The following is a 115,343-nucleotide window of genomic DNA, read 5'->3' on the forward strand; positions in this document are numbered from 1 at the left end:
GAACGTCATGCTGATCGGCGGGTACGGCCCGGACGGCCCGCTCAAGCTCGTCGACTTCGGCGCGGCCCGGCGGATCGACAACACCGTCAGCCCGCCCTGGGGTACGGCCGGCTTCGAGGCCCCCGAGGTGCAGCGGCTCGGCCCGGCGGGACCGAGTGTCCGCTCCGACATCTACACGGTCGGCCGCACCCTCGCCGCGCTGACCCTGGCGGTCAGCGCGACCGACCTGCGTCCCCTGCCGGTGGGGCAGGACCTGCTGCGGTTGCCGCTGCCGGCCCCGCTCGACCCGTTCGCGCGGCTGCTGGCCCGGGCCACCGCCGTCGAACCCGAGGAGCGGTTCGGCTCCGCCGCCGAGATGCGCGAGCAGGTCAGGGGGGTGCGCCGGCAGGTGCGCTCGGCCGCCGACGGCATTCCCCGGCCCACCCGGTCCACCCTGTTCAGCCCGGCGGCGTGCGCGTTCGCCCTGCACGCCGACGTCGACGCCCTCGACATGGTGGAAATCGTGCTCGGGCTGCCGATGCCGCTGGTCGACGGCAACGATCCGGCGGCCGGTTTCCTCGCCTCGCTCGGCCAGGCCGAGCCCGCCGAGCTGATCACCCTGCTCGGCACCGCCCCCGAGCACACCGCCGAGGTCACCTACCGGATGGTGCGGGCGTACCTCGCCGCCGGCCGGGCGGACGAGGCGGGGCCGCTGCTCGCCGGCATCCCCGACGACCGGCGGGGCTGGTCACTGTGGTGGCACCAGGGCCTGGCCGCCCTGGTGGACACCGACGGCGCCACCGCCCGGGACCGGTTCGGGCGGGTGTACGGGTGGCTGCCCGGCGAGGTGTCCGCGCGCCTGGCGTACGCGGTGGCCTGCGAGGTCGCCGGCGACCACCCGACGGCCTCCGCGCACTACCGGGGGGTGTGGGAGACCGATCAGGGTGTGGTCGCCGCCGCCTTCGGGCTGGCCCGCTGCCTGTTCGTCACCGAGGGCCCGCGCGCCGCCGCCGCCGTCCTGCTCACCGTGCCGGAGTCGTCCCGCGCCTCGACGGTGGCGGCGACCTGCGCGGTACGGATGCTGCTGGAGGCGCCGGAGGACGGCCACCGGCTCGACGCCGCGCTCGACGCCGCGGCCGTCGTGGAGAAGTTGCCCCCGTTCGCCGAACGCGACCTGGTCGAGGCGCACATCCTGCGGATCGCCCTCGGCAGTGACCTGGCCGGCGGGCGGTACGCCGACCGGCGACTGTTCGGTCACCGGCTCGACCCGGACACCCTGCGCCGCGTCTTCGAACGCACCTGCCGGTCCCTGGCCGGGCACACCGGCGACCGGCGGGAGCGGATCGCGCTGGTGGACCTCGCCAACTCGTACCGGCCGGTGACCTGGTGGTGATTTCCGGCAGGCGTGGTGAGCAGGTGGCCGGCCGGCCACCGGCCGGCGGACCCGACGAAAGGAGCCCCGCGTGACGGCACCGGACGGGCTGCGGCTCGACCTGACCGCCCACCACAGCGAGTACCTGCCGACCGACGGCGGGACCGTCGACATCGTCGCCGCGGTGCGGGCCGGACCGGCCGGGGGCGACGCGCGACACGACGGACTCGCCGAGGTGATCCTGCTCGACTGCTCCGGCTCGATGGGTGCGCCGCAGGCCAAGATGCGGGCCGCCCGCGCGGCCACCCTCGCGGCCGTCGACGCGCTGCCCGACGGGGTGGCGTTCGCCGTGGTGGAGGGCACCAGCGGGGCCGAGATGATCTACCCCGGCGAGCGGCGGCTCGCGGTCGCCGACGAGGGCACCCGGGCCGCGGCCCGGCGCGCGGTACGCAGGGCGTCGCCGCACGGCGGCACCGCCATCGGCAAGTGGCTGCTGCTGGCCCGGGACCTGCTCGGAACCCGGCCCGACGCGATCGGGCACGCCATCCTGCTGACCGACGGCCGCAACGAGTCCCAACGGCCCGCCGAGCTGAGGGCGGCGGTGGACGCCTGTGCGGACCGGTTCACCGTGGACTGCCGGGCCATCGGCTCGGCGGACGGGGTGCACGACTGGGACGGCCCGGAGCTGCTCGCCATCGCGGACGCGTTGGGCGCCAACCCCGTCGTGCCGGTGGAGGACCTCGGCCGCCTCGCCGCCGAGTTCGCGGCGGTGCTGGACCGGGCGCTGAACCGCCGGGCCGCCGACGCCCGGCTGCGGGTGCGCACCAGCGCGCTGGCCCGGATCCGCTTCGTCAAACAGGTGTACCCGACCATCGTCGACCTCACCGGCCGGGGCGTGGCCGTCGGTGACCTCACCACCGACTTCCCCATCGGGGCGTGGAGCCCGGCCGACTGCCGCGACTACCACGTCGCCCTGGAGGTGGACCCGATGACCCCGCAGGCGCAGCGGCGGATCGGCTGGCTGGGCGTCCGGGTCGGCGCGGCCCCGGACACCGCCGAGGTGCCCGTGGACGTGGAGTGGACCGACGAGATCGAGCTGTTCTCCCGGGTGCACGAGACCGTCGCCCACTACACCCACCAGCAGGGGTACGCCGAACAGGTGGGGCTGGCGCTGGCGGCGGCCGGCGTCGGCCGGCTCACCGACGCGGAGCACCACCTCGGGCAGGCCGTGGCCCTCGCCCACGCCGGCGGTCACCACGACAAGCTGCGGCAGCTCGACCGGATCGTGGACGTGCGGGACGCCGCCGCCGGCGACGTACGCCTCAAGCCCCACGTCGACCTGCGGCGCTGGCAGTACTCGGCGGCGGTCGCGCCGCAGACGTCCTCCTGGGTGTCCGGCGAGCCGGGGGACGGCCCGGGACGGTCGGACCCGCCGCCGCATCCGGCCCCCGAGCAGCGGGTGCCGCCGTGGGAGCACTGCGGCGAACTGCACACCCGCCCGTACTGCGGCGGGTGCGGCGCCCACCACGACTCGTCGGGCGGACCGGCCCGGGTGGGCGCGTGACCTGGGACTACTTCGACAAGGTGGCCAGCGTGGTCAGCGGGCTGCTGGCGCTGACCGCCGCGATCCTGGCGGTCCGCCGCCACCTGCGCGGCCGGCGCGGGCGCGGCTGGTGGGCCGCCCTGAGCCCGCTGTGGAGGGCCCAGTCGGAGGAGGCGATCGTCCACCCGCACCGGATCGCCGGAGGGTACGTCCGCCCCCTGTCGGAGGTGTACGTCGCCCGCCGGGTCGTCTCCCGGCTCGACCCCGCCGCCGGCCCCGTCGCCGCCGAGTCGCTGCTCACCGGCCCCGGGCACGTGCTGCTGATCGGCGAGCCGGGCAGCGGGAAGTCGGCGCTGGTCCGGCAGGCGTGCGCAAGCTCGGCGCGGTGGTGGCTCGCCGGGCGGGGCCGGTTGCGCCGGACCCCACCCGGGCCGGTGGTGGTGGGCCTGCCGGCGACCGCGCTGGTGCACCAACCGCTGCCCGCCGCGCTCGCCGAGGCGTACCGCGACCTGGTGCCCGGCCTGGACTTCACGCGGCAGCCCGCGCCGGACCGGGCGTGGCTGGTCTGCGTCGACGGGGTTGACGCGGTGGCGGACCCGGACGACCGGGCGGAGGTGCTCAACCGCCTCGCCGCGCTGGCCCGCGCCCCCGCGCCCCCGGCCGCGCCGGGGGCCGGACCGTGGCGGGTCCTGGTGACGACCCGTCAGCTCGCGGAGAACGAACTGGCGGTTCTGGGCCCCGGGTACCCCGCGTACCACCTGGCGCCGTTCACCGACCCGGACGTCGGGCGGTTCGCGCACCGCTGGTTCCCGAACGCGGTGGCCGCGCGGCGCTTCCTGAGCTGGGTCGATCACCAGCGGGCCCGCCCCGCGCTGCGCAACCCCCTCACCGCCACCATCGCCGCCGCGGTCTGGCAGGCCGGGCTGGCCGGCCCGGACCCGGTGGCCGACCCGGCGGTGCTGCTGGACCGGTTCGTCGGTGCCCTGCTCGGCGGCGGGCGGGCCAGCTTCGACACGACGTGCGACACGCTGCGCCGGGCGGTACGGGGCGGGCCGGTCGCCGACTGGCTGACCGAGCGCCACACCGAGCTGGTCGAGGTGGCGGCGGCCGCCGCGGTGACCGGCGCCGACCCGGTCGCGGCGGTGGTCGACTGGTCGGCGGGGCAGGCGCCCTACCAGCCGGACCGGGTGCTGCCGGACTGGGATCGGCACGTGCGGCTGGTCCTGCTCGCCACCGGCCTGTTCTCCGACGCCGGGGCCGGCCGCGTGCCCGCCGCCCGGTCCGGTGCGGCGGGCGAGCCGGCCCCGGCCGCCGGCACGCTGGCCGCGACCTGGCCCGGCCTGGTCGAGCACCTGGCGGCGGGCCCGCTCGCCCGGCACTGGAGCGCGCAGCGCTGGATCACGGCGATGACCAGCACCCCCCAGCGGGGCGTCGGGCTGTGGGCGATGAGTCGGGCCACGGTCGCGCCGGGGTTCCTCCAGGACGTGGCGCGGGACCCGGCCGGGGCGGTCGCCGCCGGGCACTACCTGGCCGCGGGCGGCGCCGCAGGCCCGGTGGTCCGCTCGGACGTGCTGGCGGCGCTGCTGACCCACTGGTCGCCCCGCCCGGGCCCGGCGGTCGACGGCGTCGACCCGCTGCCGGTGCGCGACGTGCGGCAGGAGTGCTTCGCGCTGCTCACCACGCTGACCGCCGCCACGGTGAACCGGGACCTGCTCCGCGAGGTCGCCGTCGACCCGCGCCGACCCACCGTCGTCCGGCGGGCCGCCGCGCTCTTCTTCGCCACCCGGCGACGCGAGCAGCCGGCCGGCGCCGCCCACGCTGATTCCGGGAACTAGTGGCTATCGCGCGACGGGACACCACTCTCTCCCCGAAAGAGCACCATCCCGGGGATCCCGCCCGGCGGGCGGTGGATGGGACAGCCTCGGCGTATCGACTCGGCTCGGCGTATTGAACCGGGCGGGCGGGGCGCGGATGCTGTAGGGGATCCATTGTCACCGATGTATGGAGGCCCGAATGCGTCGCTTCCCCCTGCTCGCACTCCTGCTCGTCGTCCCCCTGGCCGCACCACCGGCGGTCGCCCGAGCCGCCGCCCCGGTCGCCGCGCCGGTCGCCGCGTCGATCGCCATGGCAGCCTCCGCTCCGGCCGGCACCGCGTGGGCGGTGGACCCGGCCACCGGCCGGACCACCGTCGCGGTGGACGACACGGTGAGCGAGAGCCAACTGGCTGCGCTGCGCACCCGGCTGGCCGGCACCGACGCCGTGGTCCGCCGGGAGCCCGGCCGGCTCAGCACCCTGATCGCCGGCGGGCAGGCCATCTATGCCACCGGCGGCGGGGGCCGCTGCTCGCTGGGCGCCAACGTCCGCAGCGGCAGCACGTACTACTTCGTCACCGCAGGCCACTGCACGTCGATCGCCACCACCTGGTACGCCAACAGCGCCAACACGACGGTCCTCGGCTCCCGCACCGGCACCAGCTTCCCCGGCAACGACTACGGGATCGTCCGTTACACCTCGTCGACGGTCCCGCACCCGAGCGCCGTCTACACGTACCCCGGGACGTTGACCATCACCGGCACCGCCACGCCGGTCGTCGGCATGGCCGTCTGCCGCAGCGGCTCCACCACCGGCGTGCGGTGCGGCACGATCACCGCCCTCAACGCCACGGTCAACTACGCCGAGGGTTCGGTCTCCGGGCTGATCCGCACCAACATCTGCGCCGAGCCCGGCGACAGCGGCGGCCCGCTCTACGTCGCCGCCACCGGCCGGATCCTCGGCATCCTCTCGGGCGGCAGCGGCAACTGCACCAGCGGCGGCACCACCTACTACCAGCCGATCAACGAGATCCTGGCCGCGTACGGGGTGACGATCCCCTGAGCCGGCGGGCCGCCCCGGTCCCGGCCGCCCCGGTCAGCCGTTCTGGTAGAACCGGGACGCTCCGGGGTGCAGCGGGACCGGGTCGGTGTTGGCCGCGCTGCTCCGGTCGAAGTTGCGCCCCTCCGGGTGCACCGTCCCCAGTTCGGTCTGGTGCGCGAAGAGCAGCGCGGTCAGGTCGTACGCCAGCTTGTCCGGCATGTCGGCGCTTACCAGGATCATGTTCGCCACGGTCACCGTCGGCACCGCCGTCGGCGTCCCGTACGCCTCCTTCGGCAGGTCGGTGGCGGCGTAGACCGGCCCGTACGCGGCGGTCAGCGGCTCGATCAGGTCGGCGATCGGCAGGAACCGGAACTTGCCGGGCGCGGCGGCGAGCAGGTCGGTGATGCCGGGCGTGGGCAGCCCGCCGGAGAAGAACATCGCGTCGAGGGTGCCGGCCCGCATCCGGGCGGCGGTGTCCGGCAGGGAGAGCCGGGCCCGCCGGACGTCCCGCTCCGGGTCGATCCCGGCCGCGGTGAGCAGCCGGCCGGCGATGACGTCGGTGCCCGACCGGGGGGAGCCCGTGGAGACCCGCCCGCCCCGCAGGTCGGACAGGGTGGTGATCTTCGCGTCGGCGCGTACCAGCACGTGGGTGTAGTTGCGGTAGACCCGGGCCAGCGCGCGCACCTGCTGCGGCCGGCCCTGGAACGCGCCCCGCCCGGCGTTCGCGTCGGCCGCGGTGTCCGCCAGGCTGAACGCGATCTCCATGTCGCCGCCGGTGACCCGGGTGATGTTCTCGCCCGAGGCACCGGTCGGCTCGGCGCGCGCCTCGTAGCCGGGCAGGTACCGGCTGATCAGGTCGGCGTACCCGCCGCCGAGCTGGTAGTAGACCCCGGTGGTGTTGCCGGTGGCGAGGAAGATCCGCCCGCCGTGCCAGGGTGCCGGCTGCGGCGCCGCGTCGTCACCGCAGCCGGCCGCCAGCAGGACGGACAGCAGCGCGACCAGGGCGGCGGCCACCCGGCCGGGCCCCCCGGGGCGGCGCGCCGGCACCGCCGGGGCGGGGCCGGGCGACGCGGTCGCGATGGTCGCGGCACGTCCGGCCGGTGCCGTCGCCGCCCGCCCGCGACTCGGCAGGGTCGGGCGAGCGGTCACGACCGGGCCGCCGGTTCGAGGGCCTCGGCCACCCGCTGCACCAGCATGGCCGTCTCGTAGCCGATCTGGCCCAGGTCGCAGCCGGGGGCGGCCAGCACGCCGATCAGTGCCCGGTCGCCGACCGCCATCACCAGCAGCACCCCGCCGTCCATGTCGACGATCTGCTGGCGTACCCGGCCGGCGTTCATGAACCGGGCGGCACCCACGGTGAGGCTCGCCAGGCCGCTGATCACGGCGGACAGGTGGTCGACCTGGTCGGTGGAGAGGCCGGGGGAGGCGGCCAGCTTGAGGCCGTCGCCGGAGACCGCGAGGGCGTGGGCGACGTCCGGCACCTGGGTGGCGAAGCTGGCCAACAGCCAGTCGAGGCCTGTGCTCGGCTGCGGTGTCATGTGGTTCTCCTGGTGGCGTCGTTCTGTTGGCTGTGGCGCATCGCGGTCGCGACGCCCTCGGCCAGCGCGGAGAGCCGGGCCCGGACCAGTTCCGGGTCCAGCAGGTCGTCCGGCTGGCGCCGGGCGGTCTGTGGGGCGGGCAGCGGGGGCGCGAGCTGGCCGCCTCGGGCGCGTCGGGGCAGCGCCCCGCCGCCGGGCGTGACCGTGCCGCCGTGGCCGGTCGTCCCGCCGTGGCCCGCCGTCGCGCCGTGGCCCGCCGTCGCGCCGTGGCCCGTGCCGTCGTGGCCCGTCGTGCCGCCCCAGGTCGACCCGGTGCCGGCGACCGCAGGCCCGGCGGGCCAGGCCGGCGCCGCCGGTCCGGGCTGGCGCTGCGTTCCGAACCCCGGCAGCGGGACGGCCGGGGCCTGCTGGGAGCGCACCGGCGGCGAACCCGCCGTGAGTCGCGCGGCGGCGGCCGGGGCGGGCGACCAGGCAGGCGGCGCGGCGGGGGCACGGCCCGTGGAGAACCAGGTGGCCGGCGAGGACGGCGTCCCCGGCGGCCGGGCGGCCGGCGCCGGACCCGACCGGGCCACCACCTTCTCCACCAGGGTGAGGGCGCTCTCCGGGATCTCGACGGTGGCTGTGGTGCCCCCGCCGGCGCTGCGCAGCGACACCCGGATGTGGTGCCGGGCGGCCAGGTGGGCGACCACGTGCAGCCCCATGCTGCCCGCTGCGGCGCTGGACAGGGTGCCCGGCCGGTCGAGCCGTTCGTTGATCTCGGCGAGCCGGCTGTCGCTGATCCCGATCCCCCGGTCGTGGATCCGCAGGACCAGCCCGTCGATGGTGCGCCGCCCGTCGACCCCCACCATCGCGTGCGGCGGGGAGTAGGCCGTCGCGTTCTCCAGCAGCTCGGCCAGCAGGTGCACCAGGTTGCCGACCACCGAGGCGTCGATGGCCACGGGCGGCAGGTCCGCCTCGACCCGGGTGTACTCCTCGATCTCGGCGGCGGCGGCCGTCACCACGTCGGCGATCAGGTGCGCGCCGTGCTGGCCGCGCCCCGGCTCGCCGCCGGCCAGCACCAGCAGGTTCTCGCCGTTGCGGCGCATCCGGGCCGCCAGGTGATCGAGGGCGAAGAGCCGGGCCAGCGCGTCCGGGTCGGTCTCCTCCCGCTCGAACTCGTCGAGCAGGCGCAACTGCCGGGTGATCAGGGTACGAATCCGCCGGGCCAGCGCCTCCGCCATCCGGGTCACGTCGACCCGTAGCTCCGCCTGCTGCCCGGCCAGCCGCAACGCCGACCGGTTCACCGTGTCGAACGCGTCCGCCACCTGGGCGATCTCGTCGCGTCCCCGGGCGATGCCCGCGGTCCGGTCCAGCGCGGAATCCGCCCCGTCGGCCGGCCCGCCGGGTCGCCCGTCCGCCGGGCCGCCCGCCGCGATGGCGGTGATCCGGTCGGGCAGCTCCCGGTGGGCCATGGTCAGCGCGGCCACCCGCAGCCGGCGCAGCCGGCGGCTGGTGTGCATCGCGAGCAGCCCGGCAGCGACGAAGGAGAGCACCGCCACGCTCAGGGTGATCCCGGCGCTGACCAGGGCGTCCCGCCGGGCTGCGGCGGCCAGCCCGGCCGCCTGCCGGTCGAGCTGCTCGGACAGGTCCCGGCTGATCAGGTTGTACCGGCGGATCACCCCGCTCTGCGCCACGTACCAGGCGTCGCCGTCGGTCCTCAGTGCCTCCGGCACCGCGTCCGCGCCCAGCGCGCCGTCGCGCATCCGGCGGGCGGTCGCCACGTCCTGGCCGTCCAGCAGCCGGTTGTACGTCGCCGACGAGGCGGGGCTGGCGATCCGGGAGAACTCGGCCTGCCGCTGCTCCTGTGCCCCGCGCAACTGGGCCACCCGGGCCAGCTCGCCCGGCTTCAGCGCGCCCCGGGAGAAGATCGCCCGCAGCAGGTCCCGCTCCAGCGCGGCGAAGTGCTCCTGGGCGGCGACGGCGGCCACCTCGCGGGCCGAATTCGCCAGGTCCGTGTCGCGTAGCTGGGCGGGGAGCGCGTCGGCGACCCCGAGCAGCGTGTCGACCAGGCTCACGTAGAGCTGGTCGGCGGGGCGGACGCCCAGCGCGAGTGCCCGGGCGTCGTCGAGCTGGGCGAGCTGGCCGTCCGCGCCGTCCAGCGCGCCGGCCAGCGCCGGGGCGGCCCGCCGGGCGTCGTCCCGGGCCGTCCGGTACCGCCCGGCCGCCGAGTCGACGCGCTGGCGCTGGGCGTTGACGAGCTGCCGACCGGAGGCGCCGCCGCGCTGACGCAACGCGACCGTCTCGGCCAGCTCCCGTTCCAGCTCGTGCACCAGCCGTACGGTCGCGGTGGCGGTGCCGGCGAGCACCCGGGCGCGCTCGGCGTCGGCCGTGGCGGCCAGTGCCGTACGGGTCTGCAGGGTGCCGAGCACGAGCAGGCCGACCGTGGCGATCAGGATCGGCGCGACCAGTTGGGTCCGCACCGACCACAACCGACTGGTCCGGTCCGTGGAGCGGTTATGCCGGCGTACGTCAGCTGTGCCGGGCTGGGGCACGCGGGCCTCCGGGGCGTGATGGGGCAGCGGTGGTAGTGATGGGTGGCGGGTGTGACCGCGCCGGGCCCGGCATGGTGGCCGGGCCCGACTGCGGGGGTCAGCTCGCGCCGAGGGTGGTCAGCGCGCTGACAGCGCCCCGGTGCAGCGGCACCGGGTCGGTGCGACGGGCGGTGTCCAGGCTGATCCCGGCGGCGGCGGGGCTGGCCTGGGCGAGGGCGTCCTTCTTCTCGAACAGCACCTTCGTCACTGCGCAGGCGACGTTCGCGTCGAGGTCCTTACGAACCAGCAGCACGTTCGGCACCACGATGGTCGGGGTGTCGGTCGCCGTCCGATAGGTGTCCTTGCCGATCGCCCCCGCCTGGTACGCCGGATTCAGCTCCGCCAGCTGCGGCAACAGCGGGCTGATGTCGATGAACCGTACCTTGTCTCCCGAGGTCGTGAACAGGTCGGTTAGCCCGCCCGTGGGCAGGCCACCGGACCAGAACAGCCCGTCGATGCTGCCGTCCTTGATCCCGTCCACAGTCTTGGTCAGGTCCAGCCGCTGCGCCTGGACGTCCTTGGCCGGGTCGAGGCCGGCGGCGGTGAGCAGCCGGTTGGCGATGACCTCGGTGCCGGACTTGGGGGAGCCGGTGGAGATCCGCTTGCCCTTCATGTCGGCGACCGACTTGATCCCCGAGTCGGCCCGCACCACGACCTGCGTGTAGTTGTCGTAGATCCGGGCCAGGGCCTCGACCGGCTGCGGGGCGGTGAAGCTGCCCTTGCCCTGCGCCGCGTCGACGGCGGTGTCGAACAACGAGAACGCCACGTCGTACTTGCCGGCGACGAGCTGCTCGACGTTCTGCACCGAAGCGCCGGTCTCGGCGGCGGTGCCGCTCAGCTTGCCCCCCGTGGCCCCGGGAAGCTGGTTGGCCAGGGCGTTGCCGACCACGTAGTACACGCCGGTGGCGTTGCCGGTGGCTATGCCGATCCGGGTGTCCTTGTCGACCGTGCAGGTTATCTCGCTGGCCGCGTCGTCCTTGGCCGCGCCGTCCTGCTTGCCGCCACAGCCGACGGTGCCGGCCGTGACGAGTGCGAGCGTGCTCGCGACAGCCGCGAGTCGTGCGCTGGTGCGCCTCACGTGGGTTCCTCCCTCAGTTGCGCCGGTCTCCCGGCCTGCGGCCCGCCGGCTTTGGCGGTGAGTCCGCGTCGGATCAGACAGCCCGTCACGCTGGCGGCGGCGAGCGCGACGCCGATCGCGACGGGGACAGGTTCGAGCCAGAGCAGCGTCAGCCCGGCCAACGCGCCGAGGACGCGCTCCGGCGGACCGGCCGGGCCGACCCCTGGCAGCCAGCCGCCGGCGGCGACGGCGAGGACCGCGACGCCGAGCGCGGACGCGGCGGTGGCGAAGGCGATGCGCCCCGGGCCGCCGGTGCCGAGCAGCCCCAGCCCGTTCGGGGTGACCACGAACGCGATCGGCGCCAGGTACGCCGGCAGCGCGTACCGCAGGGTCTGCCACATGGTGGGGACCAGCCGGCCACCGGTGACCGCGGCGGCGGCGACCGCGGCGAGCGCGGTCGGCGGCGACACCTCCGACAGCACGGCGAAGTAGAAGACGAACATCGCGGCGGCGGGCGAGGCCACCCCGAGGTCGAGCAGCGCCGGCCCGATGATCACCCAGCCGATGACGAACGAGGCGGTGACCGGGACGGCCAGGCCGAGCAGGGTCAGCGCGACCGCGGCGAGAACGGCAGTGAGCAGGACGACCAATGTCGGGTCGGTGCTGACCGCCTTCGCGCCGCCGACCAGCAGCGCGGCGGCCTGCGGCCCGAGGCCGGTCTTGGTGGTGGTGGCGGTGATGATGCCGGCCGCCGCGCAGACCGCGGCCACCGCGAGCACGCCGCGCACCCCGGCCACCAGGGCGGCGACCAGCCGGGCCGGGGTGAGCCGGTGCGCGCGGTCCAGGAAGGACAGCGCCGCCGCGAGCAGGGTCGCGAAGACCACGGCGCGGGTGGCCGAAAGTCCCACCACCAGGCAACCGACGATGACGAACAGCGAGGCGAAGTGGTACCCGGAACGGGCCAGCAGCCGCCACGGCGAGGTGACCTCGATGGTGACCGGCCGGGCGCCGAACCGCCGGGCGTCGATCTCGACGGAGAGCAGGATGCCCAGGTAGTACAGGACCGTCGGGATGGTGGCCCAGGCCAGCACCCGCAGGTACGACACACCCAGGTACTCGGCGATGATGAATGCGGCGGCCCCGAGCGTCGGCGGGGAGAGGATCGCGCCGACGCCCGCCGCGGCGAGCATCCCGCCGGCCCGCTCGGCCGGGTACCCGGCGCGGCGCAGGATCGGCCAGGTCACCGCGCCGATGCTGACCGTGGTGGCCGCGCCCGAGCCGGAGACGGTCCCGAGCAGGAATCCGGAGGCGACCGCGGTGCGCCCGGCGGCGGTGCGGGAACGGCGAAACGCGGCTGCGGACAGTTCGACGAAGAACCGGCCCGCGCCGGAGATGTCCAGCACCGCGCCGTAGATGGTGAACAGCACGATGTACGAGGCGGCGACGTCCAGCGGGGTGCCGTAGAAGCCGCTGTCGGAGTTGTAGAACGCGTCCACGAGCTGGTCGAAGTCCAGCCCGGAGTGGGCCACCGGCCAGGACTGGGGGAGCAGGCCGCCGTAGTAGCCGTATCCGAGGAAGACCAGGCAGACCGCGGGCAGCACCCAGCCGGTCGCCCGCCGGCACGCCTCCAGCAGCAGCACCAGCAGCAGCGCGCCCAGCACCACGTCCAGCGGCGCGAGCAGGCCCTGCCGGTCGAGGAACGCGTCGTACCCGCCGCCCCCGCCGGCCACGGTCGTCGGCAGCACCGGGTAGAGGCAGACCACCAGGGCGAGCGCCGCGAGGACCCAGTCCAGCCCGCTGGGCCGCCCGGCCGTCGGCACCCGGGACCCGCCGGGGCCCTGAGCCGCAGGGCCGCCGGGATCGGCGGGAGCGCGCGTCGGGTCGTCCGGGGCGGGGCCGTCGGGGTGCCCGACGCGGCGGGCCGACGCGCGGCGCAGCACCCGTGGCAGCCGCAACCCGGCGGGGTACGCCAGGAAGACCAGCGGCAGCACCCCGGCGAGGAAGACGATCAGGTAGAACTTGCTGCCCTGCGGCAGGGGCCGGAAGACCTGCCAGAGGCTGAGCAGCGCGACGGCGAGCGCGGCCGTGCCGAGCAGCACCGCGACCGCCCCGGTGAGCTGCCGGCCAGGCTTCTCCTCCTCGAACTGGGCGGCCAGATCCTGGGCCTCCCGGGTGGCTCGGGCGACCCCGTCGCCGCTGATCCGGTGGGGCACAGCCCCGTCGGGGGGCGGTGTGCCGTCCGGTGGCGGGGCGGCTTCCGGTGCCGCCATCGTGGCGACGGCGTGGCGGTCCGGCTGGCCCGGCGGTGCCGGATCGGCTGGCAGGGGCCCTTTGGATGATCGGTCAGGCGCTGACACGAAGCGGGACGATACGCCTTTTGCCCATCGAGGGGAACATTGTCGTCGCTATTTACGTAAGTGTGATCAACCGGGTCTTGTCGAAACACGCGAAATTATTCCTGCGATGTGCGACCAGGCGCGACCGCGAAATGCGTACGGAAATGAGTATTCGGAGTGCGCGACATCGCGGCGCGGCCCCCGGGGCTGCTGCGCTCGGGGGCGGCCAGGCGCGGAGCGCACGAAGGGTAGCGCACCAGGTGTAAGCCCGTCAGCCCCGTCCGGTGCCTGAAGATGACGTGAATGAATGATCGGCGGATTATCCGGCGGCCCGGGACCGGGCCGGCTCAGGGTTACGCGGGCGGCGGCACGGTCAGGTTCCGGGCCAGCGCCACGGCGCCGTGCAGCGAGGAGAGCCCGCCCAGGGCGGCGGCCCGCACGGCCGGCGCCGCGCGGCCGGGCCGGGCCAGCCGGGCCACCTCCCGCTCGACCAGCCCGACGAAGCCCGGCAGCCCGGCGGCGAACCCGCCGCCCAGCACCGCCACCGACGGGTCGACCAGCTCGCCGAGGCTGACCACGGCCGCCGCGAGCGCCGTACCGCTCGGCCGGACCGCGTCGTGGGCCCACGGCCGGTCCCGCGCCAGCCCGTCGCGCAGCTCGGCGAAGCTCACCGCGGTCCCCCGCCCGGCGGCGGCCCGGCGCAGCGTGGCCGGCCCGGAGGCGATCGCCTGGAGGCAGCCGTGCCGGCCGCAGTCGCAGCGCGGCCCGTCGACGGCGACGACCATGTGCCCGACCTCGGGCGAGCCCCGGCCGGCCCCGGGCAGCGGGCGTCCGCCGAGCACCACGCCCCCACCCACCCCGGTCCCCACCCCGAGGTAGACGACGTCGTCCGCGCCGACGTGCCGGGCCTCGGCGAGCGCCGCGAGGTCCCCGTCGTCGGCCCAGGCGGTCCGGCTGCCGGGGAAGAGCCGGCGCAGCGCCTTGTCGAGCCGCAGCCCGGCCCAGCTCGGCCGGCCCGGCCAGACCGTCACCCGACCGGTCGGGTCGGTGGTGCCGGGCATCGCCACCCCGACGGCCGCCAGCCGCCAACCGGACTCCGCGCGCAGCGCGTCGACCGCGCCCGCCAGCGCAGCCACGTCCGCCTCGGCGTCGCCGCCGGTGGGCCAGGTCAGCGTCCGCTCGTACGTCCGCGACGCGGCGGCCCCGAGCTGCTCGTACGACCCCGGGTCGACGCCCGGCGCGGACGCGCACCGCTCGGCCCGCAACGCGACCTTGGTGCCCCCGATGTCGACCCCGAGCACGGCGGTGTCGGTCCGCTCCGGCACCGGCGGTCAGCCCCGCAGCACGTGCAGCACCGCGACCGCGGCTGCCGCCAGCCCGAACACGGCCGGCATCGCCGCCACCGAGATTGGGTCCCGGGCGCGGAGGTGGAAGATCACCGCGCCGATCATCTGGAGGGTGAGGCCGATCGCCGCCGCGATCCCGGCCGGCGACCAGTACAGGCCGAAGATCAGGCCGACGACCGCGGCCAGCTCCAGGTTGCCGATCACCTTGGTGAGCCCGGGGGAGACGCCGAGGTGGGCCATCCGCTCGCGCATCTGCGCCTGGCCGGTGAGCTTGGGGTAGGCCAGCGCGGCGAAGACGGTGGCGAGGATGACGCTGAGGACGATGATGGGAATCTGCACGTTTTTTCCTTCTCGGAGGGGGCAGGTCCGGGCCGACCCTATCGGCCGGACGGCCGGGTTTCCCGCGTACGCGCGGCGGCGGGCCGGGGGTGGTGTCCTCAGTCGACGGTGGCGACCAGCGCGCGGGCGGCCAGCCGGTAGCCCAGCGAGCCCAGCCCGACGATGATCCCGCTGGCCAGCGGGGCGAGCACCGAGTCGTGCCGGAAGCTCTCCCGGGCCCACACGTTGGACAGATGGACTTCCATCCACGGCCGCGGATAGTTGGCCAGCGCGTCGCGCAGGCTCCAGCCAGCGATCATCAGGGCGCCCGGGTTCACGATCGCGCCCACCGTGTCGTAGTGCTCCTGCACGGTGCGGACCAGGGCGCCCTCGCAGTCGTGCTGCACCGCGATCACCCGCCAGCCCCGCACCGCGACCTCCTCGCCGACGGCCCGCTCGATGTCGGCGAGGGTGTCGGTACCGTAGATCTCCGGCTCGCGTCGGCCGAGGATGCCGAGGTTCGGACCGTTCAACAGCAGCACGTCGGACACGGCTCACCTCCCGGAAAACGGCCCGGGTACGGCCACCTCGCGTGGCTGGCCCCCGCCGGGCCGGCGACAGATTCCCCGCAGTCTTACTACGCCGCCGGCCCCGCCCGCGCCGACCATCGCCGGCCCGCCGTCGAACTAAGGGGTGGGTAGGGGCCGTTAGGGGAGGTGAGCGTCCTGCCGGGTCGGTTAGCGTCCACCGCGAGCCGATGACGCTGGCCGATCCGACGGCGGCGTCCCCGATCGACCGGCCGACCGGCGCAGGCCCGCCGCGGTGGGCGAGCCCGGGTCCGCGGGACGCGCGAAGCCGCCGCGGGACGGCCGGGAACCGCTGGTCCTCCTGGATTGGGAAGTGGGAAGTCATGAGTGGTCAGCCGTCGACGGTGCCGGAGTTCCCCGAGTGGCCGCAGTTCGGTGACGAGGAACGAGCCGGCCTGATCCGCGCCCTGGAACAGGGTCAGTGGTGGCGGATGGGCGGGAGCGAGGTCGACACCTTCGAGGCGGAGTTCGGCGCGTACCACGGCACGCCGCACGCGCTCGCCGTCACCAACGGCACCCACGCCCTGGAGGTCGCACTGGAGGTGCTCGGCGTCAAGGCCGGCACCGAGGTGATCGTCCCCGCCTTCACCTTCATCTCGTCGTCGCTCGCCGCGCAGCGCCTCGGCGCGGTCGCCGTGCCGGTCGACGTCGACCTGGACACCTACTGCGTCGACCCCGCCGCCGTCGCCGCCGCGATCACCGACCGCACCCGGGTCATCATGCCGGTGCACATGGCCGGCCAGTTCGCCGACATGGACGCCCTGGACAAGATCGCCGCCGACGCCGGAGTGGCGCTGCTCCAGGACGCCGCGCACGCCCACGGCGCCCAGTGGCAGGGCAAGCGGGCCGGCGCGCTCGGCTCGGTGGCCGCGTTCAGCTTCCAGAACGGCAAGCTGATGACCGCCGGTGAGGGTGGCGCGGTGCTCTTCCCCGACGAGGAGACCCGCGAGCGGGCCTTCCTCGTGCACAGCTGCGGCCGGCCCCGCACCGACCGGGACTACCTGCACCGCACCACCGGCTCCAACTACCGGATGAGCGAGTTCACCGCCGCCGTACTGCGCGCCCAGCTCGCCCGCCTCGACGGCCAGATCGAGGCACGCGAGCAGCGCTGGCCGCTGCTGGCCGGCCTGCTCGCCGAGATCCCCGGCGTGGTGCCGCAGGGCATCGACCCGCGCACCGACCGCAACCCGCACTACATGGCCATGTTCCGGATCCCGGGCATCACCCTGGAGCGCCGCCGGGCCGTGGTCGACGCGCTCATCGCCCGGGGCGTCCCGGCGTTCGTGGCGTTCCGGGCCATCTACCGGTGCGAGGGTTTCTGGGAGGCCGGCGCTCCCGACGAGAGCATCGAGGCGATCGCCGCCCGCTGCCCCAACGTCGAGCAGATCCACTCCGACTGCGTCTGGCTGCACCACCGCACCCTGCTCGGCACCGAGCAGCAGATGCACGACATCGCCGCCGTGCTGGCCGACATCCTCGCCGAATGACCGGGCTGCCCCCGGCCGCCGCGCCCGACCGTCCGGTCCGGGTCGCGGTGGCCGGCCTCGGGTGGGCCGGGCGGGAGATCTGGCTGCCCCGGCTCGCCGCGCACCCGGCCTTCGAGGTGACCGCCCTGATCGACCCGCAGCAGGCCGTCCGGGACGCCGCCCGCGACACCCACGCGGTGCCCTTCGCGTACGCCGACGTCGACGACCTGCCCGTCGGCGCGGTCGACCTGGTGGTGGTGGCCGTCCCCAACCACCTGCACGCGACCGTCGCCGCCGGGCTGCTGCGCCGGGGCGTACCGGTGTTCCTGGAGAAGCCCGTCTGCCTCACCTCCGCCGAGGCGGAGCTGCTCGCCGACGCGGAGCGCGACGGCGGCGCGGTGCTGCTGGCCGGCAGCGCCGCCCGGTGGCGGGCCGACGTCCGGGCGCTGGCGGAGGCCGCCGGCGAGCTGGGCCCCGTCCGGCACGTCGACGTGGCCTGGGTCCGCGCCCGGGGGGTGCCCGACGCGGGCGGCTGGTTCACCCGCCGCGACCTCTCCGGCGGCGGCGCGCTGGTCGACCTCGGCTGGCACCTGCTCGACACCGTCCTGCCGATGCTCGGCCCGGACACCCGGGTCAGCCACGCCATCGGCAGCGTCTCCGACGACTTCGTCAACGACAGCGCCGCGCACGCCGCCTGGCGCAGCGAGGCCGGGACCGGCGGCCGGTCCCGCGGCGACGTCGAGGACACCGCCCGGGGGTTCCTGCTCACCGACGGCGGTGCCTCGGTCGCCCTGCACGCCTGCTGGGCGTCGCACGAGGCCCTGGACCGCACCACCGTCACCGTGCAGGGCATCGCCGGGTCGGCCACCCTGAGCTGCACGTTCGGGTTCAGCCCGAACCGGGAGCCCACGCCGGTGCTCACCCGCACCCGCGACGGCGAGACCGTCCCGCTGCCGGTGCCCGCCGAACCGATCGGCACCGAGTACGACCGCCAGCTCGACGCCCTGCCCGGGCTGCTCGCCGACCCGGCCAGCCGGGGAGTGGCCGCCGCCGAGGCCCGTCGGACCATCGACATCATCGAACGGATCTACTGTTCCGCCCGGCCCACCGAGCCGGAGCGGGAACACGCGCTGGCGGGCCATCGCGACCGGTGAGAACCACCGGCGACCTCACTCGCTCCGGGGAGCAGCCATGAGCCAATCACCGTCCATCGTCGATGTGCCCCTCCCGGCCGTCGACGTGCCCCTCTCGGCGCCCGGCCGGGGTCCGATCCGCGCGGTCGTGTTCGACCTCGACGGTGTCATCGTCGACAGCTCGGCCGTCATGCGCGAGGCGTTCAGCATCGCGTACGCGGAGGTGGTGGGCGACGGACCCGCGCCGTTCGAGGAGTACAACCGGCACATGGGCCGGTACTTCCCGGACATCATGCGGCTGATGGGGCTGCCGCTGGAGATGGAGGAGCCCTTCGTCCGGGAGAGCTACCGGATGGCGCACCTGGTGCCGCTGTTCCCCGGCGTCCGGGAGACTCTGGAGGAGTTGCACGTCCGGGGCATCCGGATGGCCATCGCCACCGGCAAGAGCGGCCCCCGGGCCCGCTCGCTGCTCGACACGCTCGGCGTGCTGGGCCTGTTCGACCAGGTGATCGGCTCCGACGAGGTGGCCCGCCCGAAGCCCGCCCCGGACATCGTGCTCCAGGCGCTCGGCCACCTCGACATCCCGCCGGCCCAGGCCATGATGGTCGGCGACGCGGTGATCGACCTGCTCAGCGGCCGGGACGCCGGCGCCACCACGGTCGCCACCACCTGGCACGGCGGGGACATCGCCGCCCTGCTCGCCGCCGGGCCGGACGTGGTCGCGCACGCCCCGGGCGACCTGCTGGCCCACTGCCCGGCGGCCCTCGCCCCCTGACCCGCGCGGTTGCGGCCGGGGCGAGGATCGGAGTGCGTTAGACGCACGGCCACGTCTCCGGCGGCAGGCAAGCACGACCGCCACCAATCGAAACCGGCCGCCGTCCTGAGCGGACATCTACCAGTCCCGGAGCGCTCTCGGGCCGGGCGGCCTCCCGGGAACTGCCGGCGGTCGGCCAGCCGTGCAAGACCGTGCTCGATCCGGGAAAGAGTGGCCTACTACCCGTGACGATGCCACTCTTCCCCTGATCGAGCACGATCTTGTTCCCCGATCCAGCGCGATCGTGTGCCCTCGTACGGACCCGCTCTCACCACGCCGAGCCGACAGCGCCGGACCGAGCCGAGGTAGGCCGACCTCGACCAGGCTCTAGGTCAGCGCTACCGCCAGGTCGGCTGCGGTCTCCAGCGCAGCAGCCGCCCGTCGGGCTTCGTCCGTGCTCAGTGCAACGCGGTCGACGCGGGCCAGCATCTCGGCTGTCGTGGCCGGGTCGTGCAGCACCATCGCAACCTCGGCGCGGTAGACGAGGACCTCCACCAACGCGACCGGGTCGTCATCTGCCTCGGCGTGGGCCAGCGCACTGTCGAGGATCCGAGCGGCCTGTTGGGCGTCACCTCTGGAGTCGCCCTGCACGACGGCGTTCGCCAGCGCCTTGGCCAGGCGACCGGTGGGCGCCGACGGGGGGTCGGCAGCCGCGTTCTGGGTGACGCGGATCCAGTTGCCACCCGGGTCGATGACGCTGAACCCGCTCAGCCCGTCTTGGTTCCTCCGCGCCCGGGGCCTGGTCATCCGCGGCGTCCCGGAGACCAGCACCTTGCCGTATGCGGCCCGCATGCCTGCCGCGAAGGCCCGGTGGAGCTCCCCCGTGTCCGAGGTCAACACCAGACACGAGCCGTAGGACTTCTCCGGGTCGAACCCCGCGATCTCGAAGAAGTGCAGATGTAAGTCCTCGCGTTGCAACGCCACGTACGGGTTGGGTTTGCGCTGCTGGTAGGTGGTGTGGAAACCGAGCACCTCGTAGAAGGCGGCGATCTCCTCGATCGAGGCGCAGGGCAACAGAGGAACGGCTACTTCGTTGGTCATCCGTACTTGATAGCCGTCGTGAACAGACGCGCGCACATGGAAATAGCCGATCGTCGTACGCAGCCGACCGAACGTCCGAGGTGGCGCAAGCCGGGCTGAGGGGCAGCGGCCTCTGGGCCCGAGTCGATCACTGATTCGGGGACCGCGCCGGCCGAGGCCCGGTGTCGGCCGCTGATGCGTACGGTGATCGCAGACGTGGCGCATGGCGGCCTGACGCCGGCCGGCCTGACCCGGTGAGCGCGCCCTTCCTCTCCCGGCCCAGATCTGCGACCGGCCCGCCAACGTCGGCGGCGGGACGTTGGCGGGCCGGGGTGGCGTCCGGCGGGACCTATCAGTGCGCCTGGTCGACGCCCTCGGGGCCGGCTTCGAGGAAGCGCAGCATCTCGGTGGTCAGCATCTCGGCGACGGAGGCCGGGACCAGGTCGGTGCGGACGGTGACGCGCAGGAGGGTGTCCCCGTTGCCGGGCAGCACCTCCATGAGGCAGGCGCCCGACCACTCCCGGGCGTACGGCTCGACGATCTCCTCGGTCCGGCAGCCGGGCAGCTCCAGCGGGAGGACGACGTTGTCCTGGTAGGCGAAGGAGGGCAAGCTGTTGGCCACCTCGCGGGACATGCCGAGGGCCGGGTCGGTGGTCATCTCGAGGAAGGCGACGTCCTGGGCTGCCATCAGCTCGTCGACGGTCCGCTGGACGGCCCGGATCAGGTTCTTCTCCGGCCCGTCGAACCGGACCCGGAGGCAGTTGGAGCTGATCCGGCTCGTGAAGGTGGAGTCGAGGATCCGGCTGCCGCGCTGGGCGACGATCATCAGCATGGCGATGTCGTCCTGCTCATGGAGGGCGCGGAGCGCGGAGGCGTAGGCGGCGGCGAAGAGGCTGGAGCGGCTGAACCGGTGTTCGCGGGCGGCGCGGTCCCAGCGTTCCATCACGTCGGGGGTGACGGTGACGATGTGTCCGGCCTTGGGTCCCCAGAGCGGGGTCTCCACCAGCAGCTCCTGGGGTCGGCCCTCGCCCTGGCGGGGGAGTCCGCGCAGTTGCCCGCGCCAGTAGGCCCGCTGTGCGTCGAGGTCGGCGGCGTCGCGCAGGCGGGTGTGCTCGTCGTAGAACTGGCGCAGTGTGGGTGCGGGTCGGTCCCATTCCGGGGTTTTGCCGGCGAGTCGGGTTGTGTAGGCGTGGCTGAGGTCGCGGGTGAGGATGGCGTGGGACCAGCCGTCGAAGGCGATGTGGTGGATGCCGATGCCGAGGAGGATGCGGTTGGTGGTTTTTTCGCGGATGAGGGCGGCTCGCCAGTTGCGGCCCTGGGTGTAGTCGAGGGGTTGTTGTAGTGCTTCGGTGAGTTGGTCGAGTGCGTCCTGTTCGGTGGTGGTGTCGGTGAGTAGGCGGAGCTGGGGCATGCCGGGGTTCGGCGGGATGACGGCGACGGGTGGGTCGGCGCGTCGGTAGCGGGCGCGCAGTGCCTCGTGTCGTTTGTGCACGTCTGCCAGGGCGGTCATCAACGCTCGCGGGTCCAACTCGCCCTCGATCCACCAGGTGGTCGGGCAGACCAGGTCGAACGGGAGCCAGACGAACTTGCCGACGGACAGGGCCAGCGAGACGGGCTTGGCCGGGCCGGAGCGTCCGGTGACGGGCGGCTCCGGCTCGACGCTGGGCCGGCGGGGTGCGGTGGTGAGCCAGTGTGCCAAGGCACGTGGGGTGGGGGTGCGGTGGATTTGGGAGACGGGGACGATGGTGTTGGTGGCTTCGTCGATTCCTGTGGCGATGGCGGCGGATTGTAGGGAGGTGCCGCCGAGGTGGAAGAGGTTGTCTTGGGTGCCGACTTGGTCGAGGCCGAGGATGGTGGCGAATACGCCGGTGACGAGTCGTTCTTCGTCGGTGGTTGGTGCCATGTATTCGACGTCGAGGTCGGGGCGTTGCGATCCTGGTTCGGGTAGTGCCTGTCGGTCGATTTTTCCGGTGCCGCCGGTGGGGAATCGGTCGAGGGTCATGATGACGGCGGGGACCATGTATGTGGGGAGTGTGGTGGCGGCGTGTTCGCGTAGTTCGTTAACAGCGGGCGTTCGGCCGTCGCGTCCGGTGATGTAGGCGATGAGGCGTGCGGTGCCTCGGTTTTCGTGTCGGATGACTACTGCGGTGCCGACAGTGGGGTGTTGTTCGAGGACGGTTTCGATTTCGCCGAGTTCGATGCGGATGCCGTTGATTTTGACCTGGTGGTCCATGCGGGCGAGGATTTCGAGGGCGCCGGTGGTGTTCCATCGTCCGAGGTCGCCGGTTCGGTAGGCGGTGCCGCCGCCGTGTGGGTCGGTGATGAAGCGTTGTGTGGTGAGTTCGGGGCGGTTGAGGTAGTTGTGGGCGACGCCGTTGCCGGTGATGAGGATTTCGCCGGGGACGCCCATGGGGACGAGGTTGAGGTGGGTGTCGACGACGCGGATCTGCCGGTTGGGCATGGGCCAGCCGATGGGCACGTAGGGGCCGTTCCAGCCGGCTTTGGCGTCGTACCAGGTGCAGGCGATGGAGGCTTCGGCGGGGCCGTAGGCGTTGATGAGGCGTGTGCCTGCGGTCATCCACCGTTGGGCCATGCGGGGTGGGATGGGTTCCCCGGCGAGGGTCACGCAGGACATGCTGGGGCAGTCCGCCGGGTCGATGGCCGCGAGGTTGGTGGGTGGGCAGAACGCGTGGGTGGTCTGCTCCTTCGCGATCAGCTCGGTCAGGCGGCGTGGGTCGAGGAGGTCGTCGCGGGAGCAGACGACGACGCGGGCGCCGGAGGTCAACGCGGTGTAGATCTCGCCCAACGCGACGTCGAAGACGGGGGCGCAGCAGTGCAGCATGCGACTGTCCGGGCCGACCGCGCATTCGTCGCGCATCCAGGTGAGGAAGTTCGTCAGCTTGTCGTGCGACAGCACGACACCTTTCGGGGTGCCGGTCGAGCCGGACGTGTAGATGACGAACGCCGCCGCCGTGGCGTCCACCACCGGTAGGTCGACCGGCTCGGCTGCCTCGATCGCAGACCAGTCGTTGTCGAGGGCGACGACCCGGACGCCGTCGGGGGCGGGGATGCGGGGTGCGACCTCGGCGGTGGTGAGCACGATCTGGGCGCCGTGGTCGGCCAGGAGCATCCGCATCCGTTCCGCCGGCCACGACACATCCATCGGCGTGTAGGCGGCGCCGGCCCGTAGCACGGCCAACGTGGCGATCAGGGTCCACATGCTGCGGTCCAACGCCAGCGACACCACATCCCCGACACCCACACCCGCCGACCGCAGGTAGCGGGCCAGCACCCCCGACCGGCGAGCTAGTTCCCCGTACGTCAACACTTCGCCGTCGGCGACGCCCGCGACGGCGTCCGGCGTCCGGCGTGCCCACTCCAACACCAACTCGTGGATCGGCTCACCCGACACCGGACGCACCGGACCCCGACCCCACGCCAACAACCGATCCCGCTCCACCTCACCCAACAACGGCAACCGAGACAGCAGAACACCCGGCTCCCGCACACCCGCCGACACCAGCGTCACAACCTGATCCAGCAGACCCCGCACCCACTCCGCCGAAAACCCCTCCACCGCATAATCCACCCGCACCCCAGACCCATCCCCAGCCACACTCACCACCAAATCCACACCCACCACACCCGGCCCCACCTCAACCACCGGACCATCCACCAGACCCACCACCACCGGACCCACCACACCCGCAGCCACCCCCGGCGCGGCCCACGCCGCACCGACCCGGCTCACCAGCTCACCGAACGCGGGGTCGTCCGCGACACCCACCCGTACCACTGATCCACCCGACGACAGGCCCAGCGCTACCTCCTGCTGACCGGTGTACCGGGCCAGGACTCCGACGAGGCCCGCCAGCACCACCACACCGGTCGGCTCCGGGCCCGCCGAATCGGGCAGCTCCAGCGTCCGTACCACCGACGCCGCCCGGGCCGGCCAGACCAGTGGCCGCCGCAGGTCGCCCATCAGGTCGAGGGTCTCGAAGTCGGCACCCGGCCCGGCTACATTCGCGGCCTGGGCCTGACCACCTACGAACCCGACAGACATGAGCCAACCTCCGATCAGGACCGGCGTCACCTGCACGGGTACGGCCGGGTCAGGAAAACCAGGAACTCCGTGGGCACGCCCACGGCATGAGGGGAACGGGGTGAACGTTCAGCCGGCGAGGGGGGCCGGGGCGGGCCCCGCTTCGAGGAAGCGCAGCATGTGGCCGTTCAGCTCCTCGGCGAAGCTGTACGGCAGGTAGTCGGTGCGGATGGTGACGCGCAGCAGGGCGTGGTCGGCGCGGGGCAGCACCTCGACCGTGAGCCCGTTGGGCACCTCCCGGGCGTACGGCTCGACGATCTCCTCGGTCCGGCAGCCGGGCAGCTCCAGGGGGAGCACGACGTTGTCCTGGTAGACGAAGGTGGGCAGGCTGGCGACCACCTCGCTGGAGATTCCGGCCGCGGGGTCGTTGGCGGTCTCCGCGAAGGGGACGTCCTGGGCCCGCATGAGGTCGCTGATCGTCTCGTGGACCCGGAGGACGAGGTCGCCGTCCCCCGGCCCGTCGAACCGGACCCGGACGCAGTTGAGGTTGAGCCTGGTGGTGAAGGCGGAGTCGAGAACGCGGCTGCCCCGCTTCGCGACGACCATCAGCAGGCCGACGTCGTCCTGCTGATTGACGGCGCGCAGCGCGGACGCGAAAGCGGCGGCGAAGAGGCTGGAGCGGCTGAACCGGTGTTCGCGGGCGGCGCGGTCCCAGCGTTCCATCACGTCGGGGGTGACGGTGACGATGTGCCCGGCCTTGGGCCCCCAGGCCAGTGCTTGTTCCAGCGACGCGCCGGCCGGGGGTTCGCCCTGGCGGGGCAGGCCTCGCAGCTGTTCACGCCAGTACGCGCGCTGCGTCTCCAGGTCGGCCGCGTCGCGCAGGCGGGTGAATTCGTCGTACGCCTCGCGCAGTGTGGGTGCGGGTCGGTCCCATTCCGGGGGCTTGCCGGATAGCCGGGTTGTGTAGGCGTGGCTGAGGTCGCGGACGAGGATGGTGTGGGACCAGCCGTCGAAGGCGATGTGATGGATGCCGATGCCGAAGAGGATGCGGTTGGTGGTTTTTTCGCGGATGAGGGCGGCTCGCCAGTTGCGGCCCTGGGTGTAGTCGAGGGGTTGTTGTAGTGCTTCGGTGAGTTGGTCGAGTGCGTCCTGTTCGGTGGTGGCGTCGGTGAGTAGGCGGAGCTGGGGCATGCCGGGGTTCGGGGGGATGATGGCGACGGGTGGGTCGGCGCGTCGGTAGCGGGCGCGCAGTGCCTCGTGCCGCTTGTGGACGTCTGCCAGGGCGGTCATCAACGCTCGCGGGTCCAGCTCGCCCTCGATCCACCAGGTGACCGGGTTGACGACCTCCAGGGGCGACATCAGACACTTCGCCACCTGCTGCGCGAGCGGAACCGGGCCGGGGCGCTGGCGGGCCTGACCGGCGGCCGAGCCGGCCTCGGTACGTCGGGGTGCGGTGGTGAGCCAGTGGGCGAGGGCGTGTGGGGTGGGGGTGCGGTGGATTTGGGAGACGGGGACGATGGTGTTGGTGGCTTCGTCGATTCCTGTGGCGATGGCGGCGGATTGTAGGGAGGTGCCGCCGAGGTGGAAGAGGTTGTCTTGGGTGCCGACTTGGTCGAGGCCGAGGATGGTGGCGAATACGCCGGTGACGAGTCGTTCTTCGTCGGTGGTTGGTGCCATGTATTCGACGTCGAGGTCGGGGCGTTGCGATCCTGGTTCGGGTAGTGCCTGTCGGTCGATTTTTCCGGTGCCGCCGGTGGGGAATCGGTCGAGGGTCATGATGACGGCGGGGACCATGTATGTGGGGAGTGTGGTGGCGGCGTGTTCGCGTAGTTCGTTAACAGCGGGCGTTCGGCCGTCGCGTCCGGTGATGTAGGCGATGAGGCGTGCGGTGCCTCGGTTTTCGTGTCGGATGACTACTGCGGTGCCGACAGTGGGGTGTTGTTCGAGGACGGTTTCGATTTCGCCGAGTTCGATGCGGATGCCGTTGATTTTGACCTGGTGGTCCATGCGGGCGAGGATTTCGAGGGCGCCGGTGGTGTTCCATCGTCCGAGGTCGCCGGTTCGGTAGGCGGTGCCGCCGCCGTGTGGGTCGGTGATGAAGCGTTGTGTGGTGAGTTCGGGGCGGTTGAGGTAGTTGTGGGCGACGCCGTTGCCGGTGATGAGGATTTCGCCGGGGACGCCCATGGGGACGAGGTTGAGGTGGGTGTCGACGACGCGGATCTGCCGGTTGGGCATGGGCCAGCCGATGGGCACGTAGGGGCCGTTCCAGCCGGCTTTGGCGTCGTACCAGGTGCAGGCGATGGAGGCTTCGGCGGGGCCGTAGGCGTTGATGAGGCGTGTGCCTGCGGTCATCCACCGTTGGGCCATGCGGGGTGGGATGGGTTCCCCGGCGAGGGTCACGCAGGACATGCTGGGGCAGTCCGCCGGGTCGATGGCCGCGAGGTTGGTGGGTGGGCAGAACGCGTGGGTGGTCTGCTCCTTCGCGATCAGCTCGGTCAGGCGGCGTGGGTCGAGGAGGTCGTCGCGGGAGCAGACGACGACGCGGGCGCCGGAGGTCAACGCGGTGTAGATCTCGCCCAACGCGACGTCGAAGACGGGGGCGCAGCAGTGCAGCATGCGACTGTCCGGGCCGACCGCGCATTCGTCGCGCATCCAGGTGAGGAAGTTCGTCAGCTTGTCGTGCGACAGCACGACACCTTTCGGGGTGCCGGTCGAGCCGGACGTGTAGATGACGAACGCCGCCGCCGTGGCGTCCACCACCGGTAGGTCGACCGGCTCGGCTGCCTCGATCGCAGACCAGTCGTTGTCGAGGGCGACGACCCGGACGCCGTCGGGGGCGGGGATGCGGGGTGCGACCTCGGCGGTGGTGAGCACGATCTGGGCGCCGTGGTCGGCCAGGAGCATCCGCATCCGTTCCGCCGGCCACGACACATCCATCGGCGTGTAGGCGGCGCCGGCCCGTAGCACGGCCAACGTGGCGATCAGGGTCCACATGCTGCGGTCCAACGCCAGCGACACCACATCCCCGACACCCACACCCGCCGACCGCAGGTAGCGGGCCAGCACCCCCGACCGGCGAGCTAGTTCCCCGTACGTCAACACTTCGCCGTCGGCGACGCCCGCGACGGCGTCGGGCGTCCGGCGTGCCCACTCCAACACCAACTCGTGGATCGGCTCACCCGACACCGGACGCACCGGACCCCGACCCCACGCCAACAACCGATCCCGCTCCACCTCACCCAACAACGGCAACCCAGACAACGGAACACCCGGCCCCCGCACACCCGCCGACACCAGCGTCACAGTCTGGTCCAGCAGGCCCCGCACCCACTCCGCCGAAAACCCCTCCACCGCATAATCCACCCGCACCCCAGACCCATCCCCAGCCACACTCACCACCAAATCCACACCCACCACACCCGGCCCCACCTCAACCACCGGACCATCCACCAGACCCACCACCACCGGACCCACCTGGACCCGACCCACCACATCCGAACCCACCACCGGCGCACCCCACGCCGCACCCACCCGAGACGCCAATTCGGCGAACCCCGGATCACCCGCGACACCCACCCGCACCAACCCACCACCCGGCAGGCCGACCACCACCTCCTCCTGACCCGTGTACCGGGCCAGCACCCCGACGAGGCCCGCCAGCAGCACCACACCAGCCGGTTCCGCACCCGCCACCCCGGGCCACTCCGCACCGGGCCACTCCACACCCGCCACCCCGGGCCACTCCACACCCCGCACCACCGACGCCGCCCGAGCCGGCCACACCAACGGCCGACGCAGGTCCCCGACCAGGTCCAAAGCTTCGGCTGATCCGGCCGGTCCGGTGTCAATCGCAGTGCCAACGGACTGAGCACCAGCGGACCCGACAGACATGATCAACCTCCGATCGAAAGGGGTGACCGGGAGGCGCGTGGCCGGTCAGCCGATGTTCCGTTTGGCGGACGGCACGATGTGGCGCGATGGATGCCGCGCGGCGTGGAACGCCGCCACCAACCGCCCGGGTGGCCGATCGGGGCCTTCTCGCGGCGGGCCCCGTCGCGTCGGCGGTGGTCCGGGGGACGGGCGGGTGCCTGTGTACGGCTGCCCGGCCGTCGGGGCGGATGTGCCGGTTCGTGGTCGCCTCGGTGCCGCACGATCGCGCGGTCGCCGGGTCGGGCCTCGGGTGGGCCGCTGCTCGGGAAGAGTTGGTGGGTGTCCGACCCGACCATCGGCACCTCCCGTTCCACCCGGGCGCCGCGCACCCACGGGCGTCCCACTCCGTTGCGGTGGAGGGGAACGACGACCCGACGGGGCCCGACCCTACGAAGCCGGTGGAGCGCCGTACACCCCTAGATTCGCACGTCGACCCCCTATGGGGTCTGCGTCGGGTCGGCGACCCTTCAGCTCAAAAATGTGCAAAGTAAGCTGACTGCGCACCCCAAATCAGGGCTCGACGATCACGCGGTCGGGGACTGGTTGATCACACACCGGCTGTTGGTGTGCACCGCGCCAACGCAGCGCTGACCAAAAGCCAGCCGCGACCTGGTCGGTCCAGCCTGGAACCGCGCTGTTTTCGGTGCGCGCGGCACGCCCGACTCTCACGGCCGAGCGGCCTTCATCAGAACCGGGACGCCACCCGTTCGCCGACGTTCTCCGCATGATCGTGGCGGCGGTGCTCCCAGGGTTCGTGCCATCCCCGAGGCCCTCCATGGGCCGGCATGTCAGGAGATTTCCATGTATACGCCTATCCAGGTGCAGGTGTTCGCGCACGACGGGGTGGTCCTGGCCCGGCCACCAAGTCCGGTGACGACCGCCAGTAGCCGTTATCTGGCCGGCGCGGGCGCCGGCTTGGACAACGGGCTGGACATGATCACTGGCCTTCACCTCACCCTTCCGCACCAGTCGGCGGCCATCGCCAGCACCGGCGCCTGCGCGGACAAGTCGCTACGGCTGCTCAGCCGGAGCGGTCTCAAGACGCCGAGCGACCTGCGGGAGTTCCGCAACAGCGAGCAGGCGGTACAGCTCGCCCGGGAAGCCGCCGAGCGGGGCGAGCTGCTGGAGTTCCAGTTCCCCCCGCACGACCCACAGCTGCGGGCCGCGTCGGCCCGGGTTTCGCCGGACCTGCTGGCCCGACTCAACAACAAGACCGTCCTGGAGAGCCTGGTGGCACCGGAGTACCTGCCCCGCCGGCAGGTCGCCACCCCCGCGGAGGTGCGACGGATCGTGCAGCAGGACCGCCGGCCGATGGTCATCAAACCGGCCGGTGCCGAGGTGTACAGCGGGATCGCGATCTTCACCAGACGGTTGCGCGACCGGCTCAACCGGTCACTGTTCAACCAACTGGAGCAGGTGAGCGACCAGTGGATCGTCGAGGAGGAGGTTCCCTTCCGGACAGTCTGGGGACTCCAGTTCGGCGTGACCGAGAGCGGATCGGTGGAATACTTCGGTGCGTCCGTGCACCTGCCGCAGCCCACCTCGACGTGGGTCGGTTGTGTGATGGACGACGACCAACCGCCGACGGAGCTGATCGAAGCGCTGACCACAGGGGTCCGAAAGGCCAGTGCTCTCGGGTACCGGGGGTACTGCTCGTTCGACGCAGGAATCGGCCGGAACGACGAACTGCGGATCATCGACCCGAACTTTCGGGTCAGCGGAGCCACCTCGTCGTTGCTGCACCGCAGCTCGTTGCTGCGCCAGCACCCGTGTGCCATCACGACGTTCTTCTCCCTCGCGCCCGGTGTCGACGCCGAGCCGATCCTCGCCCCGTTCATCGATCGTGGGCAGCTCGTCGTGTTCATGCACTACGACCCGGCGGAGACGGACAACGGCCCGCATCCGGCGACCATCGTCGGCATGGTCGGCGCCTCGGATCGGTACGCCTGCGGCGTGCTGATCTCGCAGGTCCAGCGAGCGCTGAACAGCTGACGGATCACCCCCGCCCCCGGGCCGCGCCGGTGGCCCGGCGACGGCGGGGTGTGCGCCTGCGGGTGTGGTTGTTGCTGCCCGGGCGACAACAACGCACCCGCAGGCGGCGACAGAAAGGGTGCCGGCGCGCTACATCCCGGCGAAGGCGGCGCGGACGGCCGATTCCGGGACGTCGGCGACCAGGTCGGGGCCGGCCGGGCCGTCCAGGACGAGGGACAGGCCGTCGGTGGCCTTCTTGTCCCGCCGCATCAGCGCGATCAGCTCGTCGTGGTCGACCCCGGCCGGCAGGGCGGTGTCGAGGCCGTAGCCGGCCACCACGTCGTGGTGCTCGGCCACCCGGTCGGCCCCGATCCGGCCGAGGACGCCGGCCAGCCGGCCCGCGAAGACCGTGCCGACGCCGACCGCCTCGCCGTGCCGCAGCGCGAAGTCGGTGGCCCGCTCCAGCGCGTGCCCGAGGGTGTGGCCGTAGTTGAGGATGTGCCGCAGCCCGGCGTCGCGCTCGTCGGCGGCCACCACCCGGGCCTTCAGCGCCACGCAGGCGGCGATCTGCTCGGCCACGGGCCGGTCGCGCAGCTCGCCCGCGCCGATGAAGTGGGCCCGGGCGATCTCACCGTAGCCGTTGCGCAGTTCCCGCTCCGGCAGCGTCGTCAGGTGCTCGGTGTCGCAGAGCACGGCGCGCGGCTGCCAGTACACCCCGACCAGGTTCTTGCCCTCCGGCAGGTTCACCGCCGTCTTCCCGCCGACGCTGGCGTCCACCTGAGCGAGCAGCGAGGTAGGCAGGTGGATCACCGCGATCCCCCGGTGGTAGAGGCCGGCGGCCAGCCCGACCACGTCCGTGGTGGTGCCGCCGCCGCAGGAGACCACCGCGTCGGCGCGGGTCAGCCCGAACTCGGCGAACGCCCGGCAGAGCTGCTCCACCGTGGCCAGGTTCTTGTCGTGCTCGCCGTCGCGGGCCGGCACCACGCGGTGCGGCACGCCCGGGTCGGGCGTCCACTGCGCCGGCCGGGCCGAGACCACCACGACCCGCCGCGCGCCGATCCGCGCCACCTCCGCCGGCAGCCGGTGGCGCACCCCGGGGCCGATCAGCACCGGGTACGCGCGTTCGCCGAGCGGCACGTCGATCCGGGTCGGCGCGGCGTCGGGAGCGGGGCGGCCGGTGTGGGTCGGGCGCATACGGCTGCTGTCTCCTCTGGGGGCCCGCGGGCGGGGCGGGCGGGGGGCCGGCGTCGGCGGGGTCGTCGCAACCGTGGCGGCCAACGGGCGTTCCCGGACCATCGACAGCCGTAGCGCCAGCGCGGCCAGCGCGTCGACGTCCGGCCCGATGCCCCACCGCTCGTGGGTGAGCTGGGCGTGGTGCGCCAGCAGGAAACCGGGCGGCGTCACCGGGTGGTCCCGGTCGACCACGGCCGTCACCCGGTCCAGGTACTGCCGCCAGGCGGCGGCCACCTCTCCGGTCAGCGGCAGGTCACCGGCCGTCAGGGCGATCTTCTCCGCCCCGGCGTCCGCCTGCGCGGCCAGATCCCGCCGCTGCGTGCCGGTGAGCAGCCGGCCACGGTCCTGCCAGTGCAGGAACAGGAAGGTCAGCCGGTCGGCCGCCGGCACCAGCCCGGTCAGGTGCCGCAGGTGCGCCACGGCCAGCGGCAGCTCGACCCCGGCCAGCCAGGGGGCGTCCCCGCCGAGCAGGGCCAGGGCCAGGTCGCTGCCCGCGTGCGCGAGCGGGCCGCCCCGGGCGGCGTCGCGCACCGCGTACGGGTCGGCGCGGCAGGCGTCCCGGTCGGCCGCCGGCAGCCGCCGCCGTACCTCGTCGAGCCCCGCGCCGGTCGTGTGGAAGCCGAGGCTCAGCCGCGGCCCGGCCGGAGCGCCGACCCGGTCGAAGAACCAGTCCGCTCGCGGGTCGGCCCGGCGGGCGGCGGCGACCAGTTCGGCGACCACCGTCCCGAGCAGCTCGGACATCCGCGCGTCCGGGCACCCGCCGGCCGGCACGGCCAGGTGGGTGAACAACCACGAGCGTTCCAACGACGGCACCTCGACTGACGGAGCACGGGCACGACGGTCCGCGGGGGTCGCCCCATCATCGGCCCGCGGCGCGTCCCGCCAGCTGATCGGCCCTGGAACTGGGGACGACTTAGGGGGCGACAGGGGTAGGTCGTCGGCAGGGCGCTCGGAAGACTTGGGCCGTTACGGCGAGCGAGGTCTACGCCGCGGACGAGGAGTCTCGCCGACGGACGGAATGTGGTGACATGCTTCGGAGCGACCTGGTCCAGCCGTTGCCCGATCTGCTGAGGGCCCACGCCGACAGGTTCGGGGACAAGGCCGCTTTCCGCGACGACCGCCGCGCGGTCGGGTACGCCGACCTGGAGGCGCGGACCCGTCGGCTCGCCGGGCACCTGGCGGCGGCCGGGGTCGGGCGCGGCGCGCGGGTGGCCTTCTGCCTCGGCAACCGGGTGGAGACGGTGGAGACCTGGCTCGCCGTCACCCGGGCCGCCGCGGTGGGCGTACCGCTGAACCCGCGCAGCACCGACGCGGAGCTGGCCCACCTGCTCGACGACTCCGGCGCGGTGCTGGTGGTCGTCGGCCCGGAACACCTCGACCAGCTCGTACGGCTGCGCGCGGACCGCCCCGACCTGCGGGTCTGGGTCATCGGGGACGACCCGGCGCCCGACGGCGTCGCCGCCTGGCGGGACCTGGCCGACGCCGAGCCCGCCGTCGACGCCCGGGACGACCTGGGCCTCGACGAGGTCGCCTGGATGCTCTACACCTCCGGCACCACCGGCCGGCCCAAGGGCGTGCTGTCCACCCAGCGCACCTGCCTGTGGTCGGTCGCCTCCTGCTACGTGCCGATCCCCGGCCTGACCCCCGACGACCGGGTAGTGTGGCCGCTGCCGCTGTTCCACAGCCTCTCCCACATCGGCTGCGTGCTGAGCGTGACCGCCGTGGGCGCCACCGCCCGGCTCATCGACGGGTTCTCCGCCGAGGACGTGCTGCGCGCCGTCGACTCCGACGCGGCGACCGTGCTGGCCGGGGTGCCGGCCATGTACCACCACCTGGTCGCCGCCGCCCGGGACACCGGTTTCCGGGCCCCGGCCCTGCGGATGTGCCTGGTGGGCGGGGCGATCACCACGGGCGCACTGCGCCGGGCGTTCGACGAGGTGTTCGACGCGCCGCTGCTCGACGCGTACGGCAGCACCGAGACCTGCGGTTCGATCGCCATCACCCGGCCGGACTCGCCCCGGGTCGAGGGCTCCTGCGGAAAGCCCGTGCCCGGCGTCGAGGTGCGCCTGGTCAGCCCGCAGACCGGAGTGGACGTCCCGGTCGACGCCGAGGGCGAGGTGTGGGTACGCGGGCCGAGCGTGATGCTCGGGTACCACGGCCTGCCCGACGTCACCGCCGCCGCGCTGCGCGACGGCTGGTACCGCACCGGTGACCTGGCCCGCCGGGACGTCGACGGCAACCTGTTCGTCACCGGCCGGCACCAGGAGCTGATCATCCGGGGCGGGGAGAAGATCCACCCGTCGGAGGTGGAGGAGGCGCTGCGCTCGGTGCCCGGCGTCGCCGACGTGGCCGTCACCGGCCGGCCGCACGAGGTGCTCGGCGAGGTGCCGGTGGCGTTCGTCGTCCCCGGGCCGGAGGGCTTCGACCCCGCCGCCGGGTACGCGGCCTGCCGGGAGCGGCTCTCCTACTACAAGGTGCCCGACGAGCTGTACGAGATCGGCCAGGTGCCGCGCACCGCCTCCGGGAAGGTCACCCGGCGGCGGCTGCTGGACCGGCCGGCCCGGCTGCGCGCCGTCAACGGCAGCCACCACGACCCGCTGAGCACCGTGACCTGGCGACCGCTGGACCTGACCGCCGTGCCGCCGGCCGCTCCCGCCGAGACGGTGGACCCGGCTGCGGACCCGGCCGGCCCCGCGCCGGCACGCCGCTGGGCGGTCGTCGGCCCGGGCGGCGAGGCGCTGGTCGAGCCGCTGCGTGCGGCGTCGGCGGGGGACCGGTTCGACGCGTACCCCGACCTCGCCGCCCTGCGCCGGGACCCGGACGTGCCGGACGTGACGCTGCTGCTCGCCGACGCCGCCCCGGTGGACCTCGCCGACCCCGGTGCCGTGGTGGGCCTCGCCGACCGGCTGCGCGACCGGCTCGACGACGACCGGTCCGCCGCCGCCCGGCTGGTGCTGCTGACCACCGGAGCAGTGGACGCGTCCACCCCGGAGCTGGCCGACGACCCGGACCTCGTCCCGGCCGCCGCCGTCGCCTGGGCGGTGGGCCGCTGCCTCCAGGCCGCGTACCCGGGCCGGGTCGTGCTGGTCGACGCCGACGCCCACTCGCTGGCCCTGCTGCCCGCCGCCGTGGATGCCGGCGCCGCGCAGGTGGCGCTGCGCGCCGGCGCGGCCCGGCACCCGGTCCTCGGGCCGGCCCCCGCGCGGACCCCCGCGCGGCCGGCGCGGGTCGTCGACCCGGCAGCCCCGGCCCTGGTCGCCGGGGCCGACACCCCGACCGGCGCGGCGCTGGCCCGGCACCTGGTCGGCGCGCACGGCGCCGGCCGGCTGGTGCTGCTGCCCGCCGGCTCCCCGGACGACGCCGCCCTGGTCGAGCTGGTCGCGGAGCTGACCGCGGCCGGCGCGACGGTCACCGTGCAGCGCCGCTCCGGCGCCGGCCGGCACCGGGCCGACGCCGCCGCGCCCCCCGCCGGCGACGAGCCGGTCGGCGCGGTCTTCCTCTGCCCGTCCGACGCCGACCTCGCCGACCCCGCCGGGGCCGCGCGGCTGGTCGCCCTCGCCGAGGCGCTGGACGCCCACGCCCGGCACGCCGCCGTCACCGCGTTCACCGTTCTCGTCCCGGCGGCCCCGCTGCTCGGCGGAGCCGACCGGGAGCGGGCGGCGGCTGCCGTCGGCGCCCTGCACACCCTGGTCGCCCGCCGCCGCGCGGCCGGCCTGCCCGCCCGGATGGTCGGCACGGCGGCCGGCCCGGACCGCGCGGCGAGCGACACCGCCCGGATCGACCTCGCCGCGTTCGACGTCGCGCACGACGGCGACGACCTCGTCCTGCTCGCCCACCCGGCCGCCGCCGCGCACCCCGCCTGGCGGGGCCCCGCCGGGACCGACCCGGCCGACGAGCGGGACGCCGCCGAGCTGCGCCGCCGGGTAACCGCGCTGACCACCGTGGAGGGCAACCGGCTCCTGCTCGACCTGGTGCGCGCCGCCACCGCCGAGGTCGCCGGCCTGCCCGGTCCGGGCGCGGTCCGCCCGGGTCGGGCCTTCAAGGAACTCGGCTTCACCTCCGTCGGCGCGGTCGCGCTGCGCGACCGGCTGGCCCGCGCCACCGGGGTACGGCTCTCCGCCACCGCTGCCTTCGACCACCCGAGCCCGGACGCCCTCGCCCGGCACCTCGCCGCCCGGCTGCGGGGTGCCACCCCGGCCGCCGCCGCCCCGGGCGGACCGGCCGGCGGGGCCCCGTCGGACGACCCGGTGGTCGTCGTCGCCATGGCCTGCCGGCTGCCCGGCGGGGTCGCCTCCCCCGAGGAGCTGTGGGACCTCGTCGCCCAGGGCCGGGAAGGGCTTACCGGGTTCCCAGCCGAGCGGGGCTGGGACCTCGCCCACCTGTTCTCCGACGACCCCGACCAGCCCGGCACCTCGTACGTGCGGGTCGGCGGGTTCCTGCCCGACGCGGCGGACTTCGACGCCGCCCTGTTCGCGATCAGCCCCCGCGAGGCGCTGGCGATGGACCCGCAGCAGCGGCTGCTGCTGGAGACCTCCTGGGAGCTGTTCGAGCGGGCCGGTATCGACCCGACCTCGCTGCGCGGCAGCGCCACCGGCGTCTTCGCCGGCGTCATGCACCACGACTACGCCGCCAACCTGCGCCAGGCCCCACCCGGCACCGAGGGGTACCTCGGCGTCGGCACCGCCGGCAGCGTGGTCACCGGCCGGGTCGCGTACGCGCTCGGGCTGGAGGGCCCCGCCGTCACCGTCGACACCGCCTGCTCGTCGTCGCTGGTGTCGTTGCACCTGGCCGCTCAGGCGCTGCGCGCCGGGGACTGCACCCTCGCGGTGGCCGGCGGCGTGGCGGTGATGGGCACTCCGCAGGCGTTCGTCGAGTTCAGCCGGCAGCGCGGGCTCGCCCCCGACGGCCGGTGCAAGGCGTTCGCCGAGGGCGCCGACGGCACCGGCTGGTCCGAGGGCGTCGCCGTGCTGCTGCTGGAACGCCTCTCCGACGCCCGCCGCAACGGGCACCCCGTCCTCGCCGTGCTGCGCGGCAGCGCGATCAACTCCGACGGCGCGTCCAACGGGCTCACCGCCCCCAACGGGCCCGCCCAGGAGCGGGTGATCCGCCGGGCGCTGGCCGCCGCCGGGCTCACCGCCGCCGACGTGGACGCCGTCGAGGCGCACGGCACCGGCACCCGGCTCGGCGACCCGATCGAGGCGCAGGCGCTGCTCGCCACGTACGGTGCGGGCCGGGGCGACGCCGCCCCGCTGCGGCTGGGCTCGCTGAAGTCCAACCTCGGCCACACCCAGGCCGCCGCCGGCGCAGCCGGGGTGATCAAGATGGTGCTGGCCATGCGGCACGGGACACTGCCGGCCACCCTGCACGTGGACGCCCCGACGTCCGAGGTGGACTGGTCCGCCGGCGCGGTCGAGCTGCTCACCGAGGCCTGCCCCTGGCCGGCGGTGGACCGGCCCCGGCGGGCCGGCATCTCGTCGTTCGGCATCAGCGGCACCAACGCCCACGTCATCGTCGAGGCACCCCCCGCCGACCCGGAGCCCGCGTCCGTCGCCCGCTCGACCGGGGAGCCCGTGTCCGTCGCGTACCCGGCCGGGGAGCTTGCGTCGAGCGCCGCCGGAGACCGCTGCGGCCCGGTGCCGTGGCTGCTCTCCGGTGCCACCGGCGAGGCCCTGCGCGACCAGGCGGCCCGCCTGCTGGGCTGGCTCGACGGCCCCGGCGCGGACGCCGACCCGGCCGACGTCGGGCACGCCCTGGCCACCACCCGCGCCGCCCTGGAACACCGGGCCGTGGTGCTGGCCGGCGACCCGGCCGCCACCCGGTCCGGGCTGACCGCGCTGACCCGGGGCGACGCGGACCCCGACACCGTCGGCGTGCTGACCGGCCGGGTCGTCGACGGCCAGCTCGGCCTGCTCTTCGGCGGGCAGGGCGGCCAGCGCCCCGGCATGGGCCGGGGACTGCGCGCGGCGTACCCGGTCTTCGCCGACGCGTTCGACGCGGCCTGCGCCGAACTCGACCGCGCCCTCGCCGGCCACGCCCCGCACCCCGTCGCGGACGTCACCCTCGCCGAGGCCGGCGGGGAACTGGCCGGCCTGCTCGACCAGACCCTGTACACCCAGCCGGCCCTGTTCGCGTTCGAAGTGGCGCTGTACCGGCTGCTGGAGTCCTGGGGCGTGCGCCCCGACGCGGTGCTCGGCCACTCCGTCGGCGAGCTGACCGCCGCGCACGTCGCCGGGGTGTTCTCCCTCGCCGACGCGGCGGCACTGGTCGCCGCCCGGGCCCGGCTGATGCAGCAGCTCCCCGACGGGGGCGCGATGGTCGCCGTCGAGGCCGGCGAGGCCGAGGTGGCCCCCCACCTCACCGACCGGGTCGGGCTGGCCGCCGTCAACGGGCCGACCAGCGTGGTCCTCTCCGGTGACGCCGACGCCGTGCTGGCCGTCGCGGCCACCCTGCGCGCCGCCGGCCGGCGGACCAGCCGGCTTCGGGTGTCGCACGCGTTCCACTCGCCGCGTATGGAGCCGATGCTCGACGCGTTCCGCGCGGTGGCCGCCGGCCTCACCTACCGCACCCCGCACCTGCCGGTGGTGTCCAACCTGACCGGCGGGCCGGTCGACCCGGCCCGGCTCTGCTCGCCCGACTACTGGGTGGCGCACGTGCGCGGCACCGTCCGCTTCCTCGACGGGATGCGCGCCCTGCACCGGCAGGGGATCAGCACGTTCCTGGAGGTCGGGCCCGGCGGCGTGCTCACCGCCATGGCCCAGGACTGCCTCGCCGCCGACGCCGACGAGCTGGCCTTCGTCCCCGCCGTGCGGACCGTCGACGACGAGCCGGACGCGCTGCTGGCCGCCGTGGCGCGGCTGCACGTGCGCGGCGCCGCCGTGGACCCGGCCGCGCTCGCCGGCCCCGGCCCGCACCGCCGGGTCGAGCTGCCCACGTACGCCTTCCAGCGCCGGCACTACTGGCTGCCCTACTCGGCGGTGGCCGGCGGCCCGGCAGACGTCGGGCTGACCGACGCGGGGCATCCGCTGCTCGGCACGGTGCTGCCGGTCGCCGGCACCGGGCAGGTCGTCTGCACCGGCCGGATCGCCGCGGCCACCCACCCGTGGCTGGCCGCGCCCGCCGACGGCGTACCACTGCTGCCCGCCACCGCCCTGCTGGACCTGCTCACCCACCTCGGCGAACTCCTCGACCTGCCCACCGTGGCGCGGCTGCGGGTCCCCGAGCCGGTGCCGCTGCCCGCCGAACTGACCATCGACGTGCAGGTCATCGTCGCCGGGCCGGACGAGCACCTGCGTCGGGTGGCACGCTGCCACGTACGGGCCGCCGACGGCCAGCCGTGGCGGGAGGTCGCCGAGGCGGTGCTCGCCCCGGCAGACCCCGCCGCCGGCCCGGTCACCGCCGTACCGGCGTGGCCCCCCACCGGCGCCCGCCCCGTGGACCTGGAAGCCCCGGAGCACCGGGCACTCGCCGGCGAGCTGGCCCGGGGCGCGTGGGTCGCCGCCGACCGGCTCTTCGTCGACGTACGCCTGCCCGAGGACGCCCGGGACTCCGACGCCGACCGGTACGGCGTGCACCCGCTGGTGCTGGACGCGGCCCTGCGGCTGCTCCCGCTCGCCGACTTCGCCACCGCCGGAGCGGACGCCGGAGTCGGAGCCGACGGGGCCGCCGGTCCCGCCGCGCGGCCGATGGCCGTCGACTGGGCCGGGGTGCGCCTGCGCGCCACCGGAGCCCACGCGCTGCGGGTCTGCCTCGCCCCCGCCGGGGCCGACGCGGTCACCCTCAGCGCCGTCGACGACTCCGGGGCGTCGGTGCTCGACGTCGACCGGGTGGTGCTGCGCGTCGTGACGCCGCAGCCCGCCGACGGCCCGCCCCCGCCGGCCGCCCCCGCCGGCCTGTACGCCGTCGACCGGTTGCCCGCCGCCGCCCCGGCCACGCCGGTGCCCACCTGGACCCTCGCCGACGGCAGCCCCCCGGACGGGCCGCTGCCGCCGGTGCTGGTGCTGCGGGTCGGCGACGGCGACCCGGGACGGCCGGTGCCCGACCGGGCGCACGCCGTCGGCCTCGACACCCTCGCCGTGCTGCGGCGCTGGCTGGACGACCCGCGCGCCGAGACCACCCGGCTCGCCCTCGCCGTGCGCGACGGCGACCCGGTGCACGCCCCGGTCGCCGGGCTGGTCCGGGTCGCCCAGGCCGAGCATCCCGACCGGTTCCTGCTGCTCAGCCTCGACGCGGGCGACGACGCGGCCGTCCGGGTGGCCCTGTCCGCCGGCCCCGACGAGCCCGAGGTGGCCGTCCGCGACGGCCGGGCCCTGCTGCCCCGGCTCCGCCCCGTCGAGCACCCCGCCGCCGGGCCCCTGCCGGCGCTGGCCGGCGGCACCGTGCTCGTCACCGGCGGCACCGGCGGCGTCGGCCGGCACGTCGCCACCCACCTCGCCACCGCGCACGGCGTCACCGAACTGGTGCTGCTCAGCCGCGCCGGCCGGTACGCCGGCTGGATGACCGCGCTCACCGACGCCGGGGTGACCGTCCGGGTGGTCGCCGCCGACGTCGCCGACCGGGCCGCGCTCGCCGAGGTGGTCGCCCCGCTCGCCGACCGCCTCGTGGCCGTCGTGCACGCCGCCGGGGTCACCGACGACGCCCTGCTCACCGGCCTCGACGCGGCCCGCTGGGAGCGGGCCCTGCGGTCCAAGGTGCACGGCGCGTGGCACCTGCACGAGCTGACCGCCGGCCTCGACCTGGCCGCGTTCGTGCTGTTCTCCTCGGCGTCGGCCACCTTCGGCAGCCCCGGCCAGGGCAACTACGCCGCCGGCAACGCGTTCCTCGACGCGCTCGCCGGGCACCGCCGCGCCCACGGACTGCCCGCCACCGCCCTGGCCTGGGGCCTGTGGGCCGAGGAGGCCGGGATGGCCGGCCGGCTCACCCCCGCCGACCGGGCCCGCCTCGCCCGGGGCGGCACCCGCCCCCTGGACACCGCCGCCGGACTGGCCCTGTTCGACGCCGCCCTGCACTCCGACCGGCCCGCGCTGGTGCCGATCGGGCTGGACCTGGCCGCCGTCCGGGCCTCCGGGGAGGTGCCCGCCCTGCTTCGGGCGCTGCTGCCCCCGCCGCTGCGCCGCCGGGCCGTCAACGCCGACCCCGCCCCCGCGTCCGCCGCCGGGTTCGCCGACCGGCTGGCCGGGCTCGGCGAGCCGGAGCGGGCCGCCCTGCTGCTGAATCTGGTCCGCGCCCGCAGCGCCACGGTCGTCGGGCACGCCGGCCCGGAGCAGGTCGAGCCGCGCCGCCCGTTCAAGGAACTCGGCTTCGACTCGCTGATGGCCGTGGAGCTGAGCAACCGGCTTTCCGCCGTCACCGGCGTCCGGCTCGCCCCGCACGCCGTGTTCAACCACCCCACCCCGGAGCTGCTCGCCGCGCACCTGCACGCCCGGCTGCTCGGCACCGCCGCCACCGAGGTCGCCGACGCGAGCACCGTCGCCCTCGACGAACCCGTCGCGATCGTCGCCATGGCCTGCCGGTTCCCCGGCGGCATCGGCTCACCGGACGAGCTGTGGCGGCTGCTCGACGGCGGCGGCGACGTCATCGGCGACCTGCCCACCGACCGGGGCTGGCCCGACCTGTACGACCCCGTCCACGGCACCCCCGGGCGGACGTACGTGCGCTCCGGCGGATTCCTCACCGGCATCGCCGACTTCGACGCCGCGTTCTTCGGCATCAGCCCCCGCGAGGCCCTGGCCATGGACCCGCAGCACCGACTGCTGCTGGAGACCTCCTGGGAGGCGCTGGAGGGCGCCGGCATCGACCCGGGGACGCTGCGCGGCAGCCGCACCGGCGTGTTCGCCGGCACCCACGGCCAGGACTACGCCGACCAGATCGCCCCGGGTGCCGTCGCCGACGACGGGGAGACCATCGCCGACGAGGGACACCTGCTCACCGGCACCGCCGGCAGCGTGCTGTCCGGCCGGATCGCGTACTCCCTCGGGCTGGAGGGGCCGGCGGTCACCGTCGACACGGCCTGCTCGGCGTCCCTGGTGGCGCTGCACCTGGCCGCCCAGGCACTGCGCCAGGGCGACTGCGACCTGGCCCTGGCCGGTGGCGTGTCGGTGCTGTCCAGCCCGGCCGGGCTGACCGGGTTCAGCCGCCAGCGCGGCCTCGCCGCCGACGGCCGGTGCAAGCCGTTCGCCGAGGACGCCGACGGGTTCGGCATGTCCGAGGGCGTCGGGATGCTGGTGGTGGAGCGCCTGTCCGACGCCCGCCGCCGGGGCCATCCCGTCCTCGCGCTGGTCCGCGGCACCGCCGTCAACCAGGACGGCGCGTCCAATGGGCTGACCGCCCCGAACGGGCCGTCCCAGGAGCGGGTGATCCGGGCCGCGCTGGGTGCCGCCGGGCTCACCCCCGCCGACGTGGACGCCGTCGAGGCGCACGGCACCGGCACCGCGCTCGGCGACCCGATCGAGGCCGAGGCGATCCTCGCCACGTACGGGCAGCGTCCCGCCGACGCCCCGCCGCTGCTGCTCGGCTCCGTCAAGTCCAACCTCGGCCACACCCAGGCCGCGGCCGGCGTTGCCGGGGTGCTCAAGATGGTCCTCGCCATGCGGCACGGGCGGCTGCCCCGCACCCTGCACGCCGAGCGGCGCACCTCCCGCGTCGACTGGGACTCCGGCTCGGTGGAGCTGCTCACCGAGGCCCGCCCGTGGCCCCGCGCCGACCGGCCCGCCCGGGCCGGGGTGTCCTCGTTCGGCATCAGCGGCACCAACGCCCACGTCGTCGTCGAGTCCGTGCCCGCGCCGGAGCCGATCGGGGCGTCGGAGTCCACCGCCGACCTGACCGGGGACCCCGGGGCGCTGCCGTGGCTGCTGTCCGCGCGTACCCCCGAGGCGCTGGCCGGGCAGGCCCGCCGGCTGCGGGACCACCTGGCCGGACGGCCCGACCAGCGCCCGCTCGACGTGGCCTGGTCGCTGGCCACCACCCGGGCCGCGTTCGACTCCCGGGCGGTGCTCGTCGGCGGAGACCCGGACCGGATCGCCGCCGCCCTCGACGCGCTCGCCGACGGCCGGCCCGCCCCCGAACTGGTCCGCGGCGAGGCCGGGACCACCGGCAGGGTCGTCTTCGTCTTCCCCGGCCAGGGCTCCCAGTGGCTCGGCATGGGACTGGAGCTGCTCGACCAGGCCCCCGTGTTCGCCGAGCGGATGGCCGCCTGCGACGCCGCGCTGCGGCCGTACCTGAACTGGTCGCTGCTGGACGTGCTGCGCCAGGCCCCCGACGCGCCGAGCCTCGACCAGGTCGACGTGGTGCAGCCGGCCCTGTTCGCGATGATGGTGTCGCTGGCCGAGCTGTGGCGCTCGTACGGCGTGCGACCCGACGCCGTGGTCGGCCACTCGCAGGGCGAGATCGCCGCCGCCTGCGTCGCCGGGGTGCTCTCGCTGCCCGACGCCGCCCGGGTGGTGGCGCTGCGCAGCCGCGCGATCCGGGCCCTGGCCGGGCACGGGACGATGGCCTCCGTGGCGCTGCCCGCCGACGTGGTCCGCGAGCGGGCTGCCCGGTACGGCGACCGGGTGGCGGTGGCCGCCGTCAACGGCCCGGCCGCCGTGGTGGTCTCCGGCGAGGAGGCCGCCGTGGAGGGGCTCCTCGCCGAGCTGGCCGCCGAGCAGGCCCGGGTCCGCCGGATCGCCGTGGACTACGCCTCCCACTCCGCCCAGGTGGAGCGGATCCGCGACGAGCTGGCCGAGCTGCTGGCCGGCATCGCCCCCGGCCCGGCCGCCGTGCCGCTGTTCTCCACCACCGACCTGCGCTGGCTCGACGGCGAGGAGATGGGCCCCGACTACTGGTACCGCAACCTGCGCCAGCCGGTCGAGCTGCACCGGGCGGTGCTGGAGCTGGCCGCCCAGGGCCACGACACGTACGTCGAGTGCAGCCCCCACCCGGTGCTCACCGTGGGCATCTCCGAGACCCTCGCCGACGGCGACGGCACCGCCGTGGTCGTCGGCTCGGTGCAGCGCGACCAGGGCGACCGGGGCAGGTTCCTGCTCTCGGTGGCCCAGCTCCACGTGCGCGGCGTCGGCGTGGACTGGCAGCCCGCCCTGGCCGGCGGCCGGCACGTCGACCTGCCCACGTACGCGTTCGCCCACCGCCGCTACTGGCCCCGGCCGAGCGCCGGCCCCGGCGACGTCGGCGCGGCCGGCCTGGACACCGCCGGGCACCCGCTGCTCGGCGCGTCCGTGGCGCTGGCCGAGGCGAAGGGGCACCTGTTCACCGGCCGGCTCTCGGCCGCCGCCCAGCCCTGGCTGGCCGACCACCGGGTGCTGGACGCGGTGCTGGTGCCCGGCACCGGCCTGGTGGAACTCTGCCTGCGGGCCGGCGACGAGGTCGGCTGTCCCGTCCTCGACGAGCTGGTCATCGAGGCCCCGCTGGCCCTGCCGGCCGACGGCGCCACCCAGGTCCAGGTGGCCCTCGGCCCGGCCGACGACGACGGCCGCCGCGCGGCCACCCTGCACTCCCGGCCCGCCGGCGGACCGGCCGACGCGCCGTGGACCCGGCACGCCAGCGCCACCCTGTCCGCCGACCGGTCCGCCGGGTCGGACGCGGCGGGGGAGCTGGTTGAGTGGCCGCCGCCGCACGCCCGGCCCGTCGACCTGTCCGGCTTCTACGCCGGGCTCGCCGCCGACGGGTACGCGTACGGGCCGGCGTTCCAGGGGCTGCGCGCCGTGTGGACCAGCGGCGACGAGGTGTACGCCGACGTGGAGCTGCCCGCCGCGCAGCGCGCCGACGCCGACCGGTACGGCCTGCACCCGGCCCTGTTCGACGCCGCCCTGCACGCCGCGCACTTCGGCGGGCTCGCCGAGGCCGGTGCGGGGCAGCTGCTGCTGCCGTTCGCCTGGAACGGCGTCACCCTGCACGCCTCCGGCGCCACCGCGCTGCGGGTCCGCCTCACCCAGGTCGCCCCGTACGCCGTCGCGTTGACCGTCGCCGACCCGACGGGCGCTCCGGTCGCCGACGTGGACGCCCTGACGATGCGGCCGATCGCCGCCGGCGAGCTGACCCGCACCGACGACCGGGCCACCCGGGACGCCCTGTTCCGCCTCGACTGGACCCCCCTGCCGCCCGCCGACGACGCCCCGCCGGTCACCGCCGTGGCGCTCACCCACGGCACCCCCGGCAGCGAGGGCCTCGCCGGGCCGGCCAGCCTCGACGGCTTCGCCGGACATCCCGGGCTGGACGCCCTCGCCGCCGCCGTCGACGCGGGCCTCGACCTGCCCTCGGCGGTCCTCGCGCCGCTGCACACCGCACCCGCCGCGCCCGCGCCCGAGGCGGCCCGACACGCCACCGTCCGGGCCCTCGAGCTGGTCCGGCGCTGGCTCACCGAGCCGCGCTGGGCGGCGGCCCGGCTGGTGCTGGTCACCCGCGGAGCGGTCGCCGTGCACAGCACCGCCGAACTGGTCGATCCGGCCGCCGCCGCGGCGTGGGGCCTGGTCCGCTCGGCCCAGTCGGAGCACCCCGACCGGCTGGTGATCGTCGACGTCGACCGGGACGGGATCGGGGCCGACCAGCTCGCCGCCGTGCTCGCGGCCGGCGAGCCGCAGGCGGCGCTGCGCGGCGGCGTCGGGTACGTCCCCCGGCTGGCGCGTGCCGGCTCGACGGGCGAACTCACCCCGCCCGCCGCGCCCGCCTGGCGGCTGGACGCGCCGGTGCGCGGCAGCCTGGAGAACCTCACCCTGGTCCCGACGGACGCCGCCGACGCCGTCCTCGGCCCTCTCGACGTGCGGGTCCGCGTCCGCGCCGCCGGCCTGAACTTCCGCGACGTGCTCAACGCGCTCGGGCTCTACCCGGGTGACGCCGGGCCGCTCGGCGGCGAGGGCGCGGGCGAGGTGGTCGAGGTGGGCGCCGAGGTCACCGACCTGCGCCCCGGCGACGCCGTGTTCGGGGTGTTCGTCGGCTGCTTCGGGCCGCTCGCCGTCACCGACCGCCGGCTGCTCGCCCCGATGCCGGCCGGCTGGTCGTACGTGCAGGCCGCCTCCGTGCCCGTGGTGTTCCTGACCGCGTACCACGGGCTGGTGAACCTGGCCGGGCTCCGCCGCGGCGAGTCCGTGCTGGTGCACGCCGCCGCCGGTGGGGTCGGCATGGCCGCCGTGCAGCTCGCCCGCCACCTCGGCGCCGAGGTGTACGCCACCGCCAGCCCCGCCAAGTGGGACGCGCTGCGCGCGCTCGGCCTCGACGACGACCACCTGGCGTCGTCGCGCACCCTCGACTTCGAGGCCCGGTTCCGCGCCGCCACCGGCGGCCGGGGCGTCGACGTGGTGCTGGACTCGCTGGCCCGCGAGTTCGTCGACGCGTCGCTGCGGCTGCTGCCGCGCGGCGGCCGGTTCGTCGAGATGGGCAAGACCGACATCCGCGACCCGCAGACGGTCGCGGCCGACCACCCGGGCGTCGACTACACGGCGTTCGACCTGACCCTGTCCGACCCCGACGAACTCCAGCGGATGCTCGTCGACCTGCTCGGGCTCTTCGAACAGGGCACGCTCGCCCCGCTGCCCACCCAGGTCTGGGACGTGCGCCAGGCGCCGGAGGCGTTCCGGTACGTCAGCCAGGCCCGGCACGTCGGCAAGGTGGTGCTCACCACGCCCCGCCCGTGGGACCTCGACGGCACCGTGCTGCTCACCGGCGGCACCGGCACCCTGGGCCGGCTCGTCGCCCGCCGGCTCGTCGAGACCCACGGCGCGCGGCGGCTGCTGCTGGTCAGCCGGCGCGGCGCAGCCGCGCCGGGTGCGGCCGACGCGGCCGACGAGCTGCGCGCGCTGGGCGTCGACGTCACCCTCGCCGCCGCCGACGTGGCCGACCGGGACAGCCTGGTCCGGGTGCTGGACGCGGTGCCGCCCCGGCACCCGCTGACCGCCGTCGTGCACCTCGCCGGGGTGCTCGACGACGGGGTGGTCACCGCCCTCACCCCGGAACGCGTCGACACCGTCTTCGCGCCCAAGCTCGACGCGGCCTGGCACCTGCACGAACTCACCCGCCACCTCGACCTGGCCGGGTTCGTGCTGTTCTCCTCCGGGGCCGGAGTGTTCGGCGTGCCCGGCCAGGGCAACTACGCCGCCGCCAACGCGTTCCTCGACGCCCTCGCGCAGGCCCGGCGCGCCGCCGGACTGCCCGGCCGGTCGCTGGCCTGGGGACTGTGGGAGGAGGCCAGCGAGATGACCGCGAAGCTGGACCGCGCCGACCCCCGGATCACCGCCCGCGACGGGCAGCTCGCCATCCCCTCGGCCCTGGGGATGGCCCTGTTCGACGCGGCGCTGCGGACGGCCGAGCCGGTGCTGGTGCCGACCCGCATCGACGTCGCCGCCCTCACCGAGCGGGTCGCCCGACCCCCGGCCCTGCTGCGCGGGCTGGTGCGGCGGGAGCGGCGCAGCGCCCGGTCGGCCACCCCGGCGACGGGCGGCCGGACCCTCGCCGACGAGCTGGCGGCGCTGCCCGTCGACGACCGCCCCGGCCTGCTCGTCGACCTGGTGCGCGAGCAGGCGGCGAGCGTGCTGGGGCACGGCAGCCGGGCGGCGGTCGCCCCCGACCGGGCGTTCAGCCAGATCGGCTTCGACTCGCTGACCGCCGTCGAGCTGCGCAACCGGCTCGGCGAGGCGACCGGCCTGCGGCTGCCCGCCACGCTGATCTTCGACTATCCCGACCCGACCGCGCTGGCCGGCTACCTGCTCGCCCAGCTCGTCCCGGACAGCGGCCCGGCGCTGCCGCCGGTCCTCACCGACCTGGAGAACCTGGAACGGTCGCTGGCCGAGGCGACCCTGGAGGCGGAGCTGCACGCCCAGATCGGCTCCCGGCTGGAGGTGCTGATGGCCAAGTGGCGGACCATGCGCACCGGGCCGGGGGGAGACCTCGGCCCCGACCTGGACATCGACGGCGCCAGCGACGACGAGATCTTCGACCTCATCGACTCCGAACTCGGCCTCTGACGACCGGCCGGCGGCCCGCCCGTTCCGCCGACCGGCCGGAGTCCCCGCCCCGACACCCGACCCCCACGCGAGGAACCGATACCGATGCTGATGACCGACGTCCTGATCGTGGGCTACGGCCCGGTGGGCGAGATGCTCACGATCCTGCTGGCGCAGCGAGGGCTCACCGTCACGGCGGTCGAACGGTGGGAGACCCCGTACAACTTCCCGCGCGCCGTCTCCTACGACGGCGAGGCGAGCCGGATCCTGGCCGCCGCCGGGGTCGCCGACCGCCTCGGCCCGGTCGTCGAGTCGTCCGGGGAGTACACGTTCCGCAACGGCTTCGGCCGGACCCTGCTGCACGTCAAGGTCGCCGGCGACGGGCCGATGGGCTGGCCCGACTCGGTCTCCTTCTACCAGCCCGGCCTGGAGGCGGTGCTCGCCGAGCGGGGCACGGAGCTGCCCGGGGTCACCGTGCTGCGCCCGTACGTGGTGACGGCGCTGACCGAGCACGAGGACCGGGTCGAGGTCACCATCGACGGGCCGGAGGGCCCGCAGGTCCGGGCGGCCCGCTGGGTGGTGGGCTGCGACGGCGCCAACAGCTTCGTCCGGGAACACCTCGGCAGCACCGTGGACGACCTCGGCTTCACCCACGACTGGCTGGTCTGTGACGTGGTGCCGAACGACGACCGCGAGTTCAAGCCCAACAACCTCCAGGTCTGCGACCCGGCCCGGCCCCGCACCGCCGTGTCCGCCGGCCCCGGGCACCGGCGGTGGGAGTTCATGCGGGTGCCCGGCGAGAGCCGGGAGGAGTTCGAGAGCGTCGACAGCGTCTGGCGGCTGCTCGGGCTCTTCGACATCACCCCGGACAACGCCACGCTGGAGCGGTACGGCGTCTACACCACCCAGGCGTGCTCCGCCGACCGGTGGCGCTCCGGCCGGATCCTCCTCGCCGGCGACGCGGCGCACGTGATGCCCCCGTTCATGGGGCAGGGGATGAGCTCCGGGTTCCGCGACGCGCTCAACCTCGCCTGGAAGCTGGACCTGGTGCACCGGGGGCTGTCCGACGAGGCGCTGCTCGACACGTACCAGCAGGAACGCTGCGCGCACGTGCAGCACGCCATCCGGATGTCGATGGACTCCGGAACGGTGATCTGCGAGACGGACCGCACCGCCGCGGCCGGCCGGGACTCGATCATGCTGGCCGAGCTGCGCCGCCGTACCACCCGCGCCCGGACCCGGTCCCTGCTGGAGGCCCTGGTCAGCGGCGTGCTGCACCGGCCGGACGGTTCCGTCGGCCCCGGCGCCGGCGAGCCGATGCCGCAGGGCCACGTCGAGGTCGACGGCCGCACCGGGCTCTTCGACGACGTCGTCGGCACCGGCTTCGCCCTGATCTGCGCCGGGGATCCCGCGGAACTGCTCGACGCTGACGCCCGGGCGTTCCTGGACTCCCTCGGCGCCCGGCTGGTGCGGGTCGTCCCCGCCGGCGCCCCCGCCCCCGCGGCCGGTGCCGGGACGACGGTCGAGGACCTCGACGACGTCTACCTGTCCCACCTGAAGCGGCACGACGCGGCAGCGGTGCTCGTCCGGCCCGACTTCTACGTCTTCGGCACGGCGGCCGACCCGGCCGCCGTGCCCGCTCTCGTCGACGACCTGCGTCAGCAGGTCGGGCGCGGCTGATCAGCAGCCGACCCACCTGGAAGGAGCACCATGCTCGACAACCTGAAGATCGCGGCGAGGGCCATCCGCACCGTCTTCACCGCCGACCCCGTCACCCGGGTCCGGCGCTTCTACGAGATCCAGGCCCCCGACGTGGAGTTCGCGGCCCGCCGCACCCACTACATGAACGTCGGCTACTGGGAGGACGGCGTCACAGACATCGACGACGCCGCCGAGGCGCTGGCCGGCAAGCTCGCCGACGCCGCCGGCCTGAAGCCGGACGACACCATCCTCGACGTCGGGTTCGGCTACGCCGACCAGGACTTCAGCTGGCTGCGCTCGGGCCGCGTCGGCAAGGTCGTCGGGCTCAACATCACCCCGCACCACGTCGAGGCGGCCCAGCGGCGGGCGCAGGAGGAGGGGCTAGCCGACCGGACCGACTTCCGGCTGGGCAGCGCCACCGAGCTGCCGTTCCCCGACGCCACCTTCGACCGGGTCGTCGCCCTGGAGTCGGCCTTCCACTTCTACCCGCGCAGCGCGTTCTTCGCCGAGGCGCTGCGGGTGCTCAAGCCGGGCGGCGTCCTCGCCACCGCCGACATCATCCCGGTCAGCGAGAACGTGGTCCGGGCCGCCATCCAGTCGGGCCCGCTGAGCTTCGTCAAGTTCAGCATCCCCAAGGAGAACTGGCACGACCGCGAGACGTACGCCCAGCAGCTCGCCGACGCCGGCTTCGACCGGCCTGAAGTGCAGTCCATCAAGGACCACACCTGGGAGGGCTGGCGGCGCTACATGGCCGACCGGACCAACGACCCGGACTTCCGCGCCGCCGTCAAGCCGGCCGTGCGCAAGAGCATGGCCTCGCACTGGAAGAACCAGGACCTGATGAAGCGCGAGCTGGCCAACCTCGACTACGTGATCGCGGTCGCCCACAAGCGCTGACCCCGCACCGGGCCGAGGGCCCGCCGACCGGTCGACGGTCGACGGGCCCTCGCCGAACTGAGCAGCATGGGGGCTAACGCCTGATGCCGGACGGTGCGGGTTGCTTCAGCGCACTCACATGCCGCTGGTCGGGGGTTCAGTCTGAGGAGCTGTCTCTGGAATGATGTTGCCGTGGCTGATCAGCGCGCCAGTGTCGAACTGCTAGGCAACGACGCCCTGGAGCAGTCGGCGGTGGTGGCCAACTGCACCATGAACCGCGAGCGGCAGCTGACCGGGGTGAACAGCTACACCCGGGAGTTGGGGTTCAACCCTCTCGACGTTCTCGCCGCCGGCCTTGTCGGCACCGGCCGGGCCGCACCTTCGGCAGCCGCCGGCTGGCTGGATCTGTGCTGCGGCACTGGTCGGGCGCTGATCCAGGCCGCCGGGGAGCTGCGCCTGGCAGGGCTGACCGAGCGGACGGTCCTCGTCGGGGTCGACCTGGTCGACGCCTTCGATCCCGTACCGGCACCACCCCTGAACCTGGAGCTGATCTGCGCCTCCGTCGCCAACTGGGCACCAACGCGGACGTTCGATTTGATCACCTGTCTGCACGGACTGCACTACGTTGGAGACAAGCTCGCCGTGCTGACCCGGGCGGCTGGCTGGCTGACTCCCACCGGCCGGCTCGTGGCCGACCTGGACCTGTCCAGCATCCGGCTTCCTGACGGGCGACCCGCTGGGCGGCGCCTCACCGCCCGACTCCGCGCCGCCGGGTTCTCCTACGATCCCCGTCGCCGCCGGATCAGCTGCACCGGCCGCCGTGAGGTCCGCCTCCCGTACCGCTACCTCGGTGCCGACGATCGTGCTGGCGCCAACTACACCGGACAATCCGCCGTGCACTCCCACTACGCCGGAGACCACTGACCACCGACGACGTCCGCACATACCGCTGACAGGCGCACCCTGACACGGTCGAACCGCTGTTGGAGTTTCTGGGTCGCGCAGCCCTGGCTGTGACAACGTTGGCCGGCAATGGGTACTTCGCCGAGGAACTGCTTCCACGCGGAGCAACTCGTGGCGCTCGCCCAGCAGACGAACCTGGCGGATAGGCGGGAGGAAGTCGCGGTCCTCGTCCAGGCGTTGGCGGATAGCGACCCCGGACCAAGGGCCCCATGGGTGTACTGCCTCGGCCGTCTCGGCGTGAACCTCCGCGGGCTGCTCACCGACCCGGACCCCGCCGTCCGGCTCCGTGCCGCGCTGGCCCACGAGGATGATCCGCGCAGCCAGGAGCTGGTCCTGGCCGCGCTGGCGGAACCCGCGCCCGCAGGCGTGCACCAGTCGGAAATCGTCGCTGCGGCGATCCGCGCAGCCCCTCACTTCGATGTGATCGCCACGGCCGCTTGCCAGGTGGTCAGGCGGGACAGTTGGACCGGCTTCGACACCGGCTGGGGCGCCTTGGTTGGCTTCGCCTTCGCCGAGCCGTACGGCGAAGGCCGTCCCTTGACCGATACTCAGCGTGCGCTGCTCCGGGCTCTGGTCGCCAACGACCAGCTCTGGGATCCGAAGAACGGCAGTAGCGGGTTCGTCTTCACGCAAGCCGGTCTACCAAGCAGCCGAACTGCGTGCCGCCAGCTCGCCGTATGACGACCGCTCAAGATCAGGCATCCTGATCTGCCGCCGCCCGAGCGTTCAGTGTGGATACACGCGGGGGATGCGTGCGTTGAGGAGTTCGTCGCGGAACGCTTGGATGCGCGTGATGACCTGTCGTCTGCCGATGGTGTCCTCGATGCGGTCGAGATACAGGCATCGGGCGGCGAGTTTGTCGAGGTCGACGGTGAAGTAGATCGCCATCAGCGGGTTGACGAACAGGTCGCCTCCGCCGGTGCGCCGGGTGAACCGGAGGTCTCCGAACGCGCCGCTGGTGGCGGCGGCGATCTGTCCTTGGACGATGCTCGGCCGGTCCGGGGTGGCGGCCTGGGCGTCGGCGACAGCATCGCGGTACAGCGCTGCCTCCCGGCTGGAGCCGGGGATGGACAGGGCGCCGAGGTAGCCGCCGTCGCGGTCGAGTGCGGCGAGGTTCTCCAGCACCTGGGCGTGGTTGACGCCGTCGTAGGCGTCGATGCCGAAGCCGAGACTGGTCACGAGCTTGATCGGCACGTCCAGCGCGGCCACGGCGGCCAGGCTGGTGATGTCCTCCACCGGTGTGCCGAGATCACTTTCGTCGCCGCGCAGCAGGACATCGGTGCCGCCGTCGACCAGCACCACGGCGTCGACGTTGAGCTTTTCGACCAGATGCCGGTACGCCTCCCGTAAGGTCTGGACACCGAGCGGCGGGAAGGCGTACACGGTCGAGGGCAACTGCTGAGCTGCCAGCCACCGGGCGAGCGTCCGTTCCGGAAAGTACCAGTCCGGGCTGGTGGTGTCCGGCCGCACCGCCGCGACGTGCTCCGCTACCCACGCGTCTCGGTCGATCAACTCGAGCTGGGAGAAGGACAGGCTGGCCAGGTGCACCTGTGCGCCGCCGCGCCACAGGGCGAACGCCAAGGGTAGGCCGGCGTACACGTCGAACCCCCCGCCCGCTCCGGCGATGAGGATGCTCCGCGCCGGAGCCAGCGCGGCGAACAGCGGCGGAACGGCCAACGAGAACGCATCGGGATCGGCCGGCAGCGCGGCAGGGTTCATCACCGCTCAATGATCAGCCACGCCCATGCCGTCGACGTCACCGTTGGCGCGTACCGCCGTCAAGCAGCTCAGCAGCCAGCTGGACCCGACGTCGTGTGCTGGCCGGGGGCATCCACGGATACTGCCGCTTCGGTCAGCGGGCCGGGGACGCCAGGGCCGTCGAGATGGCCCGCAGCACCGCGGCCTGCTGGTCGGCCAGGAAGAAGTGGCCGCCGGGGTAGACCTTCAGGTCGAACGAGCCGGTGGTGTGGGTCGACCAGGCGCGGGCCTCGTCGACCGTGGTCTTCGGGTCGTTGTCGCCGGTGAAGGCGGTGATCGGGCAGCTCAGCGGCGGCCCGGGCCGGTAGGTGTACGTCTCGGCGGCCCGGTAGTCGCTGCGGATGGCCGGCAGCGCGGCGCGCAGCAGCTCCTGGTCGCCGAGGATGGCGGCGTTGGTGCCGCTCAGCTGGCGCATGTCCGCCAACAGGCCCTCGTCGTCCAGCAGGTGCACCGTCTCGTCCCGGGGGCAGGACGGCGCGCGGCGGCCGGAGGCGAACAGGTGGGCGGCCGAACCGCCGTCCCGCTCGATCAGTCGAGCCAGCTCGAAGCCGACGCTCGCACCCATGCTGTGACCGAAGATCGCCACCGGCTCGTCGAGCCACGGCCGCAGCACGGAGTGAACCTCCCGGGCCAGCTCGTGGATGTCGCCGATGCACTTCTCCTGCCGCCGGTCCTGCCGCCCCGGATACTGGATCGCCAGCACCTCCAGGGAGGGGGAGAGGCTGCGGGACACGGGGAAGTAGAAACTGGCCGAGCCGCCGGCGTGGGGCAGGCACACCAGCCGCCTGGTGCCGCTCGGCGCCGGGTGGAAGCGTCGCACCCACAGGCCGTTGTCGGTTTCTGGCGTGGTCATCCTTTGCGGTCCTTCCGGCGGTGAAATTGCTGACCCGATCGGCACGGACCCGGTCGAGGCGACGCTAATGCGGTGGACCGGGGCCGGACACCCCTAGCTGCCGCTACGCACGGTTAGGGGTTGTCCCACCTTACGCGCACCCAATAACTTCTCCCCGCAGATGGGGATCCTCGTGGCTATCGGCCGAGCGAGCCGAACGACAGATACAGGTGTCGCCTGAGAACGACTGCGCATTCGTACCGTCGCCTACGTCGAGGCTCCGCCGTGCATCGCGATGGGCTGGGTTGATGGACACCGAAGACAAGCTCCGGGAGTACCTGAAGAGAGTCACCGCCGATCTGCGGCGAACCCGGCAACGCCTACGCGATGTCGAGGCCGAGGCGCAGCAGCCGATCGCCATCGTCGGCATCGGGTGCCGGTTCCCCGGCGGGGTGCGCTCGGCCGAACAGCTCTGGGACCTCGTCGCCGCAGGCGGTGACGCGATCACCTCGTTCCCGGCCGACCGGGGCTGGGACCTCGGGACGCTGTACGACCCCGAGCGCTCCCGGCAGGGCACCTCCTCCGTCCGGGAGGGAGGCTTCCTCCCCGACGCCGCCGAGTTCGACGCCCGGCTGTTCGGGGTGTCGCCCCGCGAGGCCCTCGCCATGGACCCGCAGCAGCGCCTGCTGCTGGAGACGTCCTGGGAGGCCGTCGAGTCGGCGGGCATCGACCCCACCAGCCTCAAGGGCGGCCGGGTCGGCGTCTTCGCCGGCATGACCCACAGCGGGTACGCCCAGCCGCCCGACGCGCCGCCCGCCGGAGTGGTGGACTACCTCGGCCTCGGGAACGTGGGCAGCATCGCCTCCGGCCGGGTGGCGTACACGTTCGGCTTCGAGGGGCCGGCGGTGACGCTCGACACCGCCTGCTCGTCCTCCCTCGTCGCGCTGCACCTCGCGGTGCGGGCGCTGCGTTCCGGGGAGTGCGACCTGGCGCTCGCCGGCGGCGTGACGGTCATGCCGACCCCGGCGGTGTTCGTCGACTTCTCCCGGCAGGGCAACCTTTCCCCGGTGGCCCGGTGCCGGGCCTTCGCCGAGGCCGCCGACGGCACGGCGCTCGCCGAGGGCGTCGGTGTGCTGCTCGTGCAGCGGTTGTCGGACGCGCGTCGGGAGGGCCGGCGGGTCCTGGCGGTGGTGCGGGCCACGGCGGTGAATCAGGACGGTGCGTCGAACGGTCTCACCGCGCCGAACGGTCCGTCGCAGCAGCGGGTGATCCGGCAGGCCCTCGCCGGCGCCGGGCTCTCCCCGGCTGACGTGGATGTGGTGGAGGCGCACGGCACGGGCACGACGCTGGGTGATCCGATCGAGGCGCAGGCGCTGCTGGCCACGTACGGGCAGGACCGGGACGAGCCGCTGCTGCTGGGGTCGGTGAAGTCGAACATCGGGCACACCCAGGCGGCGGCCGGCGTCGCCGGGATCATCAAGATGGTCCTCGCCATGCGGCACGGGGTGGTGCCGGCGACCCTGCACGTGGACGAGCCGTCGTCGCACGTGGACTGGTCGTCGGGCGCGGTGGAGCTGGCGACGCGGGCGAGGCCGTGGCCGGGGGTGGGCCGGCCGCGCCGGGCGGGGGTGTCGTCGTTCGGCATCTCCGGCACCAACGCGCACGTGATCCTGGAACAGCCCGAGGACGAGCCCGAGCCCGTGGAGGAGTCGGTCCCGCAGGCGCGGGCGGTTCCCGGGCTGCCGGTGCCGTGGGTGGTGTCGGGTCGCTCGGAGCGGGCGTTGGTGGGTCAGGCGGCGCGGTTGGCGTCGTTCGTGCGGGGCCGCTCCGATCTGGCGGCGGTGGACGTGGCGTGGTCGTTGGTGTCGTCGCGGGCCGCGTTGGAGCACCGTGCGGTGGTGTGGGGTTCGGGCGTGGACGAGCTGGTGGCGGGCCTGGACGCGGTGGCTGGTGGTTCCTCCGCATCTGGTGTGGTGTCGTCGGGTCGTCGGGCGGTGCTGTTCACCGGTCAGGGCTCGCAGCGGGCCGGGATGGGTCGGGAGTTGTACGACCGGTTCCCGGTGTTCGCGGAGTCCTTCGACCGGGTGTGTGGGCTGATCGACGCCGAGCTGTCGGGCTCGTTGCGGGACGTGGTGTGGTCCGGCGGGCCGTCGGCCGCGCTCGACCGGACGGTGTTCGCGCAGGCGGGGTTGTTCGCCGTCGAAGTGGCGTCGTGGGACCTGCTGCGGTCGTGGGGGGTGCGGGCCGACTTCCTCGCCGGTCACTCGGTCGGTGAGGTGACGGCGGCGTACGCGGCCGGGATGCTGTCGCTGGAGGACGCGTGTGTCCTGGTGGCGGCACGGGGCCGGCTGATGCAGGCGTTGCCGGCCGGCGGGGGCATGCTCGCGATGGGCGCGCCCGAGGAACGGGTGCGCGGGCTGATCGCCGAGCTGGGCGCGGCCGTCGACATGGCGGCGGTGAACGGCCCGGCGGCGGTGGTGGTGTCCGGCGCGCTCGACGAAATCGAGACGGTGGCCGCGGCCTGCCGTGACCGGGAGTGGCGCACCAAGCCCCTCGCCGTGTCGCACGCGTTCCACTCCCGGCTGATGGAGCCCATGCTCGACGGGTTCGCGTCCGTGCTGGCCGGGCTGACCTGGCGGCCACCGGCCGTGCCGATCGTGTCGAACCTGACCGGCGCCGTGGCGGACCCGGCGGAGATCGCCGACCCCGGCTACTGGGTGCGTCACGTCCGGCAGCCGGTGCGGTTCGCCGACGCGGTCCGCTGCCTGCGGGAACAGGACGTCACGCAGTTCCTGGAGGTCGGCCCCGACTCCGTGCTCACCACGATGGCGCGGGACTGCGTCGAGGCGCCGGACGACATCCGGTTCGTCCCCACGATGCGGGCCGGGCGGCCCGAGGCCGACACGATGCTCGCCGCGCTGGCCGACCTGCACGTCGCGGGCGCGCCCGTCGACTGGGCCGCGTACCTGACCGGGACGGGGGCCCGTCCCCAACGGACCGAGCTGCCCACGTACGCCTTCGACCACCAGCGGTACTGGCTCAACACCACCGACCCCGCCGACGTCGGGGCACCCGGCCTCGGCGTACGCGCCGTGGACCACCCGCTGCTCGGCGCCGCCGTCACGGTGGCCGCCGACGACGCCCGGATCTTCGGCACGGAACTGTCCGTCCAGACCCACCCGTGGCTCACCGAACACGTCGTCTGGGACTCCGTGGTGGTCCCCGGCGCCGCCCTGGTCGAGCTGACGATGCACGCCGGCACCCGGGCCGGCTGCGACGCGCTGGACGAGCTGACCCTCGAAGCGCCGCTGGTCTTGCCCGAGCAGGGCGCCCGGGCCGTGCAGGTGCACCTCGGGCCCGCCGACGACGAGGGTCGCCGGCCGGTCACCGTCCACTCCCGGGCCGCCGAGGACCCCGACGCGCAGTGGACCCGGCACGCCACCGGCTTCGTCGTCCCCGCGCCGCCGGACCGGGCCGACGACCCGTCGCCCTGGCCGCCGCCCGACGCCACGGGCGTCCCCGTCGAGGCCGTGTACGCCGAGCTGTCCCGGCTCGGCGTCGAGTACGGCCCGCTGTTCCGGGGCCTCCGGTCGATCCGGCGCGCCGCCGACGAGGTGTACGCCGAGGTGGCGCTGCCCGACGGCACCGAGGTCACCGGATTCGGCGTACACCCGGCGTTGCTGGACGCCGCGCTGCACGTCGTCGGCCTGCTCGACGACGACCCCGACGCGACCGGGGTCCGGCTGCCCTTCGCCTGGACCGGCGTCACCCTCTCGGCGGTCGGCGCGACGGCCCTGCGGGTCCGCGCCCGCCGCAGCGGCGGCGGGGTGACCCTGACCCTGACCGACCCGTCCGGCGCCCGGGTCGCCCGCATCGCCTCGCTGGTGTCCCGCCCGGTCACCGCCGACCAGGTCCGCGCCGCCGGCCCGACCACCGACGCGCTGTTCGACCTCGCCTGGCGGGACGTACCGCCGGCCGACGCCGCGCCGCACCGGGCGGTGCTGCTCGGCGGTGGCACGACCGGCCCCGCCGGCCTGCCCCGGTACGGCCTCGGCGAACTGGCCGAGGCGGTGGCCGACGGCAGTCTCGACCCGGACCTGGTGCTGCTGCCCGCGTACCGGGACGACGCGCCCGCCCCGGTCCCGGCCGCCACCCGGGCCCTGCTGGCCGACATGCTGGCCATCGTGCAGGGCTGGCTCGCCGACGATCGCCTCGCCGACCGGCGGCTGGTCGTGCTGACCCGCGGCGCCGTCCCCGCCGGCGAACCCGGCCGGGTGACCGACCTCGCCGGCTCGGCGGTGTGGGGTCTGCTCCGCTCGGCGCAGGCCGAACACCCCGACCGCTTCGTCCTCGCCGACGTCGACGCCGACCTCCCGGTCGAGGCGCTGGCCCGTGCCGTGGCCACCGGTGAACCCCAGCTCGCCGTGCGGGGCGACCGGGTGCTGGTGCCCCGGCTCGCGCCCGCCGAGCTCGACCCGGCGCTGGGCGCCGAGCTCCACCCCGACGGGACGGTCCTGGTCACCGGCGCGACCGGCGCCCTGGGTGGCCTGCTGGCCCGCCACCTCGTCGCCACCCACAAGGCGCGCCACCTGCTGCTGGTCGGCCGGCGGGGCGCAGCCGCGCCCGGCGCGGCGGAGCTGCTGGCCGACCTGGCCGGGATGGGCGCGCAGGCCCGGCTGGTGGCCGGCGACGTGGCCGACCGGGACACCCTCGCCGCGCTGCTCGCCGCCGTGCCCGCCGAGCACCCGCTCACGGGGGTGGTGCACGCCGCCGGTGTGCTCGACGACGCGGTGGTGTCCGCGCTGACCGCCGACCGGATGGCGACCGTGCTGTCCGCGAAGGCCGACGCCGCCTGGCACCTGCACGAGCTGACCCGGCACCTGGACCTGCCGGTGTTCGTGCTGTTCTCCTCGGTCGCCGGCACCCTCGGCGGCCCGGGGCAGGGCAACTACGCCGCCGCGAACGCGTTCCTCGACGGCCTCGCCCACCACCGGCGGGCCGCGGGTCTCGCCGCGACCTCCCTGGCCTGGGGGCTCTGGGCCGAGGCCAGCGGGATGACCGGGAACCTCGACGCCGCCCAGCGCCAGCGGCTCAGCCGCAACGGCCTCAACCCCCTCGGCACCGGCCAGGCGCTCGCCCTGTTCGACGCCGGCCTGCGCGGCGGCCGACCCCACCTGGTGCCCGCGCTGCTCGACGTCGCCGCGCTGCGCCGCCAGTCCGACACCGGCAACCTGCCCGCGCCGCTGCGGGGGCTGGTCCGCGCCCCCCGCCGGGCGACCGGCGCCACCGGCTCCGGCGGCACCGGGCCGTCCTTCGCCGAGCGGCTCGCCGGCACGCCCGACGCCGACCGGGGGCGGCTCATCGAGGACCTGGTCAAGGGGCAGGTCATCGAGGTGCTCGGGTACCCGTCGTCGACCGTCATCCCGTCCGGGCAGACGTTCACCGGCCTCGGCTTCGACTCGCTCACCGCCGTCGAGCTGCGCAACCGGCTCACCGCCGCCACCGGCGTCCGGCTGCCCGCCAGCCTGATCTTCGACTGCCCCACCCCGGCGGCCCTGGCGGACTTCCTGCTCGCCGACGTCGCGCCGGCCGGCCCGGCGTCGACGCTGCTGGCCGAACTGGACCGGCTGGAGGCCGCGTTCGCCGCCGCCGGACCCGACGACCTGGAACGGCTCGCCGCCGACGAGGAGACCCGCACCGCCGTCGCGAACCGGCTCAAGGCCCTGGCCACCCGCTGGAGCGACGCCACCGGGGGACCCGGCGACGTCACCCAGGCCATCGACGACGCCTCGGACGACGAACTGTTCGACCTCATCGACCAGAAGTTCGGGCGCTCCTGACCACGAATCCGCCGCTTGCCCATTAGCGACAGGTGATCTACCGATGGCGAACGAAGCCAAGCTCCGCGAGTACCTCAAGCGCGTCACCGCTGACCTGCACGAGACCAGCGAGCGCCTGAGGGCCGCCGACGAGCAGAACCACGAGCCCATCGCGATCGTGGGGATGGCCTGTCGCTACCCGGGCGGGGTGCACAGCCCCGAGGCGCTGTGGCGGCTGGTCGAGGCCGGCGGGGACGCGGTGACGCCGTTCCCCGCCGACCGGGGCTGGGACGTGGAGAACCTCTACGACCCCGACCCGGAGGCGCACGGCAAGTCGTACACCCGGGAGGGTGGTTTCCTGCTCGACGCGGGCGAGTTCGACGCCGGCTTCTTCGGCATCTCGCCCCGCGAGGCCCTGGCGATGGATCCGCAGCAGCGGCTGCTGCTGGAGGTCGCCTGGGAGGCCGTCGAGCGGGCCGGCATCGCCGCCGAGTCCCTGAAGGGCAGCCGGACGGGCGTCTTCACCGGCGTCATGTACCACGACTACGTCTCCCGCCTCAACGGCGTGCCCGACGAGGTCGAGGCGTTCGTCGGCACCGGCAACCACGGCAGCGTCGTGTCCGGCCGGATCGCCTACACCTTCGGCTTCGAGGGCCCGGCGGTCACCGTCGACACCGCCTGCTCGTCCTCCCTGGTCGCCCTGCACCTCGCCGCGCAGGCGCTGCGCTCCGGCGAGTGCACCCTCGCCCTGGCCGGCGGCGTCACCGTGATGTCCAGCCCGGACACGTTCGTCGGCTTCAGCCGGCAGCGGGGCCTGTCCCCGGACGGCCGGTGCAAGTCCTTCTCCGCCACCGCCGACGGCACCGGCTGGAGCGAGGGCGCCGGCCTGCTCCTGCTCGAACGGCTCTCCGAGGCCCGGCGCAACGGCCACCCCGTGCTCGCCGTGGTCCGCGGCACCGCCGTCAACCAGGACGGGGCCAGCAACGGACTCACCGCCCCGCACGGCCCCTCCCAGCAGCGGGTGATCCGCCAGGCCCTCGCGAACGCCCGGCTCACCCCCGCCGACGTGGACGCCGTCGAGGCGCACGGCACCGGCACCCGGCTCGGCGACCCGATCGAGGCGCAGGCGGTCATCGCCACGTACGGCCGCGAGCGGCCCGCCGAGCGGCCCCTGTGGCTCGGCTCGATCAAGTCCAACCTCGGGCACACCCAGGCCGCCGCCGGGGTCGCCGGTGTGATCAAGATGGTCATGGCGATGCGGCACGGCGTCCTGCCCCGCAGCCTGCACCTCGACGAGCCGTCCCCGCACGTCGACTGGACCGCCGGCGCGGTCAGCCTGCTCCGCGAGGCCCAACCCTGGCCGACCGCCGCCCGCCCGGCGCGGGCCGGCGTCTCCTCCTTCGGGGTGAGCGGCACCAACGCCCACGTCATCGTGGAGGCCGCTCCCGTGGCGGAGCCACCAGCCGGCCTCGTGGCGGAGCCCTCGGCCGCCCCCGTGGCGGAGCCGCCGGCCGGCGACGTCACCGGCCCCGACCCGCTGCCCTGGGTCCTGTCCGCCCGCAGCGCCGCCGCGCTGACCGCCCAGGCTCGGCGGCTGCGGTCCTGGCTCGCCGAGCACCCCGACGTCCCGCCGGCCACGCTGGGCCGGGCCCTCGCCACCGGCCGGTCCGCCCTCGAACACCGGGCCGTGCTGCTCGGCGACGACCCCGCCGACCTCCTCGCCGGGCTGTCCGCGCTGGCCGACACCGTCCCCGCCGCCACCGTGCGGCGCGGCGTCGCCAGCCCCACCCGCCTCGCCGTGCTCTGCACCGGCCAGGGCGCCCAGCGCGTCGGTATGGGCCGCCGGCTGTACGCCGCGTTCCCCGCCTACGCCGCCGCCTTCGACGCCGCCCGTACCGAACTGGACCGGCACCTCGACCGGCACCTCGACGCCGTCCTCGACGGCCCCGCCGAACTGCTCGACCGCACCGGGTACGCGCAGGCGGCCCTCTTCGCCGTCGAGGTGGCCGCCTACCGGCTCGTCGAGTCCTGGGGCGTCGTCCCGGACTTCCTCACCGGCCACTCCGTCGGCGAGGTCACCGCCGCGCACCTGGCCGGCGTGCTGTCCCTGCCCGACGCCGCCCGGCTGGTCGCCGCCCGGGGCGCCCTCATGCAGGCGCTGCCCTCCGGCGGCGCCATGGTGTCCGTCCGGGCCGGCGAGGCGGAGGTGCGCGCCCACCTGGCCGCCGCGCCCGACGCGGCCGGGGCGGAACTGGCCGCCGTGAACGGCCACGACTCGGTCGTCGTCTCCGGCGCCGAGGACGCGGTGCTCGCCGTCGCCGGGCACTTCGCCGCCCTGGGCCGGTCCACCCGGCGGCTGCGGGTCAGCCACGCGTTCCACTCCGCCCGGATGGATCCGATGCGCGACGCGTTCGCCGCCGTGCTCGGTCAGCTCACCTTCGCCGCGCCCCGGATCCCGGTGGTCTCCACCGTCACCGGCACGGTGCTCACCCCGGAGGAGATCTGCTCCCCGGCGTACTGGCTGCGCAACGTCCGCGACACCGTCCGGTTCGACGCCGCCGTGGCCACCCTGCGTGAACACGGCGTCGGCGCGTTCGTGGAGGTCGGCCCCGGCGGCGTGCTGTCCGCGCTGGCCCAGGAGAACACCGGCGACGACCAGGCCGCGTACGCGCCGGTGCTGCGCGCCGACCAGGACGAGGCCGCCACCGCCCTCGCCGCCGCCGCTACCCTGTGGACCCGTGGCGTGCCGGTGCGGTGGACCGCCCTGTTCGCCGGCCCGGCCGCGCCGGTGGACCTGCCCACGTACGCGTTCCAGCGCGACCGCTACTGGCTGCTGCCGCTGCCGCAACCCGCCGACGTGACCGCCGCCGGGCTGACCCCCACCGGTCACCCGCTGCTCGGCGCGGTGTTCCGCTCCGCCGACGGCGACGAGGTCACCCTCACCGGCCGGCTGTCCGTCGAGACGAACCCCTGGCTGGCCGAGCACGCGGTGCGCGGCACCGTGCTGTTCCCCGGCACCGGCCTCGTCGAGCTGGCGCTGCGCGCCGGCGCGGAGGTCGGCGCCGACGTGCTCACCGAGCTGACCCTCCAGGCCCCGCTCACGCTCCCCGACACCGGCGGCGTCGACGTGCAGGTCGCCGTCGAACGCGCCGGCGACTCCGGCGACGCGTGGCAGGTCACCGTGCACGGCCGCCGGTCCGGCACCGACGACCTGTGGGTCCGGCACGCCGACGGACTGCTCGCCACGGGGGCCGCCGACGGACTGCTCGCCCCGGCCGACGGCACGGGGGCCGCCGACGGACTGCGCACCCCGCTCGACGGCGCGCGGACCGGCCAGGGACCGGCCGACTGGCCGCCGGCCGGCGCGACACCCCTGGACGTGGCCGAGCCGGCCGCGCGGGCCGCCGAGGCCGGCTTCGCCTACGGCCCGGCGTTCCAGGGGCTGCGCGCCGCCTGGCGGGCCGGCGCCGACGTGTACGCCGAGGTGGCGCTCCCCGAGCCGGCCGCCGGCGAGGCCGACGCGTACGGCCTGCACCCCGCCCTGCTCGACGCCGCCGTGCAGGCCGTCGGGCTGGGAATCGTCGAGGCCGGTGAGGCCCGACTGCCGTTCGCCTGGTCCGACGTCACCGTGTACGCCCACGGCGCGGACACCCTGCGGGTCCGGCTCACCCCGACCGCCCCGGACACCGTCACCATGCTGGTCGCGGACGCCGCCGGCGCACCCGTCGCGCGGGTCGGCTCGCTGGCCCTGCGGCCCCTGCCGGCCGGCGACCTGACCCCCGCCGGATCGCCGTGGCGCGACTCCCTGTTCCGCCTCGACTGGCCCCGGCACCCGCAGACCGGCGGTACCGCCGACGGCCTCGCCTGGGCGGTGCTCGGCGACCGCCCCGCGCCGGTGCCGGCCGGCACCGCCGCCACCCGCCACCCCGACCTGGGCGCGCTCCTCGACGCCGGGGTGCCGGACGTCGTCCTGTTCCCGGTGACCGGCCCCGCCGACGTCGACGTGGCCGGGACGCACGAGCTGCTCGCCGACACCCTCGCCGTCCTGCAGGGCTGGCTGGCCGGGGACCGGCACACCGGCGGCTCCCGGCTGGTGGTCCTGACCAGCGGGGCCGTCGCCGTGGACCACGACGGGGACATCGCCGACCCGGCCGCCGCCGCCGTGTGGGGCCTGGTGCGCTCCGCGCAGGCCGAACACCCCGGCCGGTTCCTGCTCGTCGACGTCGACGACGACGAACGGTCCGCGTCCGCCCTCGCCGGCCTGCTCCGCGGCGACGAGCCGCAGGCGGCGGTGCGCGCCGGGGAGGTCCGGGTGCCCCGCCTCGTGGCCGCCGACCCGGAACCGGCGGCGCCCGCGCCGGCACTCGACCCGGCCGGCACCGTCCTCGTCACCGGCGGCACCGGCGCGCTGGGCGCGCTGCTCGCCCGCCACCTGGTCACCCGGTACGGTGCCCGGCACCTGCTGCTCACCGGCCGGCGTGGCGCCGACGCCACCGGCGTCGCGGACCTGCTCGCCGACCTGGCCGACCTGGGCGCGACGGCCCGGGTCGAGGCGTGCGACGCGGCCGACCGCGCCGCCCTGGCCGCGCTCCTGGACGGGATCGACCCCGCCCACCCGCTGACCGGGGTCGTGCACACCGCCGGAGTGCTGGCCGACCGCACCCTCACCTCGCTCACCCCCGACACCCTGGCGCAGGTGCTGCGGCCGAAGGTGGACGCCGTCCGGCACCTGCACGAGCTGACCGCCGGCCGCGACCTCGCCCTGTTCGTCACGTACTCCTCGGCCGCCGGGGTGACCGGCAGCCCTGGGCAGGCCAACTACGCCGCCGCCAACGCCTTCCTCGACGCCCTCGCCCACCGCCGGCGGGCCGCCGGCCTGCCCGCGCTCTCCCTGGCCTGGGGGCCGTGGGCCGAGTCGGGTGGCGGCATGACCGCCGCCCTCGGCCGCGCCGAGACCGACCGGCTCGCCCGCTCCGGCGCCCGCCCCATCGCCCAGGCCGACGGCCTCGCCCTCTTCGACGCCGCCCTGCGCACCGGCCTGCCGGTCGCGGTCCCCGTGGCGTTGAACGGCCCGGCGCTGCGCTCCCAGGCCGACGCCGGCACCCTGCCCGTGGTGCTCCGCGGCCTGGTCCGCCCGCCCCGGCGGCGGGCCGCCCGGTCCGGCTCCGCCGAGCCCGTCACCCTGACCGGGCGGCTGGCCGGGCTGGACCGCGCGGAGCGCGCCGCCGCCCTGCTGCGGCTCGTCCTGGACCAGGTCGCGGCGGTCCTCGGGTACGCCGACGCCGCCGCCGTCGAGGCCGGCCGCCCGTTCACCGAACTGGGGTTCGACTCGCTGACCGCCGTCGAGCTGCGCAACCGGCTCGGCGCGGAGACCGGACTGCGGCTCCCCGCGACCCTCGTGTTCGACCACCCCACCCCGCTCCGGCTCGCCGACCACCTGGACGCCGAGACCGGGGGCGGGGCCGACCCGCTGCCGGCGCTGCGCGCCGCCGCCGCGCCCGACGACCCGATCGCCATCATCGGCCTGAGCTGCCGGTTCCCCGGCGGCGTGCGCTCACCGGAACAGCTGTGGGACCTCCTTACCGCCGGCGGGGACGGCATCACCGACTTTCCGACCGACCGTGGCTGGGACCTCGGCGAGCTCTACGACCCGTCCGGTGCCCGCCGCGGCAGCAGCTACGCCCGGGAGGGCGGCTTCCTGGTCGACGCCGGTGACTTCGACGCCGGCCTGTTCAAGATTTCCCCGCACGAGGCCCTCGCCATGGACCCGCAGCAGCGGCTGCTGCTGGAGACGTCCTGGGAGGCGATCGAGGACGCCAGAATCGACCCGCTGGCCCTGCGCGGTCGCCCGGTCGGGGTGTTCGCCGGCATGATGTACCACCACCACGCCTCCAGCCTGGTCGACGTCCCCGAGGCCCTCGACGGCCACCTCGGCGTCGGTACGGCCAGCAGCGTGCTGTCCGGCCGGGTGGCGTACTCGTTCGGGTTCGAGGGGCCGGCGGTGACGGTCGACACCGCGTGCTCGTCGTCGTTGGTCGCGCTGCACCTGGCGGTGCAGGCGCTGCGGTCGGGCGAGTGCGACCTGGCCCTGGCCGGCGGTGTGACCGTGATGGCCACCCCCGACACCTTCGTCGACTTCTCCCGCCAGCGCGGCATGGCCCCCGACGGGCGGTGCAAGTCCTTCGCCCAGGCGGCCGACGGGACGGGTTGGTCCGAGGGCGTCGGCGTGCTGCTCGTGCAGCGGTTGTCGGATGCGCGTCGGGAGGGTCGTCGGGTCCTGGCGGTGGTGCGGGGTTCGGCGGTGAATCAGGACGGTGCGTCGAACGGTCTCACCGCGCCGAATGGTCCGTCGCAGCAGCGGGTGATCCGGCAGGCCCTCGCCGGCGCCGGGCTCACCCCGGCTGACGTGGATGTGGTGGAGGCGCACGGTACGGGCACCACTCTGGGTGATCCGATCGAGGCGCAGGCGCTGTTGGCGACGTACGGGCAGGGTCGGGATGTTCCGTTGTTGTTGGGGTCGGTGAAGTCGAACATCGGGCACACCCAGGCGGCGGCCGGGGTGGCGGGCATCATCAAGATGGTCCTCGCCATGCGGCACGGGGTGGTGCCGTCGACCCTGCACGTGGACGAGCCGTCGTCGCACGTGGACTGGTCGTCGGGCGCGGTGGAGTTGGCGACGGAACCGCGCGGGTGGCCGGGGGTGGACCGGCCGCGCCGGGCGGGGGTGTCGTCGTTCGGCATCTCCGGCACCAACGCGCACGTCGTCCTGGAACAGGGCGACGACGAGCCGGCTCCCGCGACCGCCGGGGACGCGCCCGTCGATGTGCCGGTGCCGTGGGTGGTGTCGGGTCGTTCGGAGCGGGCGTTGGTGGGTCAGGCGGCGCGGTTGGCGTCGTTCGCGCGGGACCGCTCCGATCTTGCTGTGGTGGATGTGGCGTGGTCGTTGGTGTCGTCGCGGGCGGCGTTGGAGCACCGTGCGGTGGTGTGGGGTTCCGGTGTTGACGAGCTGGCGGCGGGCCTGGACGCGGTCGCGTCGGGTGCGGCGTCGGTGGGGGTGTCGTCTGGTCGTCGGGCGGTGTTGTTCACGGGGCAGGGTTCGCAGCGGGTGGGGATGGGTCGGGAGTTGTATGAGCGGTTCCCGGTGTTCGCGGAGTCCTTCGATCGGGTGTGCGGGCTGATCGATGCGGAGTTCGGTGGTGATCTCCCGCCGTTGCGGGATGTGGTGTGGTCCGGTGGGCCGTCGGTGGCGTTGGATCGGACGGTGTTTGCGCAGGCGGGGTTGTTCGCGGTGGAGGTGGCGTTGTGGGAGTTGTTGCGGTCGTGGGGGGTGCGGGCTGATTTCTTCGCGGGTCACTCAGTCGGTGAGGTGACGGCTGCGTTCGCGGCGGGGATGTTGTCGTTGGAGGACGCGTGCGTGTTGGTGGCGGCGCGGGGTCGGTTGATGCAGGCCCTGCCGGCGGGTGGGGGCATGCTCGCGGTGGCGGCGCCCGAGGCCGAGGTGCTGGCCGTCTTGGAGGGGCTGGCCGATCGGGTGGGGGTCGCCGCCGTCAACGGGCCTGCGGCCGTTGTCGTCTCCGGCGTGGTTGAGGCGTTGGATGAGGTGGAGCGGGTCTGGCGGGAGCGGGGTGTGCGTACTCGTCGGTTGGCGGTGAGTCATGCGTTCCACAGTCCGTTGATGGAGCCGATGCTCGATGAGTTCGCGACGGTGGTGGCGGGGTTGTCGTGGCGGGCTCCGGCTGTGGCGGTGGTGTCGAACGTGTCGGGTGCGGTGGCGGATCCGTTGGAGTTGGTTGATCCGGCGTATTGGGTGCGGCATGTGCGGCAGCCGGTGCGGTTTGCCGATGGGGTGGCGGCTCTGCGTGACGCTGGGGTGGACACGTTCCTGGAGGTGGGGCCGGACGCGGTGTTGACGGCGATGGTGGCCGATGTCGCCGGGGGTGGCGGGGTGCGTCGGGTGGCGACGTTGCGTCGGGATCGTCCGGAGGTGGAGTCGCTGTTGGCGGCGGTGGGTCAGTTGCACGCGGCCGGAGTGTCGGTGGACTGGGCCGCGTACCTCGCGCAGGCGGGCGTCCGGCCGAGGGCGGTCGACCTGCCCACCTACGCCTTCGACCACCAGCGCTACTGGCTCAACGCGGCCACCCGATCCCACCGCCCCGCCGGCACCCGGCGTACCGCCGAGGACGACGCCTTCTGGCGCGCCATCGACGCGGAGGACGTGGCAGCCCTCGCCGAGAGCCTGGCCGTCGACGCGGACACTCCGCTCGCCGAGGTGCTCCCGGCGCTGTCCACCTGGCGGCGGCGCCGGGAGACCGAGGCGACCCTCGACTCCTGGCGGTACCGGGTGGCCTGGCAGCCAATCGTGGACGACCCCACCCGGCCCGAGGCCACGGACTTCCTGCTGGTCGTACCCGCCGACGCCGACCCGTCCGTGGGCGACTGGGTGGCCGCGCTCGACCCCGCCCGGACCCGCACCGTTCAGGTCGAGGCCGGCTGCGACCGCAAGCGCCTCGCCCAGGACCTGACCGAGGCCCTGCACGACCGGGAGCGTGCCGGCACCGCCGTCCTGTCGCTCCTCGCGCTCGACGACCGGCCGTACGGGGAGACCGGGACCGTGCCCGCCGGCCTCGCCGGCACGGTCGTGCTCGCGCAGGCCCTCGGCGACGCCGGGGTGGCCGCCCGGCTCTGGATCGCCACCCGGGGCGCGGTCTCCGTCGGCTCCCGCGACCGGCACGTCGACCCCGCCCAGGCGATGACGTGGGGCTTCGGCGGCGTGCTGCGCGCCGAGCACCCGCACCGCTGGGGCGGACTGGTGGACCTGCCCGAACGCCCCGACCGGGGTGCCGTCCGGACCCTCCGTACGCTGCTCGCCGGCCCCGGCGCGGAGGATCAGGTCGCCCTGCGCGCCGCCGGCTGCCACGCCCGCCGGCTCGTCCGGGCCACCTACGGCGACGGCGGCCCCCGCGACCCGTGGACGCCGCGCGGCACCGTGCTGATCACCGGAGGCACCGGTGCCCTCGGCGGACACGTCGCCCGCGCCCTGGCCGCCGCCGGCGCCGAACACCTCCTGCTCGTCAGCCGTCGGGGCCCGCAGGCGTCGGGCGTCGGGACGCTCGTCGACGAGCTGACCGCGCTCGGCAGCCGGGTCACCGTGGCGTCCTGCGACGTGGCCGACCGCGCCGCCCTCGCCGACCTGCTGGGGTCCGTCCCCGACGACCTCCCCCTGACCGCCGTCGTGCACACCGCCGCCGCGCTCGACGACAACGTGATCGACGCGGTGACCGTCGACCAGATGGCCGCCGCGCTCCGGGCCAAGGTGACCGCCGCCACCAACCTCGACGAGCTGACCCGCGGCGCGGACCTGTCGGCCTTCGTGCTCTTCTCCTCCCTCGCCGGCATCATGGGCGGGGCCGGCCAGGCCACCTACGCGCCGGGCAACGCCTTCCTCGACGCGCTGGCCCAGCGGCGCCGCGCCGAGGGACTCCCGGCGACCTCGCTCGCCTGGGGCCTCTGGGCCGACGGCGGGGTGAGCGCCGGTGAGTTCGAACAGCGCCTGGCCCGGGACGGATTCGGGGCCATGGCACCCCGGACCGCCGTCGAGGCCCTGGCCGCGGCGCTCGGGCGCGACGAGACGTACCTCGTGGTCGCCGACATCGACTGGGCCCGGGTGGCCGCCGTCGCCGGCACCCGCCCCGACCCGCTCACCCGGGACCTGGTGGCCGAGGCCGCGCCGGGCGCGCTCGCCGCCGCCGGCCCGGCGCCGACGTCCGCGCTGCTCGCCCGGCTCGCGGCGATGCCCGGCACGGAACAGGCGCACGCACTGCGTGACCTGGTACGCGGCGAGGTCGCCGCCGTGCTCGGCCACGACTCCGCGGACCGGGTGGCACCCGACCGGGCGTTCCAGGACCTCGGCTTCACCTCCCTGGCCGCCGTGGAACTGCGCAACCGGCTGGACGCGGCCACCGGCCTCACGCTGTCCAGCACCCTGGCGTTCGACTACCCGAACCCAACCGCCCTCGCCGGTCACATCCACGCCGAACTGCTCGGCGGGCAAGCCCTGCCCGCGCCAGCCCTGGTCGGCGGACCGGTCGTCGCCGACGACCCGATCGTCATCGTCGGCATGGGCTGTCGCTTCCCGGCCGGCGCTGGGTCCCCGGCCGAGCTGTGGGACCTGCTGGTCGGCGGCGTCGACGCGATGTCGCAGTTCCCGACCAACCGGCACTGGGACCTGACGTCCCTGCGTGACTCCGCCGAGTCGTCGTACGTCAGCCGGGGGGCGTTCCTGCACGAGGCCGGCGCGTTCGACGCGGAGTTCTTCGGCATCTCGCCGCGCGAGGCCCTCGCCATGGACCCGCAGCAGCGGCTGCTGCTGGAGACGTCGTGGGAGGCGTTCGAGGACGCCCGGATCGACCCGCTGGCCCTGCGCGGGGCCCGGGTCGGGGTGTTCGCCGGCACCAACGGCCAGGACTACGGGACCGTGGTGCGCCAGGCCGGTGCGGCGCTGACCGGGTACGGGGCCACGGGCGCCTCCGCCAGCGTGCTGTCGGGTCGGGTGTCGTACTCGTTCGGGTTCGAGGGCCCGGCGGTGACGGTGGACACGGCGTGTTCGTCGTCGCTGGTCGCGTTGCACCTGGCGGCCCAGGCGCTGCGGTCCGGCGAGTGCGGCCTCGCGCTGGCCGGCGGCGTCACCGTCATGGCCACCCCGGGGGCGTTCATCGAGTTCTCCCGGCAGGGCGGGCTGTCGGCCGACGGGCGGTGCAAGGCGTTCGCCGAGGCCGCCGACGGCACCGCGTGGGGCGAGGGCGTCGGCGTCCTCGTCGTGCAGCGGTTGTCGGATGCGCGTCGGGAGGGTCGTCGGGTCCTGGCGGTGGTGCGGGGTTCGGCGGTCAATCAGGACGGTGCGTCGAACGGTCTCACCGCGCCGAATGGTCCGTCGCAGCAGCGGGTGATCCGGCAGGCCCTCGCCAGCGCGGGGTTGTCGCCGGGGGATGTGGATGTGGTGGAGGCGCACGGCACGGGTACGACGTTGGGTGATCCGATCGAGGCGCAGGCGCTACTGGCGACGTACGGGCAGGGTCGGGATGTTCCGTTGTTGTTGGGGTCGGTGAAGTCGAACATCGGGCACACCCAGGCGGCGGCGGGCGTCGCGGGCATCATCAAGATGGTCCTCGCCATGCGCGCGGGGGTCGTGCCGGCGACCCTGCACGTCGACGAGCCGTCGTCGCACATCGACTGGTCGGCGGGGACCGTCGAGCTGGCGACCGAGTCGCGGGGATGGCCCGAGGTGGACCGTCCGCGTCGTGCGGGGGTGTCGTCGTTCGGCATCTCGGGGACGAACGCGCACGTGATCCTGGAGCAGCCGGAGTCCGAGCCGGAGCCGGAGTCGCAGTCCGGGGTGGAGCCTGTCCCAGGGGTGGACTCTGTCCCGGGGCCGAAGGCCGTTGACGGTGTGCCGGTGCCGGTGCCGGTGCCGGTGCCGGTGCCGGTGCCGTGGGTGGTGTCGGGTCGTTCGGAGCGGGCGTTGGTGGGTCAGGCGGCGCGGTTGGCGTCGTTCGCGCGGGGCCGCTCTGATCTGGCGGTGGCGGATGTGGCGTGGTCGTTGGTGTCGTCGCGGGCGGCGTTGGAGCACCGTGCGGTGGTGTGGGGTTCGGGTGTGGGTGAGTTGGTGGCGGGCCTGGACGCGGTGGCGGCCGGTGGTTCCTCCGCGTCGGGTGCGGCGTCGGGTGTGGTGGCGTCGGGTGTGGTGGCGTCGGGTCGTCGGGCGGTGTTGTTCACGGGGCAGGGTTCGCAGCGGGTGGGGATGGGTCGGGAGTTGTATGAGCGGTTCCCGGTGTTCGCGGAGTCCTTCGATCGGGTGTGCGGGCTGATCGATGCGGAGTTCGGTGGTGATCTCCCGCCGTTGCGGGATGTGGTGTGGTCCGGTGGGCCGTCGGTGGCGTTGGATCGGACGGTGTTTGCGCAGGCGGGGTTGTTCGCGGTGGAGGTGGCGTTGTGGGAGTTGTTGCGGTCGTGGGGGGTGCGGGCTGATTTCTTCGCGGGTCACTCAGTCGGTGAGGTGACGGCTGCGTTCGCGGCGGGGATGTTGTCGTTGGAGGACGCGTGCGTGTTGGTGGCGGCGCGGGGTCGGTTGATGCAGGCCCTGCCGGCGGGTGGGGGCATGCTCGCGGTGGCGGCGCCCGAGGCCGAGGTGCTGGCCGTCTTGGAGGGGCTGGCCGATCGGGTGGGGGTCGCCGCCGTCAACGGGCCTGCGGCCGTTGTCGTCTCCGGCGTGGTTGAGGCGTTGGATGAGGTGGAGCGGGTCTGGCGGGAGCGGGGTGTGCGTACTCGTCGGTTGGCGGTGAGTCATGCGTTCCACAGTCCGTTGATGGAGCCGATGCTCGATGAGTTCGCGACGGTGGTGGCGGGGTTGTCGTGGCGGGCTCCGGCTGTGGCGGTGGTGTCGAACGTGTCGGGTGCGGTGGCGGATCCGTTGGAGTTGGTTGATCCGGCGTATTGGGTGCGGCATGTGCGGCAGCCGGTGCGGTTTGCCGATGGGGTGGCGGCTCTGCGTGACGCTGGGGTGGACACGTTCCTGGAGGTGGGGCCGGACGCGGTGTTGACGGCGATGGTGGCCGATGTCGCCGGGGGTGGCGGGGTGCGTCGGGTGGCGACGTTGCGTCGGGATCGTCCGGAGGTGGAGTCGCTGTTGGCGGCGGTGGGTCAGTTGCACGCGGCCGGAGTGTCGGTGGACTGGGCCGCGTACCTCGCGCAGGCGGGCGTCCGGCCGAGGGCGGTCGACCTGCCCAGCTACGCCTTCGACCGCGCCTGGTACTGGGCCGAGCCGTCGGCGTCGACCGACCTCGCCACCCGCGACGACGCTCTCGACGGGCGGTTCTGGGCGGCGGTGGAATCGGGCGACCCGGCCCTGCTCGGCGACGAGCTGGGCGCGGGCGCGGACGAGCCGTTCGGCGCGGTGCTGCCGAAGCTCGCCCGGTGGCGTCGGGACGCGAAGCGCCGCTCGACGGTCGACTCGTGGCGGTACCACGTCGTGTGGCGGTCGCACGCGGTCGACGGCCGTACCACCCTGACGGGCACGTGGCTGGTGCCGATGCGGCCCGGCCAGGAGGACCACCCGGCCGTCGCCGCGCTGGCGGCCCGGGGCGCCCGGGTCGTACCCGTGGTGATCGACGGTGTGGACCGGGACCGGATCGCGCGGCAGTTCGCCGGCGCGGTGCGGGCCGGCGAACCCGTCGCCGGTCTGCTCTGCGTGATGTCCCTCGCCGGTGCCGGGGTGGCCGAGGCGCTGACCGTGGCCCAGGCGCTGACCGATGCCGGCGTCGACGGTCGCCTGTGGTGGCTGACCAGCGGTGCGGTCTCGGTGGACGGCTCCGACGCCACGACCCTCGACGCCACGGCCGGTGCCATCTGGGGGCTGGGTCGGGTGGTCGCGTTGGAGGAGCCGGGCCGTTGGGGCGGCCTGGTGGATGTGCCGGGTGTGGCGGACGGGCGGGTGTGGGACCGGCTGTGTGGGGTGTTGGCGGGCGGCGGTGAGGACCAGGTGGCGGTGCGGCCGTCGGGTGTGTTCGTGCGGCGGCTGGTGCATGCCGGTGCCGGTGCCGGTGCCGGGGTGCGGTTGTCGGGAACGGTCCTGGTGACGGGCGGCACCGGTGCGCTGGGGCTGCGGGTGGCGCGGTGGGCGGTCGGCGTCGGTGCCGGGCACGTGGTGCTGGTGTCTCGGCGGGGCGGCGGTGCGCCGGGGGTCGCGGGCGCGGTGGAGGAGCTGCGGGGGCTGGGCGCGCGGGTGTCGGTGGCGGGGTGTGACGTGGCCGACCGCGAGGCGGTGGCCGGGTTGTTGGAGGGCCTGGCGGGGGCCGGTGACCCGGTGCGGGCGGTGGTGCACGCGGCGGGGATGGCGCAGATGACCCCGTTGGGCGAGGTGGGTGCGGAGGAACTGGGGGAGGTGCTGCGGGCCAAGGCGGACGGTGCGGTGGTGCTGGACGAGTTGCTGTCGGGTGCGGAGCTGGACGCGTTCGTGGTCTTCTCGTCGATCGCGGGGGTGTGGGGTTCGGCGGGTCAGGTGGCGTACGCGGCAGGAAACGCGTTCGTGGACGGCGTGGTGGCGTCTCGGCGGGCGCGGGGGCTGGTGGGCACGTCGGTGGCGTGGGGTCCGTGGGGCGAGGCCGGCATGGCGGTCGGCGAGGCCGGGGAGCAGCTGAGCCGGCGCGGTCTGCCGGCGATGGCGCCGGAGCTGGCGGTGGCGGGGTTGGAGCGGGCGTTGGAGGTGGGTGACGTGTCGGTGGTGGTGGCGGATGTGCGGTGGGACAGGTTCGCGTCGTCGTTCACCGCGCTGCGGCCGAGCCCGCTGCTCGCCGAGATCCCCGAGGCCCAGGCGGCGCTCGAGGCGGCCACCCCGACCGGTGCCGGCCCCACCGACCAGGCGTCCGCGCTGCGCGAGCGGCTCGTGGCCCTGCCGGCCACCGACGCCGAGGCCTTCCTGCTCGATCTCGTACGCTCCCAGGTCGCCTCGGTGCTCGGTCACGCCGGCGTGGAGTCCGTCCCGGCGGACCGGGCGTTCCAGCGCCTCGGGTTCGACTCGCTCACCGCGGTCGAGCTGCGTAACCGGCTGATCGCCGAGACCGGCCTGGCGCTGCCCAGCACCCTCGTCTTCGACCACCCGACGCCGGCGGCCCTGGTCGCCCTCCTCCGCGACACCCTGATCGGGGCGTCGGCCGACTCGCCGGCTGCAATCCGCCCCGCCGCGCTGGACGACGACCCCATCGTCATCGTCGGCATGGGTTGCCGCCTTCCCGGTGGCGTCGGCACGCCCGACGAGCTGTGGCAACTGCTCGCCGACGGCCGCGACGGCATCTCCGAGTTCCCGCTCGACCGGGGCTGGGACAACGTCCTGGGCAGCGGCATGTCCGACACGTCGTTCGCCCGCAGGGGTGGCTTCGTCTACGACGCGGGCGAGTTCGACGCCGAGTTCTTCGGCATCTCGCCGCGCGAGGCCCTCGCCATGGACCCGCAGCAGCGGCTGCTGCTGGAGACGTCCTGGGAGGCGATCGAGTCGGCCGGCATCGACCCGACCAGCCTCAAGGGTGGTGCCGTCGGCGTCTTCGCCGGAGCCAGCTTCCAGGGGTACGCGAGCGGCTCCGTCGGCCGCGCCCAGGAGGTCGGCGGTCACCTGCTCACCGGCAACGCGACCAGCGTGCTGTCGGGTCGGGTGTCGTACTCGTTCGGGTTCGAGGGGCCGGCGGTGACGGTGGACACGGCGTGTTCGTCGTCGCTGGTCGCGTTGCACCTGGCGGCGCAGGCGCTGCGGTCCGGCGAGTGCGACCTCGCGCTGGCCGGCGGCGTCTGCGTGATGGCCTCCCCGGCCACCTTCGCCGAGTTCTCGATCCAGGGCGGCCTCTCGGCCGACGGGCGGTGCAGGTCCTTCGCCGAGGCGGCCGACGGGACGGGCTGGTCCGAGGGCGTCGGCGTCATCCTCGTGCAGCGGTTGTCGGACGCGCGTCGGGAGGGTCGTCGGGTTCTGGCGGTGGTGCGGGGTTCGGCGGTGAATCAGGACGGTGCGTCGAACGGGTTGACGGCGCCGAACGGTCCGTCGCAGCAGCGGGTGATCCGGCAGGCCCTCGCCAGCGCGGGGTTGTCGTCGGCGGATGTGGATGTGGTGGAGGCGCACGGCACGGGTACGAAGCTGGGTGATCCGATCGAGGCGCAGGCTCTGCTGGCGACGTACGGGCAGGGTCGGGATGTTCCGTTGTTGTTGGGGTCGGTGAAGTCGAACATCGGGCACACCCAGGCCGCGGCTGGCGTCGCGGGGATCATCAAGATGATCATGGCGATGCGGCACGGCGTGGTGCCGGCGTCGCTGCACGTCGACGAGCCGTCGTCGCACGTGGACTGGTCGTCGGGCGCGGTGACCCTGGTGACGGAGTCGCGGGGGTGGCCCGAGGTGGGCCGTCCGCGTCGTGCGGGGGTGTCGTCGTTTGGCATCTCGGGGACGAACGCGCACGTGATCCTGGAACAGCCGGAGCCGGAGCCGGAGCCGGAGCCGGAATCGGAGCCGGAGCCGGTCTCGGGGGTGGGGTCTGTTCCGGGGTTGCCGGTGCCGTGGGTGGTGTCGGGGCGCTCCGAGCGGGCGTTGGTGGGTCAGGCGGCGCGGTTGGCGTCGTTCGCGCGGGGCCGCTCCGACCTGGTGCCGGCGGACGTGGCGTGGTCGTTGGTGTCGTCGCGGGCGGCGTTGGAGCACCGCGCGGTGGTGTGGGGCTCCGGCGTGGACGAGCTGGTGGCGGGCCTGGACGCGGTGGCGGCCGGGGATGCGGCGTCGGGTGTGGTGTCGTCGGGTCGCCGGGCGGTGCTGTTCACGGGCCAGGGTTCGCAGCGGGTGGGAATGGGTCGGGAGCTGTACGACCGGTTCCCGGTGTTCGCGGCGGCGCTGGACGAGGTGTGCGGGCACCTGGACGGGTTGTTGCCGCAGCCCCTGATGTCGGTGGTGTTCGCCGAGGCGGGTCTGTTGGATCGCACGGTGTTCGCGCAGGCGGGGTTGTTCGCCGTCGAGGTGGCGTTGTGGGAGTTGTTGCGGTCGTGGGGGGTGCGGGCCGACTTCTTCGCGGGGCACTCGTTGGGCGAGGTGACCGCTGCATACGCGGCGGGGGTGTTGTCGCTGGAGGACGCGTGTGTGCTGGTGGCGGCGCGGGGCCGGCTGATGCAGGCCCTGCCGGCCGGCGGGGTGATGGCGGCGGTCGCGGCGTCCGAGGCCGACGTGCGTCTGATCATCGAGGTGACCGGCGCGGCGGTGGACGTGGCGGCGGTGAACGGTCCGGCGGCGGTGGTCCTCTCCGGCGCGGCTGACGAGGTCGAACTCGTGGTGGACACCTGCCGGGCCCGGGGCTGGCGGACCAAGCCCCTGTCCGTGTCGCACGCGTTCCACTCCGGGTTGATGGAGCCGATGCTCGACGGGTTCCGTGCGGTGGTGGCGGGGTTGGACTGGCGGGTGCCGTCAGTGGCGGTGGTGTCGAACGTGTCGGGTGCGGTGGCGGATCCGTTGGAGGTGGCGGATCCGGAGTACTGGGTGCGCCACGTGCGGCGACCGGTGCGGTTCGCCGACGGGGTGACGGCGCTGCGGGCGGCCGGCGTGGACACGTTCCTGGAGGTGGGCCCGGACGCGGTGCTGACGGCGATGGTGGCCGAGGTCGCCGACGGTGAGGTGTGCCGGGTGGCGACGTTGCGGCGGGACCGCCCGGAGGTGGAGTGTCTGCTGGCGGCCGTGGGTCAGCTGCACGCGGCCGGGGTGTCGGTGGACTGGTCGGCCTACCTGGCGCAGGCGGGCGTCCGGCCGCGAGCGGTGGACCTGCCCACCTACGCCTTCGACCGCCGGCGCTACTGGCTGGAGGACCCGGCGCCGGCACCCGCTTTCGCCACCGCGAGCGGGCCGGCGGACGAGCGGTTCTGGGCGGCGGTCGAGTCCGGTGACCTCGGCGTGCTGGGCGAGGAACTGGCGTCCGGCGTGGACGGCTCCTCGGCGGCGCTGCTGCCGAAGCTCGCCCGGTGGCGTCGGGACGCGCAGCGGCGGTCGACGGTCGACTCGTGGCGTTACCGCGTCGAGTGGCGCACGGCTGCCGTGCCGGCCACCGGCACGCTCACCGGGACCTGGCTGGTGCTGACCGCGCCGGGGCAGGAGGACCACCCGGCCCTCGCCGCCCTGACGGCAAGGGGGGCCCGGGTCGCCCCCGTCCTGGTCGACGGCGCGGACCGGGACGCGGTGGCGGGTCGGCTGAGCGATGCGGCCGGGCCCGACGGCAAGGTCGCCGGCGTGCTGTCCCTGCTGTCGCTGGCCGCCCCGGCGACCCCGGATGATCTTCCGGCCGCCGCCGCCCTGTCGACGGCGCTGACGGCGGTCCAGGCGCTGACCGACTCCGGGATCGAGGGTCGGCTGTGGTGGCTGACCAGTGGCGCGGTGTCGGTGGGCGGGTCGGACGTGCTCGACGACGTCGAGGGCGCGGCGCTGTGGGGTCTTGGCCGGGTCGCGGGGCTGGAGCTGCCGGGGTCGTGGGGCGGCCTGGTGGATGTGCCGGGTGCGGCGGACGGATGGGTGTGGGATCGGCTGTCCGGGGTCCTGGCGGGTGGCGTGGAGGATCAGGTGGCGGTGCGGTCGTCGGGGGTGTTCGGCCGGCGGTTGGTGCGGGCGGCGGTGGGTTCGGCTTCGAGCGGCGGCGTGCGGTTGACGGGGACGGTGCTGGTGACCGGCGGCACGGGCGCGTTGGGTCTGCGGGTGGCGCAGTGGGCGGCGGGTGTGGGAGCGGAGCACGTGGTGTTGCTGTCGCGCAACGGCGAGGGCGGGCTGGGTTCGGAAGGCGCGGACATGGTCACGGGGTTGCGGGGGTCGGGCGCGCGGGTGTCGGTGGTGGCCTGCGACGTGGCCGACCGGGCGGCGGTGGCCGGGTTGCTGGCGGGTCTGACGGAGGGTGGCGATCGGGTGCGGGCGGTGGTGCACGCGGCGGGGGTGGCGCAGATGACCCCGTTGGGCGAGGTGGGTGCGGAGCAGCTGCGGGAGGTGCTGCGGGCGAAGGTCGGCGGTGCGGTGGTGCTCGACGAGTTGCTGTCGGGTGCGGAGCTGGACGCGTTCGTGGTCTTCTCGTCGATCGCGGGGGTGTGGGGTTCGGCCGGTCAGGTGGGGTACGCCGCAGGAAACGCGTTCGTGGAGGGGCTGATGGTGTCCCGGCGGGCGCGGGGGCTGGTGGGCACGTCGGTGGCGTGGGGTCCGTGGGGCGAGGCGGGAATGGCGGTGGGCGCGGTCGGGGACGAACTGTCCCGGCGCGGCCTGGTGGCGATGGCGCCGGAGCTGGCGGTGGCGGGGTTGGAGCGGGCGTTGGAGGTGGGTGACGTGTCGGTGGTGGTGGCGGATGTGCGGTGGGACAGGTTCGCATCGTCGTTCACCGCGCTGCGGCCGAGCCCGCTGCTCGCCGAGATCCCGGAGGCGCAGCCCGCCCCGCAGGAGACGCCGTCCGCCGACGCCGACGGCGCCCCCTCGGCCCTGCGGGGGCGGCTGGCCGCCGCCTCGGCGTCCGAGCGCGACCGCATCCTGCTCGACCTGGTACGCGGCACCGCCGCGACGGTGCTCGGGCACGCCACGCCCGCCGCGATCAGGCCGGCTCGCGGCTTCCTCGAGCTGGGCTTCGACTCCCTCACCGCAGTCGAGCTGCGCAACCGGCTGACCGCCGAGACCGGCCTCGGCCTGCCCGCGACCCTGATCTTCGACCACCCCACCCCCGGCGCCCTCGCCGAGCACCTGCGTGCCGGGCTGGCGCCGGAGCAACCGGCGCTGCCGATCGCCGCCGAGGTCGAACGACTCGACCAGCTCCTCGGCGAGGCGCCGGCTGAGCAGGTCGACGAGGCGGTCATCGGCCGCCTGGAGAGCATGCTCGCCAGGTGGCGGGCCCGCCGGCCCGCCGCCGTCCCCGCACCGGCTGCGGAGACCGCGGAGCAACTCGACACGGCCAGCCGGGAGGAGCTGTTCGACATCATCCAGCGGGAGTTCGGCAAGTCCTGAGAGCAGAGCCACGGACCAGAACCGCCCCGGGACGGCGGCGCGGGCGGACCGGCCCGCCAGGCCGGCCCGGCGCCGCCCCGTGTCAGCCCTAGGGGTCCGACCTGCCGTCTAGGGGTGTGCCTGGCCGGGTCGGGCTTCGTAGGGTCGGAGCCCGTCAGGCCGTCTCGTCCTGCCTTGCCGGCGGCCGATCGGCACGAGTTGGTGGGTGCGCGCGGTACCCGGGATGGACGGAGGTCCGGGTGGCCGGATCGGGCCTGCCTCAGTTGCTCGCCATCAGTGACCTGCACGTGGTCTACAAGGAGAACCGGGCCGTCGTCGAGGGGCTGCGGCCGGAGACCGACGACGACTGGCTGATCGTCGCCGGCGACGTCGGCGAGTTCGTCAGCGACATCGAGTGGGCGCTGGGCCTGCTCAGCCGCCGCTTCGCCAAGGTGATCTGGGCGCCGGGCAACCACGAGCTGTGGACGCCCCGCGACGACCCGAACCAGCTCCGGGGCGAGGCCCGCTACCGGCACCTGGTGGAGCTGTGCCGGGGCCTCGGCGTCGTCACCCCGGAGGATCCCTACCCGATCTGGGACCCGCAGGGCGATCCGGTGCTCGTCGCCCCGCTCTTCCTGCTGTACGACTACACCTTCCGGCCGCCCGGGACGTACACCAAGGAACAGGCCCTCGAACGGGCCCACGAGGTCGGCGTGGTCTGCACCGACGAGATCCTGCTGCACCCCGACCCGTACCCGACGCGCGACGCGTGGTGCCGGGCCCGGCTGACCCACACCGAGCGGCGGCTCACCGAGGAGCGGAACGGGCTGCCCACCATTCTGGTCAACCACTTTCCCCTCGTCCGGGAACCCACCCGGATTCTGCGGTATCCGGAGTTCGCGCAATGGTGCGGCACCGAGGCCACGGCCGACTGGCACGTGCGCTTCGACGCCCGCGTGGCGGTGTACGGACACCTGCACATCCCACGGACCACCTGGTACGACGGGGTCCGCTTCGAGGAGGTCTCGGTCGGCTATCCACGGGAGTGGCGGCGCCGCGCCACGCCGCCCGGACGGCTCCGCCAGATTCTGCCGCAGACCGTCCAGCACCGCGTCTGACCGGCCCCGTTCGTGTCGATCGTCGTGCTGCGACGCCCACCGCGACGGCCCGTCAGGACCGCCCGATCAGGGGTCCGTTAGGGGTTGGGGGCGAGGTCGGCGCTCAGTACCGTCCACTCACGGTGGCGGGCATGGGTCGGCAGGGTGGTCGGCGCGGTGTCGCGGCGGGCGCTTGAACAGGTACCGGAAACAAAAACTGAAATTGAAATAGGAATTGCGTCCATGCGCCGAATGGTCAGGTCTCCACCGAAATGTGCGCGGAGTCGGGCCGCCGGTGGTGGTGTGGTCAGCGAATCGGCAGATTCTGATCGATAGCAAGCTCTGGGCGGGTGGGTCATGGCGGACGAAGACAAGCTCCTCGAACACCTGAAGTGGGTGACCTCCGAGCTCCGCCTGGCGCGTCGGCGCCTGAGCGAGCTGGAGAACGAGGATTCGGAGCCGATCGCGATCGTCGGCATGGCCTGCCGGTTCCCCGGCGGGGTCGCCTCGCCCGAGGACCTGTGGGACCTCGTCGCCGAAGGCGTGGACGCCACCGGCACGTTCCCCGAGGATCGGGGCTGGGACCTGGACCGGCTGTACGACCCGGACCCGGACCACCAGGGCACCACCTACAGCAACCGGGGCGGCTTCCTGGCCGACGCCGGGCTGTTCGACCCGTCCCTGTTCGGGATCTCGCCGCGCGAGGCGCTGGCCATGGACCCGCAGCAGCGGCTCCTGCTGGAGGTGACCTGGGAGGTCTTCGAGCGGGCCGGCCTCGACACCGCGTCGCTGCGGGGCAGCCGCACCGGCGTCTTCGTCGGCACGGCCGGCCAGGACTACACCAGCGTCCTGCGGCAACTGCCCGAGGGCACCGAGGGGTACGTCCTCACCGGCACCGCGGCGAGCGTCATGTCGGGCCGGCTGGCGTACTCCTTCGGACTGGAGGGGCCGGCCGTCACGATCGACACCGCCTGCTCGTCCTCGCTCGTCGCCCTGCACCTGGCCGGCCAGGCGCTGCGTGACGGCGAGTGCTCCCTCGCGGTGGCCGGCGGCGTGACCGTGCTGGCCACCCCCGGCGCCTTCGTCGAGTTCTCCCGGCAGCGCGGGCTCGCCTCCGATGGCCGGTGCAAGGCGTTCTCGGCCGACGCCGACGGCACCGGCTGGTCCGAGGGCGTCGCCATGCTGCTCGTCGAGCGGCTCTCCGACGCCCGGCGCAACGGCCACCCCGTCCTCGCGGTGATCCGCGGCAGCGCCGTCAACCAGGACGGCGCCAGCAGTGGGCTGACCGCCCCGAACGGCCCCGCCCAGCAGAGGGTCATCCGGCAGGCGCTGGAGAACGCCCGGCTGACGCCGGCCGACATCGACGCCGTGGAGGCACACGGCACCGGCACCCGGCTCGGCGACCCGATCGAGGCGCAGGCGTTGCTGGCCACGTACGGCCAGGGCCGGACGGCCGACCGTCCGCTGTGGCTGGGGTCCCTGAAGTCGAACATCGGCCACCCCCAGGCCGCCGCCGGCGCCGGCGGCGTCATCAAGATGGTGATGGCGATGCGGCACGGTGTGCTGCCGCCCACCCTGCACGTGGCGCAGCCGTCCCCGCACATCGACTGGTCGACGGGGGCGGTGTCCCTGCTCGACGCGGCCCGCCCGTGGGCCGGCGGCGAACACGTCCGGCGGGCGGCCGTCTCGTCCTTCGGCATGAGCGGCACCAACGCGCACCTCGTCCTGGAGCAGGCCCCGGCCCCCGAGACGCCGGAGGACGCCCCCGCGCCGTCCCGTCGGCCCCCGGCCGCGCCGGTGCTGCTCTCCGCCGCGCACCCCGCCGCGCTCGCCGGCCAGGCCGGCCGCTGGGCCGACTGGCTGGCCGCCGACGGGGACCTGCGTCCCCTGGATGTCGGCTGGTCGTCGGTCGCGTCCCGGTCGACCCTGGACAGCCGGGCCGTGCTGGCCGCGACCGACCGGGACGGCCTGCTGGCCGGGCTGCGTGCCGTGGCGGCGGGTGAGTCGTCGGGTGCGGTGGTCACCGGCTCCGCGGTGGATCGGGGCCCGCTGGCGGTGCTGTTCTCCGGCCAGGGGGCGCAGCGCGCCGGGATGGGCCGCGAGTTGTACGAGGGGTTCCCCGTCTTCGCCGCCGCGCTGGACGAGGTGTGTGGGCTGCTGGATGGGCTGTTGCCGCAGCCGTTGAAGCCGGTGCTGTTCGCGGCGGAGGGCACGCCGGACGCCGATCTCCTCGATCAGACCGTGTTCACCCAGGCGGGTCTGTTCGCGGTCGAGGTGGCGTTGTTCCGGCTGGTCGAGTCGTTCGGTGTGGTGCCGGACTTCGTGGGTGGGCACTCGATCGGCGAGATCACGGCCGCGTACGTGGCGGGGGTGTTGTCGCTGGCGGACGCGTGTGTCCTGGTGGCGGCTCGTGGCCGGTTGATGCAGGCGTTGCCGGCCGGTGGCGGGATGCTGGCGGTGGGCGCGTCCGAGGCGGACGTGGCGGAGAGCCTGGGCGGTCTTGCCGACCGGGTCGGGATCGCGGCCGTGAACGGTCCGTCGGCCGTCGTGGTGTCCGGTGCGGTCGACGCCCTCGACGAGGTGGAGCGGGTGTGGCGGGGCCGGGGGACCCGGACCCGTCGGTTGACGGTGAGTCACGCGTTCCACAGCCCGCTGATGGAGCCGATGCTGGCGGAGTTCCGGTCGGTGCTGGCCGGGCTGACGTTCGCGGCGCCCCGGTTGCCGGTGGTGTCGAACGTGACCGGCGGGTTGGCCGTTGGCGATGAGTTGCGTACTCCGGAGTACTGGGTGCGGCATGTGCGGGAGGCGGTGCGGTTCGCCGACGGGGTCACGGCGCTGCGGGACGCCGGGGTGGACACGTTCCTGGAGGTCGGTCCGCAGAGCGTCCTGACGGCGGTGGCGGCCGATGTGTTGCCTGCTGGCGGGGATGTGTTGGCGGTGGCGGTGCAGCGTCGGGACCGGTCGGAGGCGCAGGCGCTGCTGGTGGCCCTGGGTGAGTTGCACGTGCACGGCGTCCCGGTGACGTGGCAGCCGTGGTTCGCCGGGGCCGGCGCGCAGCGGGTCGAGCTGCCGACGTACGCGTTCCAGCGGGAGCGGTTCTGGCCCGAGGCGGTGTCGTGGCAGGTCGGCGACGTGTCCGGCGCAGGGCTGGGCGTCGCGGGCCACCCGCTGCTCGGCGCGGCGGTGCGCCTCGCCGGGGACGACGAGGTGTTGTTGACGGGGCGGTTGTCGGCTGGCACTCATCCGTGGTTGGCGGAGCATGTGGTGGCTGGTTCGGTGGTGGTGCCGGGTACGGCGTTGGTGGAGTTGGCGGTGCGGGCCGGTGACGAGGTGGGTGTGTCGCGGGTGCGGGAGCTGACGGTCCTGACGCCGTTGGCGTTGCCGGCGTCGGCGGGGGTGCGGGTGCAGGTGCGCGTCGGCGCGGCCGACCCGTCCGGCGCCCGGTCGGTGACCGTGCACTCGCAGCCGGACGAGGAGGCCGACGGGGCCTGGGTCCGGCACGCCGAGGGTGCGCTGGAGCCGGTGTCGGCCGACGAGCCGGTGCTGGGGGAGTGGCCGCCGGTCGGTGCGGCCGAGGTGGATCTGACCGGGTGGTACACCACTCTGGCGGGGCATGGTCTGGCGTACGGGCCGGTGTTCCAGGGTCTGCGGCGGGCGTGGACCGGGGCCGGTGAGGCGTACGCCGAGGTGGCCCTTCCCGAGCAGGCGGCGGGCGACGCGGCGGCGTTCGGAGTGCACCCGGCTTTGCTGGACGCGGCGTTGCACCCGGTGGCGTCGCTGCTGGCCGGCGAGGGTGGCGGGGCGCGGGTGCCGTTCGCGTTCTCCGGCGTGCAGGTGCACGCCTCGGGTGCGCGGGCGCTGCGGGTCCGGCTGACCCGCGAGGGATCCGGCGTGCGCGTGGTGGCGGTGGACGAGTCCGGCGCGGCCGTGGTGTCGGTGGACTCGCTGGTGTTGCGGGAGATGACGGCGGTGGCCGCCCCGGGCGCGGCGGCGCGGTCGCTGTTCGAGGTGACGTGGCTGCCGGAGGAGATCACCCCGGCCGATGACCTGTCCGGCTGGGCGCTGCTCGGGCCGTCGATCGGCGGGCTCGACCTGCCGGGCTTCCCCGACGTCGACGCGCTCGCCACGGCGCTCGCCGACGCGCGGGCCGAGTCCCCCCGGGCCCTGCTGTGGACGCCCGGCGCGGCCCCCGGCGTCGACGTTCCCGACGCGGTGCGCGCGACCACGAACGACGCCCTGACCGTGGTGCGGTCCTGGCTCGCCGCCGACGCACTCGCCGACGCGAAGCTCGTCGTGGTCACCCGGGGCGCCGTCGTCGCCCGGGACGAGGACCAGGTGACCGACCTGGCGGGCGCCGCCGTGTGGGGCCTACTGCGCTCGGCGCAGTCGGAGCACCCCGACCGGATCGTCCTCGCCGACGTCGAGGGTCCGCTCGACCCGGAGACCCTCGCGGTGCTGGCCGGCGTCGTAGCCGACCCGACGGCGACCGGCGGCCAGCTCGCCGTCCGCGCCGACGGGACGTTCGTGCCCCGGCTGGTCCGGCCCACGGCCGACGAGCTGACCCCGCCGCCGTCCGGGGCGTGGCACCTGGCGGCCGTCGCCCCCGGCACCCTCGACGGGATCGCGCTGGTGCCGGCCACCACCCCTGCCGCCCTCGAAGCGGGGCAGGTGCGGGTCGCGGTGCGGGCGGCCGGGGTGAACTTCCGGGATGTGTTGATCGCGTTGGGGATGTATCCGGATCCGTCGGCGGTGATGGGCAGTGAGGGTGCGGGTGTGGTGGTGGAGGTCGGTCCGGGGGTGACCGACCTGGCCCCGGGCGACCGGGTGATGGGCATGTTCGAGCTGGGCTTCGGCCCGTTCGCGGTCGCCAGCCGGGAGCGCCTCGCCCGGATGCCCGCCGGCTGGTCGTTCGCGCAGGCCGCGTCCGTACCCCTCGTCTTCCTGACGGCGTGGTACGCGTTGCGGGATCTGGCGGGGTTGCGGGCGGGTGAGTCGGTGTTGGTCCACTCGGGTGCGGGTGGGGTGGGTATGGCGGCGATTCAGTTGGCGCGGCATCTGGGTGCGACGGTGTATGCGACGGCGAGTCCTGGTAAGTGGGGGGTGTTGCGGGGTCTGGGGGTGGATGCGGAGCGTATTGCGTCGTCGCGGACGACGGAGTTCGAGCGGGTGTTCGGGTCGGTGTCGGGTGGTGCCGGGGTGGATGTGGTGCTCGACGCCCTGGCGGGTGAGTTCGTCGACGCGTCGTTGCGGTTGCTGCCGCGTGGTGGCCGGTTCGTCGAGATGGGCAAGACCGACGTCCGCGACCCGCAGGCGGTGGCGGCCGAATACCCGGGCGTGGAGTACCGGTCGTTCGACCTGAACGAGGCCGGCAGCGCCCGGATCGGCGAGATGCTGGCCGAGTTGTTGGCGTTGTTCGAGCAGGGCGCGTTGCGTCCGTTGCCGGTGCGGGTGTGGGACGTTCAGCACGCCCGGCGGGCGTTGCGGCACATGAGTCAGGCCCGGCACGTGGGCAAGGTGGTGCTGCGGATCCCCGCCCCGATCGATCCGGACGGCACCACGCTGATCACCGGCGCGGGCGGAACGCTGGCCGGGGTGGTGGCCCGGCACCTCGTGGCCACCGGCCAGTCCCGGAACCTGCTGCTCGCCTCCCGCCGGCACCCCGACGACGACGGCCGGGACGACTACGCCGCCCTGGTCCGCGAGCTGACCGACGCGGGTGCGCGGGTGTCCGCCGTCGCGGTCGACGTCAGCGACCCCGCGCAGGTCAGGGAGCTGATCGGCCGGGTCGACCCGGCGCACCCGCTGACCGCGGTGGTGCACGCCGCCGGGGTGCTCGCCGACGCCACCGTCACCTCGCTCGACGAGCGGGCCATCGCCACGGTGATGGCGCCGAAGGTCGACGCCGGGTGGGCGCTGCACGAGGCCACGGCCGATCTGGACCTTGCCGCGTTCGTGACGTTCTCCTCCCTCGCGGCCACCCTCGGCTCGCCCGGGCAGGGCAACTACGCGGCGGCGAACGCGTTCCTCGACGCCCTGGCCGGGCACCGCCGGCAGCGGGGCCTGGCCGCGACGAGCGTCGCCTGGGGCCTGTGGGCCACCACCAGCGGGATGACCGCGCACCTCGACGGCGACGACCAGCAGCGGCAGCGGCAGGTCGGGATGACCGGCCTCTCCGCGACCGAGGGCGCGGAACTGTTCGACGCGGCCCTGCCGGCGGTGTCCCCGGTGGTCGTGGCGGCCCGGTTGCAGGTCACCGGCGACACGTCACAGGTGCCGCCGCTGCTGCGGCAGCTCGTGCGCGCCGGCGGCCGACGGCGGGCCGGTGGTGCCCCCACGGCGGGGGCCTCCTGGCGGGACCGGCTCGTCGGCCTGCCCGAGGCGGACGCCCGGCGGCTGCTGGTGGAGCTGGTCTGCGGGCAGGCCGCAGCCGTGCTGGGCCACGCCTCCGCACAGGCCGTGCCGGCCGCCCGCGCGTTCAAGGAACTGGGCTTCGACTCGCTCACCTCGGTGGAGCTGCGCAACCGGCTGGGCTCGGCGACCGGGCTGCGGCTGCCCGCCACGCTGGCCTTCGACCACCCCACCCCGGCCCGGCTCGCCGAGTACCTGTTCGGGCAGCTCGGCCTCGCCGCGACCGACGCCGCCGTGGCCGTCCGCCCGGTCGGCGTCGGCGCGACCGACGAGCCGGTGGCGATCATCGGGATGGCCTGCCGCTACCCGGGCGGGGTGGCCAGCCCGGAGCAGTTGTGGCAGCTCGTCACCTCCGGCGCCGACGCGATCGGCGGGTTCCCCACCGACCGGGGCTGGGACCTGGACCGCCTGTACGACACCGGCAGCACCGTCACCGACCAGGGCGGCTTCCTCTACGAAGCCGCCGACTTCGACGCCGGCTTCTTCAACATCAGCCCCCGTGAGGCCCTCGCCATGGACCCGCAGCAGCGGCTGCTGCTGGAGACCGCCTGGGAGGCCTTCGAGTACGCCGGTGTCGACCCCGACGGCGTGACCGGTACCGCCACCGGCGTCTTCGTCGGGGCGGCCTCCTCCGGCTACGCCACGGGCGGGAACGAGGACCTGGACGGCCTCGAGGGGCACCTGCTGACCGGCACGGCCGGCAGCGTCGCCTCCGGACGGGTCTCCTACACCTTCGGGCTCGAGGGCCCCGCCGTCACCGTCGACACCGCCTGCTCGTCGTCCCTGGTCGCCCTGCACCTCGCCGCCCAGGCCCTGCGCGGCGGCGAGTGCGACCTGGCGCTGGCCGGCGGCGTCGCCCTGATGGCGCTGCCCGGCATGTTCTCGGAGTTCTCCCGTCAGGGCGGCCTGGCCCCCGACGGCCGGTGCAAGGCGTTCGCCGCGTCCGCCGACGGCACCGGCTGGTCCGAGGGCGTGGGCATGCTGCTCGTGGAGCGGCTGTCGGACGCCCGGCGCAACGGGCACCGGGTGCTGGCGGTGGTGCGCGGCAGCGCCGTGAACCAGGACGGCGCGTCCAACGGCCTCACCGCGCCGAACGGGCCGTCGCAGCAGCGGGTGATCCGGCAGGCCCTGGCCAACGCCCGGCTCGGCGCCTCCGACGTGGACGCCGTCGAGGCGCACGGGACCGGCACCATGCTGGGCGACCCGATCGAGGCGCAGGCGCTGCTGGCCACGTATGGGCAGGACCGGCCGGTGGACCGGCCGCTGTTCCTCGGGTCGATCAAGTCGAACATCGGGCACTCCCAGGCCGCGGCCGGGGTGGCCGGCGTGATCAAGATGATCATGGCGATCCGGCACGGTCTGCTGCCGTCCACCCTGCACGTGGACCAGCCGTCCCCGCACATCGACTGGGACTCCGGCGCGGTGGCGCTGCTCACCGAGCCACGGCCGTGGCCCGCCGTCGACCGGCCCCGCCGCGCCGCCGTGTCCTCGTTCGGGATCAGCGGCACCAACGTGCACACCATCATCGAGCAGGCGCCCGACGACAGCGCCCCTGCCGCCCGGCCGACCCCCGCCCCGGAGCAGCCCGGCCTGGCCGGCCCGGCCGGCGTGCCCCTGACGGTGTCCGGGCGCAGCCCGCAGGCCCTGCGGGAGCAGGCCTCCCGGATCCGTGGGCAGTTCGCCGAGGACGCCGACCTGACCCTCGCCGACCTGGGGCTCTCCCTCGCCACCCGACGGGCCCACCACCCGTACCGGGCGGTCGTGGTCGCCGCTGACCGGGAAGCCGCCCTCGCCGAGTTGGCCGTGCTCGCCGGCTCCGAGGCCGCCCCGACCCCCGTCGACGGCACGCCGAAGGTCGCCTACGTCTTCCCCGGCCAGGGCTCGCAGTGGGTCGGGATGGCGCTGGACCTGCTGGAGTCGTCCCCGGCCTTCCGGGAGCGGATGCGGGAGTGCGCCGAGGAGCTGTCCCGGCTGGTGGACTGGTCGCTGGACGACGTGCTGCGGCAGGCGCCCGGCGCGCCGCCGCTGGACCGGGTCGACGTGGTCCAGCCCGCCCTGTTCTCCGTGATGGTGTCCCTCGCGCGGCTGTGGAAGGCGTGCGGGGTCGCCCCGGACGCCGTCGTCGGCCACTCGCAGGGCGAGATCGCCGCCGCGTGCGCCGCCGGCGCCCTCACCCTCCCGGACGCGATGCGGCTGGTCGTGGCGCGCAGCCGCGGCCTGCTGGCGATCTCGGGCCGGGGCGGCATGCTCTCCGTGCCCCTGTCGGCCGCCGACACCGAGCAGCTCATCGCCCCGTGGGCGGACACCCTGTCGATCGCCGCCATCAACGGCGCCGCCGTGACCGTCGTCTCCGGCGCCGCGGAGTCCGTCGACGCGCTGCTCGCGCACTGCGCCGAGCGCGACCTGCGGGCCCGGCGGATCGCCGTCGACTACGCCTCGCACAGCCCGCACGTCGAGGCGGTCCGCGACGACCTGTCGGCCGCGCTCGGCGCCGTCGACGCCGAGTCGACCGCCGTGTCCTTCTACTCGACGGTGACCGGCGACCTCATCGACACCGCCCAGCTCGACGCCGACTACTGGTACCGCAACCTGCGCGAACCGGTCCGGCTCGCGCCGGTGGTCGACCGGCTGATCGCCGAGGGTTTCCGGGTCTTCGTGGAGGTCAGCCCCCACCCTGTGCTCAAGGTGGTGGTTCAGGACGCGCTCGACCGGGCCGCCGCCCCGGCCGGCCCCGGCGTGGTGGTGGGCTCCCTGCGCCGCGACGAGAGCGGCCCCGCGCAGCTGCTGTCCGGCCTGGCGGAGCTGTACGTCGCGGGTGTCGGCGTCGACTGGGCGAGGGTGTACGCCGGGTCCGGCGCCGCCCCGGTCGACCTGCCCACGTACGCGTTCCAGCGGGAGCGGTTCTGGCCGGCGGTGGACCGCTCGTTCGGCGGTGACGTCTCCGGCGCGGGACTCGGCGCGGCCGGCCACGGCCTGCTCGGCGCGGCGGTGCGCCTCGCCGGCGGCGACGAGGTGTTGTTGACGGGGCGGTTGTCGGCTGGCACTCATCCGTGGTTGGCGGAGCATGTGGTGGCTGGTTCGGTGGTGGTGCCGGGTACGGCGTTGGTGGAGTTGGCGGTGCGGGCCGGTGACGAGGTGGGTGTGTCGCGGGTGCGGGAGCTGACGGTCCTGACGCCGTTGGCGTTGCCGGCGTCGGCGGGGGTGCGGGTGCAGGTGCGCGTCGGCGCGGCCGGCCCGTCGGGCGCCCGGCTGGTGACCGTGCACTCCCAGCCGGAGGAGGACGACGACGCGGGCTGGGTCCGGCACGCGGAGGGCGTCCTGGAGGCCGCCTCCCCGGACGAGCCCGGCGTGGGCGACTGGCCGCCGGTCGGTGCGGCCGAGGTGGATCTGACCGGGTGGTACGCCACTCTGGCGGGGCATGGTCTGGCGTACGGGCCGGTGTTCCAGGGTCTGCGGCGGGCGTGGACCGCAGCCGGTGAGGCGTACGCCGAGGTGGCCCTGCCGGAACAGGCGGCGGGCGACGCCGCGCGGTTCGGGGTGCACCCGGCGCTGCTCGACGCCGCCCTGCACCCGATCGGCCTGCTGCTGACCGAGGGCTCCGGTGGGCCACGGATGCCGTTCGCGTTCGAGGGCGTGCAGGTGCACGCGTCGGGCGCCTCGGTGCTGCGGGTCCGGCTGACCCGAGCGGGCAGCGGTGTGCGGCTGGTCGCGGTCGACGGCACGGGCGCCCCGGTCGTGTCGGTGGACTCGCTCGTGCTGCGGGAGATGACCGGGGTCGCGGCCTCGGGCGCTGCGGCCCGGTCGCTGTTCGAGGTGAGCTGGCAGGCCGAGGACGTCACCCCCGCCACCGACCCCACCGGCCGGGTGCTGCTGGGCGACGCGGCCGGGACCACCGGGCCGGGAGTGGCCGGGTACCCCACCGTGGCCGACCTGGCCGCGGCCGTGGCCGCCGGAACGGCCGACCGGCCGCGCGTGCTGCTCCTGCCGGTGACGATCCCGCAGCCGGCGGACGCCGACGTGCCGGCGGCCGTGCGGACGGCCACGGCGCACGTGCTCGGCGTGCTCCAGTCCTGGCTGGACGCCGGGGAACTGGCGGACACCCGGCTCGTCGTGGTGACCCGGGGCGCCGTGGCGGCCGTCCCCGCCGACCAGCTGGGCGACCCGGTGGGCGCGGCGGTGTGGGGCCTGCTGCGCTCGGCGCAGTCGGAGCACCCCGACCGGATCGTCCTCGCCGACGTCGACCGGGACCTCTCACCCGAGCTGTGGGACCTGCTGGCCGGCGTCGCCGAGGACCCGTCGCCCACGGGCGGGCAGGTCGCGGTGCGCGGCGGCGAGGTCCGCTCCCCGCGCCTGACCCGCACCGGCGCCTCGGCCGACGACCTGACCCCGCCGGACGGGCTGTGGCACCTCGCCGCGACCGCCCCCGGCACCCTCGACGGGATCAGCCTCACGCCGGCCACCACCGCCCCCCTCGAAGCGGGGCAGGTGCGCATCGCCATGCGGGCGGCCGGGGTGAACTTCCGGGATGTGTTGATCGCGTTGGGGATGTATCCGGATCCGTCGGCGGTGATGGGCAGTGAGGGTGCGGGTGTGGTGGTGGAGGTCGGTCCGGGGGTGACCGACCTGGCCCCGGGCGACCGGGTGATGGGCATGTTCGAACCCGCCTTCGGCCCCCAGGTCACCGCCACGCGGGAACTGGTCGCGAGGATCCCGGCCGGCTGGACCTTCGCCGAGGCGGCGTCCGTGCCGGTGGTGTTCCTGACGGCGTGGTATGCGTTGCGGGATCTGGCGGGGTTGCGGGCGGGTGAGTCGGTGTTGGTCCACTCGGGTGCGGGTGGGGTGGGTATGGCGGCGATTCAGTTGGCGCGGCATCTGGGTGCGACGGTGTATGCGACGGCGAGTCCTGGTAAGTGGGGGGTGTTGCGGGGTCTGGGGGTGGATGCGGAGCGGATTGCGTCGTCGCGGACGACGGAGTTCGAGCGGGTGTTCGGGTCGGTGTCGGGTGGTGCCGGGGTGGATGTGGTGCTCGACGCCCTGGCGGGTGAGTTCGTCGACGCGTCGTTGCGGTTGCTGCCGCGTGGTGGCCGGTTCGTCGAGATGGGCAAGACCGACATCCGCGACCCCCGCCAGGTCGCCGAGCGCCACCCCGGCGTGACCTACCGGGCGTTCGACCTCAACGAGGCCGGGCACGCCCGCATCAGCGAGATGCTGACCGAGTTGTTGGCGCTGTTCGAGCAGGGCGCGTTGCGTCCGTTGCCGGTGCGGGTGTGGGACGTTCAGCACGCCCGGCGGGCGTTGCGGCACATGAGTCAGGCCCGGCACGTGGGCAAGGTGGTGCTGCGGATCCCCGCCCCGATCGATCCGGACGGCACCACGCTGATCACCGGCGCCGGCGGCGCCCTGGCCGGGGTGTTCGCCCGGCACCTCGTGGCCACCGGCCAGTCCCGGAACCTGCTGCTCGCCTCCCGCCGGGGCCCCGAGGCCTACCGCGACCTGGTGGCGGAGCTGACCAGCCTCGGCGCCCACGTCACCACCGCCACCGCCGACGTCGCCGACCCCGACCAGGTCGCCGGCCTGCTGGCGCAGGTCGACCCGGCGCACCCGCTGACCGCCGTGGTGCACACCGCCGGCGTGATCGCCGACGCCACCATCGGCTCCCTCGACGAGCAGGCCCTCGACGCGGTGCTGACCCCGAAGGTCGACGCCGGCTGGGCGCTGCACCGGGCGACCCGCGACGTCGACCTGGCCGCCTTCGCGGTGTTCTCCTCGGTGGCGGCCACCCTCGGCTCGCCCGGGCAGGGCAACTACTCGGCGGCGAACGGGTTCCTCGACGCCCTCGCCCGCCTCCGCCAGCAGCAGGGGCTGCCCGCCACCAGCCTCGCCTGGGGACTGTGGGACACCGCCAGCGCGATGACCGCCCACCTCGGCGGCAACGCCCACCGCCGGGCGATCCGGACCACCAGCGCCCCGCTGACCGAGGTCGAGGGCACCGCCCTGTTCGACCTGGCCCGGCAGTACGGCGGCGTGCACCTCGTACTCATGAACCTGCCGCCGGCCACGGCCCGGCCGGCGGCCGGCGCGGTGCCCAGCATGCTGCGCGAGCTGGTCCGCCCCACCGGCCCCGTCCGGCGGACCGCCGGGCAGGGACCTGCCGACACCGCCTCGGAACGCGGGCGGCTGGCCACGCTCAGCTCCGCGCAGCGGCGCAGCCACCTGCTCGACCTGGTCGCCGCGAGCGTGGCCGCCGTGCTGGGGCACCGCTCCGCCGACCGCGTCGACGCCCAGCGCGGCTTCAAGGAGCTGGGCTTCGACTCGCTGACCTCGGTGGAACTGCGCAACCGGCTGGCCACCGCCACCGGGCTGCGGCTGCCCGCCACCGTGGCGTTCGACTACCCCACCCCGGTCGTCCTCGCCGACTTCCTCGACCGGGAGCTCGGCGGCGTCGAGGCCCCCGCCGCCGGCAAGACGGCCGGCGCGGCCACCACCCTCGACGAGCCCATCGCGATCATCGGCATGGCCTGCCGGTTCCCCGGCGACGTGCAGACCCCCGAGCAGCTCTGGGACCTGGTCACGGCCGGGGCCGACGTCATCGCGCCGTTCCCCACCGACCGCGGCTGGGACCCGGACGACCTGCGGACCGGCGACGACGGCAACGGCCCCCGCCAGGGTGGCTTCCTGCACGACGCGGCCGAGTTCGACGCCGGCTTCTTCGGGATCTCACCCCGGGAGGCGCTGGCCATGGACCCGCAGCAGCGGCTGCTGCTGGAGACCTCCTGGGAGGCCTTCGAGCGGGCGGGCATCGACCCCCACACGGCCCGGGGCAGCAGCACCGGCGTCTACGTCGGACTCATCTACCACGACTACGCGTCCCAGGCCGCCGACACCACCGACGAGCTGGACGGCTACGTCGGCAACGGCAGCGCCGGCAGCGTCGCGTCGGGCCGGATCTCGTACCTGTTCGGCCTGGAGGGCCCCGCCGTCACCGTCGACACCGCCTGCTCCTCCTCGCTGGTCGCCCTGCACCTGGCCACCCAGGCGCTGCGCCAGGACGAGTGCCGGCTCGCGCTCGCCGGCGGCGTCAGCGTGATGTCCACCCCCGGCATGCTCACCGAGTTCTCCCGGCAGCGCGGCCTCTCGCCCGACGGCCGGTGCAAGGCCTTCGGCGCGGGCGCCGACGGCACCGGCTTCGCCGAGGGCATCGGCATGCTGCTGCTGGAACGCCTCTCCGACGCACAGCGCAACGGGCACCGCGTCCTCGCCGTGGTGCGGGGCAGCGCGGTCAACCAGGACGGCGCGAGCAGCGGCCTGACCGCCCCGAACGGCCCCGCCCAGCAGCGGGTCATCCGGCAGGCCCTGGCCAACGCCCGTCTCACGGCGGCGGACGTGGACGCCGTCGAGGCGCACGGCACCGGCACCCCCCTCGGCGACCCGATCGAGGCGCAGGCGCTGCTGGCCACGTACGGCCAGGACCGGCCCGCCGACCGGCCGCTGCTGCTCGGCTCGATCAAGTCCAACATCGGGCACGCGCAGGCCGCCGCCGGTGTCGCCGGTGTGATCAAGATGGTGCTGGCGATGCGGCACGGACTGCTGCCGTCGACCCTGCACGTCGACGAGCCGTCCCCGCACATCGACTGGGACGCCGGGGCGGTGGAACTGCTCACCGAGACCCGCCGCTGGCCGTCCCTGGACCGGCCCCGTCGCGCCGCCGTGTCCTCCTTCGGGATCAGCGGAACCAACGCGCACACCATCATCGAGCAGGCGCCGACGGCGGCCCCCGCGACCGCCCCGGCGGTGGTCGGTGAGGTCCCCGGCGGCCTCGTACCCTGCGTCCTGTCGGCGCGCGGCGACGCCGCCCTGCGCGGGCAGGCCCGACGGCTGCACGGCCTGGCGGCCGACCGGTCGGACCTGACCGTCGCCGGGATCGGGCGCGCGCTGGCCACCGGCCGGTCCGTCTTCGAGCACCGCGCCGTCCTGCTGGCAGCCGACCGGGGCGGCCTGCTGTCCGCCCTGGACGCGTTCGCCGACGGGCAGCCCTCGCCCGCCGTCGTCCAGGGCACCGCACGGGGCGGGCGCATCGCCGTCGTCTTCTCCGGGCAGGGCGCGCAGCGCGCCGGCATGGGCCGGGAGCTGTACGCCGCGTACCCCGTCTTCGCCGCCGCGCTGGACGAGGCGTGCGCCCACCTCGACCCGCACCTGCCCCGCCCGCTGCGGGACGCGCTGAACGCCCCGGCGGGCTCGGCCGACGCCGAGCTGCTGGACCAGACCGCCTTCACCCAGGCCGGCCTGTTCGCCGTCGAGGTGGCCCTGTTCCGCCTCGTCGAGTCGTACGGGATCGTGCCGGACTTCGTCGCCGGCCACTCGATCGGCGAGGTGACCGCCGCGTATGTGGCCGGGGTGCTCTCCCTCGACGACGCGTGCGCCCTGGTGGGCGCGCGGGGCCGGCTGATGCAGGCCCTGCCGGCCGGCGGCGGGATGCTCGCCGTCGCCGCCGACGAGGCAACGGTCGCCGAGGACCTGGCCGGCCTGGCCGACCGCGTCGGGATCGCGGCGGTCAACGGGCCGACCGCGGTGGTGGTCTCCGGGGTGCTCGACGCGCTGGACGCCCTGGAGCGGACCTGGTCCGCCCGGGGGATGCGTACCCGCCGGCTGCGGGTCAGCCACGCCTTCCACAGCCCTCTGGTGGAACCGATGCTGGCCGAGTTCCGGGCGGTCCTCGACGGGCTGACCTTCCGCCCGCCGCTGCTGCCGGTGGTCTCCAACCTCACCGGCGGGATCGCCGACGCCGAGGAGATCGGCACCCCCGACTACTGGGTGCGGCACGTCCGGGAGGCCGTCCGCTTCGCCGACGGCGTCGCCTGCCTGCGGCAGCGCAACGTCGGCACGTTCCTCGAAATCGGCCCGGACGCGGTCCTCGCCGGCATGGTCCGCAGCTGCCTGCCGGACGACGACCCGGCCACGTCTGCGGTCGCGGTCGTCGCGGCGCTGCGCCCCGGCCGGCCGGAACCCGTCTCGCTGCTGCACGCGCTGGCGGAACTGCACGTCCACGGCGTGCCCGTGACCTGGTCCGCCCTGCTGCCGGGCGCGAACCCCGTCGACCTGCCGACGTACGCGTTCCAGCGGCAGCGGTACTGGCCCAACGTCGGCCGGCTGCGCGCCGGTGACGTGGCCGGCGCGGGCCTCGGCGCGGCCGGGCACGGGCTGCTCGGCGCCGCCGTCGACCTGGCCGGCGACGGCGAGGTCGTGCTGACCGGCCGGCTGGCGCTCGCCACCCGGCCGTGGCTCGCCGACCACGCGGTGTCGGGCGCGGTGCTGCTGCCGGGCACCGCGCTGGTGGAACTCGCGGTGCGGGCCGGCGACGAGGTGGGCGCGTCCCGGGTACGGGAGCTGACCATCGCCGCGCCGCTGGTGCTCCCGCCCTCCGGCGGCGTGCGCATCCAGGTCCGGGTGTCGGCGCCGGGATACGCGCCGCAGCGCACCGTCACCATCCACTCCCGACCCGACGACGCCCCCGACGCGGGGTGGACCCGGCACGCCGACGGGGTGCTGGAACCGGCGTCCGCCGTTGAGCCGGGCGTCGGCCCCTGGCCGCCCGTGGGCGCCGACGAGGTCGACCTGACCGGCTGGTACGACGCGTTCGCCGAGCGCGGCCTGGCGTACGGTCCGGCGTTCCAGGGGCTGCGCCGGGTCTGGACGGGCGGCGGCGAGGTCTTCGCCGAGGTGGCCCTGCCCGACGACGCGGCCGGCGACGTCGCGCGGTTCGGCGTGCACCCGGCGCTGCTGGACGCCGCCCTGCACCCCGTCGCCCTGCTGTTCGAGGAGTCCGCCGCGCCCCGGGTGCCGTTCGCGTTCTCCGGTGTGCAGGTGCACGCCTCGGGCGCGCGGGTGCTGCGGGTGCGGCTGACCCGCGAGGGCACCGGCGTGCGGCTGGTCGCCGGTGACGAGGCCGGCACGCCGGTGGTGTCCGTGGACTCGCTGACCCTGCGGGAGCTGATCGGCCGGGCCGCCCCGGACGCGGCAGCCCGGTCGCTGTTCGAGGTCGCCTGGCGGGCCGCCGAGGTCGTCCCGGCCGACGTGCCGACTTGGGTGACCCTCGGTGAGCCGCGGGACGTCGCCACCGGGCGCGCCCACCGGACCGTCGCCGACCTGCTCGCCGCGCTCGACGGCGGCGCCGAGGCACCCGCCCTGCTGCTGCTCCCGGCCAACTCCCCGCAGGATGGCGCGGTGCCCGACGCGGTCGGCGCCCTCGCCTCGACGGTGCTGGCGGAGCTGCGGTCCTGGCTGGCCGCCGACGCCCTGGCGGACTCGAAGCTGGTGGTGGTGACCCGGGGCGCGGTGGCGGCCCGGGACGGCGACGCCGTGGACGATCTGGCGGGTGCGGCGGTGTGGGGCCTGCTGCGGTCGGCGCAGTCGGAGCATCCCGGCCGGATCGTCCTCGCGGATGTCGACGGTGACGTGGACGCGGGCCTGGTGGCCGTCCTGGCGCGGGTCGCCGAGGACGCCGCGGGCGCTCAGGTGGCCCTCCGCGCGGGCCGGGTGTTCGTGCCACGGCTGGTGCGCGCGTCCGGGTCGTCGTCGCACGCCCCGATCGTGGCGGACGCCGGCGCCGTCCTGGTGACCGGCGGCACCGGCGCGCTGGGCGCCCTCGTCGCGGAGCATCTGGTCCGGGCCCACGGGCTCCGGGCGCTGGTGCTGGCGTCCCGGCGGGGCCCGGCGGCCGCCGGCGCCGACGAGCTGGTCGAACGGCTGGCCGGGCTGGGCGCGTCCGCCCGGGTGGTGGCGTGCGACGTCACCGACCGGGCGCAGGTGGCCGGGCTGGTCGCGGACGTCACCTCGACGTGCCGGCTGGCGGGCGTCGTCCACCTGGCCGGTGTGCTCGACGACGGCCTCGTCGAGGGGCTGACGGCCGACCAGCTCGCGGGCGTCCTGGCGCCGAAGGTGTCGGCGGGCTGGCACCTGCACGAGGCGACGGCCGGCCTGGACCTGGACCTGTTCGTGCTGTTCTCCTCGATCGCGGGGGTGCTCGGCTCGCCGGGCCAGGCGGCGTACGCGGCGGGCAACGCGTTCCTGGACGCCCTGGCGGCGCACCGCAGGCAGGCCGGTCTGCCGGCGGTCAGCCTCGCGTGGGGGATGTGGAACACGGCCGGGATGGCGGCGTCCCTCGGCGGCGTCGACCGGGCCCGGTCGGGGCGGGCCGGCCTGACCGCGATGAGCGCCGACACCGGCCTGGCGCTGTTCGACGCGGCGCTGGCCGTGGACCGGCCGACCCTGGTGCCGGCGGTGATCGACGTGCCCGCGCTGCGGGCCGCCGCCGCCGGCGGCGTGGTGCCGCCGATGCTGCGGGCGCTGGTCGGCACGACCACGACGCGTCGCCAGGCGGGACAGGGCGGCGACAGCCTGGCCGGCCGGCTCGCCCGGCTCACCGAGGACGAGGGTCGGGCGCAGGTCGCCCTGCTCGTCCGGGGCCTGGCCGCGCAGGTGCTGGGGCACGACGGCGTGGAGGCGGTGCCGGCGGACCGGGCGTTCCGGGACCTCGGCTTCGACTCGCTGAGCGCGGTCGAGCTGCGCAACCGGGTCAACGCCGCGACGGGGCTGCGCCTCGGCTCGACCCTGGTCTTCGACTACCCCACCCCGCAGGCGCTGGCCGAGCACGTGCACGCCGACCTGCTGGGTACCAGCGTCGTCGAGGTCGGGCCGGATCTGCCGGCGACGGTCGGCGGCGACGAGCCGATCGCGATCGTGGGCATGGCCTGCCGGTACCCGGGCGGGGTGGAGACGCCCGAGCAGCTCTGGGCGTTGCTGGCCGGCGGCGGCGAGGGGATCGGGGAGTTCCCGGCCGACCGGGGCTGGGACCTGGAGACCCTGTTCGACCCGGACCCCGACCGCCCGGGCAGCTCCTACACCCGGCACGGCGGCTTCCTGTACGGGGCGGCCGAGTTCGATCCCGGCTTCTTCGGGATCAGTCCCCGTGAGGCTCTGGCGATGGATCCGCAGCAGCGGTTGCTGTTGGAGGCGTCGTGGGAGTCGTTCGAGTCGGCGGGGGTGGACCCGCAGTGGGTGCGGGGCAGCCGGACGGGTGTGTTCGCGGGTGTGATGTACCACGACTACGCCTCCGTCCTGATGGACGTGCCGGGCGAGGTCGAGGGGTACATCGGTACCGGCAACTCCGGCAGTGTGCTGTCGGGTCGGGTGGCGTACACGTTCGGTCTGGAGGGGCCGGCGGTGACGGTGGATACGGCGTGTTCGTCGTCGTTGGTGGCGTTGCATCTGGCGGTTCAGGCGTTGCGTAGTGGTGAGTGTGATTTGGCGCTTGCTGGTGGTGTGACGGTGATGGCGACGCCTGGGACGTTCATCGAGTTCTCGCGTCAGCGTGGCTTGTCGCAGGACGGTCGGTGTAAGTCGTTCGCCGCTGCCGCGGACGGCACGGGCTGGTCGGAGGGTGTGGGCGTCCTGCTGGTGCAGCGGCTGTCCGACGCGCAGCGGGAGGGGCGGAACATCCTGGCCGTCGTCAGGGGCACCGCCGTGAACCAGGACGGTGCGTCGAACGGGCTTACCGCGCCGAACGGTCCGTCGCAGCAGCGGGTGATCCGGCAGGCCCTGGCCAACGCCCGGCTCAGCTCGCAGCAGGTCGACGTGGTGGAGGCGCACGGCACCGGCACCACGCTGGGCGATCCGATCGAGGCGCAGGCGCTGCTGGCGACGTACGGGCAGGACCGGTCCGAGGATCGGCCCCTGCTGCTCGGGTCGGTGAAGTCGAACATCGGTCACACGCAGGCCGCCGCCGGGGTGGCGGGTGTGATCAAGATGATCATGGCGATGCGGCACGGTGTGGTGCCGGCGACGCTGCACGTCGACGAGCCGTCCCCGCACATCGACTGGACCGCTGGCGCGGTCACCCTGGCCACCGAGGCCACCCCATGGCCGGCGGTGAACCGGCCCCGTCGGGCGGCCGTGTCGTCCTTCGGGATCTCGGGCACCAACGCGCACGTCATCATCGAGCAGCCGCCCGCCGAGGTGATCGAGGGCGGGACGGTCGGCGACGTCACGCCTCCGCTGGTGCCGGTGCTGCTGTCGGCGCGCACCGACGTGGCGCTGGCCGCGCAGGCGGACCGGTGGACCCGGTGGCTCTCCGCCGGCCAGGGCCTCAGGGCCGTCGAGGTCGCCTGGTCCTCGGTCACCACCCGACCGGCCCTGACCCGCCGGGCCGTCGTCGTCGCGGCGCACCGCGACGACCTGCTGGCGGGGCTGACCGCCCTCGCCGGCGGTGAGCCGTCCGGCGCGGTGGTCACCGGCTCCGCCGTGGAACGCGGACCGCTGGCGGTGCTGTTCTCCGGCCAGGGCGCGCAGCGCGCCGGGATGGGCCGCGAGTTGTACGACGGGTTCCCCGTCTTCGCGTCGGCGCTGGACGAGGTGTGCGCCGAGTTGGACGGGTTGCTGCCGGGTCCGTTGAAGCCGGTGCTGTTCGCCGAGCCGGGCACGTCGGACGCCGATCTCCTCGATCAGACCGTGTTCACCCAGGCGGGTCTGTTCGCGGTCGAGGTGGCGTTGTTCCGGCTGGTGGAGTCGTTCGGTGTGGTGCCGGACTTCGTGGGCGGTCACTCGGTCGGTGAGATCACGGCCGCGCACGTCGCGGGGGTGCTGTCCCTGTCCGACGCGTGTGCCCTGGTGGCGGCCCGTGGTGGGTTGATGCAGGCGTTGCCGGCCGGTGGCGGGATGCTGGCGGTGGGCGCGTCCGAGGTGGACGTGGCGGAGAGCCTGGGCGGCCTCGCCGACCGGGCCGGAATCGCGGCGGTGAACGGGCCGGCGTCCGTGGTGGTCTCGGGCGAGGTCGCCGCCCTGGACGAGGTGGCGGAGTTCTGGCGGGGCCGGGGGACCCGGACCCGTCGGTTGACGGTGAGTCACGCGTTCCACAGCCCGCTGATGGAGCCGATGCTGGCCGAGTTCCGGTCGGTGCTGGCGGGGTTGAGTTTCGCGGCGCCGCTCCTGCCGGTGGTGTCGAACGTGACCGGCGGGCTGGCCGGCGGCGACGAGCTGCGTACTCCGGAGTACTGGGTGCGGCATGTGCGGGAGGCGGTGCGGTTCGCCGACGGGGTCACGGCGCTGCGGGACGCCGGGGTGGACACGTTCCTGGAGGTCGGTCCGCAGAGTGTCCTGACGGCGGTGGCGGCCGATGTGCTGCCTGCTGGCGGGGACGTGTTGGCGGTGGCGGTGCAGCGTCGGGACCGGTCGGAGGCGCAGGCGCTGCTGGTGGCCCTGGGTGAGTTGCACGTGCACGGCGTCCCGGTGACGTGGCAGCCGTGGTTCGCCGGGGCTGGGGCGACCCGGGTCGACCTGCCGACGTACGCGTTCCAGCGGGAGCGGTACTGGCCCGAGCCCGCCCGCCCGGCCCGCCGGCCGCTCGGCGACGGCGGCGACGCCGAGTTCTGGACGGCCGTGGAGAGCGGCGACCTCACCGCCCTCGCGACCCAGTTCGGCGACGGCGGTGACCTCGACGCCCTCGCCCCGGCCCTGCCGGTGCTGTCGACGTGGCACCGGGCCCGCCGGCAACGCGTCCTGGTCGACGGCTGGTCGTACCGGATCATGTGGAAGCGGACCGACTTCGCCGCCACCCCGGCGGGCACCTGGCTGCTGGTGTCGCCGCAGGACGACGACCCGGTCACCGGCGCGCGGACCGAGGAGGCCGCCAAGGCCCTGGCCTCGGCCGGCGCCGACGTGCTCCGGCTGACCGTCGACCCCGCCCGCACCGACCGGGACGACCTCGCCCGGCAGCTCGCCGAGACGCTGACCGACCGGCCGGTCACCGGCGTGCTCTCCCTGCTCGGCCTCCGCGACCAGCCGCACCCGGACAGCCCGGCCGTGCCCGTCGGCACGGCGGCCACCCTGCTGCTGCTCCAAGGACTGCACGACACCGGTACGAAGACCCGGCTGTGGTGCCTGACCCAGGGGGCCGTCGGCACCGGGGACGGCGACGCGGTCCGGCGGGTCGCCCAGAGCGGACTGTGGGGCCTCGGACTGGTCGCCGGACTGGAACACCCGCACCTGTGGGGCGGCCTCCTGGACCTGCCCGACGACGTCGACCCCGCCGTCTGGGACCGGCTGGTCCGGGTGGTCGCCGGCGCCGGGGACGAGGACCAGATCGCCGTACGGCCCACCGGCGTGTTCGTCCGGCGGCTCGCGCGGGCGGCAGCCGCCGCCCCGGCCGCCGGGGACCGCTGGCAGCCGTCGGGCACGGTGCTGATCACCGGCGGAACGGGGGCGCTCGGCGCCCACGTGGCCCGCTGGGCGGTCACCAACGGCGCCGCGCACGTGGTGCTGACCAGCCGCCGCGGCGAGCAGGCGGCGGGCGCCGGAGAGCTGCGGGAGGAACTGGCCGCGCGCGGCGCCCGGGTCTCGATCGTGGCGTGCGACGTCGCCGAACGGGACCAGGTCGCGGCCCTGCTGGCGACCCTGGACGAGGACCCGTCGCCGCTGACGGCGGTGGTGCACGCCGCCGGGGCCGGCGACGTCGGCCTGCTCGCCGAGACCGACCTGGCCGGCTTCGCCGCCGTCCTCGCCGGAAAGGTGGCCGGCGCGGTGCACCTGGACGACCTGCTCGGCGGCCGGCCGCTGGACGCGTTCGTGCTGTTCTCCTCGATCGCCGGGGTGTGGGGCAGCGGCGGGCAGGGCGCCTACGCGGCGGGCAACGCGTTCCTCGACGCGCTGGCCGACCAGCGGCGGGCCCGGGGCCTCGCGGCGACGTCGGTGGCGTGGGGGCCGTGGGCCGACGGTGGCATGGCCGGCGCCGAGGCCCAGCAGGCCCTGGCCCGGCGCGGCCTCGGCGCGATGGCGCCGGACGACGCCGTGCACGCCATGCGGTACGCCGTCGGCCAGCCCCGACCCGCCCTGACCGTGGCCGACGTCGACTGGACGGTGTTCGCCCCCGCGTACGCCTCGGCCCGCCCCCGGCCGTTGCTCGACGACCTCGCCGAGGCCCGGGACGCGCTGCGCGCCCCCGCCGACGAGCAGCCGGGCGGCGCCGCCGACGGGCTCCGGGAGCACCTGCGCACCCTGCCCCGCGCCGAGCAGCTCCGGCACCTGGTCGACCTGGTCCGCACCCACGCCTCGGCGGTGCTCGGTCACCCGGGCACGGACCGGGTCAAGCCCCGGCTGGCGTTCAAGGAGCTCGGGTTCGACTCGCTGACCGCGGTGGAGCTGCGCAACCGGCTCACCGCCGCGAGCGGGCTGCCGCTGCCGGCGACCCTCGTCTTCGACTACCCGAACCCCACCACCCTCGCGGAGCACCTGCTCGACGGGCTGCTCCCCGAGGCGCGGCGGTCGGACGGCCCGGACCCTTCGGAGTCGACGGTCCGCCAGGCCCTCGCGACCATCCCGCTGGCCCGGCTCCGGGACGCGGGCCTGCTGGAACTGCTGCTGAACCTCACCGACGCCGAGACCGACGCCGCCGAGTCCACCGACGAGAGCATCGACCTCATCGACGAGATGGACGCCGACACCCTCGTCAAGCTGGCGCTTGACGGATCCGATTCCTGACCCTTGTCCCCAGTACGGAGCTTGTGATGTCTACGTCCGCAGACAAGGTCGTCGAGGCGCTCCGCGCCTCGCTCAAGGAGACGGGCCGCCTCCGTCAGCTCAACCAGCAGCTCACCGCCGCCGCGCGCGAACCGATCGCGATCGTGGCGATGTCCTGCCGCTACCCCGGGGGCGTCTCCACCCCGGAGCAGCTGTGGGACCTGGTCGCGTCGGGCAGCGACGCCGTCGGCGGCTTCCCCACCGACCGGGGCTGGGACCTGGACAACCTGTACGACGCCGACGCCGACCGGGCGGGCCGCTCCACCACCCGCGAGGGCGGCTTCCTCTACGACGCGGCCGAGTTCGACGCCGGCTTCTTCGGCATCTCGCCCCGCGAGGCGGTCGCCATGGACCCCCAGCAGCGGCTGCTGCTGGAGACGTCGTGGGAGGCGTTCGAGTACGCGGGCATCGCGCCCGCGTCCATGCGCGGCCAGAAGGTCGGCGTCTTCGTGGGCACCGCCGCCAACGGGTACGGGATGGGCCCGCAGACCGAGATGGAGGGCACCGACGAGGGCTACCTGCTGACCGGCACGGCCACGAGCGTCGTCTCCGGCCGGATCGCGTACGCCCTCGGGCTGGAGGGGCCGGCGGTCACCGTCGACACCGCCTGCTCGTCGTCGCTGGTGGCCCTGCACCTCGCCGCCCAGTCCCTGCGCCAGGGCGACTTCGACCTCGCCCTGGCCGGCGGCGTGTGCATCATGGCCACCCCCAGCCCGTTCGTCGGCTTCTCCCGGCAACGCGGCCTGGCCCCGGACGGCCGGTGCAAGTCCTTCGCCGCCGCCGCCGACGGCACCGGCTGGGCGGAGGGCGTCGGCCTCCTGCTGGTGGAGCGGCTGTCGGACGCCCAGCGCAAGGGGCACCGCGTGCTGGCCGTGATCCGGGGCAGCGCGGTCAACCAGGACGGCGCGTCGAACGGGCTCACCGCCCCGAACGGCCCCGCCCAGCAGCGGGTGATCCGGCAGGCCCTGGCCAACGCCCGGCTCACCACCGCCGACGTGGACGCCGTCGAGGCGCACGGCACCGGCACCGTCCTCGGCGACCCGATCGAGGCGCAGGCCGTGCTGGCCACGTACGGGCAGGACCGGCCCGCCGACCGGCCGCTGCTGCTCGGCTCGATCAAGTCGAACTTCGGGCACAGCCAGTCGGCCGCGGGCGTCGCCGGGATCATCAAGATGGTGATGGCGATGCGGCACGGCGTCGTCCCGTCGACCCTGCACGTGGACTCCCCGACGCCGAAGGTCGACTGGTCGGCGGGCGCCGTGTCGCTGGTGACCGAGGCGCGGACCTGGCCGGCGACCGGACGGCCCCGGCGGGCCGCGGTCTCGTCCTTCGGCATCTCCGGGACCAACGCGCACACCATCATCGAGGAACCCCCCGCCCCGGAAGCCGACGCCGACGCCCCGGAACCGGCCGTCACCCTCCCGGTGGTTCCGGTGCTGCTGTCCGCCCGCTCCGACGCCGCGCTCGCCGGCCAGGCCGGCCGCTGGGCCAGGTGGCTGGCCGCCGACGGGGACCTGCGTCCCCTGGACGTCGGCTGGTCGTCGGCGGTGTCGCGGTCGGCGCTGGACAGCCGGGCCGTGCTGGCCGCGACCGACCGGGACGAGCTGCTGGCCGGGCTGCGTGCCCTGGCCTCGGGGCAGTCGTCGGGTGCGGTGGTGGCTGGTCGGGCGGCGGACCGGGGTCCGCTGGCGGTGCTGTTCTCCGGTCAGGGGGCGCAGCGCGCCGGCATGGGCCGCGAGTTGTACGAGGGGTTCCCGGTCTTCGCCGCCGCGCTGAACGAGGTGTGTGGGCTGTTCGACGGGTTGCTGCCGCAGCCGTTGAAGGCGGTGCTGTTCGCGGCGGAGGGCACCGCCGAGGCGGCCCTGCTGGACCAGACCGTGTTCACCCAGGCGGGTCTGTTCGCCGTCGAGGTGGCGTTGTTCCGGCTGGTCGAGTCGTTCGGTGTGGTGCCGGACTTCGTGGGCGGGCACTCGATCGGTGAGATCACGGCCGCGCACGTCGCGGGGGTGCTGTCGCTGGCGGACGTGTGTGCCCTGGTGGCGGCGCGGGGCCGGCTGATGCAGGCGTTGCCGGCCGGCGGCGGGATGCTGGCGGTGGGCGCGTCCGAGGCGGACGTACTGCCCAGCCTGGACGGCCTCGCCGACCGGGTCGGGATCGCGGCGGTGAACGGGCCGGCGTCGGTGGTGGTCTCGGGCGAGATCGCCGCCCTGGACGAGGTGGAGAAGACCTGGCGGGACCGGGGGACCCGGACCCGTCGGTTGACGGTGAGTCACGCGTTCCACAGCCCGCTGATGGAGCCGATGCTCGACGAGTTCCGCGCCGTGCTGGCCGGGCTCACGTTCGCCGCGCCCCGGCTGCCGGTGGTGTCGAACGTGACCGGCGCACTGGCCGGCGGCGACGAGCTGCGCACCCCGCAGTACTGGGTGCGGCACGTCCGGGAGGCCGTACGGTTCGCCGACGGAATCACCACGCTCCGCGCCGCCGGGGTCGACACGTTCCTGGAGATCGGGCCCCGCAGCGTCCTCACCGCGATGACCCAGGACGTCCTCGGCCCGCAGCCGGTCGACCCGGCCGCCGACGACGCGACCCCCGTCGTCGCGGTGCCCGCGCTGCACGCCGACCGCCCCGAGCCCCGGGCGCTGCTCGCCGCCCTCGCCGAACTGCACGTCAACGGCGCGGCCGTCGACTGGCCCACGATGTACACCGACACCGGCGCGACCACGGTGGGCCTGCCCACGTACGCGTTTCAGCGGCAGCGCTACTGGCCGGAGCAGCTTCCGGCCTCCGTCACCGGCCCGGTCAGCCCCGACGTCCTCGACGTCGAGTTCTGGTCCGCGGTGGAACGCTCCGACGTGGCGGCGCTGGCCGCGCAGCTCGGCGACGACGGCGCGGACGTCCTCGCCCCGGCGCTGCCGGTCCTGTCGTCCTGGCGCCGGGCGCGGCTGCGCGACGCCGTCGTCGACGGTTGGTCGTACCGGGTGGTGTGGAAGCGTACGGCGACGCCCGCCGCCGCCGCGCCGATCGGCGACTGGCTGCTGCTCGAACCGGCCGGCGACCCGGCGGTGGCGCAGTGGGCCGACGCGCTGACGGCGGCGCTCGGCGCTGTCGGCGGGACGGTCCACCGCCTGCCGGTGGACCCGCTGACCGGCCGGGACGAGCTGGCGGCCCGGCTGGCCGAGCTGCCGGCGGACCGCCGGTTCGCGGCGGCGGTCTCCCTGCTCGGCCTGCTGGACCGGCCGCACCCCGGCCACCCGGCGGTGTCGACCGGCACCGCCGCGACGGCGACCCTGATGCAGGCCCTGCACGACGCCGACGTCGCGCTGCCGGTGTGGACCCTCACCCAGGGCGCGGTCGGCACCGGCGACGCCGACGGCGTCCGCAGCGTCGCCCAGGGCGGACTGTGGGGCCTGGCCCGGGTCGCCGGGCTGGAACACCCTCAGCTCTGGGGCGGCCTGGCCGACCTGCCGGAGCGGCCCGACGCGGCCGGCTGGGACCGGCTCGTGGGCGTGCTGGCCGGGGCCGGCGACGAGGACCAGATCGCCGTACGCCCCTCCGGCGTCTTCGTGCGCCGGCTGGTCCGCGCCGACCCCGCCGGCGTGGGAACCGTCGAACGCTGGCAGCCCTCCGGCACGGTGCTGATCACCGGCGGCACCGGGGCGCTCGGCGCCCACGTGGCCCGCTGGGTGGCGGCCAACGGCGCCGCGCACGTCGTGCTGACCAGCCGCCGTGGCGAGCGGGCGCCGGGCGCGGCGGAACTGCGGGACGAACTGGCCGGGCTCGGCGCGCGGGTGTCGCTGGTCGCCTGCGACGCGGCCGACCGGGCGCAGGTCGAGGCGGTGCTGCGCGACATCGACGCGGACGACGCCCCGCTGACGGCGGTCGTGCACGCCGCCGGCGTGGGCCAGCTCGCCAGGCTGGTGGACACCGACCTGGCCGCGCTCGCCGCCGTCCTCGACGGCAAGATCGCCGGAGCGGTCCACCTGGACGAGCTGCTGGGCGACCGGCCGCTGGACGCGTTCGTGCTGTTCTCCTCGATCGCCGGGATCTGGGGCAGCGGCGGCCAGGCCGCCTACGCCGCCGGCAACGCCTTCCTGGACGCGCTCGCGGAGCGGCGACGCGCCCGCGGTCTCGCCGCCACGGCGGTCGCCTGGGGCCCCTGGGCGGACGGCGGCATGGCCAGCGGGGAGGGCCAGGAGCTGCTGGCCCGGCGCGGCCTCACCGCGATGTCCCCGGCCCAGGCCGTGTACGCCCTGCGCAGCGCCGTCGGCCGGTCCGCGCCGTCGCTGACCGTGGCGGACGTCGACTGGTCCCTGTTCACCCCGGCGTTCGCCGCCGCGCGGCCCCGGCCGCTGCTCGACGACATCGCCGAGGCCCGGGACGCCCTGCGGGCCACCGACGAGGAGCCGGCCGACGGGGCCGGCGGCGGTCTGCGGCAGCAACTGCTCACCCTGCCCCGCGCCGAGCAGGACCGGCACCTCACCGACCTGGTCCGCACGGTCGCCGCCACCGTCCTCGGGCACACCGGCCCGGAGCTGGTCAAGGCGAACCGGGCGTTCAAGGAGCTGGGCTTCGACTCGCTGACCGCGGTGGAGCTGCGCAACCGGCTCAGCGCCGCCACCGGCCTCTCCCTGCCCACCACCCTCGTCTTCGACTACCCGAACCCGGTCACCCTCGCCGACCATCTGTCGTCCGCGCTGCGCCTGCACGAGGTCGACACCGTGGCCACCTGGGGCCCCGCCGGGCCGGTCGACGACGACCCGATCGTCATCGTGGGCATGAGCTGCCGGTACCCCGGCGGCGTGAGTAGCCCCGGCGAGCTGTGGGACCTCGTCGCCACCGGCCGCGACGGCATCAGCGGCTTCCCCGAGGACCGCAACTGGGACATCGCCCGGCTGCTGGCCGTCGACGCCGAGGGCCGGCCGGTGTCGCACACCCGCGAGGGTGGCTTCGTCCCCGGCGCCACCGCCTTCGACCCGGGCTTCTTCGGCATCTCCCCGCGCGAGGCCCTGGCCATGGACCCGCAGCAGCGGCTGCTGCTGGAGGCGTCCTGGGAGGCCCTGGAGCAGGCGGGCGTCGACCCGGACCGGCTGCGCGGCAGCCGCACCGGCGTCTTCGTCGGCGCCTCCCCGTCGGGCTACGGCACCACCGACACCCCGGAGGAGCTGGCCGGCTACCAGCTCACCGGGGGAGCGCACAGCGTCATCTCCGGCCGGGTCTCCTACACCCTCGGCCTGGAGGGGCCCGCGGTCACCATCGACACCGCCTGCTCGTCGTCGCTCGTGGCGGTGCACCTCGCCGCCCAGGCGCTGCGCGGCGGCGAGTGCGACCTGGCCCTGGCCGGCGGCGTGACCGTCATGGTCACCCCCGGGGCGTTCGTGGAGTTCTCCCGGCAGGGCGGCCTCGCCCCCGACGGGCGGTGCAAGTCCTTCGCCGCGTCCGCCGACGGCACCGGCTGGTCCGAGGGCGTCGGCGTCCTGCTGGTCCAGCGCCTGTCCGACGCGCGGCGGCAGGGCCGGCAGGTGCTCGCCGTGCTCGCCGGCAGCGCCGTGAACTCCGACGGCGCGTCCAACGGCCTCACCGCACCGAACGGCCCCGCGCAGCAGCGGGTCATCCGGGCCGCGCTGGCCAACGCCCGGCTCACCGTCGCCGACGTGGACGCCGTCGAGGCGCACGGCACCGGCACCACGCTGGGCGACCCGATCGAGGCGCAGGCCGTGCTGGCCACGTACGGGCAGGACCGGCCGGCGGACCGGCCGCTGTTCCTCGGGTCGATCAAGTCGAACATCGGGCACGCGCAGGCCGCCGCCGGGGTCGCCGGCATCATCAAGATGATCATGGCGATGCGGTACGGGCTGCTCCCGTCGACCCTGCACCTCGACGAGCCCACCCCCCACGTGGACTGGTCGGCCGGCGCCGTGTCGCTGCTGACCGAGGCGCGCCCCTGGCCCGAGGTGGACCGCCCCCGCCGGGCCGCCGTGTCCTCGTTCGGCATCAGCGGCACCAACGTCCACCTGATCCTCGAACAGCCCCCCGCCCCGCCGGCCGGGGACGAGGCGGACGCCGAGGAGCCGACCCCCACCGCCGCGCGGTCGCTGGCCCCGGTGCTCCTGTCCGCCCGCGACAGCGCGGCGCTGGCGGCCCAGGCGGACCGCTGGGCGGCCTGGATCACGGCCGACGAGGACCTCCGCCCGCTCGACGTGGCCCTCTCCTCGGCGGTGTCCCGCGCGACGCTGGACGAGCGCGCCGTCATCGCCGCGACCGACCGGGACGACCTGCTCGCGGCGCTGACCGCTCTCGCCGGCGGGGACCCCTCCGGCGCGGTGGTCACCGGTGCCGCCGGCCAGCGGGGCCAGCTCGCGTTGCTGTTCTCCGGCCAGGGCGCGCAGAGCGCCGGCATGGGCCGGCACCTGTACGCCGAGTTCCCCGCCTTCGCCGCCGCGTTGGACGAGGTGGCTGGGCACCTGGACCCGTTGTTGCCGCGTCCGCTTCGTGAGGTGCTGTTCGCTGCCGAGGGTTCGGCGGAGGCGGAGCTGCTGGATCAGACGGTGTTCACGCAGGCGGGTCTGTTCGCGGTCGAGGTGGCGTTGTTCCGCGTGGTGGAGTCGTTCGGTGTGGTGCCGGACTTCGTGGCTGGTCACTCGGTCGGTGAGATCACGGCTGCGTACGTGGCGGGGGTGCTGTCGTTGGCGGACGCGTGTGTCCTGGTGGCGGCGCGTGGTCGGTTGATGCAGGCGTTGCCGGCCGGTGGCGGGATGTTGGCGGTGGCCGCGTCGGAGGCGGAGGTGCTGTCGACGCTGGACGGGTTCACCGACCGGGTCGGTGTCGCGGCGGTGAACGGTCCGTCGGCCGTGGTGGTGTCCGGGGCGGTCGACGCCCTCGACGAGGTGGAGCGGGTGTGGCGGGGCCGGGGCACCCGGACGCGCCGGTTGACGGTGAGTCATGCGTTCCACAGTCCGTTGATGGAGCCGATGCTCGACGAGTTCCGTGCGGTGCTGGCGGGTTTGACGTTTGCCGCGCCGTTGTTGCCGGTGGTGTCGAACCTGACCGGCGCGCTGGCCGACGGCGATGAGCTGCGCACCCCGGAGTATTGGGTGCGGCACGTGCGGGAGGCGGTCCGGTTCGCCGACGGGGTGACGGCCCTGCGGGCGGCTGGGGTGGACACGTTCCTGGAGGTTGGGCCGCAGAGCGTGTTGACCGCGATGGCCGGTGACGTCCTGCCCGGTGAAGACGGCGTGTTGGCCGTCGCCGTCCAGCGCCGGGACCGGCCGGAGGCCCACGCGTTGCTCGCCGCCCTGGCGGAGCTGCACGTGCACGGCGTGCCGGTGACCTGGACCCAGTGGTTCACCGACACCGGCGCGACCCGGGTCGAGCTGCCGACGTACGCGTTCCAGCACCAGCGGTACTGGCTGTCGCCCGTCGGGCAGGCGGCCGACGTGTCCGGCGCGGGTCTCGGCGTGGCCCGCCACCCGCTGCTCGGCGCGACGGTGTCGGTGGCCGGCGAGGACATGGTGGTGCTGACCGGCCGACTGTCGCTGTCGTCCCACCCGTGGCTGGGCGACCACGTCGTCTCCGGCGCCGTGGTGGTGCCGGGCACCGCCCTGCTCGACCTCGTCGTCCGGGCCGGTGACGAGGTGGGCGCGTCCCGCGTCCGCGACCTCACCGTGCTCGCCCCGCTGGTGCTGCCCGCCGGCGGCGGCGGAATGCGGGTGCAGGTCCGGGTCGGCCCGGTCGACGCCACGGGCGCCCGGCCGGTGACCGTGCACTCCCAGTCCGAGGAGGACCCGGAGGCCGGCTGGACCCGGCACGCCGACGGCGTCGTCGGCCTCCCCACCGCCGAGGAGCCCACCGTGGGCGCCTGGCCCCCGGCCGGCGCGGCCGAGGTGGACCTCACCGGCTGGTACCCGGCCGTCGCCGGGCACGGGCTCGCCTACGGGCCGGTCTTCCAGGGCCTGCGGCGCGCGTGGACCGCCGACGGCACGGTGTACGCCGAGGTGACCCTCCCCGACACGGTGGTCGGGGACCCGGCCGGATTCGGCGTGCACCCGGCGCTGCTGGACGCCGCGCTGCACCCCGTCGGGCTGCTGCCCGCCGAGGCCACCGGCGACGGCCCCCGGGTGCCGTTCTCCTTCGAGGGGGTGCAGGTCCACACGATCGGCGCGCGGACCCTCCGGGTGCGCCTGACCGCGAGCGGGTCCTCGGTGCGGCTGGTCGCCGTCGACGAGGCCGGCACGCCGGTGGTGTCGGTGGACTCCCTGACGCTGCGGGAGATGACCACGGCGAGCACGCCGAACCAGGCGAACCGCTCACTGTTCGAGGTGTCGTGGCAGCCCGAGCAGGTCGCCCCGGCCGACGCCGGGTACGGCTGGGCGGTGCTCGGCGGCGACGCCACCGACGGCGGGGCGCTGACGTCGGCGTACCCGGACGTGGCGGCGGTGGTCGCGGCGGTGACGGGCGCGACGGCCCCCGCCCCGGCGGCGCTGCTGCTGCCCGTGCCCACGGCGACCGATGCCGACCTGCGCGAGGCCGACGCGCGCGATGCCGATGTGCGCGAGGCCGACGTGCCCGACGCCGTGCGTGTCGCGACCGAGGCCGTGCTGCGCGAGGCGCAGGGCTGGCTGGCCGCCGACGCCCTCGCGGACTGCCGGCTGGTCGTCGTCACCCGTGGGGCGGTCGCCGCCCACCCCGACGACCGGGTCACCGACGTGGCGGGGGCCGCCGTCTGGGGCCTGCTGCGGTCCGCGCAGTCGGAACACCCCGGCCGGATCGTGCTGGCCGACCTGGAACCCGACGCCGACCTCGGCCCGGAGCTGCTGGCCATGCTGGCCGGTTTCGCCGCCGACCCGGGCGCGGGCGGGCAGCTCGCGGTGCGCGCCGGCACGGCGTACGTCCCACGGCTGGCCCGCGCGGCCGGCGGCGCGCAGGCCGCGCCGGTGGTCGGCGCGGGCACCGTCCTGGTGACCGGCGGAACCGGCTCGCTGGGCGCCCTGGTGGCCGAGCACCTCGTCACGGCGTACGGGGTGCGGTCGCTGGTGCTGGCCTCCCGCCAGGGCCCGGCGGCCCCGGGCGCGGCCGACCTGGTGGAGCGGCTGACCGGCCTCGGCGCCGCCGTCCAGATCGCCACGGCCGACGTGACCGACCGGGCGCAGGTCGACGCGCTGGTCCGCCGGATCACCGCCGACGGGCGGCTGGCCGGCGTGGTGCACACCGCCGGCGTCCTCGACGACGGCGTCGTCACCGGGATCACCGCCGACCGGCTGGCGGACGTGCTGGCACCCAAGGTCACCGCGGGCTGGTGGCTGCACGAGGCGACGGCGGAGCTGGATCTCGACCTGTTCGTGCTGTTCTCGTCCATCGCCGGCGTGCTCGGTTCCCCCGGCCAGGCCGCGTACGCCGCCGGCAACGCCTTCCTGGACGCCCTCGCCCAGCTCCGCGCCCAGCGGGGCCTGCCGGCGGTGAGCCTCGCGTGGGGCATGTGGGACACCGACGGCATGGCCAGCTCGATCAACGACACCGACCGCGCCCGGGTCAGCCGGGCCGGCCTCACCCCGATGACCGCCCCCGTCGGCCTCGGGCTGTGGGACGCGGCGCTGGCCCACGGCGGGGCCGCGCTGGTGCCGGCCGTGGTCGACCTGCCGGCCATGCGGGCGCAGACCGCCGCCGGCCGGGTGCCGCCGATGCTGCGGACCCTGATCGGCTCGACCGCCAGCCGGCGGCGGCCCGCCGCCGGAGGCTGGGCCGACCGGCTCGCCGGCCTCGACCCGCAGGAGGCGCGCACCCAGGTCGCCCTGCTCGTCCGGGGCCTGATCGCGCAGGTCCTCGGGCACAGCGGCGCCGACCAGGTGCCCGCCGACCGGGCGTTCCGGGAGCTGGGCTTCGACTCGCTGACCGCCGTCGAGCTGCGGAACCGGATCAACACCGCGACCGGGCTGCGGCTGACCTCCACCCTCGTCTTCGACTACCCGACCCCCGGCGCGCTGTCGGACCACCTCTACGAGCAGCTGTCCGGGCAGGTCGCCGAGCAGCGCGACGCCGTGGCGAACACGAACGTCGACGAGCCGATCGCGATCGTGGGCATGGCCTGCCGGTACCCGGGCGGCGTGACGAGCCCCGAGCAGCTCTGGCAGCTCGTCGCCACCGGCGCCGACGGGATCGGCGAGTTCCCGGCCGACCGGGGCTGGGAGCTCGACCGGATCTTCCACCCCGACCCGGACAACCCCGGGACGTCGTACACCCGGCACGGCGGGTTCCTGTACGGGGCGGCCGAGTTCGACCCCGCCTTCTTCGGGATCAGCCCGCGCGAGGCGGTCGCCATGGATCCGCAGCAGCGGCTGCTGCTGGAGGCGTCGTGGGAGACGTTCGAGTCCGCCGGGCTGGACCCGGTGCGGTTGCGGGGCAGCCGGACGGGCGTGTTCGCCGGCCTGATGTACCACGACTACGCCTCGCAGGTGCAGGAGCTGCCCGAGGGGGTGGGCGGCTACATCGGCACCGGCACGTCGGGCAGTGTGCTGTCCGGTCGGGTGGCGTACACGTTCGGCCTGGAGGGGCCGGCGGTGACGGTGGATACCGCCTGCTCGTCCTCGCTGGTGGCGTTGCACCTGGCGGTGCAGGCGTTGCGGTCGGGTGAGTGTGATCTGGCTCTTGCTGGTGGTGTGACGGTGATGGCGACGCCGGGGACGTTCATTGAGTTCTCGCGTCAGCGTGGTCTGTCGCAGGATGGCCGGTGCAAGTCGTTCGCGGCGTCGGCCGACGGCACGGGCTGGTCCGAGGGCGTCGGGATTCTGCTGGTGCAGCGGCTCTCGGACGCCCGGCGGGACGGCCGGCGAATCCTGGCCGTCGTCAGGGGCACGGCGGTGAACCAGGACGGCGCGTCGAACGGGCTTACGGCGCCGAATGGTCCGTCGCAGCAGCGGGTGATCCGGCAGGCGCTGGCCAACGCGCGTCTGACGACGACTGATGTGGACGCCGTCGAGGCGCACGGTACGGGTACCACTTTGGGTGACCCGATCGAGGCGCAGGCGCTGCTGGCGACGTACGGGCAGGACCGGCCGGCAGACAGTCCGCTCTGGCTCGGGTCGATCAAGTCGAACATCGGTCACACGCAGGCCGCCGCCGGGGTGGCCGGCGTGATCAAGATGATCATGGCGATGCGGCACGGGACGATGCCGCGCACCCTGCACGTCGACGAGCCGTCGCCGCACATCGACTGGTCGGCGGGCGCGGTCGAGCTGCTCACCGAGGCCCGCGAGTGGCCCGCCCCGGGCCGGCCGCGCCGCGCCGCCGTCTCCTCCTTCGGCGTCAGCGGCACGAACGCCCACGTGATCATCGAACAGCCGCCCGCCGAGACCCGGACGGAACCGGCGGACGACGCCGTACCGCCGCTGGTGCCGGTGCTGCTCTCGGCCCGGACCGAGGCCGCCGTGGCGGCCCAGGCCGACCGCTGGGCCCACTGGCTCGCGGCCGACGTGACCCCGCGCCCGGCGGACGTCGCCTGGTCCTCGCTGGTCAGCCGGTCGACGCTGGAACACCGCGCGGTGGTCGCGGCCACCGACCGGGACGAGCTGCTGGCCGGGCTGCGCGCCCTCGCCGCCGGCTCGCCGGCCGGTGGGGTCGTCACCGGTACGGGTGCGGCGCGCGGCCCCCTCGCCGTGCTCTTCTCCGGCCAGGGCGCACAGCGCGCCGGCATGGGTCGGGAGTTGGCGGCGGCGTTCCCCGTGTTCGCCGCCGCGTTGGACGAGGTGTGCGGGCACCTGGACCCGCTGTTGCCGCGTCCGCTTCGTGAGGTGCTGCACGCCGCCGAGGGTTCGGCGGAGGCGGAGCTGCTCGACCAGACGGTGTTCACCCAGGCGGGTCTGTTCGCCGTCGAGGTGGCGTTGTTCCGCCTCGTGGAGTCGTTCGGTGTGGTGCCGGACTTCGTGGCCGGTCACTCGGTCGGTGAGATCACGGCCGCGTACGTGGCGGGCGTGTTGTCCCTGGCGGACGCGTGCGCCCTCGTCGCCGCCCGTGGTCGCCTGATGCAGGCGCTGCCGGCCAACGGCGGGATGCTGGCCGTCAACGCGTCCGAGGCCGACGTGACGTCCAGCCTGGACGGCCGCACCGACCGCCTCGGGATCGCGGCCGTGAACGGCCCGTCCGCCGTCGTGGTCTCCGGTGCCGCCGACGCCCTCGACGAGCTGGAGCAGGTCTGGACGGACCGGGGCGTACGCACCCGCAGGCTCGCCGTCAGCCACGCGTTCCACAGCCCGCTGATGGAGCCGATGCTCGACGACTTCCGGACTGCCCTGGAGGCGCTGACGTTCCGCGCGCCGCTGCTGGCCGTGGTCTCGAACCTGACCGGGACGGTCGTCGACCCGCAGGAGATCACCCGCCCCGACTACTGGGTGCGGCACGTCCGCGCAGCCGTCCGGTACGCCGACGGGATCACCGCCCTGCGCGACGCCGGGGTGGACACGTTCCTGGAGGTCGGCCCGCAGAGCGTGCTGACCGCCATGAACGCCGAGCTGCTGGCCGAGGGAACGCTGACGCTCGCGACGCAGCGGCGGGACCGCCCCGCCCCGCAGGCGCTGCTGCACGCGCTGGCGGAGCTGCACGTCAACGGCGTGCCGGTGACCTGGCCGCAGTGGTACGCCGAGGCCCGCCCGACGCTGGTCGACCTGCCCACGTACGCCTTCGAGCACGAGCGGTACTGGCTCGGCGCCGGGCGCCCGCGCGCCGGGGACGTCTCCGGCGCCGGGCTGGGCGTCGCCGACCACCCGCTCCTCGGCGCCGCGGTCACCGTGGCCGGC

Annotated in this window: 32 protein-coding genes (2 of these 32 only partly in view); 18 read left to right on the forward strand and 14 right to left on the reverse strand. The window is 75.0% G+C overall.

From position 1 onward, the window contains the following. The 4 genes from ACQPZO_RS09550 to ACQPZO_RS09565 form a co-directional block, all read left to right on the forward strand. Positions 1-1,372: the 3' portion of a tetratricopeptide repeat protein gene (locus ACQPZO_RS09550; protein WP_433348900.1), read on the forward strand. The gene continues 872 nt to the left of window position 1, outside the view; the window shows 1,372 of its 2,244 coding nt (coding positions 873-2,244); its start codon lies beyond the left edge, outside the window; its stop codon occupies positions 1,370-1,372. Positions 1,373-1,442: 70 nt separating this feature from the next. Next, the gene (locus tag ACQPZO_RS09555) at positions 1,443-2,915 is read left to right on the forward strand and encodes a VWA domain-containing protein (protein ID WP_433348902.1); all 1,473 of its coding nucleotides are present in this window, start codon (positions 1,443-1,445) and stop codon (positions 2,913-2,915) included. Next, the gene (locus ACQPZO_RS09560; RefSeq protein WP_433348904.1) at positions 2,912-4,729 is read left to right on the forward strand and encodes an NACHT domain-containing protein; all 1,818 of its coding nucleotides are present in this window, start codon (positions 2,912-2,914) and stop codon (positions 4,727-4,729) included. Before ACQPZO_RS09555 ends, ACQPZO_RS09560 begins: the two co-directional genes overlap by 4 nt. Before the next feature lie 178 nt (positions 4,730-4,907). After that, on the forward strand, positions 4,908-5,768 hold the full coding sequence (locus ACQPZO_RS09565; protein ID WP_433348906.1) for a S1 family peptidase: 861 nt from the start codon (positions 4,908-4,910) through the stop codon (positions 5,766-5,768). A 33-nt stretch (positions 5,769-5,801) separates the two neighbouring features. On the opposite strand, the gene ACQPZO_RS09570 is transcribed toward ACQPZO_RS09565, so the two are convergent. The 8 genes from ACQPZO_RS09570 to ACQPZO_RS09605 form a co-directional block, all read right to left on the reverse strand. Beyond that, positions 5,802-6,896, reverse strand: coding sequence for a TAXI family TRAP transporter solute-binding subunit (locus tag ACQPZO_RS09570; RefSeq protein WP_433348908.1), 1,095 nt, complete (start codon positions 6,894-6,896; stop codon positions 5,802-5,804). Beyond that, on the reverse strand, positions 6,893-7,285 hold the full coding sequence (locus ACQPZO_RS09575; protein WP_350888587.1) for a roadblock/LC7 domain-containing protein: 393 nt from the start codon (positions 7,283-7,285) through the stop codon (positions 6,893-6,895). Before ACQPZO_RS09575 ends, ACQPZO_RS09570 begins: the two co-directional genes overlap by 4 nt. Next, positions 7,282-9,744, reverse strand: a complete 2,463-nt coding sequence (locus tag ACQPZO_RS09580; protein ID WP_433348910.1) for a sensor histidine kinase — start codon at positions 9,742-9,744, stop codon at positions 7,282-7,284. The genes ACQPZO_RS09575 and ACQPZO_RS09580 overlap by 4 nt, the downstream gene beginning before the upstream one ends. Before the next feature lie 169 nt (positions 9,745-9,913). Further along, on the reverse strand, positions 9,914-10,933 hold the full coding sequence (locus ACQPZO_RS09585; protein ID WP_433348912.1) for a TAXI family TRAP transporter solute-binding subunit: 1,020 nt from the start codon (positions 10,931-10,933) through the stop codon (positions 9,914-9,916). Then, complete coding sequence (locus ACQPZO_RS09590; RefSeq protein WP_433348914.1) at positions 10,930-13,182, reverse strand: TRAP transporter permease; 2,253 nt, start codon at positions 13,180-13,182, stop codon at positions 10,930-10,932. The genes ACQPZO_RS09585 and ACQPZO_RS09590 overlap by 4 nt, the downstream gene beginning before the upstream one ends. Positions 13,183-13,601: 419 nt before the next feature. Continuing rightward, a complete protein-coding gene (locus ACQPZO_RS09595) occupies positions 13,602-14,573 on the reverse strand; it encodes an ROK family protein (protein WP_433348916.1) in 972 nt (323 codons plus the stop codon). Between the two features lie 6 nt (positions 14,574-14,579). Further along, positions 14,580-14,933, reverse strand: coding sequence for a DoxX family protein (locus ACQPZO_RS09600; RefSeq protein WP_350888582.1), 354 nt, complete (start codon positions 14,931-14,933; stop codon positions 14,580-14,582). 98 nt (positions 14,934-15,031) lie between these two features. Next, entirely contained in the window at positions 15,032-15,463 is a 432-nt protein-coding gene (locus ACQPZO_RS09605) for a type II 3-dehydroquinate dehydratase (protein WP_433348918.1), read from the reverse strand. Between the two features lie 359 nt (positions 15,464-15,822). On the opposite strand from ACQPZO_RS09605, the gene ACQPZO_RS09610 reads away from it, so the two are divergent. From ACQPZO_RS09610 to ACQPZO_RS09620, 3 genes are read left to right on the forward strand one after another with little or no spacing between them, the layout of a single operon-like run. Continuing rightward, positions 15,823-16,986, forward strand: a complete 1,164-nt coding sequence (locus ACQPZO_RS09610) for a DegT/DnrJ/EryC1/StrS family aminotransferase (protein ID WP_433348920.1) — start codon at positions 15,823-15,825, stop codon at positions 16,984-16,986. Beyond that, positions 16,983-18,119 (forward strand): Gfo/Idh/MocA family protein, encoded by a 1,137-nt coding sequence (locus ACQPZO_RS09615; RefSeq protein WP_433348922.1) that lies wholly within the window; start codon positions 16,983-16,985, stop codon positions 18,117-18,119. The genes ACQPZO_RS09610 and ACQPZO_RS09615 overlap by 4 nt, the downstream gene beginning before the upstream one ends. Positions 18,120-18,156: 37 nt before the next feature. After that, a complete protein-coding gene (locus ACQPZO_RS09620; RefSeq protein ID WP_433348924.1) occupies positions 18,157-18,873 on the forward strand; it encodes an HAD-IA family hydrolase in 717 nt (238 codons plus the stop codon). A gap of 366 nt (positions 18,874-19,239) precedes the next feature. On the opposite strand, the gene ACQPZO_RS09625 is transcribed toward ACQPZO_RS09620, so the two are convergent. The 3 genes from ACQPZO_RS09625 to ACQPZO_RS09635 all read right to left on the reverse strand — a co-directional run bounded on the left by ACQPZO_RS09625 (position 19,240) and on the right by ACQPZO_RS09635 (position 27,865). Beyond that, positions 19,240-19,953, reverse strand: a complete 714-nt coding sequence (locus ACQPZO_RS09625) for a VOC family protein (protein WP_433348926.1) — start codon at positions 19,951-19,953, stop codon at positions 19,240-19,242. A 331-nt stretch (positions 19,954-20,284) separates the two neighbouring features. Further along, positions 20,285-23,995, reverse strand: coding sequence for an amino acid adenylation domain-containing protein (locus tag ACQPZO_RS09630; RefSeq protein ID WP_433348927.1), 3,711 nt, complete (start codon positions 23,993-23,995; stop codon positions 20,285-20,287). Positions 23,996-24,103: 108 nt separating this feature from the next. Further along, positions 24,104-27,865, reverse strand: a complete 3,762-nt coding sequence (locus ACQPZO_RS09635) for a non-ribosomal peptide synthetase (protein ID WP_433348929.1) — start codon at positions 27,863-27,865, stop codon at positions 24,104-24,106. Between the two features lie 840 nt (positions 27,866-28,705). Here ACQPZO_RS09635 and ACQPZO_RS09640 point away from each other — a divergent pair. After that, a complete protein-coding gene (locus ACQPZO_RS09640) occupies positions 28,706-29,896 on the forward strand; it encodes an ATP-grasp domain-containing protein (protein ID WP_433348931.1) in 1,191 nt (396 codons plus the stop codon). A gap of 129 nt (positions 29,897-30,025) precedes the next feature. Here the strand turns inward: ACQPZO_RS09640 and ACQPZO_RS09645 are convergent, their stop codons facing one another. Continuing rightward, positions 30,026-31,069 (reverse strand): 3-dehydroquinate synthase family protein, encoded by a 1,044-nt coding sequence (locus ACQPZO_RS09645; protein ID WP_433350908.1) that lies wholly within the window; start codon positions 31,067-31,069, stop codon positions 30,026-30,028. 1,067 nt (positions 31,070-32,136) lie between these two features. On the opposite strand from ACQPZO_RS09645, the gene ACQPZO_RS09650 reads away from it, so the two are divergent. From ACQPZO_RS09650 to ACQPZO_RS09670, 5 genes are all read left to right on the forward strand, one after another. After that, entirely contained in the window at positions 32,137-47,055 is a 14,919-nt protein-coding gene (locus ACQPZO_RS09650) for an SDR family NAD(P)-dependent oxidoreductase (protein WP_433348933.1), read from the forward strand. Positions 47,056-47,139: 84 nt separating this feature from the next. Beyond that, complete coding sequence (locus tag ACQPZO_RS09655) at positions 47,140-48,714, forward strand: bifunctional 3-(3-hydroxy-phenyl)propionate/3-hydroxycinnamic acid hydroxylase (RefSeq protein WP_433348935.1); 1,575 nt, start codon at positions 47,140-47,142, stop codon at positions 48,712-48,714. A gap of 30 nt (positions 48,715-48,744) precedes the next feature. After that, on the forward strand, positions 48,745-49,632 hold the full coding sequence (locus ACQPZO_RS09660; protein ID WP_433348937.1) for an SAM-dependent methyltransferase: 888 nt from the start codon (positions 48,745-48,747) through the stop codon (positions 49,630-49,632). 171 nt (positions 49,633-49,803) lie between these two features. Further along, positions 49,804-50,535, forward strand: a complete 732-nt coding sequence (locus tag ACQPZO_RS09665) for a class I SAM-dependent methyltransferase (protein WP_433348939.1) — start codon at positions 49,804-49,806, stop codon at positions 50,533-50,535. A 150-nt stretch (positions 50,536-50,685) separates the two neighbouring features. Then, on the forward strand, positions 50,686-51,255 hold the full coding sequence (locus ACQPZO_RS09670) for a hypothetical protein (protein WP_433348941.1): 570 nt from the start codon (positions 50,686-50,688) through the stop codon (positions 51,253-51,255). Between the two features lie 45 nt (positions 51,256-51,300). Here ACQPZO_RS09670 and ACQPZO_RS09675 read toward each other — a convergent pair whose 3' ends face one another. Both ACQPZO_RS09675 and ACQPZO_RS09680 read right to left on the reverse strand, forming a co-directional pair. Next, on the reverse strand, positions 51,301-52,293 hold the full coding sequence (locus ACQPZO_RS09675) for a DUF1152 domain-containing protein (RefSeq protein ID WP_433350910.1): 993 nt from the start codon (positions 52,291-52,293) through the stop codon (positions 51,301-51,303). Between the two features lie 133 nt (positions 52,294-52,426). Continuing rightward, positions 52,427-53,185, reverse strand: coding sequence for a thioesterase II family protein (locus ACQPZO_RS09680; protein ID WP_433348943.1), 759 nt, complete (start codon positions 53,183-53,185; stop codon positions 52,427-52,429). A gap of 284 nt (positions 53,186-53,469) precedes the next feature. Between ACQPZO_RS09680 and ACQPZO_RS09685 the strand changes: the two genes are divergently transcribed. The 5 genes from ACQPZO_RS09685 to ACQPZO_RS09705 form a co-directional block, all read left to right on the forward strand. Further along, positions 53,470-59,004 carry a type I polyketide synthase gene (locus ACQPZO_RS09685; protein WP_433348945.1) on the forward strand — a complete coding sequence of 1,845 codons (5,535 nt, stop codon included), beginning with the start codon at positions 53,470-53,472 and terminating at the stop codon, positions 59,002-59,004. A 43-nt stretch (positions 59,005-59,047) separates the two neighbouring features. Beyond that, a complete protein-coding gene (locus tag ACQPZO_RS09690; protein ID WP_433348947.1) occupies positions 59,048-78,511 on the forward strand; it encodes a type I polyketide synthase in 19,464 nt (6,487 codons plus the stop codon). A gap of 239 nt (positions 78,512-78,750) precedes the next feature. Further along, complete coding sequence (locus tag ACQPZO_RS09695; RefSeq protein ID WP_433348949.1) at positions 78,751-79,608, forward strand: metallophosphoesterase family protein; 858 nt, start codon at positions 78,751-78,753, stop codon at positions 79,606-79,608. A gap of 336 nt (positions 79,609-79,944) precedes the next feature. Then, the gene (locus tag ACQPZO_RS09700) at positions 79,945-102,522 is read left to right on the forward strand and encodes a type I polyketide synthase (RefSeq protein ID WP_433348951.1); all 22,578 of its coding nucleotides are present in this window, start codon (positions 79,945-79,947) and stop codon (positions 102,520-102,522) included. Positions 102,523-102,548: 26 nt separating this feature from the next. Continuing rightward, positions 102,549-115,343 carry the beginning of a type I polyketide synthase gene (locus ACQPZO_RS09705; protein WP_433348953.1) on the forward strand. Its footprint extends 17,355 nt past the window's final position, so only the first 12,795 of its 30,150 coding nucleotides appear in the window; it begins with the start codon at positions 102,549-102,551; its stop codon lies off the right edge, out of view.

The organism is Micromonospora sp. CA-111912 (genome assembly GCF_050948415.1).
GTDB lineage: Bacteria > Actinomycetota > Actinomycetes > Mycobacteriales > Micromonosporaceae > Micromonospora.

Bases quoted from the DNA above. Each gene is read 5' to 3' on its own strand.
- ACQPZO_RS09565 (WP_433348906.1), top strand. From the start codon at position 4,908: ATGCGTCGCTTCCCCCTGCTCGCACTCCTGCTCGTCGTCCCCCTGGCC.
- ACQPZO_RS09575 (WP_350888587.1), bottom strand. From the start codon at position 7,285: ATGACACCGCAGCCGAGCACAGGCCTCGACTGGCTGTTGGCCAGCTTC.
- ACQPZO_RS09590 (WP_433348914.1), bottom strand. From the start codon at position 13,182: ATGGCGGCACCGGAAGCCGCCCCGCCACCGGACGGCACACCGCCCCCC.
- ACQPZO_RS09610 (WP_433348920.1), top strand. From the start codon at position 15,823: ATGAGTGGTCAGCCGTCGACGGTGCCGGAGTTCCCCGAGTGGCCGCAG.
- ACQPZO_RS09615 (WP_433348922.1), top strand. From the start codon at position 16,983: ATGACCGGGCTGCCCCCGGCCGCCGCGCCCGACCGTCCGGTCCGGGTC.
- ACQPZO_RS09620 (WP_433348924.1), top strand. From the start codon at position 18,157: ATGAGCCAATCACCGTCCATCGTCGATGTGCCCCTCCCGGCCGTCGAC.
- ACQPZO_RS09625 (WP_433348926.1), bottom strand. From the start codon at position 19,953: ATGACCAACGAAGTAGCCGTTCCTCTGTTGCCCTGCGCCTCGATCGAG.
- ACQPZO_RS09630 (WP_433348927.1), bottom strand. From the start codon at position 23,995: ATGTCTGTCGGGTTCGTAGGTGGTCAGGCCCAGGCCGCGAATGTAGCC.
- ACQPZO_RS09635 (WP_433348929.1), bottom strand. From the start codon at position 27,865: ATGTCTGTCGGGTCCGCTGGTGCTCAGTCCGTTGGCACTGCGATTGAC.
- ACQPZO_RS09640 (WP_433348931.1), top strand. From the start codon at position 28,706: ATGTATACGCCTATCCAGGTGCAGGTGTTCGCGCACGACGGGGTGGTC.
- ACQPZO_RS09645 (WP_433350908.1), bottom strand. From the start codon at position 31,069: ATGCGCCCGACCCACACCGGCCGCCCCGCTCCCGACGCCGCGCCGACC.
- ACQPZO_RS09650 (WP_433348933.1), top strand. From the start codon at position 32,137: ATGCTTCGGAGCGACCTGGTCCAGCCGTTGCCCGATCTGCTGAGGGCC.
- ACQPZO_RS09655 (WP_433348935.1), top strand. From the start codon at position 47,140: ATGCTGATGACCGACGTCCTGATCGTGGGCTACGGCCCGGTGGGCGAG.
- ACQPZO_RS09660 (WP_433348937.1), top strand. From the start codon at position 48,745: ATGCTCGACAACCTGAAGATCGCGGCGAGGGCCATCCGCACCGTCTTC.
- ACQPZO_RS09675 (WP_433350910.1), bottom strand. From the start codon at position 52,293: ATGAACCCTGCCGCGCTGCCGGCCGATCCCGATGCGTTCTCGTTGGCC.
- ACQPZO_RS09680 (WP_433348943.1), bottom strand. From the start codon at position 53,185: ATGACCACGCCAGAAACCGACAACGGCCTGTGGGTGCGACGCTTCCAC.
- ACQPZO_RS09690 (WP_433348947.1), top strand. From the start codon at position 59,048: ATGGCGAACGAAGCCAAGCTCCGCGAGTACCTCAAGCGCGTCACCGCT.
- ACQPZO_RS09700 (WP_433348951.1), top strand. From the start codon at position 79,945: ATGGCGGACGAAGACAAGCTCCTCGAACACCTGAAGTGGGTGACCTCC.